Annotated in this window: 87 protein-coding genes (1 of these 87 cut by a window edge); 54 read left to right on the forward strand and 33 right to left on the reverse strand. The window is 38.4% G+C overall.

Translation table 11 applies throughout. The features are described 5' to 3' along the window. A protein-coding gene (locus tag GQR45_RS06855) for an immune inhibitor A domain-containing protein (RefSeq protein WP_165725500.1) crosses the window boundary here: on the forward strand, positions 1–1,493 show its end. 1,528 nt of this gene lie to the left of the window's left edge; the window shows 1,493 of its 3,021 coding nt (coding positions 1,529–3,021); its start codon lies beyond the left edge, outside the window; the stop codon is at positions 1,491–1,493. 67 nt (positions 1,494–1,560) lie between these two features. Here GQR45_RS06855 and GQR45_RS06860 read toward each other — a convergent pair whose 3' ends face one another. From GQR45_RS06860 to GQR45_RS06885, 6 genes are all read right to left on the reverse strand, one after another. Then, on the reverse strand, positions 1,561–2,568 hold the full coding sequence (locus tag GQR45_RS06860) for an isocitrate dehydrogenase (RefSeq protein WP_007580684.1): 1,008 nt from the start codon (positions 2,566–2,568) through the stop codon (positions 1,561–1,563). Positions 2,569–2,774: 206 nt separating this feature from the next. Next, positions 2,775–4,463 (reverse strand): hypothetical protein, encoded by a 1,689-nt coding sequence (locus GQR45_RS06865; RefSeq protein WP_165725501.1) that lies wholly within the window; start codon positions 4,461–4,463, stop codon positions 2,775–2,777. A gap of 11 nt (positions 4,464–4,474) precedes the next feature. After that, a complete protein-coding gene (locus GQR45_RS06870; RefSeq protein ID WP_024591078.1) occupies positions 4,475–4,858 on the reverse strand; it encodes a DUF3192 domain-containing protein in 384 nt (127 codons plus the stop codon). Between the two features lie 69 nt (positions 4,859–4,927). Continuing rightward, positions 4,928–5,701 carry a flap endonuclease Xni gene (gene xni, locus GQR45_RS06875; RefSeq protein ID WP_024609155.1) on the reverse strand — a complete coding sequence of 258 codons (774 nt, stop codon included), beginning with the start codon at positions 5,699–5,701 and terminating at the stop codon, positions 4,928–4,930. A gap of 10 nt (positions 5,702–5,711) precedes the next feature. Then, on the reverse strand, positions 5,712–7,055 hold the full coding sequence (gene ppnN / locus GQR45_RS06880; RefSeq protein ID WP_165725502.1) for a nucleotide 5'-monophosphate nucleosidase PpnN: 1,344 nt from the start codon (positions 7,053–7,055) through the stop codon (positions 5,712–5,714). A 65-nt stretch (positions 7,056–7,120) separates the two neighbouring features. Next, positions 7,121–8,656, reverse strand: coding sequence for a GGDEF domain-containing protein (locus GQR45_RS06885; protein ID WP_007580677.1), 1,536 nt, complete (start codon positions 8,654–8,656; stop codon positions 7,121–7,123). 204 nt (positions 8,657–8,860) lie between these two features. On the opposite strand from GQR45_RS06885, the gene GQR45_RS06890 reads away from it, so the two are divergent. From GQR45_RS06890 to GQR45_RS06900, 3 genes are all read left to right on the forward strand, one after another. Further along, positions 8,861–10,648 (forward strand): PDZ domain-containing protein, encoded by a 1,788-nt coding sequence (locus GQR45_RS06890; RefSeq protein WP_165725503.1) that lies wholly within the window; start codon positions 8,861–8,863, stop codon positions 10,646–10,648. Positions 10,649–10,827: 179 nt separating this feature from the next. Then, complete coding sequence (locus GQR45_RS06895) at positions 10,828–12,918, forward strand: bifunctional diguanylate cyclase/phosphodiesterase (protein ID WP_165725504.1); 2,091 nt, start codon at positions 10,828–10,830, stop codon at positions 12,916–12,918. Positions 12,919–13,016: 98 nt separating this feature from the next. Continuing rightward, on the forward strand, positions 13,017–15,188 hold the full coding sequence (locus GQR45_RS06900) for a S46 family peptidase (protein ID WP_165725505.1): 2,172 nt from the start codon (positions 13,017–13,019) through the stop codon (positions 15,186–15,188). A 116-nt stretch (positions 15,189–15,304) separates the two neighbouring features. Here GQR45_RS06900 and GQR45_RS06905 read toward each other — a convergent pair whose 3' ends face one another. Next, entirely contained in the window at positions 15,305–16,465 is a 1,161-nt protein-coding gene (locus GQR45_RS06905; protein ID WP_165725506.1) for a protein kinase family protein, read from the reverse strand. Positions 16,466–17,034: 569 nt separating this feature from the next. Here GQR45_RS06905 and GQR45_RS06910 point away from each other — a divergent pair. Together GQR45_RS06910 and gntR are read left to right on the forward strand one after the other, a co-directional pair. Beyond that, positions 17,035–18,306, forward strand: a complete 1,272-nt coding sequence (locus GQR45_RS06910) for an aminotransferase class I/II-fold pyridoxal phosphate-dependent enzyme (protein WP_165725507.1) — start codon at positions 17,035–17,037, stop codon at positions 18,304–18,306. A 225-nt stretch (positions 18,307–18,531) separates the two neighbouring features. Then, the gene (gene gntR / locus GQR45_RS06915) at positions 18,532–19,542 is read left to right on the forward strand and encodes a gluconate operon transcriptional repressor GntR (protein ID WP_165725508.1); all 1,011 of its coding nucleotides are present in this window, start codon (positions 18,532–18,534) and stop codon (positions 19,540–19,542) included. Positions 19,543–19,651: 109 nt separating this feature from the next. On the opposite strand, the gene gntU is transcribed toward gntR, so the two are convergent. Continuing rightward, positions 19,652–20,995: a gluconate transporter gene (gene gntU / locus GQR45_RS06920; protein WP_165725509.1), complete on the reverse strand. Its 1,344-nt coding sequence runs from the start codon at positions 20,993–20,995 to the stop codon at positions 19,652–19,654. 150 nt (positions 20,996–21,145) lie between these two features. Here gntU and GQR45_RS06925 point away from each other — a divergent pair, with 150 nt between their 5' ends. Continuing rightward, positions 21,146–21,679, forward strand: a complete 534-nt coding sequence (locus GQR45_RS06925) for a gluconokinase (RefSeq protein WP_165725510.1) — start codon at positions 21,146–21,148, stop codon at positions 21,677–21,679. Between the two features lie 53 nt (positions 21,680–21,732). Here GQR45_RS06925 and GQR45_RS06930 read toward each other — a convergent pair whose 3' ends face one another. The 10 genes from GQR45_RS06930 to hisG all read right to left on the reverse strand — a co-directional run bounded on the left by GQR45_RS06930 (position 21,733) and on the right by hisG (position 29,658). After that, positions 21,733–21,921 carry a DUF1289 domain-containing protein gene (locus GQR45_RS06930; protein ID WP_002960277.1) on the reverse strand — a complete coding sequence of 63 codons (189 nt, stop codon included), beginning with the start codon at positions 21,919–21,921 and terminating at the stop codon, positions 21,733–21,735. Positions 21,922–21,923: 2 nt separating this feature from the next. Then, positions 21,924–22,454, reverse strand: a complete 531-nt coding sequence (locus tag GQR45_RS06935) for a hypothetical protein (RefSeq protein ID WP_165725511.1) — start codon at positions 22,452–22,454, stop codon at positions 21,924–21,926. A 119-nt stretch (positions 22,455–22,573) separates the two neighbouring features. After that, complete coding sequence (gene hisIE / locus GQR45_RS06940; RefSeq protein ID WP_007376299.1) at positions 22,574–23,188, reverse strand: bifunctional phosphoribosyl-AMP cyclohydrolase/phosphoribosyl-ATP diphosphatase HisIE; 615 nt, start codon at positions 23,186–23,188, stop codon at positions 22,574–22,576. After that, positions 23,179–23,958, reverse strand: a complete 780-nt coding sequence (hisF, locus tag GQR45_RS06945; RefSeq protein WP_165725512.1) for an imidazole glycerol phosphate synthase subunit HisF — start codon at positions 23,956–23,958, stop codon at positions 23,179–23,181. Before hisF ends, hisIE begins: the two co-directional genes overlap by 10 nt. Beyond that, positions 23,940–24,674, reverse strand: a complete 735-nt coding sequence (locus GQR45_RS06950) for a 1-(5-phosphoribosyl)-5-[(5-phosphoribosylamino)methylideneamino] imidazole-4-carboxamide isomerase (RefSeq protein ID WP_010552951.1) — start codon at positions 24,672–24,674, stop codon at positions 23,940–23,942. Before GQR45_RS06950 ends, hisF begins: the two co-directional genes overlap by 19 nt. Before the next feature lie 33 nt (positions 24,675–24,707). Then, entirely contained in the window at positions 24,708–25,298 is a 591-nt protein-coding gene (gene hisH, locus GQR45_RS06955; RefSeq protein ID WP_165725513.1) for an imidazole glycerol phosphate synthase subunit HisH, read from the reverse strand. Next, positions 25,295–26,356 (reverse strand): bifunctional histidinol-phosphatase/imidazoleglycerol-phosphate dehydratase HisB, encoded by a 1,062-nt coding sequence (hisB, locus tag GQR45_RS06960; protein WP_024611093.1) that lies wholly within the window; start codon positions 26,354–26,356, stop codon positions 25,295–25,297. The genes hisH and hisB overlap by 4 nt, the downstream gene beginning before the upstream one ends. Next, the gene (gene hisC / locus GQR45_RS06965; RefSeq protein ID WP_165725514.1) at positions 26,353–27,462 is read right to left on the reverse strand and encodes a histidinol-phosphate transaminase; all 1,110 of its coding nucleotides are present in this window, start codon (positions 27,460–27,462) and stop codon (positions 26,353–26,355) included. The genes hisB and hisC overlap by 4 nt, the downstream gene beginning before the upstream one ends. Next, positions 27,452–28,753: a histidinol dehydrogenase gene (gene hisD, locus GQR45_RS06970; RefSeq protein WP_165725515.1), complete on the reverse strand. Its 1,302-nt coding sequence runs from the start codon at positions 28,751–28,753 to the stop codon at positions 27,452–27,454. The genes hisC and hisD overlap by 11 nt, the downstream gene beginning before the upstream one ends. A gap of 5 nt (positions 28,754–28,758) precedes the next feature. Beyond that, complete coding sequence (gene hisG / locus GQR45_RS06975) at positions 28,759–29,658, reverse strand: ATP phosphoribosyltransferase (RefSeq protein WP_007580644.1); 900 nt, start codon at positions 29,656–29,658, stop codon at positions 28,759–28,761. A 419-nt stretch (positions 29,659–30,077) separates the two neighbouring features. Between hisG and GQR45_RS06980 the strand changes: the two genes are divergently transcribed. Continuing rightward, complete coding sequence (locus tag GQR45_RS06980) at positions 30,078–30,314, forward strand: hypothetical protein (RefSeq protein WP_165725516.1); 237 nt, start codon at positions 30,078–30,080, stop codon at positions 30,312–30,314. Between the two features lie 112 nt (positions 30,315–30,426). Here the strand turns inward: GQR45_RS06980 and GQR45_RS06985 are convergent, their stop codons facing one another. Together GQR45_RS06985 and GQR45_RS06990 are read right to left on the reverse strand one after the other, a co-directional pair. After that, the gene (locus GQR45_RS06985; protein ID WP_165725555.1) at positions 30,427–32,283 is read right to left on the reverse strand and encodes a cytochrome c/FTR1 family iron permease; all 1,857 of its coding nucleotides are present in this window, start codon (positions 32,281–32,283) and stop codon (positions 30,427–30,429) included. Positions 32,284–32,566: 283 nt separating this feature from the next. After that, complete coding sequence (locus tag GQR45_RS06990) at positions 32,567–33,850, reverse strand: sodium:proton antiporter (RefSeq protein ID WP_007580638.1); 1,284 nt, start codon at positions 33,848–33,850, stop codon at positions 32,567–32,569. Positions 33,851–34,182: 332 nt separating this feature from the next. Here GQR45_RS06990 and GQR45_RS06995 point away from each other — a divergent pair, with 332 nt between their 5' ends. The 3 genes from GQR45_RS06995 to GQR45_RS07005 all read left to right on the forward strand — a co-directional run bounded on the left by GQR45_RS06995 (position 34,183) and on the right by GQR45_RS07005 (position 37,208). After that, entirely contained in the window at positions 34,183–36,099 is a 1,917-nt protein-coding gene (locus GQR45_RS06995) for an ATP-dependent DNA helicase (protein WP_101163490.1), read from the forward strand. Between the two features lie 9 nt (positions 36,100–36,108). Beyond that, positions 36,109–36,810, forward strand: coding sequence for a tRNA (adenosine(37)-N6)-threonylcarbamoyltransferase complex dimerization subunit type 1 TsaB (tsaB, locus tag GQR45_RS07000; RefSeq protein WP_024607770.1), 702 nt, complete (start codon positions 36,109–36,111; stop codon positions 36,808–36,810). A 68-nt stretch (positions 36,811–36,878) separates the two neighbouring features. Next, a complete protein-coding gene (locus tag GQR45_RS07005; protein WP_165725517.1) occupies positions 36,879–37,208 on the forward strand; it encodes a hypothetical protein in 330 nt (109 codons plus the stop codon). Between the two features lie 94 nt (positions 37,209–37,302). Here the strand turns inward: GQR45_RS07005 and GQR45_RS07010 are convergent, their stop codons facing one another. After that, on the reverse strand, positions 37,303–38,592 hold the full coding sequence (locus tag GQR45_RS07010) for an alkaline phosphatase (RefSeq protein WP_165725518.1): 1,290 nt from the start codon (positions 38,590–38,592) through the stop codon (positions 37,303–37,305). Positions 38,593–39,006: 414 nt separating this feature from the next. Between GQR45_RS07010 and GQR45_RS07015 the strand changes: the two genes are divergently transcribed. From GQR45_RS07015 to rnd, 3 genes are all read left to right on the forward strand, one after another. Then, on the forward strand, positions 39,007–39,858 hold the full coding sequence (locus tag GQR45_RS07015; RefSeq protein ID WP_165725519.1) for an alpha/beta hydrolase: 852 nt from the start codon (positions 39,007–39,009) through the stop codon (positions 39,856–39,858). Between the two features lie 115 nt (positions 39,859–39,973). Further along, positions 39,974–41,626: a long-chain-fatty-acid--CoA ligase FadD gene (gene fadD, locus GQR45_RS07020; protein WP_007580629.1), complete on the forward strand. Its 1,653-nt coding sequence runs from the start codon at positions 39,974–39,976 to the stop codon at positions 41,624–41,626. Between the two features lie 51 nt (positions 41,627–41,677). Continuing rightward, positions 41,678–42,808 carry a ribonuclease D gene (rnd, locus tag GQR45_RS07025; protein ID WP_165725520.1) on the forward strand — a complete coding sequence of 377 codons (1,131 nt, stop codon included), beginning with the start codon at positions 41,678–41,680 and terminating at the stop codon, positions 42,806–42,808. A gap of 152 nt (positions 42,809–42,960) precedes the next feature. On the opposite strand, the gene minE is transcribed toward rnd, so the two are convergent. From minE to minC, 3 genes are read right to left on the reverse strand one after another with little or no spacing between them, the layout of a single operon-like run. Then, positions 42,961–43,224 (reverse strand): cell division topological specificity factor MinE, encoded by a 264-nt coding sequence (gene minE / locus GQR45_RS07030; protein ID WP_004334706.1) that lies wholly within the window; start codon positions 43,222–43,224, stop codon positions 42,961–42,963. Between the two features lies 1 nt (position 43,225). After that, positions 43,226–44,035 carry a septum site-determining protein MinD gene (gene minD, locus GQR45_RS07035; protein WP_007583272.1) on the reverse strand — a complete coding sequence of 270 codons (810 nt, stop codon included), beginning with the start codon at positions 44,033–44,035 and terminating at the stop codon, positions 43,226–43,228. Between the two features lie 5 nt (positions 44,036–44,040). Further along, entirely contained in the window at positions 44,041–44,745 is a 705-nt protein-coding gene (minC, locus tag GQR45_RS07040; protein ID WP_007583271.1) for a septum site-determining protein MinC, read from the reverse strand. A gap of 155 nt (positions 44,746–44,900) precedes the next feature. Between minC and GQR45_RS07045 the strand changes: the two genes are divergently transcribed. After that, entirely contained in the window at positions 44,901–45,182 is a 282-nt protein-coding gene (locus tag GQR45_RS07045; protein ID WP_007583270.1) for a YcgL domain-containing protein, read from the forward strand. After that, positions 45,175–46,191, forward strand: coding sequence for a lytic murein transglycosylase (locus tag GQR45_RS07050; protein ID WP_165725521.1), 1,017 nt, complete (start codon positions 45,175–45,177; stop codon positions 46,189–46,191). Before GQR45_RS07045 ends, GQR45_RS07050 begins: the two co-directional genes overlap by 8 nt. 40 nt (positions 46,192–46,231) lie before the next feature. On the opposite strand, the gene GQR45_RS07055 is transcribed toward GQR45_RS07050, so the two are convergent. Next, on the reverse strand, positions 46,232–46,777 hold the full coding sequence (locus tag GQR45_RS07055) for a MarR family transcriptional regulator (RefSeq protein WP_010552940.1): 546 nt from the start codon (positions 46,775–46,777) through the stop codon (positions 46,232–46,234). 205 nt (positions 46,778–46,982) lie between these two features. Here GQR45_RS07055 and adhP point away from each other — a divergent pair, with 205 nt between their 5' ends. Further along, entirely contained in the window at positions 46,983–47,993 is a 1,011-nt protein-coding gene (adhP, locus tag GQR45_RS07060; RefSeq protein ID WP_007583268.1) for an alcohol dehydrogenase AdhP, read from the forward strand. A gap of 128 nt (positions 47,994–48,121) precedes the next feature. Here the strand turns inward: adhP and GQR45_RS07065 are convergent, their stop codons facing one another. Together GQR45_RS07065 and GQR45_RS07070 are read right to left on the reverse strand one after the other, a co-directional pair. Further along, positions 48,122–50,542 carry a TonB-dependent receptor gene (locus GQR45_RS07065; protein ID WP_165725522.1) on the reverse strand — a complete coding sequence of 807 codons (2,421 nt, stop codon included), beginning with the start codon at positions 50,540–50,542 and terminating at the stop codon, positions 48,122–48,124. Positions 50,543–50,760: 218 nt separating this feature from the next. Beyond that, a complete protein-coding gene (locus GQR45_RS07070; protein WP_165725523.1) occupies positions 50,761–52,038 on the reverse strand; it encodes an amidohydrolase family protein in 1,278 nt (425 codons plus the stop codon). Positions 52,039–52,192: 154 nt separating this feature from the next. On the opposite strand from GQR45_RS07070, the gene GQR45_RS07075 reads away from it, so the two are divergent. The 18 genes from GQR45_RS07075 (at position 52,193) to GQR45_RS07160 (ending at position 77,435) form a co-directional block, all read left to right on the forward strand. Continuing rightward, complete coding sequence (locus GQR45_RS07075; protein ID WP_165725524.1) at positions 52,193–54,034, forward strand: DUF885 domain-containing protein; 1,842 nt, start codon at positions 52,193–52,195, stop codon at positions 54,032–54,034. Positions 54,035–54,131: 97 nt separating this feature from the next. Then, complete coding sequence (locus GQR45_RS07080) at positions 54,132–54,644, forward strand: YcgN family cysteine cluster protein (RefSeq protein ID WP_024591051.1); 513 nt, start codon at positions 54,132–54,134, stop codon at positions 54,642–54,644. Next, the gene (locus GQR45_RS07085) at positions 54,644–55,156 is read left to right on the forward strand and encodes an RNA methyltransferase (RefSeq protein WP_007583259.1); all 513 of its coding nucleotides are present in this window, start codon (positions 54,644–54,646) and stop codon (positions 55,154–55,156) included. The genes GQR45_RS07080 and GQR45_RS07085 overlap by 1 nt, the downstream gene beginning before the upstream one ends. Positions 55,157–55,234: 78 nt before the next feature. Next, positions 55,235–56,128, forward strand: coding sequence for a transporter substrate-binding domain-containing protein (locus tag GQR45_RS07090; protein ID WP_165725525.1), 894 nt, complete (start codon positions 55,235–55,237; stop codon positions 56,126–56,128). Positions 56,129–56,213: 85 nt separating this feature from the next. After that, positions 56,214–57,470 (forward strand): sugar MFS transporter, encoded by a 1,257-nt coding sequence (locus GQR45_RS07095; RefSeq protein ID WP_007583255.1) that lies wholly within the window; start codon positions 56,214–56,216, stop codon positions 57,468–57,470. 257 nt (positions 57,471–57,727) lie between these two features. Beyond that, the gene (locus GQR45_RS07100) at positions 57,728–59,617 is read left to right on the forward strand and encodes a methyl-accepting chemotaxis protein (protein ID WP_165725526.1); all 1,890 of its coding nucleotides are present in this window, start codon (positions 57,728–57,730) and stop codon (positions 59,615–59,617) included. 5 nt (positions 59,618–59,622) lie between these two features. Then, complete coding sequence (locus GQR45_RS07105) at positions 59,623–60,705, forward strand: GGDEF domain-containing protein (protein WP_165725527.1); 1,083 nt, start codon at positions 59,623–59,625, stop codon at positions 60,703–60,705. A gap of 13 nt (positions 60,706–60,718) precedes the next feature. After that, complete coding sequence (locus tag GQR45_RS07110) at positions 60,719–61,333, forward strand: DsbA family protein (protein ID WP_165725528.1); 615 nt, start codon at positions 60,719–60,721, stop codon at positions 61,331–61,333. 242 nt (positions 61,334–61,575) lie between these two features. After that, positions 61,576–62,328: a DUF3450 domain-containing protein gene (locus tag GQR45_RS07115; protein ID WP_008169959.1), complete on the forward strand. Its 753-nt coding sequence runs from the start codon at positions 61,576–61,578 to the stop codon at positions 62,326–62,328. A gap of 10 nt (positions 62,329–62,338) precedes the next feature. Beyond that, a complete protein-coding gene (locus GQR45_RS07120) occupies positions 62,339–63,706 on the forward strand; it encodes a MotA/TolQ/ExbB proton channel family protein (protein WP_165725529.1) in 1,368 nt (455 codons plus the stop codon). A gap of 3 nt (positions 63,707–63,709) precedes the next feature. Then, entirely contained in the window at positions 63,710–64,237 is a 528-nt protein-coding gene (locus GQR45_RS07125; RefSeq protein WP_024593980.1) for a MotA/TolQ/ExbB proton channel family protein, read from the forward strand. Between the two features lie 53 nt (positions 64,238–64,290). After that, positions 64,291–64,704 carry a biopolymer transporter ExbD gene (locus tag GQR45_RS07130; RefSeq protein WP_004334764.1) on the forward strand — a complete coding sequence of 138 codons (414 nt, stop codon included), beginning with the start codon at positions 64,291–64,293 and terminating at the stop codon, positions 64,702–64,704. Positions 64,705–64,716: 12 nt separating this feature from the next. Further along, positions 64,717–65,322 (forward strand): energy transducer TonB, encoded by a 606-nt coding sequence (locus GQR45_RS07135; protein WP_206008588.1) that lies wholly within the window; start codon positions 64,717–64,719, stop codon positions 65,320–65,322. A 69-nt stretch (positions 65,323–65,391) separates the two neighbouring features. Continuing rightward, complete coding sequence (locus GQR45_RS07140; RefSeq protein ID WP_165725556.1) at positions 65,392–66,720, forward strand: hypothetical protein; 1,329 nt, start codon at positions 65,392–65,394, stop codon at positions 66,718–66,720. A 284-nt stretch (positions 66,721–67,004) separates the two neighbouring features. Then, positions 67,005–71,093: a hypothetical protein gene (locus GQR45_RS07145; RefSeq protein ID WP_165725531.1), complete on the forward strand. Its 4,089-nt coding sequence runs from the start codon at positions 67,005–67,007 to the stop codon at positions 71,091–71,093. A 64-nt stretch (positions 71,094–71,157) separates the two neighbouring features. Further along, positions 71,158–73,860, forward strand: a complete 2,703-nt coding sequence (locus GQR45_RS07150; protein ID WP_165725532.1) for a TonB-dependent receptor — start codon at positions 71,158–71,160, stop codon at positions 73,858–73,860. Positions 73,861–74,067: 207 nt separating this feature from the next. Continuing rightward, a complete protein-coding gene (gene asd / locus GQR45_RS07155; RefSeq protein ID WP_165725533.1) occupies positions 74,068–75,207 on the forward strand; it encodes an aspartate-semialdehyde dehydrogenase in 1,140 nt (379 codons plus the stop codon). Positions 75,208–75,545: 338 nt separating this feature from the next. Next, positions 75,546–77,435, forward strand: a complete 1,890-nt coding sequence (locus tag GQR45_RS07160; RefSeq protein ID WP_206008571.1) for a bifunctional diguanylate cyclase/phosphodiesterase — start codon at positions 75,546–75,548, stop codon at positions 77,433–77,435. Positions 77,436–77,668: 233 nt separating this feature from the next. Here the strand turns inward: GQR45_RS07160 and GQR45_RS07165 are convergent, their stop codons facing one another. After that, a complete protein-coding gene (locus GQR45_RS07165; protein WP_010552923.1) occupies positions 77,669–78,832 on the reverse strand; it encodes a GGDEF domain-containing protein in 1,164 nt (387 codons plus the stop codon). A 489-nt stretch (positions 78,833–79,321) separates the two neighbouring features. Here GQR45_RS07165 and GQR45_RS07170 point away from each other — a divergent pair, with 489 nt between their 5' ends. Next, positions 79,322–80,446 (forward strand): DUF748 domain-containing protein, encoded by a 1,125-nt coding sequence (locus GQR45_RS07170; RefSeq protein WP_165725535.1) that lies wholly within the window; start codon positions 79,322–79,324, stop codon positions 80,444–80,446. Between the two features lie 88 nt (positions 80,447–80,534). Here GQR45_RS07170 and GQR45_RS07175 read toward each other — a convergent pair whose 3' ends face one another. Next, on the reverse strand, positions 80,535–81,344 hold the full coding sequence (locus GQR45_RS07175) for an ion transporter (RefSeq protein ID WP_010552921.1): 810 nt from the start codon (positions 81,342–81,344) through the stop codon (positions 80,535–80,537). Between the two features lie 100 nt (positions 81,345–81,444). On the opposite strand from GQR45_RS07175, the gene GQR45_RS07180 reads away from it, so the two are divergent. The 5 genes from GQR45_RS07180 (at position 81,445) to GQR45_RS07200 (ending at position 83,641) form a co-directional block, all read left to right on the forward strand. Then, positions 81,445–81,657, forward strand: coding sequence for a hypothetical protein (locus GQR45_RS07180; protein ID WP_007583226.1), 213 nt, complete (start codon positions 81,445–81,447; stop codon positions 81,655–81,657). Positions 81,658–81,672: 15 nt separating this feature from the next. After that, positions 81,673–81,954, forward strand: coding sequence for a hypothetical protein (locus tag GQR45_RS07185; RefSeq protein WP_165725536.1), 282 nt, complete (start codon positions 81,673–81,675; stop codon positions 81,952–81,954). Between the two features lie 68 nt (positions 81,955–82,022). Next, positions 82,023–82,214, forward strand: coding sequence for a YwbE family protein (locus GQR45_RS07190; protein WP_165725537.1), 192 nt, complete (start codon positions 82,023–82,025; stop codon positions 82,212–82,214). Then, positions 82,214–82,732 carry a DUF4240 domain-containing protein gene (locus tag GQR45_RS07195; RefSeq protein ID WP_165725538.1) on the forward strand — a complete coding sequence of 173 codons (519 nt, stop codon included), beginning with the start codon at positions 82,214–82,216 and terminating at the stop codon, positions 82,730–82,732. The genes GQR45_RS07190 and GQR45_RS07195 overlap by 1 nt, the downstream gene beginning before the upstream one ends. Positions 82,733–83,179: 447 nt before the next feature. Beyond that, the gene (locus tag GQR45_RS07200) at positions 83,180–83,641 is read left to right on the forward strand and encodes a hypothetical protein (protein WP_010552920.1); all 462 of its coding nucleotides are present in this window, start codon (positions 83,180–83,182) and stop codon (positions 83,639–83,641) included. A 20-nt stretch (positions 83,642–83,661) separates the two neighbouring features. Here the strand turns inward: GQR45_RS07200 and GQR45_RS07205 are convergent, their stop codons facing one another. The 3 genes from GQR45_RS07205 to GQR45_RS07215 form a co-directional block, all read right to left on the reverse strand. Next, positions 83,662–84,921: a Y-family DNA polymerase gene (locus GQR45_RS07205; RefSeq protein ID WP_165725539.1), complete on the reverse strand. Its 1,260-nt coding sequence runs from the start codon at positions 84,919–84,921 to the stop codon at positions 83,662–83,664. Continuing rightward, positions 84,909–85,322 (reverse strand): S24 family peptidase, encoded by a 414-nt coding sequence (locus GQR45_RS07210; protein ID WP_010552918.1) that lies wholly within the window; start codon positions 85,320–85,322, stop codon positions 84,909–84,911. Before GQR45_RS07210 ends, GQR45_RS07205 begins: the two co-directional genes overlap by 13 nt. Positions 85,323–85,402: 80 nt before the next feature. After that, on the reverse strand, positions 85,403–85,822 hold the full coding sequence (locus GQR45_RS07215) for a MarR family transcriptional regulator (RefSeq protein WP_007583213.1): 420 nt from the start codon (positions 85,820–85,822) through the stop codon (positions 85,403–85,405). A gap of 294 nt (positions 85,823–86,116) precedes the next feature. Between GQR45_RS07215 and GQR45_RS07220 the strand changes: the two genes are divergently transcribed. The 7 genes from GQR45_RS07220 to GQR45_RS07250 all read left to right on the forward strand — a co-directional run bounded on the left by GQR45_RS07220 (position 86,117) and on the right by GQR45_RS07250 (position 93,577). Continuing rightward, entirely contained in the window at positions 86,117–86,860 is a 744-nt protein-coding gene (locus GQR45_RS07220) for a siderophore-interacting protein (RefSeq protein ID WP_165725540.1), read from the forward strand. A gap of 141 nt (positions 86,861–87,001) precedes the next feature. Beyond that, complete coding sequence (locus tag GQR45_RS07225) at positions 87,002–87,991, forward strand: LLM class flavin-dependent oxidoreductase (RefSeq protein WP_010552915.1); 990 nt, start codon at positions 87,002–87,004, stop codon at positions 87,989–87,991. A gap of 282 nt (positions 87,992–88,273) precedes the next feature. Continuing rightward, a complete protein-coding gene (locus tag GQR45_RS07230; RefSeq protein WP_165725541.1) occupies positions 88,274–89,287 on the forward strand; it encodes a patatin family protein in 1,014 nt (337 codons plus the stop codon). Between the two features lie 419 nt (positions 89,288–89,706). Next, the gene (locus tag GQR45_RS07235; protein ID WP_010552913.1) at positions 89,707–91,113 is read left to right on the forward strand and encodes an alanine/glycine:cation symporter family protein; all 1,407 of its coding nucleotides are present in this window, start codon (positions 89,707–89,709) and stop codon (positions 91,111–91,113) included. Positions 91,114–91,241: 128 nt separating this feature from the next. Beyond that, entirely contained in the window at positions 91,242–92,303 is a 1,062-nt protein-coding gene (locus tag GQR45_RS07240; RefSeq protein WP_165725542.1) for a patatin-like phospholipase family protein, read from the forward strand. A 22-nt stretch (positions 92,304–92,325) separates the two neighbouring features. Beyond that, positions 92,326–93,054: a hypothetical protein gene (locus GQR45_RS07245; RefSeq protein ID WP_165725543.1), complete on the forward strand. Its 729-nt coding sequence runs from the start codon at positions 92,326–92,328 to the stop codon at positions 93,052–93,054. A gap of 310 nt (positions 93,055–93,364) precedes the next feature. Further along, positions 93,365–93,577 carry a hypothetical protein gene (locus GQR45_RS07250; RefSeq protein ID WP_165725544.1) on the forward strand — a complete coding sequence of 71 codons (213 nt, stop codon included), beginning with the start codon at positions 93,365–93,367 and terminating at the stop codon, positions 93,575–93,577. 218 nt (positions 93,578–93,795) lie between these two features. Here GQR45_RS07250 and GQR45_RS07255 read toward each other — a convergent pair whose 3' ends face one another. Continuing rightward, positions 93,796–93,981 carry a hypothetical protein gene (locus tag GQR45_RS07255; protein WP_165725545.1) on the reverse strand — a complete coding sequence of 62 codons (186 nt, stop codon included), beginning with the start codon at positions 93,979–93,981 and terminating at the stop codon, positions 93,796–93,798. A 126-nt stretch (positions 93,982–94,107) separates the two neighbouring features. Here GQR45_RS07255 and GQR45_RS07260 point away from each other — a divergent pair, with 126 nt between their 5' ends. The 6 genes from GQR45_RS07260 to GQR45_RS07285 all read left to right on the forward strand — a co-directional run bounded on the left by GQR45_RS07260 (position 94,108) and on the right by GQR45_RS07285 (position 99,331). Further along, the gene (locus tag GQR45_RS07260; RefSeq protein ID WP_165725546.1) at positions 94,108–95,373 is read left to right on the forward strand and encodes a phage/plasmid replication protein, II/X family; all 1,266 of its coding nucleotides are present in this window, start codon (positions 94,108–94,110) and stop codon (positions 95,371–95,373) included. 21 nt (positions 95,374–95,394) lie between these two features. After that, a complete protein-coding gene (locus tag GQR45_RS07265; RefSeq protein WP_165725547.1) occupies positions 95,395–95,682 on the forward strand; it encodes a single-stranded DNA-binding protein in 288 nt (95 codons plus the stop codon). 219 nt (positions 95,683–95,901) lie between these two features. Next, the gene (locus GQR45_RS07270) at positions 95,902–96,117 is read left to right on the forward strand and encodes a hypothetical protein (protein WP_165725548.1); all 216 of its coding nucleotides are present in this window, start codon (positions 95,902–95,904) and stop codon (positions 96,115–96,117) included. An 85-nt stretch (positions 96,118–96,202) separates the two neighbouring features. Then, the gene (locus GQR45_RS07275) at positions 96,203–97,678 is read left to right on the forward strand and encodes a hypothetical protein (RefSeq protein WP_165725549.1); all 1,476 of its coding nucleotides are present in this window, start codon (positions 96,203–96,205) and stop codon (positions 97,676–97,678) included. Position 97,679: 1 nt separating this feature from the next. Further along, positions 97,680–97,991: a DUF2523 family protein gene (locus GQR45_RS07280; protein ID WP_165725550.1), complete on the forward strand. Its 312-nt coding sequence runs from the start codon at positions 97,680–97,682 to the stop codon at positions 97,989–97,991. Continuing rightward, on the forward strand, positions 97,988–99,331 hold the full coding sequence (locus tag GQR45_RS07285; RefSeq protein ID WP_165725551.1) for a zonular occludens toxin domain-containing protein: 1,344 nt from the start codon (positions 97,988–97,990) through the stop codon (positions 99,329–99,331). Before GQR45_RS07280 ends, GQR45_RS07285 begins: the two co-directional genes overlap by 4 nt. The last annotated feature ends 100 nt before the right edge of the window (positions 99,332–99,431 follow it).

Here is a 99,431-nt window from a genome sequence, read left to right on the forward strand (position 1 = left end):
AGCAGCCTAACGGCTATTTAACTCATAAGTTTGATTTATCAGCTTATGCTGGGCAAATGATTGATCTAAGAATTGAATACATAACAGATGCGAACACACATTATTACGGGTTTGTTGTTGATGATATGCGCATTGAGCAAAGTGATACTTTAATTTGGCAAAATAATGCACAAGATCAAGTTAACACTGAGTTTAATGGCTTTGAAAAAGTTGGTAGTTACACATATGCATCGCCATCACATTACTATTTACAATTGCGTTCATACACAGGCGTTGACAGTAGTTTGCAAGCAGAGCAGTACTCACCGGGGTTATTATTGTGGTACAGCAATGAATCTCAAGCAGATAATAACACTACCGAGCATCCAGGCAGTGGTTTTGCATTAGTGGTAGATGCCGATCAGCGCTCAATAAATAAAGGCAGTACGCAAACCCCGGCTACTTCAGCAATTCAAATTCGTGATGCTGCTTTTAGTCTATATCAACAAAGGGCTGGGTTAGGTGATGATGATTTATCAGCTATTACAGAGTTTACTGATAAAACCGACTATAGTTTTTCAGCGCAACAGCCATCGGGCGTTGTGCTTCCACAGGTTGGCTTTGGGTTTAATATTATAAGCCAGTCAGCTGATAGTGAAGATATAGAAGTAGAGCTTAATTACGATGTTACTAAGGGTATTAATTTTACCAAAACAGGTTTAATCGTTAATTTTAATGTAGAAGGTTTTGCACTCACGCCAGCGGATAAATTCACGTGGAATTTTGACGATGGTAGCTCAAGCACAGAGTTAACGCCTACTCATGAATATCAAGACTATGGCACCTATAGCGTTGAGTTTATGGCAAGTAATGATACTTCACAGCAAGTAGCTGTAGCTCAAGTTACATTAGTTGAGCCATTATCTGTAAATGAAATTGAATATGAAATAAACCAAGGAATATTAACTGCTCAAGCTTCGTTTACAGGTGGAGTCGCACCGTATACTTATAATTGGCAGCTAGGGGATGGAAGTACTTTAACGACGCAATCGCTCACTTATAATTATTTATACTCTGGTGATTACCAAGTAACGCTTACAGTGACAGATAACGAAGGCACGGAGCAAACTAAAGCGGTTGATGTAACTGCAACTGTTCCGCTTAGCATAGACGCAAACGTTACAGTAAATGATTTAAGCGCTCAATTTAATGCGCAAGTAACCGGCGGCTTTAATAGTTATACTTACAGTTGGGATTTTGGTGATGGCAGTGCAGTATCAAACTTACAAAACCCAAGGCATACTTATCAAACTGACGGGGCATTTAGTGTAACGTTGAATGTTACTGATACTCAAACAAATGATACTTTTGCTAAAGAGTTATCTCTTACAGTACAAAAGCAACAAAGTAGTTCGGGTTCAAGTGGCGGATCATTGGCAGGTTTATTAGGATTACTACTGTTAAGTTTATTTAGGTTTAATACTAACCTGCATAAATACACCAGGTTGGTATAAGCTTAATTAACAAATAAAAAAAAGCCCGCTAAATTAGCGGGCTATTTAAATTAATAACAAATATTAATTATAAACGGTCAATTACTGATTGAGTGAAATCAGTTGTACCGTGGCTGCCGCCTAAATCGCGAGTTGTACGGTCGCCTGATTTAATTACATCAGCAACAGCACTACGAATACGCTCTGCTGTATCGCCCATATCTAAATGCTCAAGCATTTGGATAGACGCTAAAATTACAGATGTTGGGTTAGCTAGGTTTTTGCCAGCAATATCTGGTGCACTACCGTGTACAGCTTCAAAAATTGCAGCGTCTTCACCAATGTTAGCACCTGGAGCCATACCTAAACCGCCAACTAAACCAGCACAAAGGTCAGATAAAATATCACCAAATAAGTTAGTCGTAACAATTACGTCAAACTCTTCAGGTGTCATTACCAGTTTCATACACGTTGCATCAACAATCATTTCATTTGATTCAATTTGTGGGTAACGCTCAGCTACTTCACGTGCTACTTTTAAAAACAAACCAGATGTTGATTTTAAAATGTTAGCTTTATGAACAGCAGTTACTTTTTTACGACCTTCACGTACCGCTAGCTCATATGCAAAAGTTACGATTTTTTCTGCGCCTTCACGCGTAATTATCGATTTTGCTTCTGCTTCATTACCGTCTTCACTTACTATTTGGCCTGCACCTGAGTACATACCTTGCGTATTTTCACGAATAGTAATGATATCAATATCGTCGTAACGTGCTTTAGTGCCAACAAATGATTTAACAGGGCGTACGTTAGCGTATAAACCAAATTGCTTACGAAGTGTAACGTTAATAGACGTAAAACCTTCACCTACAGGCGTTGTTAATGGGCCTTTAAGAGTGATTTTGTTTCTAGCTATTGTATCAACCGTGTCTTGTGGAAGTAACTCACCTGTTTTTTCAAGTGCAGCTAGGCCAGCATCAACAAATTCATAATCAAAGTCGCAACCTGCGGCTTTTAATATTTCAAGTGCTGAGTCGATAATGCTCGGACCGATGCCGTCGCCTTTGATCACTGTGATGGTTTGTTTGGCCATTGACTTTTCCTTTAAAGAGTTTGATTTGCACATAAATTATTACCCTGAGAGGATAATCGCTTGTTAGATCATTTATGTGAACGTGCTTGAAAATTTAAGGGCGCATTTATATCAACTTATCACCCATTTTGCTAGTTTATACAAGAAATACTGGGTATACACCAAAGTTATAATGGGTATAAAGACGTTAAATAGGGTCCCATAAATTAAATACTATTAAATAACGCGAGAGATTCTAATTTTTGATTAAAATCAGTTGGGTTTTGCCAATTTAGTATTTTCAGTTGTTCGTTTAATGTTTGCAGTTGCCACGCTGTTAGCGCAAGTTCTGGTTTAAAAACACTCTGGGCAACAATTTTAAGTGTGATCCAGAGTTTATGAGAATCAGTTAAGTGTTTTTTAGGTGTTTGCTCTGCTTCTAAAAGTGCCGTTGTCCATGGGTTGTCACTTAATAAATGAGTAAGCTGTTGCGTTAGTTGCTCGTTATTAATTGAATCTACTCCAAAAAATGAGCAAATAGGGGCACTCAATGTTTTATTTGGTGTGTCGTCAATCAGCGTTTTACGAGAAAGCTGTGTACTGCATTGCGTTAATAAAAAGTGAGCATAAGCATATAAAGGTAATGTAATGTGTTCAAACTGGTCATGTTTATTTTTACTGACTAATAAGGCCATTATTTTTACTAAACCATTTAATCTGTTAGTAACGTAGGCTTGCAGAGGGTGTGGGGTAACATTAACTAATTGCTCAAAAACAACTCTTTGAATTATCGCAGGTGCATTATAATAACCGACCATCGATAAACTATGCTTTAAGTCTTTAGCGGCCTGATGCTCCTTATTATAAGGTTTTACTGCCTCACATAAATTAGCAACTACCTGAGGGTGAGCCGCCATTAGCTGGTTTAGCCCTTTATAGCTATATTCGTGCTGTGACTTAATATTACTTATTAGTTCAAGTAAAGACTGTGCTTTATCAACGCCAACCACACTTTTTGACTTAACATGTTCACTGTTAAACACTTTAAAGCTAATGGTTTTATCAGCGCAATGCCATTGTTTTGGGTTGTCGGTAAGCGTTGCTTTAACGCTAAACCAAGCCAATTTATTTGGATTAGCGGTACTAATTAAAATATGTTTTTGCTGCGCATCAGTCGCTAAATAAATCATGGTTTGCTCGGCATAAAAAACGCGGCTTCCCGGTAACAGTGGCCCCAAATGAGCTATAAGTGATTTGATTAGCTGCAGTGCAAACAAATTTGGTGTGCGAATGTACAAGTCAGTAAGTGCTTTAAATAAACTCATGTGTTTATTAGCCGTATTACTAGTAATGTTCATACTAATAATATTTGCTAAAGCAATTAGTGTTATGCCCCCATCGTAAAGCATTATTTTAGGAGCACTTACCAATGCTTGTTTATATTTACTTAACTTAGCTAATAATTGCGTAACGGGTTTGGCAGAATCGCCACTGGATAACATTACTTTTGCGGCTAACTGATGACGCATTTTCCATATATTTTTATCAGAGTCTTGAAAAGGTGTTTGCTCACAGAGCTTGTTTAATTGCGTTCCAACACATAAATGCTCAATGAGTGAAGCCGCTATGTATAGCTCGCTTAGGGCATTGTTATAGTGTTGAGATTTACAAAGTGCAGCGGTTATTACACTCTGGCTAACAACTAAATTGGTGGCATAAGAATAATTAGGATTATAAAGTGTTAAACGAGCTTGTAATGCGAATGGCTGTTCACTATAGAGCACTCTATATTGCTCAGCTAGCTTACTTGCCATGGGGTATAAGGCTGTCCATTTTTGTTTATTGTTATAATAGCTTAAAAACAGCTGCGTATTATTAAGCAGCTGCTCTAAAGTAGTTGAAACAGCTTCATCCATTAAACCTTCACCTAATTTTGTTCTTGATATTTATTATATGCACTAGGACCCCATAAAAATAGCTGCCCATTTTTAAATAATAACCCAGTACATTCATCCATAGTGGTTATACCGTCAGATGTTTTATGCTGTGTGCGGTAAAAAACAATCTGAAATACCTGTTCACCATCTCGTTTGGCATAAGTAAGGTCGGGGCTGCCTAAATAATCAAGCACAGTATTTAGTGTTGTTGGCTGCTCAAGTGATAGTTTTTCGATATAACGTTTATTAAAAGCTTCTCGGTCTTGCCAGATCATAGCCTGAGGATCGTCTTTATAAAAAGTGATCACCAAGGCTGCTATCAGTGCATATAGCCCTAAACCTAAGATTAAATATCGGATAAATTTTTTCAATATGGTTTACTCTGACTCCGGTAACTAATAATAGTATACGTTTTGTAATGTTTAGAGGCTATTAACTTGCGACTAATTAAGTCTTAACTGCTTTAAACTAAAGCCTAAATTTATATCGGTGCGTAAACTAACCAAGTGCTTTGAGATTACGTACATATCCATATTAGCGGCTAACTTTGCTTTAATACTCGGGCTTAGAGACTCATCTTCGGCCGCATGCTCAATTGAATTATAGTTATTAACTATTTGCTGCGCAGACTTAGTACCGATTCCTTTTACTCCCGGAATATCATTTGTTTTATCACCAGCCAAAGCCCAAAAATCAACGAGTTTATTTTGCTCAACACCAAAACGCTCTTTTATACTTGTCTCATCTAAATAGAGTTTTTTAAAGTAATCATAAACTGTAATGTAGGGGCCTATATAGGGTAAAAAGCCTTTATCAGTAGAAACAACAGTATTAGCTATTTGATTATTTGATGCCTTAAACGCAAGCGTTGCAATAATGTCATCGGCTTCATCGTTAATAGGCTCAAATACAACAATACCGGTTTCTTCTATTGCGGTTTTAAAGTGCTCTAAGGCATCTTTTAGCACTTGAGGCATTGGGGCGCGGGAGTGTTTGTAGTCTTTATAAAAATGATAACGCCAGCTTTTGTCACCATCAAATACCGCAATCGCATGGGTTGCATTACTTGTATCTAAAAGCTTTTTACACGCATGAGCTACACGTGCACAGCACGTTTGTATCATTTGTTCATCGCTGTGATGTTTTTGATTAGCGTCAACGGCGTAAATGCGCCTAATTAAATTAAGCGCATCAATAAGAAGTAAATGGGGTTTCAAACTATAAAACTCATGCTTTTATTTTGTAACACGGAATGTATTTGCTGCCAGGGAGTTTCATACGGCCTTGATCAACAAATGCTTGTAATAACGTATCCATATTTTCCATAAGGGCAGGCTCGCCACTTAAAATGTATGGACCGTTATGCTTAATGGCTTTAACGCCTTCGTCTTTTACATTTCCAGCTACAATACCTGAAAAAGCTCTGCGTAAATTAGCCGCTAATAACTGCTTTGGTTGATCAAGATGTAAATCAAGACTTGCCATATTTTCGTGTGTTGGTGCAAAAGGTTGTTGAAAATCGTTATCGATTTTTAACGTCCAGTTAAAGTAGTAGGCATCGCCTTCACTTTTACGGTAATCACGAACATTGGCCATAGCCGATCTTAGCTTTTGTCCAACTAACTCAGGATTATCAATAATAACTTCAAACTTATCTAATGCTTCTTTACCAAGCGTCATTTCAACAAATTCACACAGCTCTTTAAAGTACGCTTCACTTTCTTTAGGGCCAGTTAAAATCACAGGCAAACATTGTTTGGTGTTATCTGGATGAAGTAATATGCCTAATAAATATAGCAATTCTTCAGCAGTACCTGCGCCACCAGGAAAAATGATAATAGCGTGAGCTGTTCTTATAAAAGCTTCAAGGCGCTTTTCAATGTCAGGTAAAATAACTAATTCGTTAACAATAGGGTTTGGTGGCTCTGCAGCAATAATGCTTGGCTCTGTTAGGCCTAAGTAACGGTTATTGGTATTGCGCTGTTTTGCATGGCCAATAGTGGCACCTTTCATTGGGCCTTTCATGGCACCAGGGCCACAACCAGTACAAATATTTAATCCACGTAAGCCAAGCTCGTAACCTACTTGTTTTGTGTATTTATATTCAACTTCATTTATTGAGTGTCCGCCCCAGCAAACAACCATACTTGGTTCGCTATTAACACGCAAAGCACCTGCATTTCTGAGCATATCGAATACCATATGAGTAATGGCTTTTTGCTCTTTTAAATCTTTTTCGTATTTTTGACAAATAAACAAAATATCGCGAATAACAGAAAATATATGCTCGTGAATTCCGGTAATTATTTCGCCATCAACAAATGCGGTTTCGGGTGGGTTTTCAAGCTCAATTTTAATGCCTCGTTCGCGGCTTACTAAACGAATATCAAAATCTTTGTATTTGTCGTATATATCGCTACTCTCGTCAGTATGGCTACCTACATTAAGCACTGCTAGTACGCAGTTTCTAAATAACTTATAACGCTCACTAGCAGAAGATTGCTCTAATAAATCAACTTCTAATTGCGACAGTAAATCTAAAACCCCAGTTGGGTTTAACTGTATTAACATAGACGTTCTCCTTACTGCTAAATCGTAAAAAACTACTTGTCATAAAATTTATAATGGCTATGACATTATTTACTGGTACAAAGTCTATCTCGTCCTGAATTTTTGGCCTCGTAAAGAGCATCATCTGCTCTATCAAATGCCTTTAACAGAGTATCGCCTTTTTTAAACTGAGTTGCACCTACCGAAATAGTGATCTCAATTTGTTTTTCTCTAAATTTAAAAGGTATATTTTTAATTACCTTTCTTACTTTATCCAGAGGTAATGTTGCGTTTTCAAGCGACACACCTGGCATTAACAATACAAATTCTTCACCGCCGTAACGCGCTATAAAATCGGACTTTCTTACCGATTTTTGCAACGCTTTTGATATAACCTGTAAGGTAATGTCACCTGCGGTATGGCCAAATCTATCATTGATAGATTTAAAGTGGTCAACATCAATAACCGCAAGCGTAACATCTGATGGCTGCACATTAAACAAATGCATTTCGTGATTGTAACGTTCATCAAATGCAGCTCGGTTAGGCAGTTTTGTAAGCCCATCAAGTAAACTTTTAAAGCGCTGTTCGTTTAAGCGTTTTTTATACGTTGTTAACTTATCTTCTAAAGTAACAATTCGTTTGTTTATTTCACTAAAGCTAGTGCTAAGCATTTCTCTATCTTTTCGTTCTAACTTTTCTTTTGCTAGAAAATCTTCGCTTAGTGATTTTAATTCGTTATCTACAAGTTCTTTTAAAGATGAGATTGATGTTGCTTTTTGTGTTTGTTCGTTGAGGTTTTTAATTTTTAGTTCAATGCTTTTATTCAACGAATCAAACTCAATACTCATCGATTCTGAGTGTCTACTAGTAGAGACAATAGAATTATGTAGATCTTCGAGGGTTTGATTTAATGAAACTAAAAAGCTTTGTGCAGATTTACGCTCTTTGCTAATGTTTTTTACTACGACTTCAATTATGTTAATCGCAACATCGAGTAATGCATCGATTGTGTCACTTTCCGTAATATTATTTTTTATACTATTAATTTGTAGTGTAGCTTCTTCTTCAAGTATAAGTTCGTTAGCTAGCTCAAGCAGTTTTTTTGCACGAGCTTGTTTTACAGGGCGCTGATTATCGGCTTGAGGGTCTTGCTTAGTTAGCAATGCTTCATGATAAAAGAGAATAAGTTGATCAAGTAACGGAATATAACCATGGGTTGACTGAACGTTATTAATCTCTTGATCGAGTAAATTTCTCAGGGCTCTGCGAGTATCGTCAGGTAAACCTTTAGTTTTTTGTAACTGTTTACCTGCATTTTGTACACTGTTGAATAAATCACGTTGCTGAGCTTGCTGAATCGATTCTTGATTTTTAAGTAATATCAAAGTTTCACTAACAAGGGGAGAGAGGTCTTCAAAGCTCATACCTTTATTGAGTGCACTTCTAAATTTAGCAAGGCGATTATCTAACTCAATATCAAGCCCTTTACAGCTTAGCGAAAGTTTAGCTGCAAAGTCGCACAAAATATCCACTTGATGTTTGCGTGCACTCTCAATAGCCATACGAGCATCAATTGCTTGTTTGAGTTTTTTATCTGTTGGATTAGATCTTTCAGACACCTAAGCGTACCGCCATCAAATTAATTTTATTATCTTCAGTTTACAACAAATTTTTATTATGTGTAGTTATCTAGTAAAAAACTTAGAAATTTTAATAAGCTACTACGTATAAACTCGTATACGGGGCAATTTGTCGTATTTAATTCACTTTTAAATAGGGGCTTGCTAGTCTTGCAGGCAATTAAGTTTCCACTAAGAGTTTCTATGAAAAAGTTATTAGCCCTATCTATTTTAGCTGCATGTTCAGCACCTGTATTTGCCGATGTAAATTATTCTTTAGAAATTTCGCAACCACAACATCATTTAGGCGATGTAAGTGTTGAGTTTCCAAAAACAGCGCAAGCACATCTTGATATAAAACTTCCTGCATGGCGAACGGGTCGCTACGAAATGCTAAACCTTGCCAATGGCATTCGCTACTTCAAAGCCAAAGATGAAGATGGCAAAGAACTAAAATGGGAAAAAATAGATCACAGTACATGGCGTGTACACCTTAATGAGCCAACCGAAGTTAATATTGACTACCAAGTGTATGCAAATGAGCTTGGTAAGCGTGCTCGCCACATTGACGACAGCCATGCATTTATAGATGCGTCAGGCTTTTTTATGTTTAGTGACTCGTTTCGCCAAGAGCCTGTAACCGTTAATTTAGACGTGCCTAAAAAGTGGCGTTCTGTATCGGGTATGGATAATTTAAAAGGCAAAAACTCATTTAAAGCAGCAGATTACGACGTGCTTGTTGATTCACCAATTGAAACGGGTATTAACCAACTACACACATTTGAAGTAGATGGCCGTGAATACGATTTAGTTATATGGGGCGACGGTAACTACGATGTAGAGCAAATGCTTACCGATCTTAAAAAATTAGTTGCTACTGGTAATGTAATTTGGGATGGCTATCCATATGAACGTTATGTATTTATGGTTCATGCTACGTCGGGTGCTGGTGGTGCAACAGAGCATTTAAACTCAACAATTATTCAACGTCCACGCGATAGATTTGGTAGCCGCGAAGATTACCTAGCCTTTATTAGCACCGCTGCGCATGAGTTTGTTCATACGTGGAATGTTAAAGCATACCGCCCTCAAGGTTTAGTGCCGTACGATTACACTAATATGAATTACTCTAAACTGCTTTGGATTGCAGAGGGTTCAACAAGTTATTTTGAAGATCATTTAATGGTTCGCTCTGGTATTGAAACCACAGATGAATTTTTTAAAGTGATGAGTAAAACCATTAATCGTCATTTACAAACACCGGGCCGTGCAGTGCAAAGCGCAAGCGAAACAAGCTTTGATAAATGGATTAACCAAGGTGGCGATCATGCACGTAACTACAGCACTAATATTTATTCAGAAGGTTCGTTACTTTCATTAGTTTTAGATATCGACTTGCTAGAAAAAAGCCAAGGTAGAATAAGCTATCGCGACGTACACAAAGCACTTTATAACAATCATAAAATGCCAGCTGGTTTTACAGATGTAGATGTACTTAATATCTTAAAAGATTTAACAGGGCGTGATTACTCAAGCTGGTGGCAAGAAAATGTTGAGTCGCCTGCAAGTATTAACTTTGACGACTTACTTACTAAAGTAGGCTTGAAATTTGAACGTCCTGAAAAAGCAAAAGCGCTTGCAAGCATTGATGCTACCGCTAAAAACACAGGCGAGTTACTTACATTAAGTTACGTTCGCCGTGGTGGCAGTGCGTGGAAAGCAGGTTTAACTACCGATGATAAAATTGTCGCTATAAACAAACATCACGTAGGTAAAGATTTAAAAACCAGCTTAGAAACGTTTAAAAAAGGCGATAAAGTAACCATTGACTATCTTCGTCGCGATGCTCTTGAAAGCTTAACATTAGTATTATCAGAAGATTTTGATAAGCCTAAAAAAGTAGTTGCTGATAAAGAGGCAACGCCTGAGCAAAAAGCACTATTCAAAGCATGGATTGGCGTGGAACATCCAAATGATGTGACAAAAAAATAAATTCAGTTTTTATAGCGTTTAAATATAGTTAACAATTATTAAAAAAGAGCTTCGGCTCTTTTTTTGTTTTGCATAATGGCGTATATAATGTACATGGAAATTTAATATTAAAATTAAATTTAATTATTATTTAGTATTTCTCTATTATTAAATAAAATTATTTATGGATATAGCCTCAAATGAAATTAGATAACCCGACTTCAAACTTAACCCATCAATTTGTAATTAACGACTATTTGCATCAGTTATTTGATGCGGTAAATGTTATTTCTGTTCAAGGTTATGACAATGAACGTCGTGTTATTTATTGGAATGAAGGCAGTGAGCGACTTTATGGATATACCAAAGAAGAAGCCATAGGACAAAAAATAGAAGACCTTATAATTCCAGAGCCAATGTGTGAGTTAGTTATTAACGCACATAGTGACTGGGTAAAAAAAGATATAGAAATTCCAGCATCTGAAATTATCTTACAAGACAAAGATGGAAACAATGTATCGGTTTTTTCCAGCCATGTTATGTTTACAAATCAATATAATACAAAACAAATGTACTGTATTGATATTGATTTATCTGAGGTTAAAAAGGCACAAGCGGATGCGTCATTTAATGAGCATATGCTAAAAACTATTTTTGGAGCAATTCCTGACTTATTTTTCTTGATGGAAAATGATGGAACTATTATTGAGTATCATGCCAGTAATGAGACCGATCTCTACACCAAGCCAAAGCAATTTATTGGTAAAAAAATGGGTGATGTACTCCCTCAAGATGTAGCCAAAAAATTTGAAACCTATATCAGCCTTGTATTAGAAAAAGAGCAGATGATGAGCTTTAAATACGAGCTAGCTTTGCCCCATGGGCTCGTTTTTTTTGAAGCAAGAATAAATAAAATAACAGAACATAACCAGTTAATGGTTATTATTCGAGATATTACAGAACAGCATAAATCAGATGAAATAATTAGACATCAAGCGTATTACGATAGTCTAACTTTACTCCCAAATCGTTTTTTAGCACTTGATCGTTTGTCGCAATTACTTATTGAAGCACAAAGAAATAACGAGAAAGCGGCAGTACTGTTTTTGGATTTAGATGATTTTAAAAAAATAAATGACTCTTTAGGCCATGAAACAGGAGACAAACTTTTAATTGAATCAGCGCAAAGGCTGCAAGAGGCACTGCGAAAAGACGACACGGTAGGGCGCCTAGGTGGAGATGAGTTTATCGTATTACTACGAGGTATAACTGATCACCATGCAGCGCTAAAAATCACTGAAAAATTGGTCAATAACTTTAGAGCCCCTTTTAAAATTGAGGGCCGGGAACATATACTAACAGCGAGTATTGGTGTAGCCATATACCCAGAAAATGGTACAACCGTTGCTGATTTATTACGAAATGCTGACACTGCAATGTATCAAGCAAAATCATATGGTCGTAATACTTATTCATTTTTTACTAAAAAGATGAACGTAATTATTCAGCGCCGACTCGTAATAGAAGAGCAGATGCGTGGCGCCCTTGAGCGTAATGAATTTGAGTTATTCTACCAGCCCCAATTTGACGCCAAAAATAAACACATCATTGGTGCAGAAGCGTTATTACGCTGGCATAACCCTGTGCTAGGTAATGTAACACCCGATGAGTTTATACCTATTGCCGAAAATACAGGATTAATTGTACCTATTGGTAAGTTTGTAATTAGCCAAGCATTACACTTTTTAAACACATGGCAAAGTACCTGTAAACGCCAACAAAAATATACAATGGCTGTTAACTTATCTCCTCGCCAATTTAGAGACGTAGGGTTGCTCAGTTTTATTCAAAACTCATTGAGTGAAGCAAACGTAAACCCCGAAAGTTTAGAGCTTGAAATAACTGAGGGAGTATTGATGAGTTGCCACACTAATGTTGTTGATATACTGACTGAAATTACTGCATTAGGCATTAACTTATCAATGGATGACTTTGGTACAGGTTATTCATCATTAAGTTATTTGAGAGAATACCCTTTTAATGTACTTAAAATAGATAGAAGTTTTATTGATGGTATTGTACTAAACAATGAAGACCGTAATCTCGTAAAGGCAATTATTGCTATGTCGCACAGCTTAGGACTGACAGTGGTAGCCGAAGGTGTAGAAACAAAAGAGCAGCATACTTTATTGAACGAATTGGGTTGTGATTTTATGCAAGGCTTCTATTTTAGTAAACCAATACCAGCAAAACAGTTTCTTGATTTTTCGATGAATTTTGATAAAAAGTAAGATTAAACACTCGATTGTAACAATTCATTGCACGGCTATTGACCTTATTGTCCCATCGCGAGTAACCTGTTATAGAAACAAATAAAAAGGATTCTATAATGCGTTTAAAACCTCTTGTAGCTACATTAGTAGCCACATTTTCTTTATCACTTTCAAGTAGTGCCATAGCCGACGAAGGCATGTGGCAACCACACCAACTTCCAGAGTTAGAATCAATTTTAAAAGCCAAAGGGCTTGAAATTGATGTTGAATCTATTTCTAAATTAACCGAATTCCCAATGAATGCGGTAATTAGCCTAGGTGGCTGTACAGCATCGTTTGTATCGCCTAAGGGTTTAGTTGTGTCAAACCATCACTGTGTTTATGGCTCGGTACAATACAACTCAACACCTGAAAACAATATTTTAGAAAATGGCTTTTTAGCTAAAAGTCCTACAGAAGATTTACCTGCAGCGCCGGGCTCACGCGTATATGTAACAAAAACGGTTACCAACGTAACAGATGAAGTAATTAAAGGTACTAACGAGTTAACAGCAAAAGCACGCTACGACGCACTCGAAAAAAATGAAAAAGCGCTAGTAGCCCAGTGTGAAGCCGACGAAAGCTATCGTTGTAACGTGTATTCGTTTCATGGTGGTTTAGAGTTTTACCTAATTAAGTCACTTGAAATTAAAGACGTACGCTTAACTTATGCACCGGCAATGGGCGTAGGTAAATACGGCGGCGATATAGATAACTGGATGTGGCCGCGCCACACAGGCGACTTTGGTTTTTACCGCGCTTATGTAGGCAAAGATGGAAAACCAGCTGAGTACAGCGAAGACAACGTACCTTACGTACCTGACTCTTACCTAAAAGTAAGTGCCAAAGGCGTGCAAGAAGGCGACTTTGTAATGGTTACAGGCTACCCAGGACGTACTAACCGCTACCGTATAGCAACAGAGGTAGATAACGTATTTAACGACAGCTACCCTAAAGCACGCGTTCATAACTCAAAATACGTGTCGCTTATTGAAGAAAACTCAGAAGACGGCAGTAAAGCGCGTATTGCTTACGAAAGCACCATTGCAGGTTATAACAACTATATTAAAAACTATGGTTCGATGATCGAAAGCTTCAAAAAAGGCACTATGCTTGAGCGCAAAAAACAGTTTGAGCAAGAGTTAACACAATGGATCAATAGCGATAGTGAGCGTAAAGAACAATACGGAAGCGTATTAGGTGAGCTATCTGAGCTAATTGCGCAATCACAAGAGCACAGTGAACGCTACCGAATGTTAGGTTATGTACATCGCTCACAAATGATCAGCACAGCACGACGTTTATACCGCTTAGCTTATGAAAAGCAAAAGCCAAATAGCGAACGTGAATCTGGTTATCAAGAACGTGACTTACCTCGCATTAAAGCAGGGCTTGAGCGCATGACGCGCCGTTATGATAGCAAAGTAGACAAAGCTATTTTACTGCACTTTTTAGAACTGTATGCAGCACTTCCAAAAGAAGAGCGTTTTAGCGACGTTGATAACGTATTTAAAGTACAAAATGGGTTTGATAAAGCAACCCAAAGCGCGTTACTTGATAGCATGTATGAGCAGTCAAGACTCGATAATGCCACTGTTCGAAGTTCATTGTTTGAGCAATCGTTTAGCCAGCTAAATCAAAGCCAAGACCCATTTGTGCAGTACGCTAAAGCAATATTTAAAGTAATGAAAGCTGAGGAAGATAAATCAAAAGCACTTGCAGGTAAATTACAAGCCGCTCGCCCAGAGCTAATGAGCGCAATCATTGCGTTTAACAAAGCTAAAAACAAACCTGTATACGCCGATGCTAACAGCACATTACGAGTAACCTATGGCACCGTAGGCGGCTACTCACCTCAAGATGGCTTGGTAGCAACACCTTTTACCTCGCTTGAAGGGTTACTAGCTAAAAACACTGATGTTGACCCATTTAATGCACCTAAAAAGCTACAAGAGCAAATTAAAGCCAAGCTTTACGGTGATTACACGGGTGGCATGAATACAGTACCCGTTAACTTTTTATCAAATGTAGACACTACCGGTGGTAACTCAGGTTCGCCAACACTTAACGGCAAAGCAGAGCTTGTTGGTTTACTGTTTGACGGTGTTTACGAAAGTATTATTGGTGACTGGGATTACAACCCTGAGCTTAATCGCTCAATCCACGTTGATTCGCGCTACATGCTGTGGGTAATGGATAAAGTAGATAATGCACAAAACTTATTAGACGAAATGACAATCGTAAAATAAGTAATTAGTGAGATAAGAGAAGGGCGCTTACCGTAAAGGAAGCGCCTTTTTTGTTGGTATTTGATTCGTTTATTTATGGCTACTAATTGCAGGGCTTTTTATGGTACGCGGCCAAATCACATTGGCGTGATGGTTTGAAAAGCTTTGCCTAATTCGTCAATATTCTTAAATCTAATAGCCTTATCGCTGCTAAGACCTCTATTAATGAAATCACGGACATTTTCTGGTGGCTTTTCAGTCTTACTTTTTCCGGTTAACACATAATATAAAATGCGAGTCAACGCGTATGTTTCATGCAAAATGCTATAGCTATCAAAGCCTTCCGTAACTAAGCTTGGATCATTATAGTACCCCTTAAAATCTGAATCAGGCGAAGTTAGTTCACTATCAACGATTTTCACTAGTCCAAAATCTGCTATTTTCACTACTGCTACATCATCATATTCTTTGAGTAAGATATTCTTAGGATTAATATCTCTGTGTAAAATACTTTTGGAATGTATGTACGAGAAAGCTCTGAGGATTTGTAATCCTAACTTAACGCGATCTTGGAACGACAACTTGGAATTATTTTTTAACATGTATTTATCTAAAGAGCTGTCCATAAATTCCATAACATACTCATTGTTTTTTTCATTGAACCCATAAACTTCGAGAATATATGGTGAGCTTAGCATGCTCATTTGTTCGTGCTCACGCCTGAACCTTTCAATTTCTTTTGCATTTAGATCTTTCTTTGCTCGTTTTAAAGCAAAATTTTTAAGATAGAAACTGTCGAAATATTTATAGACGTTTGCATAAGATCCGCTACCAAGCGCCTTTAGGTTAGCTGTATTATTTTTATTCTCAATTTTTACAGAGCTTTGTGGAAAAAATATTGGGATAGTGTAATAGAGCTCTAACTTTTCAGTATAAGCGGGAATTGTACTCCCACCACTTTTGCTTAAAAAGCTCTTGCAAAAAGTAAGCTTGTCTCGGTGGTACTCCTCGATAGAGAATGCATGTTCAGAGTTCTTTAAAGATCTCTCTAAAGCTTCAATGGTTTCTATAGAGCTAATGAGATCTCTACTCGGTTCTGCCCAGAAGTGAGCCGAGTCTTCATCTGTCGGAAGTCTATTATTCATCGAATCAAAAAGACTAGTGACGCTAGAGTGAAGCGTAGAGAATAAAATTCTTAACTTGTCACTCTTAATTGATTCGTAAAGATCTTCGAACTCATTATTTAAAATATCAGAGAGCTTTCGGTGATGGCTCTCTATGGCGTTTTCAGCATTCATTTATATTGTATAGCCTTACTTTGATTGCTTGGTATGAATAATGTAACGCAAATAGTTTCAAGTTATAACTAAGAGAACCAACTACCTTTCTTACTTAATACAGAGTAAGTTATGAGAATAGAGACGACAGCTAAACCTAGTCCTACAAATATGTTATGGAATGATATGTATGTAGCGCAAATTAATGTCACACCACAACTCATTTTTATGGCAATATTTTTGTTTGATTTTAACTCGAACACTTTTGACATACTAATAACTCCTTTTATTACACTGCAGGTTTATTGAAGGATACTTTTCTTTTTTACGCTGGAATATCCTTATTTTATGGGCTTCTATTAATAGCAAATTGTGTAAATTATTACCAATAATAAATATTATACTTGGGGTGGGTTATTATATTGTTAGTAAAAGGGCTGACTAGTTGTTATTTAGCCTTTGAATGTCTGCTAATCACCGCCTTTAACTTAAATCAAATCACCTCAGCTCAACACCCTTTAATATATTTCATGTGCATTTTATAACCAAGAAGTGCTAGCTTAGTGGTAAATTAATTGAAGGAAATAATTATGAAATTAGAGTCATTAGCACTGCACCACGGTTACGAATCTGAGGCTACGACCAAATCGGCAGCCGTGCCTATCTATCACACTTCTTCTTATACATTTGATAATACGCAGCATGGCGCTGATTTATTCGATTTAAAAGTACCTGGAAATATTTACACCCGCATAATGAACCCAACTAATGCCGTACTTGAACAACGTATTGCTGCAATGGAAGGGGGTATTGGTGGGCTAGCTGTTGCCTCTGGGATGGCCGCTATTACGTATGCTATTCAATGTTTGTGTGAAGTAGGCACTAATATTGTAAGTACCAGCCAAGTATATGGTGGCACGTATAACTTATTTGCACATACTCTACCTAGGCAAGGTATTGAAGCGCGCATGATTAAAGCCGATGACTTTACCGCGTTCGAGAATGCAATTGACGACAACACCCGCGCTGTTTTTTGTGAATCTATTGGTAATCCTGCAGGTAATATTGTTGATATTGAACGTTTAGCACGTATTGCACATAGCAAAGGTGTGCCGCTTATTGTTGATAATACCGTGGCTACGCCGTATTTATGTCGCCCATTTGAGCTGGGCGCCGATATAGTGGTTCACTCACTTACAAAGTATATAAACGGGCACGGTACTGCTATTGGCGGCATGATTGTCGACTCAGGAAAATTTGATTGGAAAGCGAATGCCACGCGTTTTGCAATGATGAACGAGCCCGATCCGTCGTATCACAATGTGGTTTATACCGAAGCTTTTGCTGAAGCTGCATTTATTGGTCGTTGTAGAGTAGTGCCACTTAGAAATACTGGCGCAGCGCTTGCCCCTAAAAACGCATCTGACATTTTAATCGGCCTTGAAACCTTAGGCTTAAGAATGGATCGCCACTGCGAAAATGCACAGCACCTGGCTGAGTATTTAGAAAATCATCCAAAAGTGCTTTGGGTTAATTACGCAGGGCTTAAATCAAGTCCGTATAACGAAATGAGTCAAAAAATCACCAGTGGTAAAGCATCCGGTATTTTAAGTTTTGGTATTGCTGGTGGACTAGAAGCAGGTACTCGTTTTATTGATGCGCTAAACATGATTTTACGCTTAGTTAATATTGGCGATGCCAAGTCGCTTGCGTGTCATCCTGCATCAACCACACACCGCCAACTAAATGATGAAGAACTTGCTAATGCGGGTGTAAGTCGCGATTTAATTCGTTTGTCGGTTGGTATTGAGAACATTGTAGATATAATTGCCGATGTAAGCCAAGCGCTCGATAAAGCTTAAAATTACATCATTTAGAAATGCTTGTTCAGCTTTATTGTAAATACAGTATCGTTTGTTAAAAAGGTTTAGGTTTTCTAAACCTTTTTAACCATTCAGTTAGCAACAGTTTAAATACAGGCGGTAGGCTAAATATTTATTATTTTAACTTAAATAAAAATGGCTAAAAGTAGTGATTTTTCACAATAGTTGGTATGTTACAAGTAACATTTTATTTAATTGTGTGTGATGAAAAAAAACAAACGTTCTTCTCTTCAAGATATTGCCGATGCGGTTGGTGTAACCAAAATGACGGTGAGTCGTTATTTACGTAATCCCGAAAAAGTATCAGAGTCTACTCGCACTAAAATTAGTGCAGCTATTGATACGCTAGGCTACATTGCAAATAAAGCTCCTGATTTACTCTCTAATGCTAAAAGCTACTCTATTGGTGTACTAGTTCCATCGTTAACGAATCACGTGTTTGCTCAAGTTATAAGAGGTATTGAAGATGTAACAGGGCCTGCAGGATATCAAACAATGTTGGCCCATTATGGTTACAACCCTGAAATTGAAGAAAAACGGGTTGAGTATTTATTGTCGTACCACGTTGATGGTTTAATTTTATCAGAAACCACACACACAGACAGAACGCTAAAAATGATTGAAATGTCAGGCGTACCTGTGATTGAAATAATGGATACTCATCACTCTCCTATGCAGCAAGCGGTTGGTTTTGATAACGTTAAAGCCGCTTTTGATATCACGACAGCACTTTTAAATAAAGGCTATCGCAATATTGTTTATATAGGAGCAAGGCTCGATGTACGAACACGCCTAAAATTTCAAGGCTATTCAGATGCTATGTTAGCTAAAGGCTTTACGCCTAAAAGTGTGATGACTGATCAAGCTTCATCTTACAGTTTAGGCGCTGAACTTTTACAAAAAGCGCGTACTGACTACCCAAATACTGACTGTTTGTTTTGTACTAATGATGATTTAGCAATTGGGGCTATTTTTGAGTGCCAGCGAAGCAACATTTTAGTGCCTAGCCAAATAGGGGTTGTGGGTTTTCATGGTCATGATATTGGCCAAGCAATGGTGCCTCAATTAGCAAGTGTGATCACCCCTCGTTATCAGATAGGTAATGTTGCGGGAAGAGAGTTGTTGAGCCGGATTAATTCCGATTTGGATACTAGCATGAATTATGAGCAAGTAATTGATACTGGTTATATAGTTCATCTAGGTGAAAGTGTTTAAATACTCTAATTATATGAGCCTAATTACATGAGCTTAATTACCTGAGCCTAAATAACAAAAGGCTCAGGTGATTTTTATATGTGTGATGATAACTCTACACACTGTAAATTTACAAAAACAGAGAAATAATCATAGCGACAAGTGCGCCAACAGTACCAATAATGGTTTCCATTACTGTCCATGTTTTAAGAGTTTGCATTTCGCTCAAACCGAGATAGCGACTTGCTAACCAAAATCCTGAGTCGTTTACATGGGAGAGCACAATAGAGCCCCCACCAATAGCGATAGTGACAGCGGCAAGCTGCGCTCCATCAAGGCCTAAAGGCTGAAGCATTGGAATAATTAAGCCACACGCTGTAAGCATAGCTACTGTCGCAGAGCCTTGAATGACCCGCACAGCGGCTGATAATACAAAAGCGAGTATTACAATCGGTAAGCCTGAGCCAGCTAAGTAATTACCCAGTGCCGTACCTACTCCTGAATCAACTAATACTTGTTTAAATACCCCACCGGCACCAGTGACAAGAATAATAATTCCCGCAGGTTGTAAGGCACTACCACAAATTTCCATGATTCTAGCATTAGGGACACCGCGCCTTGCGCCGAGCAAATAAAATGCCATTAGGCAGGCAACTAAAATTGCAGTAAATGGATGACCTATAAAGGCTAACCAATTATATAAATCAGAGTCTTTTTCAACAAAGCGGCTACCAATAGTATTTAAACTAATCATAATTAATGGCAGAGCAATTAAACCTAATGCTAATCCAAAACTAGGCGTGCCTTTACCAACTCTTTGGTTATCGTCGATTTGTTCGTGCTGTGGGAGTTCTACATGAATAGATTTAGAAATAATAGAGCCCCAAATTGGACCTCCTATAATCATTGCCGGTATGGCAGCAATAAGGCCAAATAAAATCATATAACCATAGTCAGCGCCTAACTGGGAGGCAACCAAAATCGGCCCTGGCGCAGGAATAAGAAACGCCTGACAAGACGCTATTCCAGCAAGTAGCCCAATACCAATTTTAACAACGCTGCCACCGCCTTTTCGTACCACAGCAAAAACAATACCGATTAAAAGTACAACGGCCACATCAAAAAAGAGGGGGAGGGCACAAATAAAGCCCGTAAAGGTAAGCGCCCAATTAGCGTTTTTTTCTCCAAAACGGTGTAAAATTGTGTGGGCAATACGATCCAGCGCGCCGGTTTCTTCCATTACTTTGCCAAACATGGCACCTAAAGCGACCACAACCGCTACAAAGCCTAGTGTTCCGGCCATTCCCTTTTGAATTGTAGCGGCAATTATTTCAGGGCTCATTCCTGAGAGTAATCCTGCAATCATAGAAACAAGGATTAAAGAGACGACAGCATGTAGTCGTACTTTCATTACTAAGAAAAGCAATAAAAATATGGAGCCTGCCGCTGTTAGTATTAATGATAAATCTGACATTTTTCCCTACTTATATTCAGTGTGAATTATGATGTTTAGTGTGTGTTTAACTTCACTTTCGCATTTGTTACGGGTAACATGTTGCCCGTAACTCAATATGATATATACATTGAAAATAATTAATTATTAAATTAAGGCGAGGGTAAATACATGAGTAACACAAATGTAGGTCGTGTTTATATTGTAATGGGGGTTTCAAGCACAGGAAAGTCAAGTGTGGGTGATGCATTAGCAAAGCGCATTGGCGCTAAATTTATCGACGGAGACGACTTACATCCCAAGGCTAATATATTAAAGATGTCATCTGGGCAGCCTTTAAATGATTCTGATCGTGTGCCTTGGCTAGAAAGAATACGTGATGCTGCATTTAGCATTGAAAAGAAAAATGAAATTGCGGTAATAGTCTGCTCAGCATTAAAAAAGAAATACCGAGAACAAATATGTGATGGAAATACATGCATTACCTTTTTACATCTTTTTGGTGATTTTGAGCTGGTTAAAAGCCGTATGCAGGACAGAAAAGGGCATTTTATGCCTGTTGATTTACTCAAAAGCCAATTTGAAACGCTAGAAGTACCAAAAGAAGATGAGCCCAATGTTATAAATATAGATATTAATAACTCATTTGAGCAAGTAGTCGAAAGCTGTATTAGCGCAACTAAAATGAATAGCCACAACAAGTAAAAAGTTTTTAGTTAACTGTTAACTGTTACTTTTAACATTAGGGGCTTTATTTGTTATGAGTTAGCATCTGCTCGTGGTGTTTCTAAAATCGCTTTTTTTTCATCTTCAGATAATATTATCCAATCAAAAATTTCTTCGTTGGTACGCCCACACCCGGTGCAGTAACCGCTGCGCCTTTCGCATATTCCTAGGCAATCAGTTTTAAATTTAGATGGTTTTTTGTTTTGATTTAATTGGCGCATTGTTAAAGTCCTAATGGTGGTGCAATTTCAAAGCGAGTAGAAAACCCATTACCTTCTTGATTGGTAGAGAGTGTAATGACAGGGGTTTTGGTATCAAGTACAAAGGTGCTGTAAATTGAACTTGCTGTTTCTTTTTGGCTTTCAAACCAACCTGTTTTGGTTAAGCATTGGCGTAATTGCTTAGCCAGTTTTTGATGAGACTTTATTGTTTGCGTTTGTGTTTTAACAGGTGTTTGGCATTGGTAACTTACTTGCTCTGACTGATTTAAAGTAACTGTACAGTTTGCTCCAATCATATGAGTATTCGTGCGCCATTGATTAGTAAACTGGTTATTTACTTTATCTGTTTTTATTGAATTAAAACCAGACTCATAACCATTTATTAGGTTATTAATGGTGCTGCATTCATCGGGTATTACTGAGGTTTTTACAGACTGATTTGTTGTATTAGTGGTTGCTGTAGTCTGATTAGTTTTGCTGGTACAGCCCGCTAAAATAAACGCGATGATAAGAAGAATAATATAGTTTTTCATAGTTCACAGTAACCGATTAATTGAGCCTCGCACTATACCATACATAATTTACTCAACTAAAAGCGAAAAACAAAAAGGCCCATAAAATATGGGCCTTTTGTAATTTGCTTTAGCAGGTGCTATTTATGGCGACCTTGCAAGCATTTAACTACATCTTCAAGGGCTAAGCCTTGGCGTTGTAGCAATACGGTAAGGTGATAAATTAAATCAGCAGACTCGTTTGTTAGCTCATCGTTATCGTGTTTCATAGCGGCAAGGGCAACTTCTACGCCTTCTTCACCTACTTTTTGACAACTACGGCTTAAGTCTTTTGCAAATAATGACGCTGTGTAGCTTTTTTCAGGGTCGTCGTTTTTACGCGCTACAATCACATCTTCTAACTGTGCTAAAAAGCTTAAACTTGGTTTTGCTTCATCACCAAAACAGCTTTGTGTACCTAAGTGGCACGTTGGGCCTTCTGGGTTGGCAAGGACTAAAATTGAATCGTAGTCACAATCGGTATGCACAGATACTACGTTTAAGTAGTTTTCTGATGACTCGCCTTTAGTCCATAAACGCGATTTTGAACGCGAGTAAAACGTTACCTTATTGGTATCAAGGGTAACAGCGAGTGCTTCGCTGTTCATAAAGCCTTGCATTAAAATAACACCCGAGCGGGCATCTTGAATAATAGCAGGGATCATGTCACTTTTAGCGAAATCGACTTGAGCTTGGTTTTGTTGTGTTACTTGCATAATCTTGCTGCCACTTGGTTATCTGTTAAAAATTGTTTTAGTTCGCCAATGTTAATCACATTTTTATGAAAAACGCTGGCGGCTAATGCACCATCTACTTTGCTTTGTTTAAATACATCAACAAAATCTTGCATAGAGCCCGCACCGCCTGAGGCGATTAAAGGAATGTGACATAGCTCGCGAATTTTACTTAACTGCTTGTTGTCGTAACCGTTACGAACGCCATCTTGGTTCATACAGTTTAATACGATTTCGCCTGCGCCTAAGTCTTGTACGCGTTTAACCCATTCTTGTGTTTTATAACGCGTACGGCTTGATGCATTAGGATCGCCAGTTAATTGATACACTAAATATTCACCGGTCGTTTCATCAAAAAAACTATCAATGCCGACTACAACACATTGCTTACCAAACTCATCGTGTAATTCTTTAATAAGTTCAGGGCGTGCAATAGCAGGGCTGTTAATACTTATTTTGTCAGCACCGCGCTCTAAAACACGCGCTGCATCAGCGACCGATTTAATACCGCCAGCTACACAAAATGGAATATCGATATTGCGTGCAATGCTCTCTACCCAGTTTACATCAAGTAGGCGTTTTTCAACGCTTGCACTGATTTCGTAAAAAACCAGTTCATCGGCGCCAGCTTCGCTGTAGGCTTTAGCCATTGTTAAAATATCGCCAACTATTTCATGGCCTTTAAACTTAACGCCTTTAACTACTTGACCGTCTTTAACGTCTAAACATGGAATTATGCGTTTTGATAACATGCCAATGCCTCCTCAACGCTAAATGCGCCATCAAGCAGAGACTTGCCTAAAATAACGCCGCCGACACCTAGCTCTTTAAGCTTTTTAATGTCGTCAAGTGAGCTTACGCCCCCTGAGGCTTGCACTTTAATTGTGCTGTTATGGCGAGTTAAGTCTTCGTAAAGCTCAAACGATGGACCCGTCATGGTGCCATCTTTACTGATGTCCGTGCATAAAAAGTCAATAACACCTAAGCCCACGTAAAAATCTACCAGCTCAAGTAAACCAAATTCAGATTCACTTAACCAACCGTGCGTAGCAGGTGCCCAGCCCGTGGCTGTTTTATTTACATCAAGAGCAATTACAAAATGCTCTGCGCCAAATTGTTCAATCCACGCTTTTACTTGTTCGCGTTTTTCTACTGCCATTGAACCAATAACAACTTGGTTTGCACCGGCTTTTAGCCAATCACTTACATCTTGCTCTGAGCGGATACCGCCGCCCACTTGGTACGGTACATTAAGTGCTTTGGTTGCAGCTTGAATATGTTTCCACTGTTTTTTACTTGGATCGCGTGCACCTTCTAAATCAACAAGGTGCAGTTTACCTGCGCCGCTGTCGGCGTATTCTTTTAAACGCGCGCCAAGTTCGAAAGGGTAAAACTGTGCTGTGTCGTATTTACCTTGATACAAGCGCACAATTTGATTTTGTAATACGTCTAATGCTGGAATAATCACAAATAATCTCTTTTTTGTTAGTTAATGGGCAGCTTACAACTGCCAATCAACAAAATTTTGTAATAAACGTGCGCCAACTTTTGCGCTGCGCTCTGGGTGAAATTGCATGCCTGCGTAATTGTCTTTAGCAACAATGGCTGAAAAGGTTTGACCGTATTCGCCGCTTACAAGTGTGGCGTCGTTTACGGTGTGCGCAAAGCTATGAACAAAATACACTTGCTCATCGAACGTAAGCCCTTTAGTTAGTGCATGCTCTTTGTTAACGCTTAAGTTATTCCAACCCATATGCGGCGACGTTAAATTGCCTACATCAAGTGCTTTTACTTGTCCTGGTATTTTACCTAGGCACTGTACGTTACCTTCTTCGGTGCTTTCGCACAGTAACTGCATACCTAAACAAATTCCCATAAGCGGGCGCTGGTATTCATTTATAGCTTGTTGCCAGCCGTTATCGACTAGGCGTTTCATAGCAACCGATGCATGGCCTACACCTGGTAATATAGCGCGCTCAAAACCCGCTAATTGCTCTGGTGAAGTAATTACTGTTGGCGTTTGCCCTAGGCGTTCAAACGCAAAACGTACTGAATTTATATTGGCACAACCGGTATTAATTATGGCAATCATAAACATCCCTTAGAGCTGGCTGTTTGCTGGGTCGTGTCTTGTGCTACGGCCATACGAAGAGCACGTGAAAACGCTTTAAATAAGCCTTCTACTTGGTGATGACAGTTACCGTCGCTTACCGATAAAATAAGGCTAATGGCGGCGTTATCACTTAAGCTTTTGAAAAAGTGCTCAACCATTTGTACGTCTAAATCACCGGCTTTTTCGCGGCTAAAGTTAGCGTTTAATACAAACGATGCACGACCCGATAAATCAATTTGTGCTTCAGCTTTACATTCATCCATAGGAAGAGCAAAACCATAGCGTGCAATTTGCGATTTAGTACCTAGGGCTTGTTTAAGTGCGACACCAAGAGCAATACCAATGTCTTCAACAAGGTGGTGCTCGTCTATGTGTAAATCGCCTTTGGCTTTGATGTTTAAGCCAATGTTTGCGTGCGTGCGAATTTGATCAAGCATGTGATCAAAAAAGCCAAGGCCGGTGTCTATGCTGCCATTTTTAGTTTGATCTAAGTTTATGGCTACATCAATTTGGGTTTCTTTAGTGTTTCGTGTAACACGACCTTCGCGGTTTGCGGTGGTCAACTTAGTCACTATCGCACTCCAATCGCCGTCGTATAAAATACCTTCACAACATAGATTTTGAGCAAGGCCAATATCAGTTTCGCGGTCGCCAATAACAAAAGAGCGTGCTAAATCTACTTTGCCTGAGCGCATAAGCTCGGTAAGTAATCCTGTTTTAGGTTTACGGCAATCGCAGTTTTGCTCGTTAAAGTGAGGGCAAATTAATACTTCGTCAAAGCTAATGCCTTGGCTTTGCATTATGTCCATCATTTTGTCTTGTGCTATATCAAAGTCAGCAATAGGGAAGCTATCTGTGCCCAAACCATCTTGGTTAGATACCATAACTAAACGGTAACCTGCAGCTTGTAATTGTAACAACGCAGGGATAACGCCAGGTAAAAATGCTAGCTTTTCAAGGCTATCTACCTGTTTGTCGGTAATTGGCTCTTCAATGATAGTGCCGTCGCGGTCGATAAATAAATAGGGGTTACTCATGATACTTCGTTTCCTGCTAAAGGTGCTGTGGAAGCTGGCGTTTGTAAGCCATCTAACCAAATTTTTACTTGTTCAAGTTCTTGTTCACTGCCAATTGAAATTCGTAGCCAGTCGTCTTCACCGTATAGCGTAAAAGCGCGCATAACCAAACCTTGCTCAAGTGCAATTTTAAAATAGTTTTTATCGGCTAATTTTAAAGTAACAAAGTTACCTTCACCAGTGAGAATTTTTAATGCAGCAGGGGAGGCGTTTAGCCAATCCACTAATTTAGCTTTTAAGCTATTTAAAATAGTAACTTGGCGGCGCATTGATGTAATTGCATCAGGTGCAATTGCTTGCGCTGCAATACTTGCTACTACGCCCGATACCGGATACGGCGCAATGACTTTACGAATTGGCGCAAGAGTTGCTGCTTGTGCAAGGGTAAAGCCGGTTCTAAGGCCCGCTAGCGCAAAGGCTTTAGAAAGCGTACGCAAAACCACTACATTACTAAACTCATTAATAAGCTTAGTCGCGCTTTGCTCTGGGCAAAACTCTATATAGGCTTCATCAACAATAACTAATGCAGAACCCGCAAGTGCTGTAGCAATCGCTTTTACTTTATCAAGTGGTGTTAGGCTGCCCGTTGGATTATTTGGGTTACAAATAAATACCAGTTTTGAGCTGCCAACAGCTGCAACTATTTCGTCAGCACTGCCACTTAATAATAATTCTTGTGTAAGCGCGTTAATACCAACGTTGTGTGTATCGGCGGTAACTTTGTACATACCGTAGGTTGGTAAAAATAGCGCAATACTATCTTTAGCTGGCTCACAGTATGTGCGCACTAAAAGCTCAATGCCTTCATCTGCGCCGCGCGTCATTAATACTTTTTCGCTTTCAAGCTCTGTATAAGCGGCGTAACGGTCAATAACCAGTTGCGGTTGTGGATCAGGGTAGCGATTTAAATCCTCAATACTCAGTTCAAGATTTTTAGCATACGGGCTTTCGTTAGCATTTAGCCACGTAGTACCGGTTAGCTTTTCACTTTTTGCAGAGCTGTATGCAGCAAGGGCTGCAATATTCTTAGGTAATAAGCTAGACGCTTGTGCGCTCTCATTGCTCATTTTTAATTGCCTCTAAACGAATTGAAACCGCATTAGCGTGGGCATCAAGGCCTTCTGCATCTGCAAGTGGTAAAATAGCTTTTGAAAGCTGCGTTAAACCACTTTTAGTAATTGTTTGCACTGTGTATGTACGAAAAAAATCAAGTAAGTTTAAGCTAGAATATGTTGCACTGTAACCATATGTTGGTAACACGTGGTTAGTACCCGATGCGTAATCGCCCGCTGATTCTGGCGTGTAGTCACCTACAAATACTGAGCCTGCGTTTTTAACTTTATCTAGGTATGGTGTTGCATCGCCTAGTTGTAAAATTAAGTGCTCTGGTCCGTATTGCGCCGATACATCAAATGCTTGCTCAATTGAATCAACTAAAATAAGTGAAGAATTAGCGAGCGCTTGCTCGGCTGTTTCTTTGCGGCTCAAATTAGCTAACTGGCGTGTAAGTGCCTGCTGAGTTTGTTCTATAATACTCTCGCTGTTACATAATAAAATAACTTGCGAGTCTGCACCGTGCTCTGCTTGTGAGAGTAAATCGGCGGCTATAAATTCTGGGTTTGCACGTTCATCTGCAATAACAAGTACTTCAGACGGACCTGCTGGCATATCAATTGCCATACCTGGAATAGTTTGCGCAACGAGCTGTTTAGCCATTGTTACAAAGCTATTACCTGGGCCAAATATTTTGTTCACTTTAGGAACCGATTCGGTGCCATAAGCCATTGCTGCAATTGCGCCTGCGCCACCACTTTCTATCAAAGTAGTAATGCCACATAACTTAGCTGCATATAAAATAGCAGGGTTAATCGCTTTATCACCTTGTACTGGTGTAGCAAGTACAACGGTTTTTGCGCCGCTTAACTGCGCTAATACACCCTGCATAATAACCGACGATGGCAGTGGAGCACTGCCACCGGGTACATAAATACCGACTGCTTCGATGGCTTGATATTTCAGTTCACATACAACGCCTGGTTGGGTCGATAATTTAATATCTTTTGGCAATTGCGCTTCGTGAAAACGTTTAACGTTTGCATAAGCGGTATCAATTGCGTATTTAAGCTCTGCACTTAGTGCTTGCTCAGATGCGCTAATTTCATCAAGCGGAACACATAAGCGAGGGTTAGATCTATTATCAAACTCTTTAGCCATGCTAAGTAAGGCTTCATCGCCTTGCTCTTTTACGTTAGCTAAAATAGTTTTGCATATAGCTTCAACCTTGGCACTGGCAGAAACTGCAGGGCGCATTAGCGCCGCTGCTTGTACTTGTGAAGATTCCTCATTCCAACGAAGCATGGCACTTACTCCATCATTTTTTCAATTGGCATAACTAAAATAGAGTTAGCGCCTAAGGCTTTTAACTGCTCCATTGTTTCCCAAAATAATGTTTCGCTGCTTACCATGTGAAGTGCTACGTATTCATCGTTACCAGCAAGGGCAAGTAGAGTAGGTTGACCAGAACCAGGTAAAATTTCACAAATTTCATCAAGTTTGTTTTTTGGTGCGTGTAGCATGATGTATTTGCTTTCTTTAGCTTGTCTAACACCACGTAGGCGCGGCATAAGCTTATTGATTAGTGCTAGTTTGTCAGCATCTTGAAGATCTTTATTTTGAATTAAACAGGCGTTTGATTCTAAAATTGTTTCGCCTTGAATTAAGCCGTTAGCTTCAAGTGTTGCGCCAGTAGATACTAAATCACAAATTGCATCAGATAAACCCGCACGCGGTGCTACTTCAACAGAACCCGTAAGCATTACTGTACTTGCGTTAATGCCTTCGCGCTTTAACCACTGAGTTAAAATTTCTGGGTAGGTAGTCGCAATACGTTTGCCTTCAAACCAGCTCTTATCGCGAGCGCCAAGCTCTTGTGGCCATGCAAGTGCAAGACGACAGTAACCAAAGTCTAGTTTTGAAAGTTTGGTTACTTCACTTGGAACACCTTGTCGTTCACGTTCTGCTTGAACTTCTACAAGTACGTTTTCGCCAACTATGCCTAAGTCACATACACCGTCCATTACTAAACCCGGAATATCGTCATCGCGCACACGTAGTACGTCAATTGGCATATTAGTTGAGTGTGCAATTAAGCGTTGTTCACGAAGGTTAAGTTTAACACCTAACTGTTTAAGCAGATCTTGACAATCTTTAGATAGGCGGCCGCCTTTTTGGATGGCGATACGTAGACGATTACTGTTGTTCATTATTCATTTTCCTTTAATTTAAAAACTAAAAACCCCGAGGGGAACCTCAGGGCGAAAATGAATCAATGTTATTTGAATCGCCAGAGGTTCCTTTTAGGAATAACCTCTCAGCGAAAGACCTGACAGGTTATTCCGGTGAATGGTGGTGATGATGTACTGTTGTCAGGTTTAAGCGCATTTTTTATCCTATGTAACTGCCCGTTGTTTTGTTAACGTGCAGTTGTTATCTGTTTAAATAAATTTCGCATTCATAAAAACATAAACAGCTATATTATGGCAAGTTTTTTTTAGCTTAATTAAAGCATATGTTATAACTGTCGATAATATTAAGATAATAAGCGCAATTTTCGCCAACAATTGGTTGTTTATCACTCAAACCAAGTGGTTAATGAATAAAATGAAAAAATAAGGAAGTACTTATGGATATTATGATCCCTTATTTAGGAAGAATAACTAGGCTAGAAGTTGAGTCAAAAAGTGCTTTTCATATTGCGGGTGTGCAAAGTGGGGCTGCCGCTGAAAAAGTTGAATTAGAGAATAAAAAAAGGCGTGAGTTACAAAAAAAGAAAAAGCTCAATATGCTTGATGATCAAAATAATAAAAAAAAGTCTAACCTAGATGATGACAAAAACCCCCATTTAGATACATGGGCTTGATAATACCAACTTTACTAAATACATAAGCAATTAACTCAAAAAGGCCCTTGCGGGCCTTTTTACTATGTATTTTGCTTATGCCAATTAGCTTAAACTTTTAAGCAGATTGGCATTACTCTTGGTTTTTGCTTTTAAATATATAAAAGCTAAATATAGCGAACACACATACTTGAGCCACAATACCTTGCCATGTTGACTTTATACCAAGCCATGCAATATCAAAGCTCATTGGTAGCGGCGCAATACCTATTATATCGGCCTCTTGTAATGCAATAACAGCTTTGCCCATAAGCACAAACGAGAGTGCAAATAATAGGTAAGTGGTAATTGCAAAAAACTTAGCAACCGGTAATTTAATTGAGTATTTAATTAATACCCACGTAATAATAGCCAGTATTGCTACAGCTATCGCAAAACCCGAAGCAATAGATGAATATTGAGCAGGCGAGCTTTGCGTTAATAAAGACTGATAGAACAATACAGTTTCAAAGACTTCTCGGTATACGGCTATAAACGAAAGCCCTGCTAAACCCCATAATGTACCCGACTCAAGACGCTTATCTATATTGTCTTTGATGTATTTTTGCCATTGCTGCGCACTGGTTTTACTGTGCATCCATACGCCAACATAAAGTAAAATTACAGCGGCAAACAATGCACCAGCACCTTCCATAACTTCGCGACTTGCACCACTTATTTCTATTAATGTTTGCGCCGCAGCCCACGTTAAGCAACCAGCAATAAGTGCGGTTACCCAACCAACATGTACATATTTAAGTGCGTCTTGGCGTTTAGTTTTAATAAGTACGGTCATAAGGGCAATAATAACGAGGAGTGCTTCTAGGCCTTCGCGTAGTAATATAACTAAACTCGCTGAGAGGAGTGCACCATCAGTTAGTTTGGTTTCGTTTAGCATGCTATCTGCTTTAGCGAGTTGAGCTAGCGCTGCACTTACTTTTTCGCCAACGATGGCTGCATCTTTCTCGTTTTTAAATGTTTGGCGCAGGTTCATCAGTTGTACTTCGATGTTTTTACGCAGTGTTTCGTCGTAGGCATTTAAGTTGTTTTCAACAAGCTCAAAGCCATCTAGGTAAGCGCTAATTGCTAAATCACTTGCTTGTGAGTAATTGCCTTTAGCATGCGCGGCTTGCGCTGCAAGCAACTGCGTGCGAGTAACCGTTATCGGATTCTTTTTACCGGTAAATAGTTGCTCTGGATTACCACGAAGCCATTTAACGTAATGTGCTTGTGCTTCACTTTGACCTGCCGATAATTGTGCAGGGTTTAAGTTTACAATCTGCGAAGCGGTAATGTTTTGCTCTAGGTTTTGTGGTTTTTGAACATCTTTAAATGCCAAGCTACCTACATAAAAAGCTAAAGACCAACGTTGTTGTTCATTAAATTGAGTAAAAGCAACCATTGGCGTGTCGTTAATACCGTTACTTACAGCGTCAAATAAACCCATTAATGAGCGGTTAGTTGCGCGTTCTTCATCGGTAAAGTTGGTAGGCTCTGGCGATAAGTTTTTTGCAAGCGGGCCGTCGCCTTGACCACTTGGGCCGTGACACATTGAACAGTTAGCAGCAAAAAGCGCTTTAGTTTGCTCAACAGGAAGTAGTGATGTAGGTAACGATAGTTGCGGCATAAAGGTCAGTAGCGACTCACGAAGCGCTGAGCTTGCTGCACGTACATCGGCAACACTCGCTTTATTGGCAATCGCTGTATGCAGGGCTTTAGCTTGTGCTTTTACTGTATCAAACTCATTTGTTTGGCTTGATAGCTGTCCAGCTTGCTCAATAATAACGTGCGAAAATTCAGTCATTTCTTGATATTCGTCAGGATCAAGTATTTCACCATTCCCAACAGCTGCCACGTAATCAACACCTACATACTCTGCAATCTGTGCAATTTGTTTTATTTTTGTTTGCTCATTAGGCGAGGCTGAAACACTAAAGCTTGCCATGACCATTATAAAAAGCATAAAAAAACATTGAAATTGTCGTTTGCTCAGAGACACCAAATTTAAAAACATGTGAGAATTATTTATGGACATCGAAAAGCCCTGTAGAGGAAAAGTCAAAATTATAATTGTTTTCATTTGCATTTCAAGCGGATTAATTTAAACAAAGCAGATAAATAAAAAGGATAACAATTTATAGAACTTTAAAGTGTTTTTGTAACACGTGAGTAACAGTAACCAAGTGATTTTTATAATAACTTGGTTACTGAATATGTTGCAGACAAAGCATTTATTATTTGGCTTGCTCAGCTGACTTAATGCTGCTTTGAATAAGCGGCGATATAGTTAAGCCTTGTACAATAATAGAAAATATAACCACTACGTAAGTAACAATAACGATTAGGTTATGTAGGTCTGAACCGCCTACAAAAACTTGCTCGCGTGGGATTGCTGCCGCCATTGCCAGAGCAAGGCCACCACGTAGTCCACCCCAGGTCAAAATTTTAACACTGTGTTTATCGTAAGTTCTAAAGCGTTTAAAAATTACAAATGGTGCGCCTACACTTATAAAGCGTGCTAGTAATACAACAGGTACCATTAATAACCCTAAACCAATTTCTCCAAGCGTGATTGGCATAGTGACTATTAGCATACCTATTATTAAAAACAGTAGAGCATTTAGAAAGCTGTCGGTTGCATGCCAAAAATCTTTTACGTAGCGCGTGTCTTCGGGGCCCGTGCGCTCGGTTGCTTTAGTGCGGGTAATATTACCCATTAATATGCCACTGGTTACCATGGCAAGTGCGCCAGATATTTCCCAAATATTTGCTGCAGCAAAACCTGCTGTTGGGATAGTTAAGGTAATTAATAAGCGAATATTTACGTCGCGGCTATTAATAATTAAAAAGTGGCCAACTAATGCAATGACTAAACCAAACGCAATGCCCCCTATTGCATCTACAAAGAATAGCTCTGCTATGTCACCAAATTGTGCATCTGTGCCATAAAAAGCAACAGAAAATATAGTGGTAAATATAACTAAACCAATACCATCGTTAAATAGCGACTCACCTTCTACTTGAACAGAGATGCCTTCTGGCGCTCGCATTTGTTTAATAATAGCAAGTACAGCGATAGGGTCGGTTGGGCTAATAAGCGCACCAAACAGTAAACAATAAATAAAAGGGACATCAAAACCAAAAACTGAAAATAAATAAAAGCTCAAATAACCCACTATAAATGTGGAAGCAATGGTTGAAAACAATACCAGGGCAGTAATTTCCCACCGCTGCTTACGCAGGGCAAGTAGGTTTATTTCGAGCGCACCCGCATAAAGTAAAAACCCCAACATGCCTTTAAGTAGTAACTCGTTAAAGTCAATACTGGAAACAATTTGGGTCATTGCTAATGCGTTCTGATCGCCTAATAATTTTACTGCAATAATCAGTAATAAAGAAATAACCACAGAGCCGGTAGTAATGGCAATAGTAGTTTGCATTTTGAGGATGTACTGGTTTGCAAAGGCTATAAAAATTGCAATTGCAGAGAGAAAACAAATGAGGTACCAAGCATTCATTGATTAACCTTAACTATTTTTTAAACGACACACAAAAAGGAGGATTATAAACCCGCGTATGTTACTCCTGTAATATTTGAGAGTCACAGTATTTATGCCTAAATATAGCTTTTAATGAGGATTGTTTTTAGTAAGAGTTAATAGGAAATGTGGCTTTGTAAATATTGTCATTATTAAATTAAATGTACGTTATAAATACAGTGTTTGTTGTAAACTTTAGTGGTTAATCACATTATTGAAACGTGTGTTGCATCATAAAATAAAAGTCGATTTTGTAATTACTTGCCCTAAATGCTTTGCTTACGTAAAATCCCGCTATTATTTATTTTAAAGTGATTGGTATTATCAAACAGCTGTTTAGTGCAACCGGGCCTTTGGCGTCATCGTTAGATGGATATACGCCTCGCCAACCACAAATTGATATGGCAGTAGCTGTTGCAGATGCATTAAAAAACAGTTCGCAATTAGTTGTTGAAGCAGGCACGGGTACTGGTAAAACATTTGCATATTTAGCCCCTGCACTTAAATCAAAAGGCCGAACGATAATATCGACTGGTTCTAAAGCTTTACAAGAACAGTTATATCACCGCGATTTACCTCAATTAGTGAAAGCGCTAGGTGCTTCTAAAAAAACCGCCTTATTAAAAGGGCGTGCCAATTACTTATGTACCTACCGACTTAATCAGCATGTTGCGCATGTACCTACTGACGACTCCGACGTAATGCACCAACTAGCTATGGTGGCTAAGTTTGCCAGTGAAACGCAGTCAGGCGATTTAGCCGATTGTATTGGTATAGAAGATGACGCGAAAGTACTGCCTTATGTAAATTCAACCGCCGATAATTGCTTAGGTAAAGAGTGTCCAGATTTTCAAAGCTGTTATATACGCAAAGCACGTTTAACTGCGGCCGATGCCGACGTAGTTGTGATTAATCACCATTTATTTTTTGCCGACATGGCCGTAAAAGAAAGTGGCTTTGCTGAGCTTATGCCAAAAGCCGATGCGTATATATTTGATGAAGCCCACCAGTTAAGCGAAATTGCCAGTGATTATTTTGGTGAGAGTATTAGTACTAAAAAGCTGGTGGATTTAATTAATGATTTACGTGCTATTTATAGAGCCGAAATTCCCGATATGCTGCAGCTAGGTAAAAGCTTAAATAAGCTTGAAACAAGCGTTGCTGATTTACGATTACAGTTTGGTGTTGATGGCAGTAGAGGCGATTGGCGAGAAAAGCTAAGTGATAAACAAATATGCGCGGCGCTTCATCGTGTGATCAGTGATTTAGATTTTGTTTATCAAGTACTTAAACTTTGCCTAGATAGAAGCGACAAAATTGAGCACCCATTTGAACGTGCACTTGCGTTTAAAGGGCAGTTAGAGCGGGTTTTTGATACAGCTCAAACCGGTTTTAGTTACTGGTATGAAACAACGCGCCGTTATTTAACGATTAATATAACGCCATTAAATGTATCCGCTAAATTTGCTCAAATGATGCAAGACACGGGGGCAGGCTTTGTATTTACTTCAGCAACACTTTCGGTCGACAACAAACTAGAGCACTTTAATGCAAGCCTTGGTTTAAAACCAAAACAAAGCATGATGGTAGATAGCCCATTTGATTACCCTAATCAGGCGTTGCTGTGTTTACCGCGTTACTTACCTGAATCGCACGCTGATAATATGCCCCATGCAATTGTAAAATTAACACTTGAGCTTATAAAGTCAGCGCAAGGGCGTTGTTTTGTGTTATTTACGAGCTATCGAATGATGCACTTAGTTGCCGAAGGGCTCACCACACAAATAGACTACCCAGTTTATATGCAGGGGCAAATGTCTAAGCGTATTATTTTAGAGAAATTTACTCGCCATGGTAATGCTGTATTACTGGGCACGGCTTCATTTTGGGAAGGCGTTGATGTACGCGGCAGCACATTAAGCTGTGTTATTATAGACAAATTGCCATTTGCAGCCCCTGACGATCCATTGCTTCAAGCTAAAATGCAAGATTGCCAAATGCAGGGAAAAGACCCTTTTTCACACATACAATTACCGCAGGCTGTTATTGCGCTAAAACAAGGTGTAGGGCGTTTAATTCGAGATAGTAAAGACAAAGGCGTACTTGTAATATGCGATAATCGCTTAGTTACACGCCAATATGGCCAAGTATTTTTAAAAAGCTTACCGCCGATGCGCCGCACGCGAAGCTTAGAAGATGCCAATACATTTTTAAAACAAATTAATTAGAGTAATAAAATGATCAAAAGTAATATTCTTGCCCTTGATGCTTCAACTGAAGCACTTTCAATTGTTTTACATTTTCAGGGCCAAACATTTCATCATTTTGAAGAATGTCCGCAGCAACATAGCCAAAAAATACTTCCACTTGTGGATGAGCTATTAACTAAAGCAAACTGTAAATTAAAAGACTTAGATGTCATTGGTTTTGGGCAAGGCCCGGGCAGTTTTACTGGTGTGCGTATTAGTGTAGCAATAGCGCAAGGTTTAGCGTATTCAACTAATTTGCCACTTGTAGGTGTGTCTACTTTGGCTATTATGGCGCAACAAGCGTTTGAACAAAACGGTAGTGTGAGTGTTTATCCAAGCATAGATGCGCGTATGGGGGAGATATACTTTGCACATTACCAAGCGCAAAATAATCTAATGCTTTTAGTTAACCAAGAATGCGTTATAAAACCTGATTTACTAAACAATGATTATATAGCGACCAATGAGCCATCTGTAGCGGTAGGCACGGGCTTTAAAACCTATCCTGATGCGCTTAATGACTTTGAAAACGTGACAATTAATACTGATATTACATTGCCTGATGCGCGTTATATGTTAGCGCATGTTGAAGCCGCGTTTTTAGCGGGTGACGTTGTAAAAGCGAGTGACGCTCAACCTAAATATGTGCGCGATACGGTAACGTGGAAAAAGCTACCAGGACGTGAGTAATCATATTATTTGCAAATTGGTTGTTTTTAAATCATAATTTTATGCGATATTAAGGTTGGAGACGCGTAATGACGCTGCCTATTGGTTCAGGTTTTTTTTCCGGAGATATTCCGGGTAGGGTTAGCCCTACTAAAGTTGTTACTAATAAACCACAGAGTTTATTAGACCAGCCGGCTGCTCAAAAAACGAATACCGATTATGTAAAAAGCAGTGTCGAGGGCGTCGAACTGGCTAATCAACTGTTTAAAAGCAGTGCTAAAAGCAATGAATACAGCCAAACAATTTACGACCAACCGACAGCTCAAGTAAGCAAAGCGATTTCTACTTATACTGAATTTGCCAATTTAGAACGCAGAGCCGAAGTACAAAATTTAATAGGCGTTGATATATACGCTTAAAGCTCATTCAAACGTTTAGATAAATACAGTGATAAAATTTAATAAAAAGCCCGAACATGTGTTCGGGCTTTTTACGTTCAAAACGAGGTAAAACTTACTGTTCAATAAAGCCAATTAGCTTATCGGCAATATCAGTATTATTTTGTGAGCCAATAAATTGCTCACTGCCTTTGCCATAGGCAAATACTTGAACGTCTACAGCGGTGTGTCCGCCGGTTGTCCAGCCAGTAAAGCTCGCATCACTAATAATACTTTTAACAGCTAAATTAAGCGCTTTTTCGCCCATTTTTTTAGCTTGCTCAAGTTTGATTTGGTTTTCGGTTGTAAATTCAATATTGGTGTTAGCATTCCATACTGGTTTTAAGTCTTTAGACTCCATAAGTTTGTCTGTTAACTTACTAGCAGTTGCCTTAACACCCTTAATTACGTCTGTTTCCCATTTAAATTGGCCGTGCGAACCAATAGTTAAACCGCCCGTTGAGTGATCGGCTGTGACTACAAGTATAGTGTCTTTATTTTTATCAACGTACGCTTTTGCTTTTTCGATTGATTTAGCAAAGTCGTCCATTTCAGCCATCGCACAGGCTATATCGTTAGAGTGACCACACCAATCAATTTGGCTGCCCTCAATCATCACAAAAAAGCCTTCTTCGTTCTGGTTATCTAGTAAACCAAGCGCTTTAGATGTTAACTGAGTAAGGCGAGTTGGGTTCATATCAAGTGCAAATGGCAGGCCTTTGCTTGCATACAAACCAATGGCAGGTATTTGTGTAATTTGGCCCAGATTATTAATATCGTCACCGTATTGATAACCTGCTGCTTTAAATTCTTCAACTAAATTACGGTCATCACGAATAAAATATTTAGTACCGCCACCTAGCATTAAATCAACGGGTAATTTACCAGCAATCTTATTATCAATATAATCGTTAGCAATATCATCGTAGTTGTAACGAGATTCATTGTGAGCTGTAAAGCTAGCAGGCGTTGCATGGTTTATTTGTGACGTTACAACAAGCGCTGTTGTCATACCACGCTCTTTTGCTATTTCAAGCATAGTTTTAACTGGTTTCTTGTCTGTATCTACAGCAACTGCGCCATTATAACTTTTATGACCGCTACTAAGCGCTGTAGCACCAGCAGCACTGTCTGTTACATAAGTATGGTCGTCAGGGTAGGTATGAGCCATGCCTTTTAAAATAGTGTCAAAAACCGTGCCTTCTACTTCTTTTGTTGCAGGGTCATCTTTAAAATAGCGATAAGCCGTGGTGTAAGCCGGACCCATGCCGTCACCAATCATATAAATTACATTTTTAGGTGCTGATTCTGCGTAAGCACCAGAAGCGGTGCATAAAAGTGCCAATAAGCTGATCTGTTTTTTCATGGTTGTACCTTATGAGTGTACCTTATTTAATAGCCGCTGATATTGTATACAGATAGGATGATAAATAAATGAATATCTGAGATATTTATAATTTATACTTTGATTTTATATACATAGAATTGTAGTTAACGCTGTTAGTTCTATTTATTTAAATTATACTGGTTATAGCCTAAGTACATATAATACCACTACCTTTTGATTGTTTGAAAAGTATACAAAACAAACTTGTTGAAAACGGTTGGTTTGTTGCTTTTGATTTAAGTGGTTGATAGTGTTGGGTTTTATTTTCATTCTTTGCTTTTTTTGACATCATAAAGATAATTAAATCGTGAATTTGGCACCATTTTCTAAGTTAGTGGTCTGACAACTTGTATGCTATAAATAATGATGCTCTAAATTAATAAAGGACTTACCGTGCAGCCATTTAATATTGAAACAAATAATTTAAATATTCATGGCTTAAAAGTAGGTTCAGGGAACGAAATAGTAATAGCGTTGCATGGGTGGTTAGACAACTGCCATAGCTTTATGCCAATGTTAAACAACGTTAACCCAGAGCACACTTGGTACTGCATTGATTTTGTTGGGCACGGTTTATCGTCTTGGCGAAGTGATGATGCACACTATTATTTTATTGATTATATTGATGATGTGTACCAACTTATAAGTGCGCTTGGTGTTAAAAAAGTACATTTAGTAGGTCATTCAATGGGGGCTATGGTTGCAGGACTTTTTGCTAGCTGCTTTAGTGATTATGTAAAGTCTGTTACCTTTATTGAGGGAATTGGTTGTGTTACAACCCCTAGTGAAGGTGTGTGTGAACAGTTAAAAAGTGCAGTACTAAATAGAGAGCGTTTAAAAAATAAAAAGTCGAGAATTTATAAGTCGAAAGAACTTATTTATGAAGCACGCGCTCAAACAACCGATTTAAATAGCGAGCTTATTACGCTATTAATGCAGCGAAATATAAAACAGGTTCTAGATGGTTTTGCGCTAACAACAGATCCAAAGCTCAAAAATCACTCAGGTTTTAGGTTTAATGAGGCGCAATGTATTGGTGCAATAAAAGATTTAATTGCACCATGTCAATTAATTTTAGGTAACGAAGGTTATTCGTTTGTAAAACAAAATTTGGCAAAGTATATTAGTTATTACAATAGCTTGAAGGTCATTAATGTAGATGGTGGGCATCATTGCCACATGCAAAGCAGTGAACTATGTTTTGAGCATATTCAAGACTTTATGCTGCAAAATGGTGCATGTTAATTGTAAGTTTGTGTTAAATGTGGGATTATTCCTGCATTAGAGTATTTGCTCAATTGTTAAAGCGCCTTACTTAGATTAAGGTTAATAAAAATATAATTATAAACAGGGGCTAAGAGTGGAAAAAATCTGGCTTAAGCGCTACCCAGAGGGTATGCCTGAAACAATCGATCCTGAGCATTACAACTCGTTACTCGAAGTGTTCGAAAAAAGTTTTAGTGACTACACCGATTTACCTGCATTTACGAATATGGGTAAAACGATGTCTTACGATGAAATAGACACAGCAACAAAAAAAGTTGCTTCCTATATTCAAAATGATTTGGGTCTTAAAAAAGGCGACAAAGTTGCCGTAATGATGCCTAACTTACTACAAACACCAGTCACAATTTTAGGTGTTTTGCGTGCAGGTTGTGTGGTTGTAAATGTTAACCCACTTTACACAGTACGTGAATTAGAGCATCAGCTAAAAGACTCTGACACTACGGCTATTTTCATCCTAGCAAACTTTGCTGACACACTTGAAAAGTCACTTGCTCATACTGATGTTAAACATATTGTGGTTACGCAAGTAGGCGATATGGTTGGCGGGCTTAAAAAGCATGTAGTTAACTTTGTTGTGAAGCACATTAAAAAAATGGTGCCAAAGTTCAACTTGCCTAACACAATTAAATTTTCAGACGTTTTAGCTGCAGATGAAGCTAAATATACGCGCCCTGAAATGAGCTTGTCTGATCTTGCATTTTTACAGTACACCGGTGGCACAACAGGTGTATCTAAAGGGGCAATGCTGAGCCATGGCAACATGGTTGGTAACCTTGAACAAGTTTCAGGTTGTTTAGACAAAGTGTTAAACCGTGGTGAAGAAGTGGTTGTGACTGCTTTACCGCTTTATCATATATTTGCCTTAACAGCTAACTGCCTAACATTTATGAAGTACGGTGGTTTAAATATATTAATTACAAACCCACGAGATATGCCTGGGTTTGTTAAAGAGCTGGGTCAGCACAATTTCACAGCTATTACCGGTGTTAATACATTATTTAATGGTTTATTAAACACACCAGGTTTTGCTGAACTTGATTTTAGTCATTTAAAAATGTCTTTAGGCGGCGGTATGGCCGTTCAACGTCCTGTTGCTGAAAAATGGCAAAAAGTGACTGGCTCAAAATTAATGGAAGGTTATGGCCTTACAGAATGTTCTCCTTTAGTTACTATTAGTCCTTTTGATTTGAAAGCATATAATGGCTCTATTGGTTTACCAGCGCCTAACACTGATATTAAATTGGTTTTAGATAACGGCGAAGAAGCCGCTAAAGGTGAACCTGGCGAGCTTTGTGTTAAAGGCCCGCAAGTCATGGTTGGTTATTACAAACGACCAGATGCAACCGCTGAATGTTTAAAAGACGGCTGGTTTGCTACAGGTGATATTGCGACTTATGATGACGAAGGTTTCTTCTTTATTGTAGATCGTAAAAAAGACATGATCATCGTATCTGGCTTTAATGTTTTTCCTAATGAGATTGAAGAAGTAGTGGCTATGCACGAAGGTGTGCTTGAAGTAGCTGCTATTGGTATTCCTCACGATGTAAGTGGTGAACAAGTTAAAGTTTTTGTTGTGAAAAAAGACCCTTCTTTAACTGAAAAAGATATAATAAGTCACTGTCGTGATAATTTAACTAATTACAAGGTCCCCAAGCTGGTAGAGTTTAGGGATGAGTTACCTAAGACTAACGTAGGTAAGATACTCCGAAGAGCCTTGAAAGATTAGCAACCTATAAAAAAGCCGACATATGTCGGCTTTTTTATTGTAGGAGATTAAGTGCAATACCAATTGATCGAAACCCAAAATCAACTGAACACTTTTGTTGAACAAATAAAAAATAAACCTATTTTAGCTATTGATACTGAGTTTATGCGTCGTCGTACTTTGTATCCAGAAGTTGCACTTATCCAAGTTTTTGATGGTGAGCATTTAGCGCTTATTGACCCATTAGCGGAACTTTCACTATTTGATTTTTGGGAAATACTTAAAGATCCTGAAGTTTTAAAAGTACTGCATTCTCCTTCAGAAGATATTGAAGTTTTTCAAAAGTACGCAGGCTTTGTCCCAGCCCCATTATTTGATACACAATTTGCGTTGCAGCTACTCGGTGAAGGTAACTGTATGGGTTTTGCTCTTATGGTAAAAGAGCTGCAAGGTATTGAAATAGATAAAAGCGAGTCACGCACTAACTGGCTGCAACGCCCGTTAACTAAAAAACAATTAGACTACGCGGCTGCTGATACTTTTTACTTATTACCGTGTTTTGAGCTGATTATCGATCGTATTAATGCCGCTGGCTTCTTTGACATTGTAATAAACGAAAGTGAATTGATTGCCAAAAAACGTGCATTTCAAACACCTGACGAACTTTTATATAAAGATATTAAAAATGCATGGCAACTTAAACCGCACGAACTGGCGGTGTTAAAAGAGCTTGCTGTATGGCGAAGAAATAAAGCTATCAAGAAAAATTTGGCGCTTAATTTTGTGTTAAAAGAACATAACATGACTGAAATTGCCAAACGTGGTCCTTCAAGTTTAAACGCTCTACGTCAAATTCCAGGGGTTGAAGCTATTGAAGTTAATCGCTCTGGTGTCGATATAATAAAGTGTATTGAAGCTGCTAAAGAAGTCCCAGATGCTCAGCACCCTGATGTACTTAAGCGCTTAATTGATTTTCCTACTTATAAAAAAGTAGCAAAAGATATAAAACAAAAAATCACTAAAGTAGCTAAAGAGCACAATATACCAGAAGACGTTATGGCTTCTAAAAAGCAAGTCAATCAACTGATTAGTTGGAATTGGAAGTTAACTAATGAGCAAAAACAGAGTCATATAAAGCCTGATTTATTGAGCTCTTGGCGATATACCTACGTTAAAGACGCTTTAAAAGAATGGGATACTTAAGACTAAATATTTTCTTTAACTGTGTAATACTTATCTATAGTTTTTGTGTTACATAGTTAAAAGTTTTAGTTGCACGAAGGGGATTAAAACGTAGGTATTTAGAAAGTTATTGCGAAAATAAAGAGGGCGCTTATAAAGCGCCCTTTCTTGAATTACTTCTTTTCTTCATCAGGTAGTGTAACGTTTAGCTCAAGTACGGCTAAATCGTCTTCGTTCTGATCAAACTGAACCTGAACTGCATCGGTACTTACGTTCACGTATTTACGGATCACATCTAAAATGTCTTGTTTTAATTGTGGTAAGTAATCCGGCGTTCCTCGTTGAGAACGCTCGTGCGCGACAATGATCTGCAATCGCTCTTTTGCTAGTGACGCACTGTTTTTCTTTTCTGAGCGGAAGTAGTCAAGTAAAGACACGTTAACCTCCAAAAATCCGTTTAAATAAGCCTTTTTTCTCAACGTCTAAGAAGCGAAAATCGACGGTTTCACCTAGTAAGCGGTTAATTGCATCAGAATAAGCTTGGCCTGCATCAGATTCTGTATCCAATATAACAGGTTGGCCTGAGTTTGAAGCACTTAATACCGCTTGCGATTCAGGAATAACACCTAATAGTGGGATTGACAGAATATCTTGCACATCTTCTACCGATAGCATTTCACCTTTTTCAACACGACTAGGATTATAGCGTGTTAATAGTAAGTGTTCTTTAATGTTTTCTAGGCCTTCTTCAGCACGTTTTGATTTGCTGTGTAAAATACCTAAAATACGATCTGAATCTCGAACTGACGACACTTCTGGATTTGTTGTCACGATTGCTTCGTCAGCAAAGTACATTGCCATCATAGCGCCAGCTTCAATGCCTGCTGGTGAATCACACACAATGTAATCAAAGTCTTCTTTTAATTCGTTTAATACGCGTTCAACACCTTCACGAGTTAATGCGTCTTTATCACGAGTTTGTGAAGCGGGTAGTAAAAATAATTTATCTACACGTTTATCTTTAATAAGCGCTTGGTTAAGGTTTGCCTCACCATTAATTACGTTTACAAAGTCATAAACAACACGGCGTTCACAACCCATAATTAAATCTAAGTTACGTAAACCAATATCAAAGTCGATAATAACTGTTTTATAGCCTTTTAACGCTAAGCCTGTGCCAATTGCAGCACTTGATGTTGTTTTACCAACACCGCCTTTACCTGAGGTAACGACAATTACTTTTGCCATGAGATTTATCCTTTAACCAAAGCTGAAATTTCTAATGATTCGTCTTTTTGTTGTATTTGCACTGCATTTCCCCAATGTTCACCTTGTAGTGAATCACTGATCCAGTAGTTACCATCTATTGAAACCAGCTCGGCCTCAAGTTTTTGGCAAAAAATGTGTGCTTCTTTAAAACCTTTTGCGCCTGCAATAGCGCGACCGCGTAGCGTGCCATAAATATGCACATTTCCATCGGCAATAACTTCAGCACCATGACTAACCGCGCCAAGTACTATCAAATCTCTATCTTTTGCATACACTTGTTGTCCAGAGCGAACTGTACCGCTAATAATTTGCGCTGGTAAATGCACTGTTTTTTCTACAATCGACGTATTAGCCTCTTGTTTAACAGGTTCGCTCTTAACGTCTTGTGAATAATTCAAAACAGATAAGCCAGCAGCTTTAGCTTGTGTATGTTGCTCATCTGAGCCATTGCATACACCAACAGCGTTAAAGCTCATACGCTCGATTAATGACTTTAAGTGTACAAAATCAAGTGAACTGTTTTTAATTTCAATTAAATTAACAACAATAGGAGCACCCTCAAAAAACTTAGGGGCCTGGGCTATTTTTATATATAGTTGTTCTGCTAAAAGGTTTATATCAGTACTATAAAGATGCAAAACTGATAACGTAAAAAGATTCCCTTTTAACTCAAAAATTTGGTCCGACATACACGCTCAATTGAATTGTCTGATTAGAAATTAATTTTAGATAAACGTAGGCTGAATAGGGCCTTTATTGAAATTTCTAATCTAATTTTTCTAACTTATTATTACTCTCATGTTATAGTGTGCGGCATTGTTAAGCAAGAATTTATAGGGTCATAATGCTCACTGCAGTATATAAAAGTAAGAAAAAAGCGGATACGTTCTTATTTGTTGAAAAAAGAGATGATTTTGACAAAGTTCCGGAACCTTTAATGGCTATGTTTGGTCAACCTCTTTATGTGATGATCATCAACTTAGCAAAACGTGAGCATTTAGGTGGGTCTGATTTAGAAGCAGTAAAAGGTGCACTAAGTGATCAGGGTTATTATTTACAACTTCCTCCACCGGAACAAAATTTGCTAAGTCAGTTACGAAAAGAAAATGGAGTTGATAGTGATTAAAAAACTTATCGTTATATTATGTGGTGTATGTTTAAGCTCATCTGTGATGGCAAAAACACAGGCCGAATTTCAAGATTATTTAGCAAATTTAAAGCAAGAAGCCATCTCAAAAGGCTATGAAGCAAAACTTATTGATGATGCTTTTGCAACAGCAACATATAAAGAAAAAGTGGTTTCGGCTGATAAAAACCAGCCAGAAGTAAAAGAAACCCTTGAAACGTATTTACCAAAACGCGTACCACAGTGGAAAATAGACCGTGCACGCAAGCTTTATGCAGAAAACAAAGATGTACTTGAAAAAGTAGCGAAAGAGTTTGGAGTACAAGCACGCTTTATAGTGGCATTGTGGGGACTTGAAAGTAACTTTGGCGCCATTCAAGGTGGCCATAATGTTATTTCGTCACTTGTTACACTTGCTTTTGATGGACGCCGAGAAGCGCTTTATAAACGCCAACTTTGGGCTGCACTCGACATTTTAAAATCGGGCCATATCACGCTTGATAAATTTAAAGGCTCATGGGCAGGCGCAATGGGGCAAACGCAATTTATGCCAACTTCATTTAATGCTTACGCGGTTGATTACAATAACGATGGGCGTAAAGATATTTGGACCACAAAAGAAGATGCTTTTGCTTCAATTGCTAACTATTTAAAGCAAGAAGGCTGGAACGACTCTCTTACGTGGGGTCGCCAAGTACAGTTACCTGAAAACTTTGATAGTAAATACGTTTTGGTGCGTGGTACAAAAACGCGCAAGCAGTGGTTAGAATACTGGAATGATTCTGAGCGCTCATTAGCTGATTGGCAAGCAATGGGTGTACGTAAAGCTGATGGCTCTGATTTACCTAAGGTAGACGTACGTGCTGCGCTGGTTATGCCTGATGATATAAATGGCCGTATGTACTTAGCGTACGATAACTACAAAGTGTTTATGCATTGGAATCGCTCGTATTACTTTGCTACTAGCGTAGGTTACTTGTCGGATAGAATTGGTTATCCAAAAATCTAATTATTAAAATATACCTATAAATAAAGCCGCAATTGCGGCTTTATTCTTTTTTGAATATCTTATCTTTTAAGTCAATAACTTTACCAATTCCAGAACCTAGCTTCATCAGCTTATTGAGTTGCTCTGGCGTTAAACGTTGCAGCTCTGATGACCATTTAGTGACAGTTTCAAGTAGGTTGTGAATTTCCCCCATTTGTTTTTGTGCATAAAGCTCATCGTCGTTACTGGCTTCATCTAATAAGTTATCGCGTAGTAATGTTAAGGTGGGCTCAATTTCGCGCTTTTTACGTTCTTCAAATACGCGATTAGCCATATCCCAAATATCGCCAGCAGGGGCGTAGTACTCTTTTCGATCGCCAGGAATATGCTGCACTTTAATTAATTGCCACGATTGCAACTCTTTAATACCCATGCTTACATTACCGCGAGAAATACTAAGCGCATCTGCAATCTCATTGGCTGTCATTGGATTTTTAGTAATAATCAGCAAACCACACATTTGCCCAATCGTACGATTGAATCCCCAGCGGCTGCCCATCTCACCACAATGCATTACAAAGGCAAAATTCTTTTCGGATAAACTCATAGCTTAGTAACTTTCAGTAATTTCAGAAAGTAAATGCTAGCACGCTCATTTTGGATAGCAAGTTCTTAGCCATTTTATAAATTGATTTTAACGACTAAAGTATGATTTAGATTAATATTTATACATCTATATTGGGATATGTTGTACACAACAATACGTAAATAAATCCTTATTTTTAATTTTTTTCACATACGATGGAATGACTATGAAAGCTGCAATTAATAATGAATACAAAGGTAAATTACAAATAACAGATCTGCCAATTCCTGAGGTTGGAATAAACGACGTTTTAGTAAAAATAGCCGCTTGTGGCGTTTGCCACACCGATTTACATGCCTGTCATGGTGATTGGCCGGTAAAGCCAAAAATGCCATTAGTTCCGGGGCATGAAGGAGTTGGTGTTATTGATAAAGTTGGAAGCAACATTAAGCACTTAGAAGTTGGCGATAGAGTGGGTATTCCTTGGCTCTATAGTGCATGTGGGCACTGTGAGTTTTGCCTAGATGGTAAAGAAACACTGTGTTTATCGCAGCATAATACTGGCTATTCTATTGATGGTAGTTATGCAGAGTATTGCTTAGCGCATGGTGATTATGTTGTAAAAATACCTGAGGGATTAGGCTTTTCTGAAGCTGCTCCATTATTTTGCGCAGGTGTTACAACCTATAAAGCATTAAAAGTATCCGGTGCTAAACCTGGGCAGTGGGTTGCTATTGTTGGTGTAGGCGGGCTTGGACATTTAGCAGTACAGTACGCTAAAGCAATGGGTTTTAATGTAATAGCTGTTGATACAGGTAAAGAAAAACTCGCGCTTGCTAAAGAGCTTGGCGCAGATATAACACTCGACTTTAAAGAAGTTGTTCCTAGCGAAGCTATTTTTGAACAAGTAGGTGGCGCGCATGGCGTTGTGTGTACTGCGGTATCTAAAGCTGGGTTTGAACAAGCTTATAAGAGTGTACGCCGTGGCGGTAAATGTGTATTAGTGGGATTACCTCCAGAGGATATGCCGCTTCCTATTTTTGATACTGTGCTTAATGGCGTGTCAGTAGTGGGCTCTATTGTTGGTACACGTAAAGATTTGCAAGAATGCTTGGAATTTGCAGCGCAAGGTAAAGTAAAAGCGATTATTGAAGAAAAACGCTTAGAGGACATTAACGAGATTTTTGATGATATGCTCAAAGGTGAAATTAACGGTCGCATAGTGGTTACTATTTAATTTAGATTAAGTATTTATAAAACACAAAAAAGCACGGCTTCTAAATTAGAAAACCGTGCTTTTTAAGTATTTAATTAACCTGAGCTCTTCTTGAGATAGATTTATTATCCAGAGTTCAGGTTAACTAGTTAAAGTGTATAACTAAAACTTAGTTTTGCATTACGCTCTTCGCCTGGCATACCACCTAAAAACATTGCTTTCGAGTAATACTTTTTATTAAACAAGTTATTTAAGTTTAACTGCATATGCCATTTATCCGTTGTATACGATACCGCTGTATCGTAAGTCGTGTAACTTGGTACGTAACCATCAGGAATCGAGAACGAACTTGAATTAGTACTTCTGTTATCTACAAATGTAATACCACCACTTATATTTACAGCTTCAGGTAAGTTAAACATATCTGCGTAGTAGGTTACCCATGTACTTGCTGTTACGTAAGGTACACCTTTTTGGCGTGTGTCGTAACTGCTGCTGTTAGGATTACTTTTGTCACGTGCATCTTGATAAATACCGTTTACGTTTACTTTCCATTTATCATTTAAGTAAGCGTTTAAATCAAGTTCAATACCTGTTGTTTCTTCTTTACCATCATAATAGCTTTCAGGTACATTTGAGCCTGATGTTAAAGCATCATAAAGCGGATTTGCGTATTCTAAATTAGTACGAGAGCTTTCGAATATAACAACAGAAGCTAGTAGTTGATCATCAAACGCTTTAAATCTAAAACCTAAATCGTTACTCATTGATTCAGAATCTTCTCTGTCTGCTTCATTACCCGCCACAGAGCCTAATACACTATACGCTGTACGGCCTTTTGAATGATTTACAAATACAGATAAATCTTCAGATGGCTGGTACGTTGCACCCAGGTTATACGTTAAGCCTGAATCTGATGTACTCGCTTCAGGTGTAGGCTCTGCACGGCTTGAGCTATAGCGCTCATCTACACCAAAGTGCTCGTAAGTTTGCTCAATTCGGTTATATGCTACACCAATACGCGTTGTAAGCTCTTCAGTAAGATAACCAACATGTTGAATGCCTAAGCCCCATGCTTGTACTTTTTTATTGTAGTCGCTGGTTTTAAGTGGATCGAAGTCATCAAAGCTGCCAGATGGCCAATTTGGTTCTCTTATATCGTAAATATACGGCAATGAACCTTGGTACGTTACATCACCATCATTGTTTGTGAGTACGTAATCTTGATCCCATATTGAGAATTGTTTAAAACGAATATCTCTATCTTCGTAGTTGGCGTTAACAAGCAATTCGTTATCTACGTCGCCTAACATAAAGTCATAACGTAAATCTAAAAAGTACTGCCATGATTTTTCATCTGCTTCTACTTGGCGGTATTCTTGGCGGCGTGCTGCATACGGGTAAAGTACACCGTCTTCAACTAACGGAGCACGTGGGTCATTATTTATAATTCCATCACGAGTAGAGTAAACGTAGTTATAAGCACCTGTTTGGCGCGCAAAACTTGATGTGTAGTTACGGTACTGTAGCTGCTGGTTTAAAAACAAATCGTCAGTAATGTAATAGTTATGCGTTAATTTAAAACGCAGTTCTTCACCTTCGTTAGCATCAGCCATTGGTGAAATAATACCATTTGTGCCAAAGCTATAAGGTGTTAATCCATCAGATGAAGATAGCGAATTAGCAAGTTGGTCGCGTTGTGCATCACTTAACTGTACGCCGCTTCCTGTCGGATCGTTTACTAAATTGGCACCGGTTACTTCACCCGCGCTTAAACCATTTGCAGTTTCTGCATTGTAAATACGAATAGGGTGACCAATAGAATCAACCGCTATTTCATCTTTTATATAGGCTGCAGAAAGCATGATGTTTTGTCTGTCGTTTAGCACGTATTTAAGCGAGGTATAAATTTCGTCGCGATCTTCTTTTAAATCGCGAAAGCCGTCACTTGACGCTGTTTTAGCCATTACACGATAGGCCAAGTCATCTGTTATAGCGTTAGTGCTATCAAACGATAATGAATAGCTATCCCACTGGCCAAGCTCAGCCGATACTTTGTGTTTCTCTTCAAACTCTGGCTTTTTCTCTATTAGGTTAATTACGCCACCCGCACTACCAATGCCATATAAACCTGTTGCTGGGCCTTTTAAAACCTCAACAGATTCAACATTTGTAAGTGAACGAGTTGGGTTAAATGTATTACCCAGGCCTGCACCACCATACATACCATCGTAGGTGTAGTTTGCATCTAAACCACGAATTACTAAGTTATCACCAATACCGTAGTTATTACCTGCTTGTGTTAAACCACTTACGTTTCTAACTAAATCTTGTAGGCTATCTACACCTTGAGATTCAATAAGTTCACGGTCAATAATCACAACCGGTGCAGGTGTTTCCATTAAAGACATGTCTGATTTAGTAGCAAGACCTGAGCTCATCACCACGCGGTTTTGTTTTTCGTATACGCTGATGCGTTCAATATCAGCATCAACTTGTGTATTTTGGGCAAATGCCATATTTGCATTTAAACAAGCAAGAGTAATAAGAGAGTACTTAAACGTTTTCATAGAGTGATAACTATTCGCGTTATTGAATTTGCGCGAATGATAATGGTTATTGTTTTTAAAGTGAATAGAAAGTTCATTTTATTTGATTAAATAAAACTGTTCGAATAATTAATAAACAAAACCAAGCCTAATAAAGGTACGGTGTACCTTTTATAGGATATTCGAGATGGGTGAGGGGTTTATTAAGGCTAAGTAAGCTCAGCCTTAATAGCGTGTATTTACAATTGGTTTTTATAAACAACACCTGCTTTCATTACGAAGGGTATTGACTCTAAGGTTTTAATGTTTTTAAGAGGGTTTGCTTTTACAGCAATTATATCAGCTGCAAATCCGTTTTTAATTTGTCCTAACTGAGTATCCATTTTTAATAACTTAGCGCTATTAATAGTGGATGCTTGAATGGCTTGTAGTTCTGTCATGCCAAATTTAACCATTCGGCTAAACTGTTTTGCATTATCTCCGTGCGGGTAAATTGCTGCATCCGTTCCAAAGACCATTTTCACACCCGCTTTTACAGCACGGCTAAAGCTATCACGTTGCCTTTTTGATACTTGGCGTTCTTTATTTAAATTTTCTTCGTCAACACCATTTTGCTCGCCATAAGTCAAAGTGTATTCGGTGTTATAAATATCCATAGAAAGCCAAGTTCCATGCTCTTTGGCAAGGGCTATGGCCTCGTCATCTAAAAAGCTGGCGTGCTCTACGCTATCAACACCTGCTTTAATGGCCGTTTTAATCCCACTTGTACCGTGTGCATGAGCTGCAACAGGTAAATCTCGCATATGGGCTTCATCAACGATGGCTTTCATTTCTTCAAAAGAATACTGCTGTGCACCTACTTTAGTCCCTTTTGAAAATACTCCACCTGTGGCGCAAAACTTAATAGCGTTTGCCCCGTATTTAATGTTTTCGCGTACTTTTATACGCGCAGCCCATGGACCGTCTGCGACGCCACTTGAAGTATATTTAAGCTCAGGAGGTAATCGGTTGTTATCACAGTGCCCGCCGGTAATTCCGAGTGATGGCCCCGCAGCCCAAATACGAGGGCCAACTATGTCACCCGCATTTATGCCGTCACGCACCGCTATAACGCTGTAACCTTCTGCGCCAACATTACGAACTGTTGTAAATCCGGCTTCTAAGGTTCTTTTAGCAAAATGAGCCGCTTTAATTGCCATTCTAGGAACTGACTGGCCTAAACGTTCACTGCGTGGAACCGTAGGGTCGCTTGTTAAATGCACATGCATATCCATTAAACCTGGCATAAGGGTTAAATCAAGTAGTTGAATATGTTTATCATCTTTAGTCAGCGTTGGTTTTTTATTTTGTTCAATGTTTGTAATTACGCCATCATCAATAGTAATCAAGGGCAATTTAATGAGTGTGCCATCTTCCACATTAACCATGGCTTTAGCCGATAGGTATGTAACAGCATGGGCATTAAAAGTAGTTAAACAAAGTAAGGCTATAGAGGTGCTGAGTAGTTGTTTTTTCATTTTATTTTTCTTTTAAATCATATTTGAATTAATAGAAATGTAACAAGCTCAGATAAAAGTGCAAATTTAATACGATGAACGCAATCTATCGTAATTACTTTATTAAGTAAGGCTTAATGCGCATAATCAAAAAACGATATTAAAAAGGATTATCATGAAATCAATTAAATTAGCATTAGTTGCCAGTGGCGTTATGTTTGCTTTAAGTGGCTGTATGAATACTGAGCTTAGTACACACACTAATACCAGTGCGCAGTTAAATACCGTTAACGCATCGGCAAGTATTGTTTCAGAGCTTTCAGCAGAGCAACAACTCGATGTACTTGTTGCACAGTATTACGATGAATCGCTTACATATAGCCCTATCAGCGCAACGTACAATGGTCGTAACGAGTTTAACGATCAATTCACGCCTGTAATTTCAAAAAAAAATAGAGCTAAAAAAGCGGCTTTTTATAAAAAATATCAACAGCGTTTAAATTTTATCGATAAAGCACAGTTAACAGGGCAGTCGCTTTTAAGTTTTGAAATATTAGAGCGCGACCTTGCACTTAAATTAGAAGGCATGCAGTTTCCTGATTATTTACTACCAATTAACCAAATGGCGGGTGCGCATAACACCTTTGTAGGTTTTGGTTCAGGTCAAAGTGCCCAGCCGTTTAATACCGTTGAAGATTACACGGCTTTTATCTCGCGTAGCGAAGGTTTTGTAAAGTGGCTTGCCAGTGTAGAGCGCTCAATGGCACAAGGCATTAAACTAGGTATTACGTTACCAAAACCACTTGCTGAAAAACTGCAGCCACAATTTGCAGCTCATGTAGTTAAAAATGCCGAAGATTCACTGTTTTGGGGACCAATTAAAAAATTACCAGACTCGTTTAGCGCACAGCAAAAGCAAAAAATTACAGCGCAGTATCGTCAATTGATTATGCAGCACTTAGTTCCGGCTTATAAAAGCATGAGTGACTTTTTAGCTAATCAGTATATTGCAAATAGCCGAGAAAGCGTTGGTTATAGTGACTTACCAAACGGTAAAGCATGGTACGAATACCAAATTAAGAAAAACACGACGCTTAGCTTATCTGCAGATGAAATTCATGACATTGGTTTAAGTGAAGTGTCGCGTATTTTAAGCGAAATGAAAAAAGTAAAAGAAACCGTGGGCTTTAAAGGTGAGCTACCTGAGTTTTTTGATCATTTGCGTGATTCAGATGAATTTTACTACGACACGCCCGAGGAGTTAATTGCGGCATATGAAAACGTTAAGAAAAAAATAGACGCACGTTTGCCTCTGCTTTTTAACATCGCACCCAAAGCACCTTACGTTGTAAAAGCTGTTGAAGCATACAGAGCGCAGTCTGCAGCTGGTGCATCATACGCATCTCCGGCGCCTGATGGCTCTCGCCCTGGTATTTTTTATATCAATGCTTATAACTTAAAAGCGCAGCCTAAATTTTTACTCGAAACTTTATCGATTCACGAAGCAGCCCCGGGCCATCACTTTCAAATAGCACTTCAGCAAGAAATAGAGGGCTTACCTGATTTTCGCAAATTTGGTGGTTACACTGTGTTTGCAGAAGGTTGGGCGCTTTATGCAGAAAGCTTAGGCAAAGAGCTAGGTTTATTTACCGACCCTTATATGTGGTACGGACGTTTATCAGACGAGCAATTACGCGCAATGCGTTTAGTGCTTGATACTGGTTTTCATGCAAAAGGGTGGACGCGTCAACAAGGTATAGACTACATGCTTGCAAATTCGTCTATGGCTAAAAGTGATGTAATTGCTGAAGTAGAGCGCTATATAGCATGGCCAGGCCAAGCGCTTTCTTACAAGTTAGGGCAATTTAAAATTCAAGAATTACGTGATTTTTCTAAAAAAGAACTCGGCAATAAATTTGATATTAAAGCATTCCACACGCAAATATTAATTGATGGCGCATTGCCAATGCCAATCCTTGAGGAAAAAATTAAGCGTTGGGTTAAATCTCAAAGCTAATTTGTAGCGCAAAGCCTGTAATTTGAAAGGGTATTGGCTTTGCGCCATTTACAGCAATACGGTAGAATGCGCGCTCTTTAGGGGGCACGAGTAAACTATGTTTGATCAACAATTAGCAAATACACAATTTTGGCTTAAAAAAAGCTTAAGCGACATGAGTCAAAACGAATGGGAAGCCATTTGTGATGGATGTGGAAAATGTTGTTTAAATACGTTTATTGATAGCGAAGATGAAGACGAATTTACCGCCACCGATCAGTTACGCGAAGGTGAGCAATTAATATTTACTAATATAGTATGTCAGTATCTTGATAACAACACCTGTGGTTGTAGCGAGTACGAAAACCGCCAAACGCTTGTTCCTTCTTGTGTAAAACTCACAAAAGAAAACCTTAAAGACATCTTTTTTATGCCACAAAGCTGCAGTTACCGTCGTTTACATGAAGGCCGGGGTTTGGCTTCTTGGCACCCATTATTAAATAGTGGCGATAAAACAAAGATGCATGAGCTAGGTATTTCTGTAAAAGACAAAACAGTAAAAGATTGCGATGTAAAGCTAGACGACTTTGATTTGTACATCGCAGAGTGGCCAACAAAGGACGCTGAGTAATGAGCAAACAACAAGCGGTAATTGGTTTAATCAATCCTAAAAGCCCGACTAATGTTGGCGGTGTATTGCGTGCAGCAGGTTGTTACGACGCCAAACAAGTGTTTTTTACCGGTAATCGTTACTTAAACGCTAAAAAGTTTCATACCGATACCAAGAACGCACTTGAGCGTATCCCTTTAACTGAAACCAATAGTTTAGAAGCGGTAAAACCAGAGGGCGCAACCGTTGTTGTTATTGAGCTTATTGAAGGTGCAACACCTTTACCTGAGTTTAAGCACCCTGAAAATGCGTTCTATGTTTTTGGCCCTGAAGATGGCTCTGTGCCAAAAGACGTTTTAAAGTGGTGTGATGAAGTGGTATATATTCCAACTATTGGCTGCATGAACTTAGCGGCTACCTGTAATGTTGTTTTGTATGATCGCTTAGCTAAATTAGGCGGCGTTGAGAGTAGTGACGATACTATTATTAGCTCTCGTGATACAAACAATAAAATGAGGTGGCAAAAAAGCTGATTAGTTAAGGTTTATTTGTGCAAAAATGTTAGTTTTGGCTAAGCTTAAAAACATTATAAATCATAAATAGATACTAAAATGCGCTGGTTTTATTTTATATTATTACTGACAAGTAGTAATTGTTTTGCTGAAACATCAGTTGAGTATTATCAAAATGGTACTCAACATGTTTTAACTGGACATTACCACAAATCAGGAGTGCTCTATGAAGCGAAAAACCCCAAACAAACACTCCATTTAGCCACACTCGATTGGCCTCCTTATATTGGTAATAATTTATGTAATAAAGGCTGGGTTTATCAATTTTCAATTGCTCTATTAAATAGTAAGGGCTACAGCGTATATATTGAATTTTTGCCTTGGGCAAGAGCTGTACGAAATGTAGAACTAGGCAAAGCTGATATATTAATGCCTGAATACTTTATAGAAGATACAGCCCCCTCCGATTATGTTAATGGTAAAACACGTCGAGAATTACTCGGTTTATCTAATTCGTTTAAAGGTGGCGAAATTGCATTTTTAAAAAGGAAAGGCGATATAGACCGTTTCACTGGAAACTTAAAATCGCTTAAAGGGCAAAAGATTGGTGTTGTTCGTGGGTATCAAAATACGCCTGAGTTTGATGCTATGATGGACAATGCTGAGTTTGAAGTTATTACCTCTGTTGATGATATACAGCTTGTTCAGCTTCTGGTTGCTAAACGTGTTGATTTGATTATAGGCGACCCTCAAGTTTTTAAATTCTCTGTAACTTATTCTTCTTTAACTAAACCTGAAAAACAATCTTTGCTTTCTTCTATTGAGCAAGAAAGCATTCCTCTGCAATACAACCCTTTATATTTTGCTATTAGTAAGCTTACACCTAAATGGCTTTTAGTCTTAGAGGACATAAATGAAGGGCTTTATCAGTTTCATAATAGTGGCGAGATAGACCGTATTATCAATACGACAAATACTCAATGCAAGCCATGAAATTGGAACGTTCCTTTGTTGCGCTGACTAATTTATATATAAACATGTAGAATCGTTTTCAACTTGTTAATGGAGTGAAAACGACGTGAGTGAAATAAATACAAATCAATCATTCGCGGTCAACGAACAGCCAAATAAAAATTATCTGTTTCCACTGACTGCAATGACGACCCTATTTTTTTTATGGGGTTTTATTACTGTTTTAAACGATGTACTAATACCACGATTAAAAGGCGTATTTGATTTAAGCTTTTTTGAAGCGATGCTAGTACAGTTTTGCTTTTTTGGTGCTTATTTTATTGTTTCTATCCCTGCGGGGATTTTAGTTAAGCAGTTTGGTTATAAAAAAGGGATTTTAACTGGTTTAATTGTAGCTTCAATTGGGTGCATGTTGTTTTATCCTGCTGTTGTAGTACATGAATATTGGCTATTTTTGAGCGCTTTATTTGTACTTGCCGCTGGTGTAACGGTGCTTCAGGTTTCTGCCAATCCTTATGTTGCTGCTCTTGGGAGCGAAAAAACAGCTTCTTCTCGTTTAAATTTGGCACAAGCACTTAATGCGCTTGGTACTACCGTTGGGCCTTATGTAGGTGGTTTATTATTTTTTGGTACAGCAGGTAGTCTAGCTGCTTCTGCAGCAACTGCTGAGTCTGTAAAAGTGCCTTATTTAATGCTTGCTGGTGCCTTATTACTTATCGCTATTATATTTGCCTTTATAAAGCTTCCAGAAATTGAAGCCCATAAAGAGGAAAATAATGCTGCAGTAGAATCTCGTTCATTAACTCAAGCACCGCACTTAACTATGGGTGTACTTGCTATATTTTGTTATGTAGGTGGGGAGGTTGCCATTGGCAGCTTTTTAGTTAACTACTTTGGTGAGGCGCACATAGCAGGACTTGAAGAGCATACTGCGGCTGCACTTATTAGTTATTACTGGGGCGGGGCAATGGTAGGGCGTTTTATTGGCTCTGTATTATTACAAAAAATAGCGCCTTCTAAGGCGATCGCATTTAATGCATTTAGTATTATTGCGCTATTGCTGATCACCATTTTTACTCAAGGTGACGTCGCTTTATATTCAGTATTGGCAATTGGTTTATTTAACTCAATTATGTTCCCGACTATATTTTCAGTTGCAATCGAGCGACTAGGATCATTGACCAGTAAGGGTTCTGGTTGGTTGTGCTTAGCTATTGTAGGTGGTGCACTTGTACCATTACTGCAAGGGTTTATAGCTGACACAGTAAATATACAGCAAAGCTTTTTTGTTCCAATGCTATGTTATGTATTTATCGCATGGTACGGATTAAATGTTGTTCGCTTAGCAAATAAGTGGAAATAATAGACTATACAAGAGTGACTGAATACGTATTCAGTCACTTATAAAGCTATATTTAATAGGAACGTTCCACAGGCAATTAATGCGAGTCACAATTTATTTCAATATTAATCAGTTACCCCCTACAGCCTTTTGTTTTTTAATCCTTTATCCTTATTTTTATACAATAACCTAGTCACAAGCCTTATTTATTAGGACATTTAGCTAAATTTTTGCTAAAACTGTATGGATAATAAAGATAAATAATAAAAAGGATGTATATGCTTAACTCGTTGAAATTTACTTCCAAAGTGACTATTGCAGCCTCTTTAATTTTGGTTTTGGTGCTAGGGTTATTTACTTTTAATAACTACATTGCGATGCGCAAGCAAACCGAGCAGCAGTTAAGCCTAGTATTACAACAAAATTCCGAATCTGTTTCACAAAATATAGCGAGTTGGTTAAATGCAAAGTTGGCGATTGTTATATCAATTGCTAAAACCCATAAAGCTAATGATTCTAAAGCACTCACCCTTTCACAATTAAATACTGCAGAGCTTGCCGGAAGCTTTAAAAATACGTATATCGGTAAATCCAGCGGCACGTTTATATTAAACGATCAATCAGTTGTTTTACCTGCTGATTTTGATGCGACCTCTCGCCCTTGGTACAAATTAGTCGAAAACAAATCAAATACCGCTTTTACAACTCCCTATATTGATGTAACAACTAACGAGCTTACAATTTCAGCGGTAGTACCCATGCTACAAAATGGCCAGTTTAGCGGCGTTGCAGGTGCCGATATTGATATGCAAACCGTGACTAAAATTATTAACGATATTGATTTTTTAGGTCTCGGTTATGGTTTTTTACTCGATAACAAAGGTCAAGTGTTAAGCCATCCTAATGCTAAGTTAAACTTAAAAAATACATCACACATTTTTGGTACTAATACGCCCTTGCAAAGTGAGTTTACCCAATACGAGATAAATGGAGAGTCTAAGCTTATCTCGTTTACAAAAATCAGTGGTATTGAAAACGTAGATTGGTACCTAGGTGTTGTCATAGATAAAGATAAAGCGTATGTCAGCGTTTCTAACTTTGGCCAAACTGCGGCTGTTTTTATGGTGATAGGGATCATTACTATCATTATTATGATGCAGCTTTTATTACGCTATTTAATGCAGCCTATGAACCGTTTAAACGATGCCATAAAAGATATAGCACAAGGCGAAGGCGATTTAACAAGGCGCTTAACCGTTGAAAATGATGATGAGTTTGGCGACTTAAGCCATTCATTTAATATTTTCATCGAAAAAATTCAGCATTCAATAGAGCAAGTAAAAGAGTCCACAGAGCAATTAGATACAGCAATTGAGAGCTTGGTATCACAAACACATTCATCGCTGTCTATGTATGATGATCAAAGTAAACGAACCGATAGTGTTGCAGCGGCTATTAACCAGTTTTCAGCTACATCAATGGATATTTCAAATAATGCAGAGAGTGCATCGCAGCTTGCTAAAAATGCAGATGAGCACTCAACACAAAACCAAGAAGCATTAAGCCACAGTGTTACAACCATCCACCAGCTTTCAGCTAATATTGAGAAGGCTCAGCAAACTATAAATAGTTTAAATACGCACACAGCCAGTATTGGGCAAGTGCTTGAAGTTATTAAAGGTGTAAGCGAGCAAACTAATTTATTGGCACTAAATGCAGCAATAGAAGCCGCTAGAGCAGGAGAGGCAGGACGCGGTTTTGCCGTTGTAGCAGATGAAGTACGCCAATTAGCACACCGCACTCAACAATCAACGCAAGAAATTGAAGACACGGTGAGCCAGTTACAAAAAGGCTCAAACCTTGCTGTAGAGCTTATGAAAACAAGCCTTCAAGACAGTGAAAAAAGCGTACAACAAGCAGATGCCGTCGGCAATTTAATGAGTCATGTTATACAAGCTATTAAGCAAATTAACGATGCAAATCATTCTGTAGCCAGTGCAACCGATGAGCAAAACCAAGTTGTTAAGTTATTAGATACTGATATTCAAACAATTAGTGCGCTTTCTATACAAGGCAAGGCTAACTTAAATGACACACTTAACGAATGTACCAAACTAAAACAGCAGTTTAGTGCCTTAGAAAATATGGTCCAAAAGTTTAAAGTATAAAATTAATGACTAAAAAAAATGTGAATAAACCAAACTGGCTCAGTCTAATAAATATCGACAGTGTTTATAGCTCAGACATGCAACGCAAAGCGTTTTCTTTATTTACCATGATTGGGATATCAATTGTGGTTATTGCTGTATTAGTGTTTTTGAATTATAAGGTTTACTCACCGATACTCACTGCTTCATTAATTATCGTTAACATTACAAATATAAGCTGTTCTATCTACTTTATAAAAACGGGTAATCTTCAAGTAGTGGCATTAATAAGTATGAGCATCGTGTGCATGATGTTTGTTGCACTTGTTTATACCGGTGGTAAAGACAACACCGCGCTATATTGGCTAATGTTTTATCCTGTAGTGACGTTTGCATCTTTAGGGGTCAGATTAGGTGCTTGGTTAGGTTTTACTTTACTGTTTTCTTGTATTGTTATTTTATACGGCCCTGATTTTGGTCAAGTTAGCTATGGCAATGTAGAAAAAACACGATTTATAGCGTCCTTTTCTATGGTGTTTTTATTCTCATTTATTGGTGAGTATTTTAGGCATAAAAGCCACATGGCTATTGCCGATATTACGCTAGAGCAAAAACAAGATGCTTATACCGACCCCCTTACTGGCATAGCAAACAGACGTTTTATTACCTCTCATTTTTTAAAGCTTGCCCAAACACGCCCAGAGCAGTACTTACCTTTTTCAATTTTGTTAATTGACTTAGATAACTTCAAGTCTTTAAACGATACGCATGGTCACGATTTTGGTGATACGGTATTGATTGAATTTACCAAGCTCCTTGAATCTCAGTTTTTGGCAACTGCGTTAAAAGCCCGTTATGGCGGTGAGGAGTTTGTTGTTATTTTACCGCAGGTTACTGTTTCTACAGCCACTGTAATAGCAAACAAATTTCGAGAGGCTGTTGCAGGGCACGTTATATTTACTGATGACAAGCAGCGTATTTCAATCACCTGTAGTGTTGGTATTTCCCAAGTAAATAAAGTAACTGATTATGATGATTCGTTAAAACAAGCTGATGAAGCTCTTTATAGTGCAAAGGCTGCTGGTCGTAATAGTGTCGTCTCGAACTAGTTGAAGGATTAATATGTCTCAAAGTAAATTAATATATGTACATGACCCAATGTGTAGCTGGTGCTGGGGTTACTCACCGACCTGGCTTAAGCTAAAATCAGAGCTCGCTGGTAAAGTGGCAATTGAATATAAAGTAGGTGGCCTAGCACCCGATAGCCAGGACCCAATGCCACAAAATATGAAAGAGATGCTTGAGGGCACTTGGCATAAAATTTCAGCTCAGTTAGGTACGCAATTTAATTATGATTTTTGGCGTAATTGCCAGCCAAGGCGTTCAACGTATCCCGCATGCAGAGCTGCACTTATAGCGCGTAAAGCGGGTAAAGAAGCTCAAATGGTGGCTGCTATTCAACACGCTTATTACCTAAACGCACAAAACCCGTCTGATGAAAGTACATTAATTAGTTTGGCTGAAAAAATTGGCTTAGATAAAGATGAGTTTTCGGAGCAGCTAGCGTCAAGCGAGCTTAATGATGAATTTAAAGCTGAGTTATCCTTTGTTCGTACATTACCAATCCAAGGTTTTCCCTCACTAGTGCTTATTAAAGATAATAAAGCATACCCAATTGAAATAAATTACACCGATTGGCATTATTCCCTTAATCAAATTAATTCAATTTTAAAATAACCCAGCCTGCTTATAGGGCATTTGGTTAACAAATGCTCTTATCATCTTAAAAAACTCTCTCGTAAGTCTTAATTATTACCACTGTCATAAAAGCGACTTTTTTGCGCAACATCCTTGTCATGTTTCATCTATAAACTCCTGCTCATTGAAATTATTAAGTCATAAATTATTTATATAACGAAGTTTATGACCTAAAAAAACAAACTAGCAAATCCGCTAACTAACGAGTAAAGGTGTATGCGATGAAAGGCGTTAAACCATTAATCTTAGCTGGTATTGTGGCCGCAAGTGCAGCAGTACACGCAAACGATTTAGATAAGGTTATTGATAAAAGCAGTGAAATTAATAAATCAGCTGCGCAATCACAAACAAAAATAGACAAGATTGCAGATTCAATGCAAGGACGTTTACAGCAATTTAAAACCCTCAATAAAGAAATTGACGGTTTAGCTGTTTACAACGCTCAGCTAACTAAACAGTTAAATAATCAAGTAGAAGAGATGGAATCTTTAAACCTGTCCATGGATCAGGTTTCTATTATTGAACGTCAAATTACGCCGCTAATGCTTAGAATGATTGAAGGCCTTGAGCAGTTTGTATCTTTAGATATTCCATTTTTAGCTGATGAGCGCACTAAGCGTGTTACATCTTTAAATGAAATGATGAATCGTGCTGATATCAATTCAAGTGAAAAATTTCGCCGTGTACTTGAAGCCTATCAAGTAGAAGTAGACTACGGGCGCACTATTGAAGCCTATACCGCCCTTTTAAACGTTGATGACAAAGAGCGTGAAGTCGATTTTTTACGCATTGGCCGTTTAGAGCTTATTTACTTAACACGCGATGGTAAAAAAGCAGGTAGTTGGAATGCAGATACAAAATCATTTGAAGCATTACCAGACTCTACAATAAGCCAAATTAATAAAGGCTTACGTATTGCGCGTAAGCAACTTGCCCCAGATATGTTAACTCTGCCAGTACATGCAGCAGAATAAGAGGTTAAAAATGAAATTGTTTACTAAAATGACAAAAATAGCTCTTTTTGCTGCAAGCCTAAGCATTACTGGTGCAAGTATAGCGGCAGAGCCAATGAACCTAGATTCATTACTTAAAACGCTCGAAAATGGTCAATCAGCTCAAAGCGAGCAAAATAAGCAGCGCGAACAAGAGTTTACTGCTCGTCAAAACGAGCAAGTACAAACGCTTAAAAATACCCAAGCAAAGCGTAATCAAATGCTGGTGGAATCTGAGCGCTTAGAAACGCAGTTTGAAGAAAACGAAGTGAAACTTGCTAACTTAACAGACACTCTTTCTAAACGAATGGGTTCCCTTAAAGAATTGTTTGGCGTGTTACAGCAAGTAGCGGGTGATTCTAGTAATAAGTTTGCGACATCAATTATATCTGCCCAGATTGCTGGGCGTAGTACGTTTATGGATGACCTTGCTCAAAAAATGGGTTCAACTTCAAAACTTGCTTCAATAGAAGATATTGAAAAAGTATGGTTTGAATTACAGCGCGAAATGACCGAGCAAGGCAAGGTAAGTCGTTTTAACGCAAGTGTCATTGTTGAAGGCGGTACTAAAGCACAGCAAGAAGTTGTGCGAGTGGGTGCATTTAACCTTATATCAAACGGTAAGTATTTAGAGTTTAATTCCTCGACTAATTCTTTGAGTGAATTAACTCGCCAACCCGTATCGCGCTTTACCGCAACGGCAGACGATCTTCAAAGTACTAAAAGCGGTGTGGTGCAATTCGCACTTGACCCAACAGGCGGCTCTATTCTTGGTTTATTAGTTCAAGCACCCGATACACAAGAACGTGTTCATCAAGGTGGCACTGTTGGTTATGTGATTTTAGGCGTGGGTGTTATTGCACTCCTTATATCACTGGAGCGTTTTTTCTCATTATTGATTATGGGCGGTAAAATTCGTCGTCAACTTAAAGATTCAGTTGCACGTGATGACAATCCGCTTGGACGTGTAATGAAAGTAAAAGATCAATTTCCGAGTGTTTCACACGACACACTTGAGCTTAAATTAAGTGAAGCTATTTTACGTGAAATGCCAAAAGTGACGCGTAATTTAACACTTATTAAAATCATCTCTGTTGTTGCACCGCTGTTAGGTTTATTAGGTACGGTAACAGGCATGATCAATACATTCCAAGCAATCACCTTATTTGGTACTGGGGATCCTAAGCTTATGGCAGGTGGTATTTCTCAAGCACTAGTAACAACGGTACTAGGCTTAGTGGTAGCAATACCAACGGTATTTTTATACACCTTACTTAATACGCGCGCTAAAAATATTTTGTTAACTATTCAAGAGCAGAGCGCCGGTATTATCGCAGAGCGTAGCGAGAAGGGAGCATAAACCATGGTGCTATTGATTGATTCAATCAATGCTATCCGTGATTTTCTCGACACTGGTGGCCAAGTTCTCTTGGTCATCGGGGTGTTAATCTTCGCGATGTGGTTATTGATACTCGAGCGATTTATTTACTTTTTCAACGGTTTTCGAAGCTATAAACAGGGTGTGAAAACCGATTGGATTAACCGTGCAGAACGTAATAGTTGGAACGCAGAGCAAATACGCGAAGCGATGATATCGCGAGCAGGTATGCGCTTAAACACCAATCTTTCTTTGATTAATGTGATGGTTGCTTTGTGCCCACTACTTGGTTTGTTAGGCACTGTAACGGGCATGATAGAAGTGTTTGATGTAATGGCAATTACCGGCACAGGGAGTGCGCGTTCAATGGCATCAGGGGTATCTAAAGCAACTATCCCGACAATGGCAGGCATGGTAGGTGCGTTATCTGGGGTATTTGCCTCAACGTATTTACAACGAAAAGCTAAGCGCGAAGTAGAACTACTACAAGACAGCATGGTTTTAGACCATTAAGCAAAATTTTGATAAGCGGCTTATATAAAGTCGCTCATCCTAGGAGAATAAAAATGAGAGCCCCGTTAGGAAACCTATTTCAAGAAGATGAAGCTGAAGAAATAAACATGACCCCAATGCTAGACGTTGTATTTATCATGCTTATTTTCTTTATTGTAACTGCCTCTTTTGTTAAAGAAGCCGGCATTGATGTTAACCGCCCTGAAGCCGCAACAGCGGTTAAAAAAGAGCGTGCAAATATCCTTGTGGCGATTTCAGATACAGGTGAAATTTGGATTAATAAACGTCAAATTGATGTACGCGCAGTACAAGCAAATATCGAGCGTTTAAAAGCAGAAAATCCACAAGGTAGCGTTGTGATTCAAGCGGATAAAAAAGCCACTACCGAAATGTTAATAAAGGTGATGGATGCCTCGCGCGCGGCGGGCGCATTTGATGTATCAATTGCCGCACAAGATGCGTCTTAAGGGCTAGTTATGTTGCGATATTTAGTTGCATTAGTGATAGCCGGTGTAGTGACTTTTATGTTGTTTTTAGGCATGCAGGCACTGATCACTGGAGGTGAAGGCGCTATGTCGGATCCGGTAAAGGGTAACGTACTTGATTTTGTTCGCTTGAAAAAAGAAGAAACCGTACAAAAAAAAGAGCGTAAGCCACAAAAGCCACCAACACCAAAAGAGCCGCCACCACCAATGGAATCACCGCAAATGCAAAATAGTGATGCTACAGCTAATGCTAACAACTTTGACTTTGGTGCAAACGTTGATGCGGATGTAAATTTAGCCGGCGGGTTAGCACTTGAAACAAGTGATGGTGAGTATTTACCCATTGTTAAAGTGGCGCCTGTTTATCCTCGTCGCGCATTATCGCGAGGTATCGAAGGCTACGTTATTGTTGAATTTATAGTAACTAAACAAGGAACTGTACGCGACCCACAAGTGGTTAAAGCAGAGCCGGAGTCACTCTTTGATAGAGCCGCGATGGATGCAGCCCTTAAATTTAAATATAAACCCCGCGTAGTAAACGGTGAAGCCGTTGAAGTGGCGGGTGTTCAGAACAAAATATCTTTCCAAATCAGTGGTTAATTTAGTAATTAACCACGAGTATACGGACAGTAATGCGAGGCGATTATGAAACTATTTATTAAATCTGTTATGAAATTAAGCCCTACAGCTAAATTTTTTAAATTAACACTATTTTGTACCGCTGCGATCAGTACAAGTATTGTTACACCAAGTGCTCTAAGCCTGATACCAGGGCTAAGTGTAGCTACGGCATATGCAGAGCAAGAGCAAAAAACAAAACGTGTACCAGCGCTTCGTGAAAAGGTCTACAGCCAACTCGCACGTGCACAAAAACTCGCTGATGATGGCGATGTTAAAGCAGGCCTTGAAGCGCTTGATAGCATTAATGAGCGTTCATCGAGCATGAACTCGTACGAAATTGCGATGATGCATAATTTTTATGGGTTTATTTATTACAACGAAAACGATTTACCAAAAGCGATAGCTTCGTTTGAAAAGGTCGTAGCAGAGGAAGCCATTCCTGAGTCGCTTCGTTTAAGTACTACCTTTAGTTTAGCGCAACTAGCTATGGCTAATAGTGATTACACTAAAGTTATCGCATTTTTAGATGACTGGGACACTATTAACACTCAGCCTAAAACAGAAGGCTATTACTTGTTAAGGGCTCAAACATACTATCAGTTAAAGGATTATAAAAAAGGCCTTGAGTACATATCTCAAGTGATTGCTTTAAGCGACAGCGAAGGCAAAATCCCTAAGGAAAACTGGTTAGTACTACAGCGTGCCATGTACTACTCACTCAATCAAACTGAAAAAGTTGTTGAAGTACTTGAGCGCATGGTAAAGCTTTATAACAAGCCTGAGTATTGGGTACAGTTATCAGGTATGTATGGTGAAACAGGGCAAGAAAAGCAGCAGTTGGCGGTAATTGAAGCGGCTTATCAGCAAGGATTTTTAACCTCTAAGTCTGATTTACGTCAATTAGCGCAAGTGTATTTATATAACGGCTTAGCATTTAAAGCCGCAGACGTTATGAGTGATGCGATTGAAAAAGGGGTTGCAGAGCAAAACGCTAAAAACTATGCCTTTGTAGCTGAGGCGATGATCCAAGCAAAAGAAGACGAAAAATCAATAAAATACTTTGTAAAAGCAGCCGATTTATCACCTAGTGGTAAGTATGATCAACGCTTAGCTGAAGTATATGTTAATACTGAGCAATATGAAGAAGCGGCCGACGCAGCGCGTAAAGCACTTAATAAAGGCTCACTTGATTTTGAATCAAATGCATTTGTAGCCTTGGGTATGGCTCAGTACAACTTACAAAATTTTGATGCATCTATTTTAGCGTTCGAACAAGCAGAAAAACATAAAAAATCACAGCGTTTAGCGCAGCAATGGATTAAATATGTAAAGCGCGAGAAAGTACATGCAGAAACATTAAAAACGGCACTGCTTTAAGTTTTAGTAGTAACGTTTAAATATAATTTCATAATCGCAAATCCAAACCACACTATTTTTAGTGTGGTTTTTTTATGTTTTTAATAAATTAACCACTTGAATTTTATGTAAATAACTTTGTCATCTTATGTTTATTAAAGTGTAACTGTAATGTCATATAGCTACCGTAAGGTAGGCGCTGCTGATAACTCAAGTGACCTTAAAGCATTACTTAATGTTTTAAGGTGACTTGAGTTTATTTAAAGCACTTAACAAAATAATTAAATACTTTAACGGAGTGAACAATGAAATTATCTGACTTATTTAAAGTTAGTTTGATTGCAACTGCAGTATCTTTAGCGGGTTGTGGTGGTGACTTAGTAGTATCTGAAGGCGACACAACAATAAATGAAGGCGACACAGTTACTAATGTTGTTGAAGGTGGCAGTGGTACAGTAGATGAAACATCATCGCGTGATGATTCTCAAAATGCAACTACGGGTTTCCCTGCTGATATCGACAATGCACTTGTTCAAGGCTTAGCAACGGATGTCTCAAGTGAATTTCCAGCAATAACAGATAAACCAGTGTATCGCTTAAGTGCTGATACAACATTAATTGCTGATGTTTCACTAACTAATGATGCACATTGGATTGTGAGTGGTCGTACTGCTGTGGGTAATGACCGCGCAGATAGTACAACGCTTTATATTCAGCAAGGTACAACGATTATTGGTGAGTCAGGGGATGACTTTTTAGTTGTGCGTCGTGGTTCACAAATTGAATCAGTCGGCACTGCAAGCCAGCCAATTACGATGACATCAATTCAAGATGTTACGGGTAGCGAGACAGCAATTGGCCAATGGGGTGGTTTGGTATTACTTGGTAATGCACCTGCAAACTCATGTGGAGACCAACAAGGTGAAGCAACAGCAGACGAACTTGCTAACTGTGGCGTGTCAGCTGAAGGTGATGCAGGTCAGTTCGGTGGAAATATCAGTGATGATAATTCAGGTACTCTAAAATATGTACTTGTTAAGCAAGCCGGTAAAACGTTAGGTAATGGTGATGAGTTAAATGGTATTACGTTTGCCGGTGTAGGCTCTGCAACTACGGTTAATTATATCCAGGTTCATGAAAATCTTGATGATGGTATCGAGTTTTTTGGTGGTACGGTTAATGTAAGTAATGTAGTGCTGACTAACATTGGTGATGATTCACTTGATTGGTCTTTTGGCTGGACGGGTTCGGCCACTAATGTTTACATTCAACAAGCGGCTAACGTAGGCGATAACGCTATTGAAGCTGATAACTCTGAGTTTGATTCAAGCGCCACGCCATTAACACTGCCTACTATATCTAACGTAACAATCGTCGGTGCAGAAGGTAATAATGGTATTCGTCTACGCGCTGGTACTGCGGGCGCTCTTAAAAATGTATTTGTAACGGGTCCTGCTACTTACGAAAACTGTTTACGTGTAGGGTCTGATTCAGTTCCTCGCGCTGAAGATGGCACACTAACGATTGTAAACTCTATTGTGGCGTGTCAAACAACGGCAAATAATTTTGGTAGTGAAGTAATTAACGGTGGCGATGTACAATCTTGGTTTGAAGGACAAGATGGTAACCAAGTACTTACGCCTGCAGAGCTTATGCTTGCTGATGACGGTTACACGCCACTTGCTGGCTCACCGCTTATCGCAAAGGGTCAAATTGGTGCTTTTGATGGATCAACTAACTGGATGGAAGGTTGGACTGTCGGTATTAATGGCGGCTTCCCTACTGATATTGATAACGCGCTTGCACAAGGCTTAGCATCAGATGTTTCTAGTGAATTTCCAGCAATTACAGATAAACCAGTATACCGTTTAACTGAAGATACAACGTTCACAGCAGATGTAACGCTTACTAACGATGCACATTGGATTTTAAATGGTCGTACTGCAGTTGGTAATGACCGTGCAGATGCAACTATATTATATGTTCAAGCGGGTACAACGCTAATTGGTGAAACAGGTGATGACTTTTTAGTTGTACGTCGTGGTTCACAAATTAATGCCAATGGTAATGCAACCGCGCCAATCACTATGACATCTATTCAAGATGTAACCGGCGCTGAAACAACGATTGGTCAATGGGGCGGCTTAGTATTATTAGGTAATGCACCCGCTAACTCGTGTGGCGATCAAACCGGTGAAACGACAGCTGAAGAATTAGCTAATTGTGGTGTATCAGCTGAGGGTGACGCTGGTCAGTTTGGTGGTGATATTATCGATGATAACTCAGGTGTTCTTCGTTATATTGTTGTTAAACATGCAGGTAAAACGCTGGGTAATGGCGATGAACTTAACGGTATCTCATTTGCAGGTGTTGGTTCACAAACGAAAGTTGAATACATTCAAATTCACCAAAATCTAGATGATGGTGTTGAGTTTTTTGGTGGCACAGTTAATGTTCGTAACATTGTACTAACTGATATTGGCGACGATGCATTCGATTGGTCATTTGGTTGGTCGGGTCGTGCACAAAATATCTATATTCAACAAAGTTCAGTTGAGGGTGATAACGCAATAGAAGCTGATAACTCAGAATTCGATTCAAATGCGACACCATTGACTAAACCACTAATTTCTAACGTAACAATTGTAGGTGCTGATGGTACTAACGGTGTTCGTTTACGTGCAGGTACAGCGGGCGTTCTACGAAATGTTGTTATAACGGGACCTGAAGGTTACTCAAACTGTTTACGTGTAGGCTCAGACTCTGCTGCTAATGCAGAATCGGGTGAGTTGTCTATCGAAAACTCAGCTGTTGCATGTAATGAAGATAATAACTTTGGTTCACAAGCAATTGGTAGTGGCAATGTGCAGTCTTGGTTTGAAGGTCAAACGGGTAACTTAACGCTTACGGCTTCAGCACTTAATTTAGCGACAGACGGCTTTACACCAAAATCGGGTTCACCTTTATTAGGTGCTGGTGGGGATTCATCTGAGCTTGACTCGTTCTTTACCAAAACAGATTACATCGGCGCATTCGATGGCGATAATAATTGGATGGATGGTTGGACAGTTGCTATTACACCAAGCTTTCCTGACGATATTGCTAATGCATTAGCACAAGGACTTGCAACAGATGTTTCTGCTAGCTTCCCTACAATTACAGACAAACCTGTATATCAATTAACCTCTGATGTTGTATTTACATCTGATGTAACACTGACTAACGATGCGCATTGGATTTTAAAAGGACGTACAGCCGTTGGTAATGACCGCGCTGACAACACAACACTTTATGTTCAGTTTGGTACAACGTTAATTGGTGAGTCGGGTGATGACTTCTTAGTTGTTCGCCGTGGTTCTAAAATTGAAGCGGTAGGCAGTGTAAATCAACCAATTACTATGACGTCAATCCAGGATATGACGGGCGGCGAAACTACGATTGGTCAATGGGGCGGTTTAGTATTATTGGGTAATGCACCTGCTAACTCATGTGGCGACCAACAAGGTGAAGCTACCGCAGAAGAACTTGCCAGTTGTGGTGTGTCTGCTGAAGGTGACGCAGGCCAGTTCGGTGGTAATGACCCTGAAGATAATTCAGGTACGCTAAAGTATGTTGCAGTTAAGCAAGCGGGTAAAACGCTGGGTAATGGCGATGAACTTAACGGTATTACACTTGCGGGTGTTGGTCGTCAGACTGAACTAGATTACATTCACGTTCATGAAAATCTAGACGATGGTGTTGAATTTTTTGGTGGTACTGCAAATATTAGTCACCTTGTTTTAACAAGCATAGGCGATGATTCACTTGATTGGTCGTTCGGTTGGACGGGTAAAGCGCAATATGTACTGATTAAACAATCAGACTCTGAGGGCGACAATGCAATTGAAGCTGATAACTCTGAGTTTGATTCAAGTGCAACGCCACTAACAATGCCAACTATCTCTAATGTAACAATTATTGGTAATGTGGGTGTAAATGGTATCCGCTTACGTGCAGGTACTGCGGGTATGCTTAAAAACGTAGTGGTTACAGGCGGGGCAGATTATTCAAATTGTTTACGAGTAGGCTCTGATTCAGCGCCGCGAGCAGAGGACGGTACATTAACTGTTACTCACTCAATCGTAGCGTGTGAAACCGCTAAAAACTTTGGTACACAAGCAATTGGTACAGGTAATGTTGAGTCTTGGTTCTTAGGCCAAACAGGTAACTCTGTGCAAGCAGCCACAGACCTTGGTTTAGCAGATAATGGCTATATGCCAACTGCTGAGTCGTTATTACTCGGTAATGGCTTTGATTCATCAAGCTTAGATAGTTACTTTGATTCTGTAGATTACATTGGTGCGATGGATGCAAAAACAGACTGGACAGCAGGTTGGGTAAAAGTAGGCCTTTAACCCAAACCACATTATAGCCGAGCGAAAGCTCGGCTAATGTCTTGTTTTGTTTCGGAGTATAAAAATGAAATCTTTTAAACCCTCTACACTTGCTTTATCAAAGTTAAACTACGCTGTAATGGCTGCCTTACTTGGTTTATCAGTAAATACAGTCACGGCTGCTGAGCAGCAAGTAGAAGAGCAAGAAATAGAAGAAGTTGTTGCTGTAGGGCAACGATTAAAGGGCAGTGCAGGTGCTGTACTGCAAGAACGTCAAAACCAAGCGTTTGTTGCCGATATTATGGGGGCAGACCAAATATCACGTACTGGTGATGGCGATGCCGCCTCTGCACTTCGTCGTGTTACTGGTTTAACGTTAGTCGATGGCAAATTTATTTATGTGCGTGGTTTAGGTGAACGCTATTCTAGTACTCAGCTAAATAGCATGTATGTACCAAGTCCTGATCCTACTCGCTCAGTGGTTCCTTTGGATTTATTTCCATCTGAAATTATTGAAAGCTTGAGTGTACAAAAGTCATTTTCACCGGATATGCCAGCGCATTTTGGTGGTGGTAATGTAAATATTCGGACTAAATCAATTCCTTCTGACTTTTTATTAAAAGTACAAGTGGGTACATCGTACAATACTTCTAATAGCGATACCGGTTACTTTTACAGTGGCGGTGATGATGACTGGATGGGTCGAGATGATGGTTCGCGAGCATTATCGGATGTGTTTACTACTGCGCTTACCAGTGATGCTGGTCTTGAGGGCAATATAAACACTACGTTAGCTGAGCGTAAAAACCTGATTCAATCGCTTGATTGGGATGTAGGTATTTCAGAAAAGGATGTTGACCCTGCCATGAACTTCTCTATTGCCTTAGGTGATAGATTTGAAAGTGAGGCAGGTACTTTTGGTGTGCTTGCAGCCGTATCTTACGATAACGAGTGGGAAGTAGTTCAAGAGCAAAGCGGCTCAAGCCTTGGTAGCTTAGGCTGTGAAGACAAATGTTTTGCCCAGTATTACGATGGTACATCGACTGAGCAAAATGTACGTTGGAGCGGCACATTAAATTTAGGATATGAGTTAAATTCAAACCATAAGTTTGAGCTTACTAATATTGCACTTCATGACATGAGTGACCGCGTACGTAACCGCGATTACTTTGATGCAAATGAAACCGAAGAAGGTGTCACCGAATTACGCCGAGTAGATATTACGTACGAAGAGCGCGAAATGTTTTCGACTCAGCTTAAGGGGACGCACAACTTTCCAGAGCTAAATAATTTATTTTTTGATTGGTATGGCGGTTTAAGTCGAGCAAACCGTAATGCACCAGGTGGTTTAGATGTTGTTTATCAGCAAAATTTAGTTGATGGCGTGCTTGAATCTGAACAACTACAAGATGTAGCTGCAACAAATATCACCCGTGAGTATCAAGTATTACACGACGATGTTGAAACATTTGGTTGGAATATGGGTATGCCTTTTTATGGTGACGGCTATGAGCTTGAGTTAAAAATAGGCGGCGATTTTTCAGAGAAAAAACGTGATGCAAGTAATGTGAAGTTTGGCATTACGCACCGTGGTATAAGCGATGAGTACTCGTTCGGTTCTAACGTAAGCGATATTTTTGCGGATGAAAACACGGCGAATGACGCTTTTTATGCAAGTGTAACTGGCTCAGGTATTTTTGATGACGGCACCACTGATGGTGATAAGTACAGTGCAGCGCATAAATTAGATGCTTATTATTTTATGGCGGATTACTTCTATCAAAACACTTGGCGTTTTACTGGTGGCGTTCGATGGGAAGATTTTTCGCAAGTATCAGTCGGTTATGAAGCGCATACTAATTTCTTTGAAAATACGCTACAAGAAATCCAAGATGTAGCTATTAATGAAGATAACTTTTTTCCTTCTTTAGCTGTTACGTACATCATGGATGAAGAGATGCAATTTCGCTTAAATTTAAGTGAAACAACCATTCGCCCAGATCTACGTGATGTAAGCTCGTCTTTCTTTGTTGACCCGTTAACTGAGTTTCTGGTGAGAGGATCTCCTAGTTTACAAAGTTCTAATTTAAAAAATGTTGATTTTAGGTTTGAATGGTATATGCCATCAGGTAATAATCTTTCTGTTGCATTATTTTATAAAGACATTGAAAACCCAATTGAAATGGTTGAGCTTGCGGGCGTAGGGGGAGCATCTCCACAGTTATTAACAGCTAATGCTCAGTCGGGTAAATTGTCGGGTATTGAAGTTGATTTTTTAACTGACTTTGGCTTTATAAATAAGGATTGGTCCTCAGCATTCTTGTCAGGCAACGTTACGCTATCTGACTCAAGTGTTAATTTGGGGATTAATGATTCAGACGGTGTTGACTCACTGTTTGAAACACAGCTTAAAGAAGCCCTTGAGGCCGATACGGTATCGAATATTGTAACTAACAATGAGCGTCGTTTAGTTGGTCATTCTGAGTGGGTTGCAAACTTACAAATGGGCTATGACTCGGATGATGGATTTCATTCTACTTCATTAATTTATAATGTGTTTGGTCCTCGTATAATTGTACCTGGTACACGTGGTAATGAAGATGCAGAAGAAAAGTCGTTTCACTCAGTTGATTTAGTTTATTCTTACTTCCCTAACTTTAACTCTAAAGTTAATTTTAAGGTTAAGAATATGCTTGGCCAAGAAAAAGAAATTGAACAAGAGGGTCTTACCCTTTGGGGACAAGACACCGGCACTGAGTTTAGTTTAAGTTATAGCTATGAGTTTTAAGCGTTTACTTTAATGTAATCCCCCTCGTAAGGGATGAATAAACCCACCGTTAACCCTGTATTCAATACAGGGTTTTTTATGACTATGAAAAAAATTTGAGTTCTACTTTATTCACTAGTTTTAGCGCGCTGGTGGTGTTATTTTGACGTTAATGAAAATTAAATCTCACGCAATGAATTTAATTTTTAATGTATTAAGGCATCTTTTATGAATCAAACAGTGGAAAAAACAATGAAAAAAGTGGGATTAGTCGGTTGGCGTGGCATGGTTGGCTCTGTGTTATTAGAACGTATGCAGCAACAAAATGATTTTGCCCATATCGACACCACCTTTTTCACTACCTCACAAGCGGGTCAATTAGGTCCAGATATAGCAGGCGATGCAAAACCATTACTAGATGCAAGTGACATTAGCGAACTTGCTAAAATGGATATTATTGTTACTTGCCAAGGCGGTGACTACACCAATACGGTATATCCAAAATTACGCGAGTCGGGTTGGGATGGTTACTGGATTGATGCAGCTTCAGCACTGCGTATGAGTGAGGACAGCATTATAGTGCTAGATCCCGTAAACAAAGATGTTATTGAACAAGGCTTAGAGCAAGGCGTTAAAACCTTTGTGGGCGGTAACTGTACTGTATCGCTGATGCTACTTGCATTAGGTGGTTTATTTGAGCAAGACCTAATTGAATGGGTAAGCCCAATGACTTACCAAGCGGCGTCGGGCGCTGGTGCACGAAATATGAAAGAGCTTATTGCACAAATGGGCGCTATTCATGCAAGTGTTGCAGATAAACTAGATAACCCAAGCTCTGCTATTTTAGAAATTGATAAAATAGTAAGTGAAACAATGGCGTCAAAAGACTTACCACAAGACCAATTTGGTGTGCCATTAGCGGGCAGTTTAATCCCTTGGATTGACGTACCTATGCCAAGTGGTCAGTCTAAAGAAGAATGGAAAGCACAGGTTGAAGCGAACAAAATTTTAGGTTCTTCAAAGCAACCAGTGCCAATTGATGGTTTATGTGTACGTATTGGCGCTATGCGTTGTCATTCACAAGCGATGACCATTAAATTGCGTGAAGATATTAGCGTAGAAAAAATTGAAGAAATTTTAGCGTCTCATAACAAGTGGGTTAAGGTTATTCCTAACGAGCGTGAAATTAGCGCAACAGACTTAACACCCGTTAAAGTAACAGGCACTTTAAGCATTCCTGTTGGCCGCATTCGTAAATTAGCGATGGGGCCAAAATACATCAGCGCATTTACAGTAGGCGATCAGCTTTTATGGGGAGCGGCAGAGCCACTTCGTCGTATGCTACGCATAATTGTTGATGGTGAGTAATACCAATTCGCAATAATACTTAATCAATTTGAGGGGTTAAATCTGACGCTAACTACGTTAAATATTTCTGATATAGAACAACTAAATAACGAAATCTTTGCCTTGTTATCGACACGATTTTCTTCCCTCAAAATAGATCACTTAATTAAGCGAATTGGTATAATATATAATCAGTATTAACAAAAAGGGTTGGCAATTTGCCAACCCTTTTTAGTTTAATGGCTTATAAAACCGCTTAAGAGGCTTAAACAATACTTTTTTATGAATGTTCACTGTTGTTTATTATTGAACTTAAGTAAACTGTTTACATTGTGAAACAGCCTATTCAAGTAACATTAATGACCTCTCATATAAATAACTTTGCCAATAAGCGATTAGCATTTGTTAGCTCCTATTTTAGTTCTGCAATTGCTATAAACACGGTTGTTTCTTGTTTTCTTATTTTTAGCAGTATTAACCACAGCGCCTCGCAAGAAAAATTTTACTGGCTTTTTACGCTAACGTTTATTTCATTACTACGAATAGCCAATCATGTATTTGTTAACAACGTCCATGCTTTTAAATATCACCTTTATTTTATAGGTTTATTATTAACAGCCGTAACTTGGGCTGCTTTTCCTATTTTGTTTTATGAAAACATGCCAATGCAGGAGAAGTTTGTATCTCTGGTTGTTTTTAGCTCCCTTGCTGGTGGCGGTGTAAATGTTTTAGCCTCCGATATTCGCTCTTCCTTATCGTATATAACCTGTTTACTGGTTCCTTTTAGTATTTTATTACTTTTACAGCCTATTGAAGATGAGAATGTACTAGGTATTTTAGGGCTCGTTTTATGGTTTATTTTGTGTTTTGTTACCGCTGTACGTTCTGCTAAAGATGTAAAGTCATCAATTAATAATGAACTTAAGTTAGATCAATTTATTGAAAACTTAGAAAACGAAGTGCAACTTCGTACCGAACAAATAATCCTTTTAGAGCAAAAAGACAATTTAACTAAATTGTTTAACAGGGGGAGCTTTGTTTCTAATGTCGAGCTTGATTTAGCCAATCAAAATGATGATATTAAAGCCGTTTTATTTTTAGATATGGATGACTTTAAAATCATCAACGATAAATACGGTCACGATTTTGGTGACTTTGTGCTGGCCCAAACAGGTAAACGATTAGTTGAAACACAAACTCAGGGCGATTTTATTGCTTGTCGTTGGGGAGGGGATGAGTTTATTTTTTATACTCGTAGTAACACCGAAGACGAACTTTTTGACTGTGTTTTTAGATTAGTTAAAACTTTAACGAAAACAGTAAGCATGGATAGCTATCAAGTAAACCCTTCTTTTAAGGTTGGGCTGTATTTTACGCGTGAAAATTTTAATCTTGAAGACGCGATTAAATACGCTGATGTTGCTATGTATGAAGGTAAGAAAAGCCGTAATGAAATATCGGTATTTGACGAGCGAATGCATGAATCGCTTAAAAGAGAAGAAATACTTCGAAGCTCAATTAAAGAGTGCGTAAAAAAAGGTGACTTTCATCTGTGCTATCAACCTATTGTTGATATAAGCACAAATGAAATAACCACGTTTGAAGTACTACTTCGTTGGCAGTTTAATGATGAATTTATTCCCCCTTCAGAATTTATAGATATTGCAGAGCGATATGGAAAAATTAATATATTAGGTGAATTTGTACTAGAACAAGCCATCGCGAGTTTAAGTAAGTTAAACGCAGTGAATAGTAAGATTGGATTGTCGATTAATGTGTCGGTGTTGCAACTAGAAAACCATAATTTTTTAGATTTTTTAGTTGCTCTTCTAAATAGATATGCTGTTAAACCATACAATGTGCATTTAGAAATAACAGAAACAGTGATGATTAAAAATTTACCGTATTTGTCAAAAGTGATTACGGCCATAAAAAATACCGGTGTGCGTATCTCTATTGATGATTTTGGTACTGGGTTTTCTTCTATATCGGTTTTAAAAGAGCTGTCAGTTGATTACATTAAAATAGACAAATCTTATATTGATAATATTTGTGAGTGCTCAAAAGACAAAAGTATTGTATCTGCGGTAACTAACATGTCGCATATGATTGGTTGCCAAGTAATAGCGGAGGGCGTAGAAAACCCCGCTCAGCTAACGTTATTACAAAGCTTACAAATTGATAAGTATCAAGGTTTTATATTCAGTAAGCCAGTTAGATTTGCCGATGCGCTTAAACTTATTAGTTAGAGCGCTGACTTTTCAGGCACAAAGTTTGTTTTATCTAGGTTCGATTTAAGCGTGCCGTGCGTTTCTGGCTCGCTGCGAGCGGTAACTTCTTTTGTGTTATTCTATTAGCTTACATTCATATGAAAATAACTTAAAACGGAGCAACCCGCCTCGTTTTTTTAATGTTATTTGCCTAAAGATGCTGCCGAGAATTCAACCTAAAAAGATAGGTAGGCCTTAGTAATAATGAACTTTTATTGACTTAATTCGCTTATATGAACTACCTGATTACGCCCTCCATTTTTAGCATGATAGAGTGCTTTATCTGCCTCATTTATTGCGCTTTCAATTGCGGTTTTATTGCATTTAATATTTATTACGCCAAAACTTGCTGTAACATTAATTACTTTATCATTAAAATGAATCGGACTACTGGCGAGTGCGTTTCTTAGTTTTTCGGGGAATGCTTTAGCTGTAGGCTCGTCGTTACGTGCTATTAATAAGGTAAATTCTTCGCCACCAATTCGGCCAAACAAATCATCTGGATTTATGCAGTCTTGCATTATTTTCGCCGCTTCTACTAACACCACATCACCTCCTGCATGTCCAAACTCATCGTTTATTTTTTTAAATTTATCTATATCCCAATAAATTAAGCTTACGTACTTATAATTATTAAGTTTATCTTTTAGTTGCTCTTGGCTTTTATTATAAAACCCACGCCTATTTAAGCAGCCCGTAAGTACATCAGTCATTGCAAGGTGGTTCATTTTTTCGGCTAAATCAGACGCCATTATGAATATCATAAATACGGCCATGCCGACATGAGCAGCAGGGACAGTCATAAAATTAATTAATGTATATAGCGCTATATATTCTTCATTCACTTGGCTGCCTTGCAGTAATGCTATGCTTGCTGCAACAAATAAAAGTAATCCACATAGCGAATAAGTGATACTAGCGCCTATTTCAGCAGGGAGTGATTTTTGCTTATGCCTGAAAATAATAACCGCACTTAGTATCAGTAAGATCACATCGTAATACACATACAACGACATAAATAAGCCAACATGCACATTTATGGCTGTAAAATAATAAACAGCAGCAAGAGTTACTATTGCCGAGATGATTAAATAGCGAATTTTTATACTCGAATTTACCCTAATGCAATGCCCCCATGTACCAAGTAGCACAGAGCCTACTGAGAAGCTGCTTCCTAACATCCAATATAGTGTGTGAGAGTCAAATAATGGTTCTGCTAATATTGTTGCCCATTGACATGCAGAGAGTGCGAATGCGATTGTCCAAAGCATGGCATATTGCTTTTTACCTAACGTAAACCACGACATTAAAAATATGACAGACCAAATAACACTGGTTAAAAAGAGGGTAACTAATATATAAAAAACAGGGTTCATGTATTGTTATTCTTGCTTGCGTTAATTTTACTTTAGTAGATGAAAGCGGTTTATTCGAATCAATGCAGGTTATTAGTTGGCAAAACTATAAATAGATAAGCATGGGAATCACTTCATTAAGCGGTGTATTTGAATAGTGGTATATCCTTTGCTGTAGTGATTGTAGTTTAGAGTTTTAAGCTTATATGGCTTTGCTCTATTTGTAATTTTATACCTAACAGGTACTTAAGTTACAAATATTAGTAATTTTTACACGTTTATTTATGTACTTAATTAAAAAGTTTAACTAATTAGAGCCTGTTTATCTTTCGAGGTTAAATGTGCAGCTGTACGTTTGGTTTTTAGACAAGGTTGAGTCTATGTTGTGTGGTTGTTCTTCATAAATAGGCGATAACGCAGCATTAATGCCAAACATACGCAGCCCCTAAATAGAACAAATTTTAATCCTTAAAGGTCAATAGGCCCTGGTTTTTAGCAAAGGAAATTAGAATGCATTTTTCATCTACAACATTTCACGCCAAATATTTTAAAGGTGTAATAGCGCTGATTGTATTGCTTATATTAATACGAATAGCCGCGCCTTATGTAGTTCAATACTACGTAAATTATCAGCTAAAACATACGCAAGGTGTTACGGGGCATGTTGGTGATGTCGATTTGTTCTTATATCGCGGTGCCTACGCGATTGACGACGTTGAAATTTACGCTGTTGATGCAACTTCAGCTCCGAAGCCTTTACTGAGTATTCAAACTCTTGATTTTTCACTCGCGTGGTCAGCCCTTTTAAAGGGCAATTTAGTAACGAACATGGCCTTTACGCGTCCTGAAATAGTTATTTACGATAAAGACCCAAGTTCAGTAGAGCAAAATAAACAAGTAAAAGACGAAACTACCTGGGTAGGGCTCGCCAATAACTTAGTACTGTTTTCTATTGATACCTTAACAATTGAGCAAGGAAAGTTAACCTTAGTTAATTCAACTAACAGCGGTGAAAACCCCACTTTTATATCAAATATTAATGCCAGAATAGAGAACATAACGAATGCGCAAAACCTATCAAAAACACTTGTGACTACTCTAAGCGTGGAGGGGGCATTAATGGGGGAGGCTGCATTAAAGCTTAATGGCAAATTAGACCCTTTTAGCAAGCAAGCTAATTTTGATTTTAATGCAGAGGTACAACGCTTTTCAGTTAAAAATTTAGACACTGTATTTAAAGTGTATACACCGTTTGATATTGAAGCGGGAGGCATTGATGGCGCTATGGAACTTGCGGCTAAAGATAATAACTTAAATGGTTATGTAAAAGCAGGCGTTCAAAACTTGCGTGTTTTTTCGTGGCGCGAAGATATAGAAAAAGATGACGACGGCATATTTACGGCCATATTTGAAGGCAGTGTTGATTTATTGGGCTCTATCCTCGAAAACGATGAGTCTAAACTTGTTGCTGCACGCATTCCTATAGAAGGGCAATTAGACAATGCGGATGTTTCGACTTTCCAAGCAGTTACTTCGGTTTTAAAAAATGCTTTTTTTGATGCGTTTAAGATGAAAGTAGATAACGTCATTTCTTTTGAAGATACGGATAACAAACCTGATAACAATGGGAATTAAAGCACTTTGGGAATGCATGTTTGAGTTGAATGCCTAAGCTGCACCCACTTTTTAAACTTTAAGTGGGTGCTTTAGTACTCTTATCAGATTAGTTTTTGCGGTTACTCAATAGCTCTTTAAGCTCAGCAATTTGGGATTTTAGTTCGTTTACTTGCCCTTGCGTTGCAGGTAATGAGCTGTCGTCTGCGAGCTCTTCTCGTGCTTTGCGGTGCTCCTCACTCATAACTTCTAAAATGGCACCTACCATCATGTTTAAAAATACAAATGCGGTTAAAAATATAAACGTAAGGTAATAAATCCAGCTTAGTTCGTACACCGCCATTGTTTCGTACATTATGTCGGTCCAATCTTCAAATGTTGCCACCCTAAACAAGGTAAGCATTGAGATTGAGACGTCTTGCCAAAGTACGGGGTTTATTTCAGCAAACATCATGCTGCCCATTGCAGCGTATATATAAAAAATAACAAACATTAATAGGGCTATATAACCCATTTGTGGAATGGCTTTAAGTAATGAGTTAACTAATAAGCGCAGCTCAGGGATCATCGATACCAATCGCAGTACTCTAAATATGCGAAGTAGACGAGCAATTAACATAGTAGAGCCAGCAGCAGGATATAAACTGCCCAATACTATGATGGTGTCGAATATATTCCATCCTTTAGAAAAAAAGTGTTTTATGCCTTTACTTGCAATAAAGCGGATTACTAGTTCAATTAAAAAGAATGCGGTAATGCCAACGTCCATCCAATTTAGAGCAAGCTCTACGGTAGGATGTAGTGAGTAAGTGTGCGCACCGACTGTCAGGGCAGAAACAATAATTACAGCTATAACAAATGATTGAAATATCTTGCTTTTATCTATACGCTGAAACAACTTTTGTAACTGCGACATCATAGAAATAGATCCTTTGGAGATTAAGATTTTATGGCGCTAATATACAATAATATTGTAATAATTTAACGCTTTTTCGATATAGAAAGTGTAAGGAAATTTAATGTTTATCAATAAACTAAAAAGTAGCGCATTACTTATTGTTGGATTATGTGTTTTAGCTGGTTGTAGCTCTGACGCGCGTTTTCATGAAGTTCAATCGGCGCGCCTTGATGAATGTAACTATAAAGCCGACAAAGAATATTACGAATGCCTAGATAAACAAGACTCTAACTACGAAGAGTTTAAAAAACAGCAACAAGCAGAAACTAAATAAGTAACCTTTATATTTATGACTAAAACTCAAAAGCAGCGCGATAAGCACATTCGACTAGCACTTACTAATTCATGCGAGGCAATAAAAGAAAGCGTAATTGGTTTTGATTATCTAACGCATACCATTGATTTAAATAACGAGGCCAATACGTTAAAAGTACAGTGTTATTTTAATGATGATATAGCCCTTGAAAGTGCAAAACCGCAACTTAACGAATTAACAAATATAATACTCAAAGAGCTTACGAGTATTAAGTTGAACGCAAAACCAGCACATATTTCATTTTCCGCCAATTAACAGAGCTTTTGTTGGTTTGATAGCACATGGACGTTATAATTAGATAAATTATTTTTAGGGTTTAAATTATGGCTGTTCCTACGCGTTCGCAAATTTCACCAGGTACCAAAGTAAATATTGTATTAAAAGAAGATCAACGCAGCGGCACATTAACTGAGGGTGTGGTTGAGCGCCTTTTAACAAAATCACCAAATCACCCACACGGTATCAAAGTACGTTTAGAAGATGGTCAAGTTGGCCGAGTAAAAGAGATTTTATAATGGCAACGTTAACAGAGCAGGCTTTTTGGGATTTAGTAACAACGCCTGATTTAGGGCTCGATCCGCAAAGTGTGAGCGATAATTTAAAAGCTAAGCTAAGTGATTTAACAGACGAGCAGCTAATTGCCTTTGATAAGTTTTTTGGTATTAACATGCGCAAATGTTTTACCTGGGATTTATTTGGTGCAGCATTTGTAATGGCGGGTTGTAACGACGAATACGGCTTTAGCGAATTTAGATGCTGGTTAATTTCGCGCGGTAAAACAGTTTTCGAAAACGCCTTAGAAAATGCTGATTCTATAGCGCAGTGTACACCTGTTTATTACTTAAACGAGCAGCCTTATCCGTACATTGATGAGTACGACTTAATAGCCGGTTTATTATTTGAAGAACGTAACGAAGACGAATTGCCGTTTATCCCATCTGGCAGTGATGAACCCAAAGGTAAACGTTTTAAAGACAAACCTAAGTTTTTAAAGCAAAGCTACCCTTTATTATTTGCAAAGTACTGGCAATAAAATAAATACCAATTCGTATAACTAGTTAAACAATCTAATGAGTTCAATTTACCCTTACAATTAAGCGCATTGGTATAAATCGTTTTGTTGTTTAAGTACGTATTAAATAAAGTGCTTAACAACAAAATGGTTTGTAATGAGTATCTAGGGCATGTTTACCTTTGGTGGTTGAATTTGTTCAATCCAAGAAGGATTTAATCGCGGCGCGAGATTTGTAACCTAGTGGGCTCGACAACTGCTCCTGCATTATTCTAATGGCTTACATCCATGTAAGAATAATAAAAACCGAGCAAAGCTTCCGCGTCCTACTCACGCACTCGCTCCTGTAATACGACTTCTCTCCTTTTATAGTAAATCTCTGTTATAGTTGTTAAAAGTTATAAAAGCTAAGTGATTAAGCATTTTGCTATTATTTAACACGCTGACTCACGAGGATACACCCACGAAATGAAATATTTAACACTCGCTTTATTAACTGTCGCTTTTACAAGTGCAAATGCTTTTTCTGAGCCGAGTAATAAAACACGATTTATACCGTTTTTAAAGTCAAAATTGGGGGCATACGAAGTTGTGTCGACCAATTCAGGGTTATGCGTTAATAGCGATTTGAGTTTGACAGACGAAAGTGATTTGAGTGCAGGTTTTAAACTTGGAGAACAAATTGTATTTGGATCGCTCCATAATGGTACTCGCACTATTAAAAAACCAAACTTTTGTTTTATAACCAGTACGCTTAAATATAAAAGTGATGGCCTTGAAAACGGTTTAAGAATGAGCCGTTGTGAAAACCCTGCAAACGAAAAAACAATCAGTCAAAGTATCAAGTTTTTAGCTGATAACACACTAAAATATACATTAAGCGAACCTAGTGTAGAGTGCACATTTAAAAAAGCAGACGAGAGCAAATAAAGCATCTAGTAAGTAGTAAATCATTCGCAGTATATTTTAGGGATATCGCGCCAACGCGTAGTGTACTGCGGCGATAAAAAATCACGGTTCATGTGCCATCGGTCATTTAATTTACTGCTTGCAAGGCTGAGCATCCCTTTTCCGTATCGATTATTGATTGTGTCTAGGCATTGCATAAGCTTTGGATTATCAGGGCTCTTATTAAATAAGTCATTTTGCTGAAACTGTTCTGATATTAGCTCTACCGCGCCCACACCACACTTATAAAATCGGATCCCCGGTTGGTAAATATTATTAAACACCTCAGATACAGCATTAGCCATCACGCAGGTGTCGTTAGTGGGTGAGGGGAACTTATACACAAACGACTTTTTATAATATCTGTTTTCATGCGCGCCACTGGCTGCAAAAATATAAAGCTGGTGAGTAAGCGAGCGTTGCGCTCTTAGTTTATTAGCCACTGTGGTTACATGGTTAATTAGCGCCGTTTTAAGGGCTGTTGGCTCGCATATGCGCTCTCCAAAACTACGGGTCGAATAAATCTCTCGCTTGTCTTGTCGTACATCATCCCAGTTTAAACATGTTATCCCGTTAAGTTCGCTTACTGTACGTTCAACAACCACACTAAATGCACGGCGCATTGCTTTAGGGTTTTGCTGAGCAAGGTCCCAAGCGGTGTGTATATTCATTATTTTAAGCTTTTTAGCTAGTCGCCGGCCTATTCCCCAGACATCTTCGCAGCTCATTCTTTGTAAAATAGCTTGGCGAGTTTGCTCGCTATTTATTACTGCTACACCATTAAAACCACTGAGCTTTTTAGCGGCGTGGTTAGCGGCTTTTGCTAAAGTAGGGGTTGGGCCAAAACCAACACCTACAGGAAGTTTTGTTTCGCGCCATACTGTGCGCCTTATTATATGGCCATATTCATGCCAATCTTTAATTAATGATCTGTAGCCATCAAAGTGCAAAAACGATTCATCAATACTGTATATGTGTTGTGTATCGCAAAAGCGGCCAATAATATTCATCATCTTGTCGCTTAAATCAGCATAAAGCTCGTAATTACTAGAGCGAATAACAACGTTGTTTTGCTCAAGTAAATGCTTAACTTTAAAGTACGGGCCAAATTTAGGAATATTTAAACGCCGAGCAATAGGGCAAATAGCGCATACACAGCCATCGTTATTGGTAAGTACAACCACAGGTTTGGATCGAATAGCAGGGTCGAATACTTTTTCGGCACTGGCATAAAACGACACAGCATCAACTAAGGCATACATTTTAGTAACTCTGGGCTTTGCCTGTGCATTCTTATTGATAGCGTTACTACGCCCTCAAGCTGAAACTCGTCTGCAGAGGTTAGTTGTACAGGCTTATGTAAAGAAGAAGCTGAAAGCAGCCGCGCATTGGTTTTATCAAGTAGTTTGCATACAAAAAGACCATTTAAGTTAGCAACAATAACGTCACCATTTTCTGCAGGCTCTGCACGGTCGATAACTAATAAGTCACCTTCAAAAATTCCGACTTCTTGCATAGAGTTACCCGATGCAATACCAATAAACGTAGCATCTGGATGCTTTATTAAAAGCTCATCAAGGGTTACACCTAGCTCTGTGTACTGCGCTGCGGGTGATTCAAAACCACACACGCCTGCTTCTATATAAATGGGAATGACAAACATAACACAACCTAAAACGCATATACTGTATAAGTGTACAGTATATGCGTTTTGTGTAAGTTATGCCAAGAATGTATGGCTGATCAATCCATGTTTTTGATCATTTGTTGTGCGGTATCTAAAAAGTCTTTGATTTGCTGAGGGTTTAAGTTTTTACACATTTGATTATTTATTTTCTGCTCTGAGGCTAATAACTTATCAAAAAGAACTTTACCTTGCTCTGTGAGCGACAAAATAAAGCAGCGTTTATCGTGCTCACTCGCCTGTTTATTAATTAAATTTAAGCCAATAAGATCTTTAATTAAACGTGCTATTTGCGCTTTGTCGCGCTGTGTTTTAGTAACTATATCGTTAGCCGTACAGTTATTTACGTTCGCGATAATATGTATGCAGCGTACGTGCATAGCATTAATACCAAGTTCGCCTGCGTTAATTGCTTCACGAATTGTGACACGGTAATTTTGCATTAGTTCAAACAGCGTATTTGATAAAGGTGTATTCATAGAATTCTCAATATAGTTGACAAAGTCAATTAATTTGCTATAGTTGATTTTATCAACCAATGGGGCGTTGTGCAATACCTGCTTTTTATAGCAGCCAATTATTATACCAATCTGCTTATATATGGGGTCTATTTAACGTTAAGAAAATTACGCTAGAACTAGGCTAAAATTTTTGTATCTAGTTGTTCTAAATAAAAATTTTTAACAACGTTATAGTGCAATTTAATTCGTTAAATTGATCAAAGATTTATGCAGGTGGTATTAAAGTCTAAGTTTTGTAAAACGAGGTAATACATGAGTAAACAAGTTCGCAAAGCCAACGTATTAAGTACACAGCAAATCACACCCCACCTACAGCGTATTGTTGTAGGCTCTGATGATTTTAAAGACTTAACCTCACAGTACATTGGTAACTATGTAAAAGTACTGTTCCCAAAAAATGGTGAAGTAGATTTTAACTTAAAAAAAGCCTGTATACGGTCATATACAATAAGGCATGTAGATGCACAAACAGGGGCGCTAACGCTTGATTTTGTTATAAATATGCACCAAGGCCCTGCAACTGACTGGGCTAAAATTGCAAAAGTAGGCGACGAGCTAGGTATTGCAGGACCAGGCCCTAAAAAGCTAGATAATTATGAGCATTCGCATTATGTATTACTAGGCGATTTAACATCGGTAAATGCAATAAAAGGGTATGCGCAGCAATTACCTTTAACTTCAAAAATTGATGCTTTTGTACATGTACCCACCGAAAAAGACATTATTGATTTAGAAACAAGCCGCGATGTTAATTGGCTTGTTACCGACAACGCTGACGAAGCGCTACTTAGCGCGCTTCAAAATTTGCACATTACAGCAGAGCCTCCCATTGTATTTATGGCATTGGAAGCTGGGCTTGTACGTAGGGCAAAAACACTGCTAACAGAGCAATTTAATATACCGCGCAGTAATATTGTTTCCTCAGGTTATTGGAAAAAAGGCGTAGACTCAGAAGGCTATAAAAAGCAGCGCCAACGTGATGCACAGCTTGCCTGAATACCTTAGAGCAAAATAACATATACCTATTTTGCTTTAATACCTCTGCGTAACTTGAATTGACCTAATAGCAGACCCATTTAAGTGTTTTATGCTAATGATGTAATCCATTATTAGCATGCATTTTTAGGAGCTGCTATTTTGTTAAATTCCATTCCTTTTTCGTTATTAGAACTTGCCCCCATGATCAAAGGGGACAGCGTTACTAACACTCTTCATAAAAGTACTAAATACGCCCAACGTGCAGATGAACTTGGCTTTAACCGTTTTTGGCTTGCTGAGCATCATAATATGCCAGGAATAATTTGTGCTGCCACTTCTATTTTGGTTGGACACATTGCAGGTAATACCAAAAAGATACGCGTTGGATCGGGCGGTATTATGCTGCCAAACCACTCCCCATTAGTTGTTGCTGAACAATTTGGTACGTTAGAGAGCTTATATCCAGGGCGAATAGATTTAGGACTAGGGCGTGCCCCCGGCAGTGACCAAGTAACGAGTCGTGCACTAAACAACGATATGAGCCGCGCAGAAAACTTCCCAGGTGAAGTAACTGAACTGCAAACTTTACTTGGCCCATATAACGGTACGCATCCTATACGTGCTATACCGGGGGAGAACACAAACGTTCCTATTTGGTTATTAGGCTCGAGTTTATTTAGCGCGCAGCTAGCGGCGCAAAAAGGGCTACCGTATGTATTTGCAGGACATTTTGCACCGCGCTTTGTGCACGATGCAATAGCGTTGTATAAGCGCGAATTTAAGGCATCAAGCGTACTTGATAAGCCATACGTCATGCTTGCACTGCCTTTAGTGGCAGCAGACACCGACGATGAAGCGCAATACCTGTCGACTACTTCTAAGCAACGTGTGCTCGAACTCATACGTGGTAACGAGCTGTGGCTAAAACCACCTGTTGAAAGCATGGATGGGTTGTGGAGCGAACAAGAACGCGCTCATGTAGAGAACTTTTTAAGTCTAAGCGTAGTAGGCGGACATGTAAGTATTAAACACAAGTTAGAGATGATAGCGAAACAACTAGAAGTTGATGAGTTTATATTTACCAATGATGTATTCGATAGTGAAAAACGCCACCGTGCACTCGAAATTTTAATGGAAATAAAACACTAAAATATAGTTAGTTAAGCAAGCGTACACTCTGGGCTTGTTAACATACAGACATCATCAAAAGTTAAACTTTTTTAACTCATTTTATTAACTTTAAGTGATGTCTGTATTTGTTATTTAAATATTCAAAGTAAATTTGATTGCTATTTTTAGTATATATTTTGCTTTACATACCGTTCTGTTTTTTCAATCGAACTGATTTAAACAATCAATTTTAAGATATCACTTTTATTTTTTATAATGTATGTATTAAACCAAACATCATTAAATAAAGGTAGGTTCACCGTGAAGTCTCTAAATAGCGCAACAGCTAATTCAGTTAACAAAACAGCGCAACCAAAAGTTGCACTGATTGCTGAAGGTGGCGGGCAGCGAGGGATCTTTACAGCTGGCGTACTTGATGCGTGGTTAGAGCAAGAATATGACCCATTCGATTTATTCATTGGCACCTCTGCAGGTTCGCAAAACTTAACTAGTTACTTAGCGCGTCAAAAAGGCTATGCAAAACGCCTAATTAGAGGGCTTTCGCGTAACAAACGTTTTTTTCAGCTTGGTCGCGGATTAGTGGGTAAACACATAGTTGATTTAGATTGGTACTTTGACAAAACTACTGAGGTAAAAAGAGCCATAGATTTTAAAACAGCTAAAACGAGTTTAGGCGCGCGTGAGCTACTTATAACAGCCACTAATGCACGAGACAGAAAAGCATATTACCTATCACCTACGGGTGAGAGTGGCCAATGGCGTGATTTGTTAAAGGCTTCTAGCGCACTCCCGTTTTTATACAAACAAGGTGTAAAATTAACACCTTGGTTAAACGCAAAAGCAGCTAACGAAATACACCTTGCTGAAGAGCAAGTACAGAGCGATTTTTATCTAGACGGCGGTTTAGCCGCTCCATTACCAGTGCGTGAAGCTTACAACCGAGGCGCTCGTAAAATTGTTGTAATAAGAACGGTTGACGCTAATTTTCAAGCGCAATCTGCATGGGTACAAAAGCTAAGATCATTTGCTATAGCATCAGGCTATTGTCCAAAAACATTGGACTACTTAATACAGCATGAGAAAGCGTATTTAGATGAGCTTGAGTTTATTGCAAACCCACCAAGTGATGTAGAAATAATACAAATTTTTGCAGACGAAAAACTGCATAGCAAATTATTAGGTAGTTCAAATAACGATTTACGTTTTGATCATAAATTAGGCTTAGATGCCGGTCGCTCATACTTAGCAATGCAAAATTTACAGATTAACAGCAACAACCATTACAGTGCACCTACACAATACAGCTATAACTAATTAAATATAATTACAAAAAAGCGCATAACTTTATGCGCTATTTTTTTGCCATTCTTAATCCTCATTACGCCTCATATAAACCTTACTGCATCAAAATAAAAACTATTGCATCCCGCACCTATGCGCAAAATAAAATACTGAATCTTAAAAAGATATTATTGATTTTTTAACTAATCAATATAAAGTGTAGGTGTGATTTATTATTCATATTTATAGAAATAAAATTCAATGTTGAATGTGCTTGCTTACAGATTATTAAACACCAATACACACTTCACTATCGGGTAAAGCCAAACTTAAACACTATTATGTTTAACGCATAATGAGCTGCTGGAGTTTTAAAGTTGAGTAGCGCTACATGCAGAGTTTAAAGTCGGTGCTAACATAAAGTAAAAGTATAAAATAAAAAGGGATTAGTAATGTTCGATACCGTCGTCAAAAGTGTAAACAATCTTTTATGGGGAGAAGGTCAGGTACTTATTTATATACTTTTGTTTACAGGTATATGGTTTTCGGTACGACTAAAAGCAATTCAAATACTTAAATTTAAACATATGTTTAGCCTTTTAAAAGGCAGTAGCAAATGTAAAAAAGACGACATTTCCTCATTCCAAGCGTTGTGTACAGGGCTTTGTGCACGGGTAGGTACCGGTAATTTAGCCGGTGTGGCAGTGGCAATTTCACTTGGTGGAAGCGGCGCTATATTTTGGATGTGGGTAATAGCCATATTGGGTATGGCTACAGGCTTTGCCGAAAGCGTACTTGGGCAAGTATATAAAGTGCGCGATAGTAGCGGCGAGTTTAGAGGGGGTCCTGCGTATTATATTCAGCAAGGTTTGGGTAGCCGAGCATTCGCAATTGTGTTTGCCGCATGTTTATTTTTAGGTTACGGCTTTACGTTTAGCGCAATGCAAACTAACACAATTACCGACGCACTTAATTACGCGTTTGAAGTTCCTACATTTTATTCAGGCCTGGTTATTACCGTACTAGCAGGCTCAATTATACTCGGTGGCTTTAAGGCAATTGCCCGATTTGCAGAACGTGTTGTGCCAATAATGGGCATTGTGTTTGTACTTGCCGCCGTTATTATTACGATTATAAATTTCACGCAAGTACCCGCCATGCTTAAAGATATATTTTTATCGGCGTTTGGTTTACAAGAAGCCGGAGCGGGTGCAATGGGCGCTGCCATTAAAAACGGTATTCAACGTGGTTTATATTCTAATGAGGCCGGTGCAGGTAGTGTTCCGCATGCATCAGCAAGTGCCAGCCCAATTCCTAATCACCCAGTAACGCAAGGTTACATACAAATGCTAGGCGTATTTTTCGATACAATAGTACTGTGTAGCTGTACCGCTGTGATCATTTTATTGGCCGATATAGACATAAGCGGCGAAATGGAAGGCATTCGTTTAACACAAAGCGCGATGACCGCTCATTTAGCACAAGGTGGTGTTTATTTTGTAGCAGCCGCTATTACCTTATTTGCTTTTACATCGGTGGTGGCAAACTACGCCTATGCAGAGAGCAACTTGCACTTATTTAAGCTCGACAACAAAGTAGGGCGCGGCATTTACACTTTGCTTTATTTATCAATGATGTTGTGGGGCGCATCGGCGACCTTAAAAGAAGTCTGGGATTTAGCCGATATTGCCTTAGGGTTAATGACAGTGGTTAACGTTATCGCTATTATACTGTTAACGCCGACTATTTTGTCTGTTACCAGTGATTACCACGCACAAAGAGACAAAGGTTTAGAGCCCGAATTTAAAGTAAAAGATGTAAAAGTACAGGGTAAATGCGAAGACGGCATTTGGGACTAACTCAGCATACTTAACTATAAAAAGCGGTTTTATGGCAACATAAAGCCGCTTTTTATTTTGCATAAATATTCACTCTCAGTGTTATGAAAATAACTAAAGCAACCAAAATAAAAGGCACAATTTTTTAGATGATCGAGATTCACGCAGGGAAAACAGCGGCTAAAATTATTAACGAACAGGGCTTTAAACCTGAACTTTTCACCTCTTTTTTAGGTGCAAGTGGCGGTCCTAAATGGTTTACATTATTTGGCTTAGATAAATATATTTTTGGTGAATTTTTTAAAAACCGTACCCAACCACTTAATTTAATTGGATCATCTGCTGGCGCTTTTCGCTCTGCGTGTTTTGCACAAAACGATCCTGTTGCTGCGATTGAGCGCTTAGCAAAATCGTATTCGCAAACTCGATATTCAAGTAATAAACCAACACCTAGTGAAATAACAATAAAAGCGCGCGCATTACTTGAAGATGTTTTTGGCGATAACGGCGTAACCGAAATTATAAATAACCCAACATTTAAAGCGCACTTTATAGTAGCAAAATCGAATGGCTTTATTGCCAGCGAAAATAAATTAATACAGTTAATGGGTTTATCAAAAAGTTATATGTTAAACCGCGTTAACCGAAAATTATTAGGCTCGCAATATGAGCGTTTTATATTTGGCCCAGCAACAAGTGACTTATCAATTACCGACAGCTACAATTTTAAAACGCAAAACATAGCGCTTACTCAAAATAATTTAAAAGATGCATTACTTGCATCGGGTTCAATACCACTTGTTATGCAAGGCATAAAAAATATTGCAGGCTCGCCGCAAGGAATATATCGCGACGGCGGAATAATTGACTACCACTTTGATTTAAAAATTAATAATCCAGGACTTATTTTATATCCGCATTTTAATAGCGAGCCAAAATCAGGGTGGTTCGATAAAAATTTAAAACGTAAAGTGTCACCACTTAATTACGACAACGTGGTAATGATTACTCCATCAAAAGAATTTGTAGCAAGCTTACCGTACGGAAAAATCCCAGACAGAAACGACTTTACCGATCTTGATGCAGATACGCGTATTAAATATTGGAACACCGTGTTTAGTGAAACTGAAAAGTTAGCCGAGGCGTTTGATAAAAAATTAACTGTAAGAGAAAATGTTCTAGATATAGACTATTGCGATAATAGGAAATAATAAATTGAAGAGTTATCGTGTAATGATCGAAAAAAATAAAATAACAATCACAGCCATTTTATATTTTTATGTAATATTCTGTTCAATCTCATATCAATGGGGATTTTGGCTCAAATTTGATATAAATATTTTATCCTATATAACACTGACTGAAATAGCAAAAAATACCGTATACCCAGCGCTACCTGCAGTATTTATATTTCTTTTGTTTTTAGGCACAGCGGCAGGTAGTAATTCAATTACGGAAAATACAAGATTAGAAAAAGGCCCTAATAAAATACAAAGAGTAATAAACTCTATTGTAGCTATAATTTTTATTATAAATACATCATTAATAATATTCATCATGATTAAACAAGGTACTACAGCAAGCGGCTATGAAAAGTTGAAAGGAATATATCCGTTTATATCATGTCTAGTTTATATTGTTGTAATGTTGAATCTTAGAAAGACGAATATAAAAACCTTACCTCATATAGGGTTGTTTACAGCGGTATTTCTACCAACAGTTTTTTTCTTTGGAGGTACTTTAAAGTCGGATGAAATATTGAATGATAGAGCATCTGGGAAGTATGTCGTTTTTGAAAAGGGTATTTGTACCTCAACTAAAAATGAAAAGTATAAGTACATCGAAGTAATTGATAACAAAGTATTCAGTATCTCACTAAAAGATAAGAGCCTCTGCATTAGAAAAGCTGAAAATTTTAAACTAGTCGATTTTAAGATAGATAGCAGTACTATTTATCTATGAACTAATTTTAATAATGAAGTTAATGAATTTGTTTTAGCCAGAGAAAGGCTAGTATATAACAACCTATAAATTTAAGCCGCGTTATGTTTAGACAGCGCCCCGCCAAAATATCTAAAAGGCGGGGCGCTTGTGGTTTTTCGTGTGGAAAATGGCGCAGCTCCACACGAACTAGAACAAAAGCCCTTTTAAGCGTAGCGGTTCTAGCCCGTAACATAATGGGATTTATGGGTGGTATTTTCTTTGATTGTTGTAACTTTATTCAAAGTGTGTATACTTTAAGAATAATGTAACGTTAATCAAAGGTGTTTTTATGAAAACTACAGTTAAGGAAAAATCAAAAAGAGGTGGTAAACGTGTCGGCGCTGGTAGACCAAAAACCGTTTTTGATGAAAAAAAGGCTGTTAGAATAGACTCAAGAGAGGAATTGCTCATTAATCTTGTTCGCTCAAATGGCAATTTGGAGTCTCTGATTGATGAAAATAATTCTATTTTTATTCACAATATTAAAAATCGTTCGTCTTAACTTGGCGACAGCCGATAGCGAAGCGGAAACCCAACCCATCTAAATTATATTGATATTGTTTTGGCTGCACTGGCTAAATCAATATCACCAAATTAAAATCGCCCCTCTGATAAACCCCTCCGAAAATTGAAATAAAAAATCATGTTTCCGTATTGGTACAGGTTGAGAGTCCACATACTTTAATAGTGGACTCTTGTCCCATTTTGAGACTATTAAGGTTAATCCTTCCTTTTGTTTTTCAGATCTTTTACAGCGTCACTTAGATAGTTATCAATCAAATGTTGAACAATTGTTGATGTTTTAATTGTCTCTCTCGTTGCTATTGTTATTTCTACTGCTGCGTCCTGCAATGACTCTTTTCGCTCTCCATTAATAGCTATAGTGGTGTCTTTGCGCTTTTTCATTTTTAAATTTCTCAATAAATATTCATGCAACTATACAACATTTAAAAAATAATTATGAAATATGTTTACATGTAATAAATATTGAGCCTATACTTAGCCAAATTATTTATTTCGTGTTTACATGTAATGATAGACCTCTTAAGAATAAAGATACCATTTGTTGAATCTATAGTTGCTATATCTCCTGATGGAACTAGCGGGCTTATAGATTTGCGCGAGTGTCAAAAAAGAGGATGTAGAATGGAAGCTGGCGATGTTACTTTTACTGCTAATGATTATCGTCTTGATGCAGAAAATATTTGTATTGCTGAGGTTTCCGCTTTACGTCATCCATTTGAGGCACTTCCCAGCTCTTGGTCTACTTTGAGTTTTAAAGTTTATTCAGGTGGTCAAAATTATTACCCGTTCATCGAATTAAAAGCTAGTCCGGCTAAGTTACTCCAAGGTCATAACGTATTTGGTACGTGTAATGTAATGTTGTGCATTGATTCTTTGCTAACAGCATTTTGCTATGCAATGCCAGATATGGCGGATATTTTGGAATTTAATAACGCTGAATTAGCTCAGATAGATTGTACTTTTACCGCCCATTTGGATACCGAATCAGATAGTCGAAACGTAATTCATGCATTACGCAACATATCAAACGGCCAAACAAAGGGCGCTAAAAGTGCATTTGATACTACTGCATATTTTGGTAAAGGCTCACGCCATAAAAGATTAAAAGCTTATTTGAAACAGTTTGAGTTACAAGACCAAACCGCAAAGGCACAAGCTAAATACGACAAGACAAAAGACCAAGTTTACTTAAATCAATTAAACGCTATGACAGCGCCAGAAGTACAAGAATTCGCTACTAACGCATTAAGACTTGAAGCTAGTGTAATGCCAAGAATGTTAAATCGTCTTGGTATACCTACTAACATTTGGTCATTTGAAGAATACAGCGAAAAATTTGAAGGCTGCTTAATACAGGAATTATGGAATAAATCTTGGTCAGACATTTTTAAAACATTCGAAGGTGCAACCATGCGTACTTTTTCAGACGAAGAGATACAAACTAATTTGAGACAGCATTTTAAAACTGAGACAAAAAAAGGTTTTAGTTTTGCTAAAGCTGATCGCCTCTTTCGCACCTTTAGAATGATTAAACATGAGGGCTACGAGGAAGTTAAAGCAACGACTCCTAAGGCTACTTTTTACCGCACTGTTGAAGAGCTAACAAAAGTTGTTCCTAAAGCTTACCTACAAAATTTACAGGCTACAGCGTCAAACGTTGTCCCTCTAATTAGATTTGTTAACGTTGATTTTTCACGTCAACACCCTTTGAACTGGGTAGAACCGACCCGACTTTCTGAACAATTACAAACAGGTTTAAGACTTGTTTCTTAACTTTTATATTAAGGATTTATCATGCTAGTACGAGTATTAGATACAAATAATGCACACATACCTGAGCCACGCACTTTCCCAGCTAAAGGCGATAGACCTTCACGCACAGTGTATGAACAAAAAGTTTATGCTGATATGGGGGGCATTTTCCCCGTTATGTTTAAGATTTCGCATGATGACCATAATGCAGCATATCCAGTAGGTGAATATGAACTTGCACCATCAAGTTTCAAGATTAACCAATACGACCAACTTGAGTTAGACCGTTACAATATTCGTCTAACTCCATTAAGTAAAAAAGCGGGTTAACAATGGCTGCTAATTACGAATATATCGTAATTTGTCCCGTTGAACCTGTTGAAAAACAGTGTCCAGTGGAATTGGAAGTTGTACACCAACCTCTACCGATTCCGCTAGATTACGAGACATTTCAAAACGAAGTGCTCCCGTCAATCATCGTTGTCCTTCTTACCTGTTATGGGTGGAAGAAATTAAGAAAAATGGTTTTTTAACTTAAGGAATATAACCATGAAAAAATTAACTGCTTTAAAAACAGGCGTTCTAGTTTCTCTTGCCGCTGTTGCTGGCGGTGCTCATGCTGAAGCTGATGCAGGTGTTACTGCTGCAACAACAGGCTTCCAAACATTCTTTACCGATAACGCTAATATTATTGGTGCTGTTTTCTTAACTGCTGGTTTTGTTGCTATCGGTTGGAAATGGTTAAAAGGTATGCTGTTCGGTTAATGTTCATCACATTAGACACAGTGCTAATTGTCTCTGGACTCTTAGCACTTTATATACTTTTCGATGATTAAAACAAGGCGCTCCGATGCGATTACTAATATATATATTGGCGCTAATGAGCGCTTTTTTTGTTTCTGCTGTTGTTATTGATGATGAAAACAGTCCTTATAATGGCTATGAATATATAACAGCAGATTCACAGGAAGGGACACTTTATATTGATGGAACATACGGTACAAGTTGGCCTTCTCCAAAAGCAGGTTTTGATAATTATTTTGATTATGATGCTTTTTCAGCTGGTCTATTAGAGGTCAATGTATTAATTGAACGTGTGAATGTTTCGGGTAGGTATCATTCTTATTATATAAAATATGAAACTTATTCTAACTGTTCAGGTTCTCCATGTAATAGAAACGAACGTGCTTTTACACGACAATTTACTACAGCAGACGGAACTGTTTACTCTTGCCCAGATAGTTATCCAGTCGGCCCTATCGAAATTTCAGGCTCTCACCTTTGTTTGCGTGAAGCCCAGCCGAAAGACTGCCCTGCGGGTTATCACTCTAAAGCTGTTTCTGCTCAAATTGGCGGTACTGAATGTGTTCCTAAAGAATGCCCTCCTGCTGGTTCTGGCGAAAATTTATCTTCTAGTCCTGCGACTGGCGGTGTTCCTTTTTCTGGCGGTGGTATGTATTGCAATGATGGTTGTGCTTATAGCGTACCCTCTTCAAATATCACTTCTCAGGGTTACGCATCTGGAACTTCCCAAGGTGTTTCTTGTGGCGATAAACCATATGATAATAAAAAATTAGCTGACGAAGGTAATGAGGGCGGTTGTAAAACTACAACTGATGAAAGTGGCGTTTCTGTTATGACCTGCGATACCCCAGCAGACCAACCAGAAGGAGAAGGTACTGATGTTGATAATGGTGAAAGCAAAACTGATGATACTCCAACCCCTAAAAAGCCTTTAGAGGATTGTGCTGTAGATGATACTGCTTGTTTACTTCGTAATCTTCAAACCTCCTCTGAGAATAATAATCAAGATGCTATAGATAATGATAATTTGCTCCATAATAAATTAATTGATGCCATTACCAATAATACGAATGTTATCAAAAACTCAGTTGAAAATTTAGATACAACTGTTTACTTGGCTCAGCAAGAGAGCGCTAGAAATGACACTATAAAAATCCAGAAATTAGACGGGATTATTGATGCTATTAGAGGGATAGAAATTACAGGCGGTGGGGGTGGTGGCACTGGTTCTGGTGGCACTGGTTCTGGTGGTGATGATTGCGAAGGTTCAGCAGATGATTGTGTACCTATTCCAGATTCAGAACTACAAGTTGAACAAATTAATTTAGACCAATATGCAGACAAATATGATGACTGGTTACCGAATGCCGAACTCCCACAAGAGAAATGTATAACTCTTACCACTGGCAACACAATGTGTTTAAGCTTTGAATTTTGGATAGTCCTTTTCCAAGCTATTTCGGGTTTAATGGTCATAACTGCACTTTTACATAGCGCAAAAATCATAACAGGAGCGGTCTAACATGCCCTATTTAATACAAGCTTTCTTTGCGGCTTTAGCTGCTTTATTACCTACACTTGTTTCAAAAGTTCTAGTAGGGTTAGGTTTTGGTTATGTCACCTACGAACTAGGCTCTTTTGGAATTGACTATGTTTATCAGCTAATTGCATCTAATGCAGCTGGGTTACCAGTTGAAATAATAGCCGTTCTAAAATACGCAAAAACAGATGTAGCGGTAGGCATTATGCTTGGTTCTTACGCTGCCGCTTTAACTATTAGAGGTTTAACAAGTGCTGGTTCAGTAACTAAATTAGGTGTGAGGTCTGCACCATGATTTATTTAAGAACGGGAGTTCCTGGCGCGGGAAAAACTTTAAATTCACTTAAAGAAATTTGTAATGACCCAGCAGTTACACAAAAGCAAAAGTTTTATAATAATATAAAAGCTTTCCTTCTTGATTTAGATTTTTGTAACAGTTTTCAAGGTTTCTTTTATGGTTCTTATTATCCAACCATACAAGGAACCCCAAAGGCGCAAAGGTATACAAAAATAATTAAAGAAGTACATGCACAGGCGCGAATGATAGAAATAGCAGATGTTCCTTGGCTAGCTCCTAACTATGGCCGTTTTTCTGAAACTGATGTTATAAATCTTTTTGTTAATTGGTGTCGTAAGTGTTACCCAAAATCAAACTTAAAAGCTCTTGATGTATTCTTAGAAGAATCTGAAAATCCAACGGTTGAATCTATCCGTTTATTAAACTATCACTGGACGCATACAGATGATCCAACACGGTGGCCTGAATTACCAAATGGTTCTATAGCTTTATTTGATGAGTGCCAAGATTATTTCCCCCCAATGGCCAATAGTGCTAAACGCCCGTTTTATTACACGCAGTTTCAAAAGCACAGGCATAGCGGGGTAGATATACACTTAGTAACACAACATTACACATTCTTAGATAATGTAATCCAAAAATGTACGGGTATGCACGTACATTATTTTAGGCCGATGGGTGGCGCTGTAATAACAAGATTTCAAAGAGATAAACAGTTCAGTACAGACTACCAAGGTGATTTAGAAAAATGCTCTACCACTACCATAAAACGAGATTCCAACTTCTATGGTGTGTATTGGTCAGCAGATGACCATACAGCTAAATTCAAGTTGCCGCCAAAACTGTATTTAGTATTGTTTGCTATACCATTGGCTATTTATCTTTTTTATACGCTTTTACTTAGTCTTGGCATTGTTGGGGATGAAAGTCCCCAAGGGACAGAAAAAAAATTAGAAGTTATTGAAACAGCAGTTTCACCTACGCAGATAAAACAAATTGAAGATTTGGTTTATAAGCCAAAAAAATTTACACATCCATTAAACGAGATGTGTATAGATTATGAGTATGGTGGTTATGAAATTAAAAAGAAAAATGGGGTTGTATCTGTAGAGCATTTTATTAATTGTGTTACAGGCCAGCAGCTAGACAAGCAAAAAGAATCTTCTTTTCTTACAAGTGAAGGCGAAGAGCAAACACGTTCTGAGGATATACAAGAACCTGAAACAATCTTGCTAAGTTCAAATTACTTAGAAAAGCTAGGTTATTACATCTACCTAAATGAAAATTTACCTATATTGAGATTTAAAGACACAAAAATATATTTACATCAATTCTAGCCCCAGCCAACAGAGAGAGAGAAGGGCGAGCCCCGAGCCCCTCACTCTCTGTGCTGGGCTTTTAACATTAATTTAGTCCACCACTAACAACCCATAAATT

Source organism: Pseudoalteromonas sp. SA25 (assembly GCF_011378705.1).
Taxonomy (GTDB): domain Bacteria; phylum Pseudomonadota; class Gammaproteobacteria; order Enterobacterales; family Alteromonadaceae; genus Pseudoalteromonas; species Pseudoalteromonas arctica.

Excerpts from the sequence above, each read along its gene's own strand:
- GQR45_RS06860 (WP_007580684.1), bottom strand. The coding sequence starts at position 2,568 with ATGGCCAAACAAACCATCACAGTGATCAAAGGCGACGGCATCGGTCCG.
- GQR45_RS06865 (WP_165725501.1), bottom strand. The coding sequence starts at position 4,463 with ATGGATGAAGCTGTTTCAACTACTTTAGAGCAGCTGCTTAATAATACG.
- ppnN (WP_165725502.1), bottom strand. The coding sequence starts at position 7,055 with ATGTTAATACAGTTAAACCCAACTGGGGTTTTAGATTTACTGTCGCAA.
- GQR45_RS06890 (WP_165725503.1), top strand. The coding sequence starts at position 8,861 with ATGAAAAAGTTATTAGCCCTATCTATTTTAGCTGCATGTTCAGCACCT.
- GQR45_RS06895 (WP_165725504.1), top strand. The coding sequence starts at position 10,828 with ATGAAATTAGATAACCCGACTTCAAACTTAACCCATCAATTTGTAATT.
- GQR45_RS06900 (WP_165725505.1), top strand. The coding sequence starts at position 13,017 with ATGCGTTTAAAACCTCTTGTAGCTACATTAGTAGCCACATTTTCTTTA.
- GQR45_RS06905 (WP_165725506.1), bottom strand. The coding sequence starts at position 16,465 with ATGAATGCTGAAAACGCCATAGAGAGCCATCACCGAAAGCTCTCTGAT.
- GQR45_RS06910 (WP_165725507.1), top strand. The coding sequence starts at position 17,035 with ATGAAATTAGAGTCATTAGCACTGCACCACGGTTACGAATCTGAGGCT.
- gntR (WP_165725508.1), top strand. The coding sequence starts at position 18,532 with ATGAAAAAAAACAAACGTTCTTCTCTTCAAGATATTGCCGATGCGGTT.
- gntU (WP_165725509.1), bottom strand. The coding sequence starts at position 20,995 with ATGTCAGATTTATCATTAATACTAACAGCGGCAGGCTCCATATTTTTA.
- GQR45_RS06925 (WP_165725510.1), top strand. The coding sequence starts at position 21,146 with ATGAGTAACACAAATGTAGGTCGTGTTTATATTGTAATGGGGGTTTCA.
- GQR45_RS06930 (WP_002960277.1), bottom strand. The coding sequence starts at position 21,921 with ATGCGCCAATTAAATCAAAACAAAAAACCATCTAAATTTAAAACTGAT.
- GQR45_RS06935 (WP_165725511.1), bottom strand. The coding sequence starts at position 22,454 with ATGAAAAACTATATTATTCTTCTTATCATCGCGTTTATTTTAGCGGGC.
- hisIE (WP_007376299.1), bottom strand. The coding sequence starts at position 23,188 with ATGCAAGTAACACAACAAAACCAAGCTCAAGTCGATTTCGCTAAAAGT.
- hisF (WP_165725512.1), bottom strand. The coding sequence starts at position 23,958 with ATGTTATCAAAACGCATAATTCCATGTTTAGACGTTAAAGACGGTCAA.
- hisH (WP_165725513.1), bottom strand. The coding sequence starts at position 25,298 with ATGATTGCCATAATTAATACCGGTTGTGCCAATATAAATTCAGTACGT.
- hisB (WP_024611093.1), bottom strand. The coding sequence starts at position 26,356 with ATGAGTAACCCCTATTTATTTATCGACCGCGACGGCACTATCATTGAA.
- hisC (WP_165725514.1), bottom strand. The coding sequence starts at position 27,462 with ATGAGCAATGAGAGCGCACAAGCGTCTAGCTTATTACCTAAGAATATT.
- hisD (WP_165725515.1), bottom strand. The coding sequence starts at position 28,753 with ATGCTTCGTTGGAATGAGGAATCTTCACAAGTACAAGCAGCGGCGCTA.
- hisG (WP_007580644.1), bottom strand. The coding sequence starts at position 29,658 with ATGAACAACAGTAATCGTCTACGTATCGCCATCCAAAAAGGCGGCCGC.
- GQR45_RS06980 (WP_165725516.1), top strand. The coding sequence starts at position 30,078 with ATGGATATTATGATCCCTTATTTAGGAAGAATAACTAGGCTAGAAGTT.
- GQR45_RS06985 (WP_165725555.1), bottom strand. The coding sequence starts at position 32,283 with ATGGTCATGGCAAGCTTTAGTGTTTCAGCCTCGCCTAATGAGCAAACA.
- GQR45_RS06990 (WP_007580638.1), bottom strand. The coding sequence starts at position 33,850 with ATGAATGCTTGGTACCTCATTTGTTTTCTCTCTGCAATTGCAATTTTT.
- tsaB (WP_024607770.1), top strand. The coding sequence starts at position 36,109 with ATGATCAAAAGTAATATTCTTGCCCTTGATGCTTCAACTGAAGCACTT.
- GQR45_RS07005 (WP_165725517.1), top strand. The coding sequence starts at position 36,879 with ATGACGCTGCCTATTGGTTCAGGTTTTTTTTCCGGAGATATTCCGGGT.
- GQR45_RS07010 (WP_165725518.1), bottom strand. The coding sequence starts at position 38,592 with ATGAAAAAACAGATCAGCTTATTGGCACTTTTATGCACCGCTTCTGGT.
- minD (WP_007583272.1), bottom strand. The coding sequence starts at position 44,035 with ATGGCAAAAGTAATTGTCGTTACCTCAGGTAAAGGCGGTGTTGGTAAA.
- minC (WP_007583271.1), bottom strand. The coding sequence starts at position 44,745 with ATGTCGGACCAAATTTTTGAGTTAAAAGGGAATCTTTTTACGTTATCA.
- GQR45_RS07045 (WP_007583270.1), top strand. The coding sequence starts at position 44,901 with ATGCTCACTGCAGTATATAAAAGTAAGAAAAAAGCGGATACGTTCTTA.
- GQR45_RS07055 (WP_010552940.1), bottom strand. The coding sequence starts at position 46,777 with ATGAGTTTATCCGAAAAGAATTTTGCCTTTGTAATGCATTGTGGTGAG.
- adhP (WP_007583268.1), top strand. The coding sequence starts at position 46,983 with ATGAAAGCTGCAATTAATAATGAATACAAAGGTAAATTACAAATAACA.
- GQR45_RS07065 (WP_165725522.1), bottom strand. The coding sequence starts at position 50,542 with ATGAAAACGTTTAAGTACTCTCTTATTACTCTTGCTTGTTTAAATGCA.
- GQR45_RS07070 (WP_165725523.1), bottom strand. The coding sequence starts at position 52,038 with ATGAAAAAACAACTACTCAGCACCTCTATAGCCTTACTTTGTTTAACT.
- GQR45_RS07075 (WP_165725524.1), top strand. The coding sequence starts at position 52,193 with ATGAAATCAATTAAATTAGCATTAGTTGCCAGTGGCGTTATGTTTGCT.
- GQR45_RS07080 (WP_024591051.1), top strand. The coding sequence starts at position 54,132 with ATGTTTGATCAACAATTAGCAAATACACAATTTTGGCTTAAAAAAAGC.
- GQR45_RS07085 (WP_007583259.1), top strand. The coding sequence starts at position 54,644 with ATGAGCAAACAACAAGCGGTAATTGGTTTAATCAATCCTAAAAGCCCG.
- GQR45_RS07090 (WP_165725525.1), top strand. The coding sequence starts at position 55,235 with ATGCGCTGGTTTTATTTTATATTATTACTGACAAGTAGTAATTGTTTT.
- GQR45_RS07100 (WP_165725526.1), top strand. The coding sequence starts at position 57,728 with ATGCTTAACTCGTTGAAATTTACTTCCAAAGTGACTATTGCAGCCTCT.
- GQR45_RS07105 (WP_165725527.1), top strand. The coding sequence starts at position 59,623 with ATGACTAAAAAAAATGTGAATAAACCAAACTGGCTCAGTCTAATAAAT.
- GQR45_RS07110 (WP_165725528.1), top strand. The coding sequence starts at position 60,719 with ATGTCTCAAAGTAAATTAATATATGTACATGACCCAATGTGTAGCTGG.
- GQR45_RS07115 (WP_008169959.1), top strand. The coding sequence starts at position 61,576 with ATGAAAGGCGTTAAACCATTAATCTTAGCTGGTATTGTGGCCGCAAGT.
- GQR45_RS07120 (WP_165725529.1), top strand. The coding sequence starts at position 62,339 with ATGAAATTGTTTACTAAAATGACAAAAATAGCTCTTTTTGCTGCAAGC.
- GQR45_RS07125 (WP_024593980.1), top strand. The coding sequence starts at position 63,710 with ATGGTGCTATTGATTGATTCAATCAATGCTATCCGTGATTTTCTCGAC.
- GQR45_RS07130 (WP_004334764.1), top strand. The coding sequence starts at position 64,291 with ATGAGAGCCCCGTTAGGAAACCTATTTCAAGAAGATGAAGCTGAAGAA.
- GQR45_RS07140 (WP_165725556.1), top strand. The coding sequence starts at position 65,392 with ATGAAATTAAGCCCTACAGCTAAATTTTTTAAATTAACACTATTTTGT.
- GQR45_RS07145 (WP_165725531.1), top strand. The coding sequence starts at position 67,005 with ATGAAATTATCTGACTTATTTAAAGTTAGTTTGATTGCAACTGCAGTA.
- GQR45_RS07150 (WP_165725532.1), top strand. The coding sequence starts at position 71,158 with ATGAAATCTTTTAAACCCTCTACACTTGCTTTATCAAAGTTAAACTAC.
- asd (WP_165725533.1), top strand. The coding sequence starts at position 74,068 with ATGAATCAAACAGTGGAAAAAACAATGAAAAAAGTGGGATTAGTCGGT.
- GQR45_RS07160 (WP_206008571.1), top strand. The coding sequence starts at position 75,546 with ATGACCTCTCATATAAATAACTTTGCCAATAAGCGATTAGCATTTGTT.
- GQR45_RS07165 (WP_010552923.1), bottom strand. The coding sequence starts at position 78,832 with ATGAACCCTGTTTTTTATATATTAGTTACCCTCTTTTTAACCAGTGTT.
- GQR45_RS07170 (WP_165725535.1), top strand. The coding sequence starts at position 79,322 with ATGCATTTTTCATCTACAACATTTCACGCCAAATATTTTAAAGGTGTA.
- GQR45_RS07175 (WP_010552921.1), bottom strand. The coding sequence starts at position 81,344 with ATGATGTCGCAGTTACAAAAGTTGTTTCAGCGTATAGATAAAAGCAAG.
- GQR45_RS07180 (WP_007583226.1), top strand. The coding sequence starts at position 81,445 with ATGTTTATCAATAAACTAAAAAGTAGCGCATTACTTATTGTTGGATTA.
- GQR45_RS07185 (WP_165725536.1), top strand. The coding sequence starts at position 81,673 with ATGACTAAAACTCAAAAGCAGCGCGATAAGCACATTCGACTAGCACTT.
- GQR45_RS07190 (WP_165725537.1), top strand. The coding sequence starts at position 82,023 with ATGGCTGTTCCTACGCGTTCGCAAATTTCACCAGGTACCAAAGTAAAT.
- GQR45_RS07195 (WP_165725538.1), top strand. The coding sequence starts at position 82,214 with ATGGCAACGTTAACAGAGCAGGCTTTTTGGGATTTAGTAACAACGCCT.
- GQR45_RS07200 (WP_010552920.1), top strand. The coding sequence starts at position 83,180 with ATGAAATATTTAACACTCGCTTTATTAACTGTCGCTTTTACAAGTGCA.
- GQR45_RS07205 (WP_165725539.1), bottom strand. The coding sequence starts at position 84,921 with ATGTATGCCTTAGTTGATGCTGTGTCGTTTTATGCCAGTGCCGAAAAA.
- GQR45_RS07210 (WP_010552918.1), bottom strand. The coding sequence starts at position 85,322 with ATGTTTGTCATTCCCATTTATATAGAAGCAGGCGTGTGTGGTTTTGAA.
- GQR45_RS07215 (WP_007583213.1), bottom strand. The coding sequence starts at position 85,822 with ATGAATACACCTTTATCAAATACGCTGTTTGAACTAATGCAAAATTAC.
- GQR45_RS07220 (WP_165725540.1), top strand. The coding sequence starts at position 86,117 with ATGAGTAAACAAGTTCGCAAAGCCAACGTATTAAGTACACAGCAAATC.
- GQR45_RS07235 (WP_010552913.1), top strand. The coding sequence starts at position 89,707 with ATGTTCGATACCGTCGTCAAAAGTGTAAACAATCTTTTATGGGGAGAA.
- GQR45_RS07240 (WP_165725542.1), top strand. The coding sequence starts at position 91,242 with ATGATCGAGATTCACGCAGGGAAAACAGCGGCTAAAATTATTAACGAA.
- GQR45_RS07245 (WP_165725543.1), top strand. The coding sequence starts at position 92,326 with ATGATCGAAAAAAATAAAATAACAATCACAGCCATTTTATATTTTTAT.
- GQR45_RS07250 (WP_165725544.1), top strand. The coding sequence starts at position 93,365 with ATGAAAACTACAGTTAAGGAAAAATCAAAAAGAGGTGGTAAACGTGTC.
- GQR45_RS07255 (WP_165725545.1), bottom strand. The coding sequence starts at position 93,981 with ATGAAAAAGCGCAAAGACACCACTATAGCTATTAATGGAGAGCGAAAA.
- GQR45_RS07260 (WP_165725546.1), top strand. The coding sequence starts at position 94,108 with ATGATAGACCTCTTAAGAATAAAGATACCATTTGTTGAATCTATAGTT.
- GQR45_RS07265 (WP_165725547.1), top strand. The coding sequence starts at position 95,395 with ATGCTAGTACGAGTATTAGATACAAATAATGCACACATACCTGAGCCA.
- GQR45_RS07270 (WP_165725548.1), top strand. The coding sequence starts at position 95,902 with ATGAAAAAATTAACTGCTTTAAAAACAGGCGTTCTAGTTTCTCTTGCC.
- GQR45_RS07275 (WP_165725549.1), top strand. The coding sequence starts at position 96,203 with ATGCGATTACTAATATATATATTGGCGCTAATGAGCGCTTTTTTTGTT.
- GQR45_RS07280 (WP_165725550.1), top strand. The coding sequence starts at position 97,680 with ATGCCCTATTTAATACAAGCTTTCTTTGCGGCTTTAGCTGCTTTATTA.
- GQR45_RS07285 (WP_165725551.1), top strand. The coding sequence starts at position 97,988 with ATGATTTATTTAAGAACGGGAGTTCCTGGCGCGGGAAAAACTTTAAAT.